Origin of the sequence: Pseudomonas sp. 2848, from assembly GCF_003253945.1 — a bacterium.
GTDB lineage: Bacteria > Pseudomonadota > Gammaproteobacteria > Pseudomonadales > Pseudomonadaceae > Aquipseudomonas.
Window position 1 is genome coordinate 55,402 of sequence record NZ_QKZD01000004.1, and the last position, 111,657, is coordinate 167,058.

General features: G+C 64.2%; 105 protein-coding genes, 1 tRNA gene and 1 pseudogene (2 of these 107 cut by a window edge). 45 read left to right on the forward strand and 62 right to left on the reverse strand.

The genetic code is table 11. The features are described 5' to 3' along the window. The 11 genes in view from DFS21_RS09490 to DFS21_RS09540 are tightly spaced (at most 55 nt apart) and all read right to left on the reverse strand, a layout consistent with a single transcriptional unit that may run on beyond the window. Window positions 1–443 carry the 5' end (the start) of a right-handed parallel beta-helix repeat-containing protein gene (locus tag DFS21_RS09490; protein WP_111532179.1) on the reverse strand. The gene continues 988 nt to the left of window position 1, outside the view, so 443 of the gene's 1,431 nt are visible here — the first part of the coding sequence; it begins with the start codon at window positions 441–443; the stop codon falls past the left edge of the window. Window positions 444–457: 14 nt separating this feature from the next. Further along, window positions 458–1,567, reverse strand: a complete 1,110-nt coding sequence (locus tag DFS21_RS09495) for a polysaccharide lyase (protein WP_111532180.1) — start codon at window positions 1,565–1,567, stop codon at window positions 458–460. Next, on the reverse strand, window positions 1,558–2,952 hold the full coding sequence (locus DFS21_RS09500; RefSeq protein ID WP_110700700.1) for an alginate biosynthesis protein AlgX: 1,395 nt from the start codon (window positions 2,950–2,952) through the stop codon (window positions 1,558–1,560). Before DFS21_RS09500 ends, DFS21_RS09495 begins: the two co-directional genes overlap by 10 nt. Window positions 2,953–2,978: 26 nt before the next feature. Then, window positions 2,979–3,608, reverse strand: a complete 630-nt coding sequence (locus tag DFS21_RS09505; RefSeq protein WP_110700697.1) for an alginate O-acetyltransferase AlgF — start codon at window positions 3,606–3,608, stop codon at window positions 2,979–2,981. A gap of 18 nt (window positions 3,609–3,626) precedes the next feature. Continuing rightward, window positions 3,627–4,721 carry an alginate O-acetyltransferase gene (locus tag DFS21_RS09510; RefSeq protein ID WP_178082007.1) on the reverse strand — a complete coding sequence of 365 codons (1,095 nt, stop codon included), beginning with the start codon at window positions 4,719–4,721 and terminating at the stop codon, window positions 3,627–3,629. Between the two features lie 9 nt (window positions 4,722–4,730). Next, the gene (locus DFS21_RS09515; RefSeq protein WP_110700695.1) at window positions 4,731–6,158 is read right to left on the reverse strand and encodes an MBOAT family protein; all 1,428 of its coding nucleotides are present in this window, start codon (window positions 6,156–6,158) and stop codon (window positions 4,731–4,733) included. 12 nt (window positions 6,159–6,170) lie between these two features. Beyond that, window positions 6,171–7,616 carry an alginate export family protein gene (locus DFS21_RS09520; protein WP_111532181.1) on the reverse strand — a complete coding sequence of 482 codons (1,446 nt, stop codon included), beginning with the start codon at window positions 7,614–7,616 and terminating at the stop codon, window positions 6,171–6,173. Then, window positions 7,613–9,061, reverse strand: a complete 1,449-nt coding sequence (locus tag DFS21_RS09525) for a sel1 repeat family protein (RefSeq protein WP_111532182.1) — start codon at window positions 9,059–9,061, stop codon at window positions 7,613–7,615. The genes DFS21_RS09520 and DFS21_RS09525 overlap by 4 nt, the downstream gene beginning before the upstream one ends. Before the next feature lie 9 nt (window positions 9,062–9,070). Further along, window positions 9,071–10,222: a PilZ domain-containing protein gene (locus DFS21_RS09530; RefSeq protein ID WP_111532183.1), complete on the reverse strand. Its 1,152-nt coding sequence runs from the start codon at window positions 10,220–10,222 to the stop codon at window positions 9,071–9,073. A gap of 16 nt (window positions 10,223–10,238) precedes the next feature. Further along, the gene (locus DFS21_RS09535) at window positions 10,239–11,771 is read right to left on the reverse strand and encodes a glycosyltransferase (RefSeq protein WP_178082008.1); all 1,533 of its coding nucleotides are present in this window, start codon (window positions 11,769–11,771) and stop codon (window positions 10,239–10,241) included. A gap of 55 nt (window positions 11,772–11,826) precedes the next feature. Further along, window positions 11,827–13,128, reverse strand: coding sequence for a nucleotide sugar dehydrogenase (locus tag DFS21_RS09540; protein ID WP_111532184.1), 1,302 nt, complete (start codon window positions 13,126–13,128; stop codon window positions 11,827–11,829). Window positions 13,129–13,744: 616 nt separating this feature from the next. Between DFS21_RS09540 and DFS21_RS09545 the strand changes: the two genes are divergently transcribed. From DFS21_RS09545 to DFS21_RS09565, 5 genes are all read left to right on the forward strand, one after another. Then, complete coding sequence (locus tag DFS21_RS09545; RefSeq protein WP_046855102.1) at window positions 13,745–14,134, forward strand: helix-turn-helix domain-containing protein; 390 nt, start codon at window positions 13,745–13,747, stop codon at window positions 14,132–14,134. A gap of 63 nt (window positions 14,135–14,197) precedes the next feature. Then, on the forward strand, window positions 14,198–14,836 hold the full coding sequence (gene uvrY, locus DFS21_RS09550) for a UvrY/SirA/GacA family response regulator transcription factor (protein ID WP_023631421.1): 639 nt from the start codon (window positions 14,198–14,200) through the stop codon (window positions 14,834–14,836). Window positions 14,837–14,846: 10 nt separating this feature from the next. After that, window positions 14,847–16,670: an excinuclease ABC subunit UvrC gene (uvrC, locus tag DFS21_RS09555; protein ID WP_110700685.1), complete on the forward strand. Its 1,824-nt coding sequence runs from the start codon at window positions 14,847–14,849 to the stop codon at window positions 16,668–16,670. Window positions 16,671–16,703: 33 nt separating this feature from the next. Then, on the forward strand, window positions 16,704–17,264 hold the full coding sequence (pgsA, locus tag DFS21_RS09560; RefSeq protein WP_038706385.1) for a CDP-diacylglycerol--glycerol-3-phosphate 3-phosphatidyltransferase: 561 nt from the start codon (window positions 16,704–16,706) through the stop codon (window positions 17,262–17,264). A 64-nt stretch (window positions 17,265–17,328) separates the two neighbouring features. Beyond that, window positions 17,329–17,404, forward strand: a tRNA-Gly gene (locus DFS21_RS09565). Between the two features lie 100 nt (window positions 17,405–17,504). Here DFS21_RS09565 and DFS21_RS09570 read toward each other — a convergent pair. The 15 genes from DFS21_RS09570 to tssB form a co-directional block, all read right to left on the reverse strand. Next, complete coding sequence (locus DFS21_RS09570) at window positions 17,505–17,762, reverse strand: PAAR domain-containing protein (RefSeq protein WP_082120393.1); 258 nt, start codon at window positions 17,760–17,762, stop codon at window positions 17,505–17,507. Continuing rightward, window positions 17,759–18,652, reverse strand: a complete 894-nt coding sequence (locus tag DFS21_RS09575; protein WP_111532185.1) for a DUF6708 domain-containing protein — start codon at window positions 18,650–18,652, stop codon at window positions 17,759–17,761. The genes DFS21_RS09570 and DFS21_RS09575 overlap by 4 nt, the downstream gene beginning before the upstream one ends. A 2-nt stretch (window positions 18,653–18,654) precedes the next feature. After that, entirely contained in the window at window positions 18,655–21,645 is a 2,991-nt protein-coding gene (locus tag DFS21_RS26435; RefSeq protein WP_146603135.1) for a T6SS effector BTH_I2691 family protein, read from the reverse strand. Beyond that, entirely contained in the window at window positions 21,638–22,558 is a 921-nt protein-coding gene (locus tag DFS21_RS09590) for a DUF4123 domain-containing protein (protein ID WP_256591292.1), read from the reverse strand. Before DFS21_RS09590 ends, DFS21_RS26435 begins: the two co-directional genes overlap by 8 nt. Then, window positions 22,555–24,723 (reverse strand): type VI secretion system Vgr family protein, encoded by a 2,169-nt coding sequence (locus DFS21_RS09595; protein WP_111532188.1) that lies wholly within the window; start codon window positions 24,721–24,723, stop codon window positions 22,555–22,557. Before DFS21_RS09595 ends, DFS21_RS09590 begins: the two co-directional genes overlap by 4 nt. 72 nt (window positions 24,724–24,795) lie before the next feature. After that, window positions 24,796–25,311 carry an Hcp family type VI secretion system effector gene (locus DFS21_RS09600; RefSeq protein ID WP_102682902.1) on the reverse strand — a complete coding sequence of 172 codons (516 nt, stop codon included), beginning with the start codon at window positions 25,309–25,311 and terminating at the stop codon, window positions 24,796–24,798. 133 nt (window positions 25,312–25,444) lie between these two features. Next, on the reverse strand, window positions 25,445–26,299 hold the full coding sequence (icmH, locus tag DFS21_RS09605) for a type IVB secretion system protein IcmH/DotU (RefSeq protein WP_111532189.1): 855 nt from the start codon (window positions 26,297–26,299) through the stop codon (window positions 25,445–25,447). A gap of 1 nt (window position 26,300) precedes the next feature. Then, entirely contained in the window at window positions 26,301–27,638 is a 1,338-nt protein-coding gene (gene tssK, locus DFS21_RS09610; protein WP_111532190.1) for a type VI secretion system baseplate subunit TssK, read from the reverse strand. Window positions 27,639–27,690: 52 nt separating this feature from the next. Next, window positions 27,691–28,485, reverse strand: coding sequence for a type VI secretion system lipoprotein TssJ (gene tssJ / locus DFS21_RS09615; protein WP_111532191.1), 795 nt, complete (start codon window positions 28,483–28,485; stop codon window positions 27,691–27,693). Beyond that, window positions 28,482–29,039, reverse strand: coding sequence for an FHA domain-containing protein (locus tag DFS21_RS09620; protein ID WP_111532192.1), 558 nt, complete (start codon window positions 29,037–29,039; stop codon window positions 28,482–28,484). Before DFS21_RS09620 ends, tssJ begins: the two co-directional genes overlap by 4 nt. After that, entirely contained in the window at window positions 29,036–30,052 is a 1,017-nt protein-coding gene (tssG, locus tag DFS21_RS09625) for a type VI secretion system baseplate subunit TssG (RefSeq protein ID WP_111532193.1), read from the reverse strand. Before tssG ends, DFS21_RS09620 begins: the two co-directional genes overlap by 4 nt. Beyond that, the gene (tssF, locus tag DFS21_RS09630; RefSeq protein WP_111532194.1) at window positions 30,016–31,782 is read right to left on the reverse strand and encodes a type VI secretion system baseplate subunit TssF; all 1,767 of its coding nucleotides are present in this window, start codon (window positions 31,780–31,782) and stop codon (window positions 30,016–30,018) included. Before tssF ends, tssG begins: the two co-directional genes overlap by 37 nt. Window positions 31,783–31,785: 3 nt before the next feature. Next, a complete protein-coding gene (tssE, locus tag DFS21_RS09635) occupies window positions 31,786–32,196 on the reverse strand; it encodes a type VI secretion system baseplate subunit TssE (RefSeq protein ID WP_102682895.1) in 411 nt (136 codons plus the stop codon). Beyond that, entirely contained in the window at window positions 32,193–33,683 is a 1,491-nt protein-coding gene (gene tssC, locus DFS21_RS09640; protein ID WP_111532195.1) for a type VI secretion system contractile sheath large subunit, read from the reverse strand. Before tssC ends, tssE begins: the two co-directional genes overlap by 4 nt. A gap of 16 nt (window positions 33,684–33,699) precedes the next feature. Further along, window positions 33,700–34,203 (reverse strand): type VI secretion system contractile sheath small subunit, encoded by a 504-nt coding sequence (gene tssB, locus DFS21_RS09645; RefSeq protein ID WP_111532196.1) that lies wholly within the window; start codon window positions 34,201–34,203, stop codon window positions 33,700–33,702. A gap of 405 nt (window positions 34,204–34,608) precedes the next feature. Here tssB and vasI point away from each other — a divergent pair, with 405 nt between their 5' ends. From vasI to DFS21_RS09665, 4 genes are all read left to right on the forward strand, one after another. Continuing rightward, window positions 34,609–35,148 carry a type VI secretion system-associated protein VasI gene (gene vasI, locus DFS21_RS09650; protein WP_256591296.1) on the forward strand — a complete coding sequence of 180 codons (540 nt, stop codon included), beginning with the start codon at window positions 34,609–34,611 and terminating at the stop codon, window positions 35,146–35,148. Next, window positions 35,136–36,587: a type VI secretion system protein TssA gene (gene tssA, locus DFS21_RS09655; protein WP_111532197.1), complete on the forward strand. Its 1,452-nt coding sequence runs from the start codon at window positions 35,136–35,138 to the stop codon at window positions 36,585–36,587. The genes vasI and tssA overlap by 13 nt, the downstream gene beginning before the upstream one ends. 6 nt (window positions 36,588–36,593) lie before the next feature. Continuing rightward, window positions 36,594–40,211, forward strand: coding sequence for a type VI secretion system membrane subunit TssM (gene tssM / locus DFS21_RS09660; protein WP_111532198.1), 3,618 nt, complete (start codon window positions 36,594–36,596; stop codon window positions 40,209–40,211). Between the two features lie 170 nt (window positions 40,212–40,381). After that, window positions 40,382–41,146 (forward strand): SDR family oxidoreductase, encoded by a 765-nt coding sequence (locus tag DFS21_RS09665; protein WP_111532199.1) that lies wholly within the window; start codon window positions 40,382–40,384, stop codon window positions 41,144–41,146. A gap of 30 nt (window positions 41,147–41,176) precedes the next feature. Here the strand turns inward: DFS21_RS09665 and DFS21_RS09670 are convergent, their stop codons facing one another. Continuing rightward, complete coding sequence (locus DFS21_RS09670; protein ID WP_110703665.1) at window positions 41,177–41,647, reverse strand: RidA family protein; 471 nt, start codon at window positions 41,645–41,647, stop codon at window positions 41,177–41,179. 148 nt (window positions 41,648–41,795) lie between these two features. Here DFS21_RS09670 and DFS21_RS09675 point away from each other — a divergent pair, with 148 nt between their 5' ends. After that, on the forward strand, window positions 41,796–43,211 hold the full coding sequence (locus DFS21_RS09675; protein ID WP_110703662.1) for a PLP-dependent aminotransferase family protein: 1,416 nt from the start codon (window positions 41,796–41,798) through the stop codon (window positions 43,209–43,211). Window positions 43,212–43,243: 32 nt separating this feature from the next. Here DFS21_RS09675 and nhaA read toward each other — a convergent pair whose 3' ends face one another. Next, window positions 43,244–44,446 carry a Na+/H+ antiporter NhaA gene (nhaA, locus tag DFS21_RS09680; RefSeq protein WP_110703698.1) on the reverse strand — a complete coding sequence of 401 codons (1,203 nt, stop codon included), beginning with the start codon at window positions 44,444–44,446 and terminating at the stop codon, window positions 43,244–43,246. A 516-nt stretch (window positions 44,447–44,962) separates the two neighbouring features. Between nhaA and DFS21_RS09685 the strand changes: the two genes are divergently transcribed. The 3 genes from DFS21_RS09685 to DFS21_RS09695 are packed head-to-tail and all read left to right on the forward strand — an operon-like array spanning window position 44,963 to window position 52,260. Continuing rightward, complete coding sequence (locus DFS21_RS09685; RefSeq protein ID WP_111532200.1) at window positions 44,963–47,743, forward strand: TonB-dependent receptor plug domain-containing protein; 2,781 nt, start codon at window positions 44,963–44,965, stop codon at window positions 47,741–47,743. Then, window positions 47,733–49,457 carry an ABC transporter ATP-binding protein/permease gene (locus tag DFS21_RS09690; RefSeq protein WP_218281289.1) on the forward strand — a complete coding sequence of 575 codons (1,725 nt, stop codon included), beginning with the start codon at window positions 47,733–47,735 and terminating at the stop codon, window positions 49,455–49,457. Before DFS21_RS09685 ends, DFS21_RS09690 begins: the two co-directional genes overlap by 11 nt. Next, on the forward strand, window positions 49,447–52,260 hold the full coding sequence (locus tag DFS21_RS09695; protein WP_110703659.1) for a pitrilysin family protein: 2,814 nt from the start codon (window positions 49,447–49,449) through the stop codon (window positions 52,258–52,260). The genes DFS21_RS09690 and DFS21_RS09695 overlap by 11 nt, the downstream gene beginning before the upstream one ends. Before the next feature lie 8 nt (window positions 52,261–52,268). Here the strand turns inward: DFS21_RS09695 and DFS21_RS09700 are convergent, their stop codons facing one another. The 4 genes from DFS21_RS09700 to DFS21_RS09715 form a co-directional block, all read right to left on the reverse strand. Next, entirely contained in the window at window positions 52,269–53,216 is a 948-nt protein-coding gene (locus tag DFS21_RS09700) for a FecR domain-containing protein (RefSeq protein WP_110703657.1), read from the reverse strand. After that, complete coding sequence (locus DFS21_RS09705; protein WP_110703655.1) at window positions 53,213–53,701, reverse strand: sigma-70 family RNA polymerase sigma factor; 489 nt, start codon at window positions 53,699–53,701, stop codon at window positions 53,213–53,215. Before DFS21_RS09705 ends, DFS21_RS09700 begins: the two co-directional genes overlap by 4 nt. 90 nt (window positions 53,702–53,791) lie before the next feature. After that, window positions 53,792–54,196 carry a DoxX-like family protein gene (locus tag DFS21_RS09710; RefSeq protein ID WP_110703653.1) on the reverse strand — a complete coding sequence of 135 codons (405 nt, stop codon included), beginning with the start codon at window positions 54,194–54,196 and terminating at the stop codon, window positions 53,792–53,794. Then, a complete protein-coding gene (locus DFS21_RS09715; protein WP_110703651.1) occupies window positions 54,193–54,645 on the reverse strand; it encodes a thiol-disulfide oxidoreductase DCC family protein in 453 nt (150 codons plus the stop codon). The genes DFS21_RS09710 and DFS21_RS09715 overlap by 4 nt, the downstream gene beginning before the upstream one ends. A gap of 154 nt (window positions 54,646–54,799) precedes the next feature. Between DFS21_RS09715 and DFS21_RS09720 the strand changes: the two genes are divergently transcribed. Next, window positions 54,800–55,003, forward strand: a complete 204-nt coding sequence (locus DFS21_RS09720; RefSeq protein WP_046855125.1) for a DUF1289 domain-containing protein — start codon at window positions 54,800–54,802, stop codon at window positions 55,001–55,003. Here the strand turns inward: DFS21_RS09720 and DFS21_RS09725 are convergent. After that, on the reverse strand, window positions 54,990–55,670 hold the full coding sequence (locus DFS21_RS09725; protein WP_110703649.1) for a phytanoyl-CoA dioxygenase family protein: 681 nt from the start codon (window positions 55,668–55,670) through the stop codon (window positions 54,990–54,992). The genes DFS21_RS09720 and DFS21_RS09725 overlap by 14 nt on opposite strands. Window positions 55,671–55,810: 140 nt before the next feature. On the opposite strand from DFS21_RS09725, the gene DFS21_RS09730 reads away from it, so the two are divergent. From DFS21_RS09730 to DFS21_RS09745, 4 genes are all read left to right on the forward strand, one after another. Further along, window positions 55,811–56,155 (forward strand): hypothetical protein, encoded by a 345-nt coding sequence (locus DFS21_RS09730; protein WP_023630028.1) that lies wholly within the window; start codon window positions 55,811–55,813, stop codon window positions 56,153–56,155. Between the two features lie 129 nt (window positions 56,156–56,284). After that, window positions 56,285–58,483: an OsmC domain/YcaO domain-containing protein gene (locus DFS21_RS09735; RefSeq protein ID WP_110703647.1), complete on the forward strand. Its 2,199-nt coding sequence runs from the start codon at window positions 56,285–56,287 to the stop codon at window positions 58,481–58,483. Window positions 58,484–58,702: 219 nt separating this feature from the next. Then, the gene (locus tag DFS21_RS09740; RefSeq protein ID WP_111532201.1) at window positions 58,703–58,846 is read left to right on the forward strand and encodes a hypothetical protein; all 144 of its coding nucleotides are present in this window, start codon (window positions 58,703–58,705) and stop codon (window positions 58,844–58,846) included. Window positions 58,847–58,895: 49 nt separating this feature from the next. After that, the gene (locus tag DFS21_RS09745; protein ID WP_110703645.1) at window positions 58,896–59,033 is read left to right on the forward strand and encodes a hypothetical protein; all 138 of its coding nucleotides are present in this window, start codon (window positions 58,896–58,898) and stop codon (window positions 59,031–59,033) included. Between the two features lie 73 nt (window positions 59,034–59,106). Here the strand turns inward: DFS21_RS09745 and DFS21_RS09750 are convergent, their stop codons facing one another. From DFS21_RS09750 to DFS21_RS09760, 4 genes are all read right to left on the reverse strand, one after another. Continuing rightward, on the reverse strand, window positions 59,107–59,616 hold the full coding sequence (locus DFS21_RS09750; RefSeq protein ID WP_110703643.1) for a cysteine hydrolase family protein: 510 nt from the start codon (window positions 59,614–59,616) through the stop codon (window positions 59,107–59,109). Between the two features lie 91 nt (window positions 59,617–59,707). Beyond that, the gene (locus tag DFS21_RS09755) at window positions 59,708–60,781 is read right to left on the reverse strand and encodes a nitronate monooxygenase family protein (RefSeq protein WP_111532202.1); all 1,074 of its coding nucleotides are present in this window, start codon (window positions 60,779–60,781) and stop codon (window positions 59,708–59,710) included. A 35-nt stretch (window positions 60,782–60,816) separates the two neighbouring features. Next, window positions 60,817–60,987, reverse strand: coding sequence for a hypothetical protein (locus DFS21_RS26725; protein WP_173862430.1), 171 nt, complete (start codon window positions 60,985–60,987; stop codon window positions 60,817–60,819). 7 nt (window positions 60,988–60,994) lie between these two features. Beyond that, complete coding sequence (locus DFS21_RS09760) at window positions 60,995–61,297, reverse strand: DUF1883 domain-containing protein (RefSeq protein ID WP_046855131.1); 303 nt, start codon at window positions 61,295–61,297, stop codon at window positions 60,995–60,997. A 161-nt stretch (window positions 61,298–61,458) separates the two neighbouring features. On the opposite strand from DFS21_RS09760, the gene DFS21_RS09765 reads away from it, so the two are divergent. The 7 genes from DFS21_RS09765 (at window position 61,459) to ahpF (ending at window position 68,571) form a co-directional block, all read left to right on the forward strand. Next, the gene (locus DFS21_RS09765) at window positions 61,459–61,818 is read left to right on the forward strand and encodes a hypothetical protein (RefSeq protein WP_023631137.1); all 360 of its coding nucleotides are present in this window, start codon (window positions 61,459–61,461) and stop codon (window positions 61,816–61,818) included. Window positions 61,819–61,963: 145 nt separating this feature from the next. After that, on the forward strand, window positions 61,964–62,614 hold the full coding sequence (locus tag DFS21_RS09770; protein WP_102682877.1) for a cytochrome c: 651 nt from the start codon (window positions 61,964–61,966) through the stop codon (window positions 62,612–62,614). Beyond that, entirely contained in the window at window positions 62,611–63,525 is a 915-nt protein-coding gene (locus tag DFS21_RS09775) for a c-type cytochrome (RefSeq protein ID WP_110703633.1), read from the forward strand. Before DFS21_RS09770 ends, DFS21_RS09775 begins: the two co-directional genes overlap by 4 nt. Before the next feature lie 232 nt (window positions 63,526–63,757). Continuing rightward, on the forward strand, window positions 63,758–64,597 hold the full coding sequence (gene galU, locus DFS21_RS09780; protein ID WP_023631140.1) for a UTP--glucose-1-phosphate uridylyltransferase GalU: 840 nt from the start codon (window positions 63,758–63,760) through the stop codon (window positions 64,595–64,597). A 98-nt stretch (window positions 64,598–64,695) separates the two neighbouring features. Then, window positions 64,696–66,051: a glutathione-disulfide reductase gene (gorA, locus tag DFS21_RS09785; protein WP_102682875.1), complete on the forward strand. Its 1,356-nt coding sequence runs from the start codon at window positions 64,696–64,698 to the stop codon at window positions 66,049–66,051. Between the two features lie 256 nt (window positions 66,052–66,307). After that, entirely contained in the window at window positions 66,308–66,871 is a 564-nt protein-coding gene (gene ahpC, locus DFS21_RS09790) for an alkyl hydroperoxide reductase subunit C (protein ID WP_023631141.1), read from the forward strand. Window positions 66,872–67,008: 137 nt separating this feature from the next. Next, window positions 67,009–68,571: an alkyl hydroperoxide reductase subunit F gene (ahpF, locus tag DFS21_RS09795; RefSeq protein WP_111532203.1), complete on the forward strand. Its 1,563-nt coding sequence runs from the start codon at window positions 67,009–67,011 to the stop codon at window positions 68,569–68,571. A 72-nt stretch (window positions 68,572–68,643) separates the two neighbouring features. Here ahpF and DFS21_RS09800 read toward each other — a convergent pair whose 3' ends face one another. Together DFS21_RS09800 and dkgB are read right to left on the reverse strand one after the other, a co-directional pair. Continuing rightward, a complete protein-coding gene (locus tag DFS21_RS09800; RefSeq protein ID WP_110703629.1) occupies window positions 68,644–69,825 on the reverse strand; it encodes an MFS transporter in 1,182 nt (393 codons plus the stop codon). A gap of 58 nt (window positions 69,826–69,883) precedes the next feature. After that, a complete protein-coding gene (gene dkgB / locus DFS21_RS09805) occupies window positions 69,884–70,687 on the reverse strand; it encodes a 2,5-didehydrogluconate reductase DkgB (RefSeq protein WP_110703627.1) in 804 nt (267 codons plus the stop codon). A gap of 271 nt (window positions 70,688–70,958) precedes the next feature. Between dkgB and DFS21_RS09810 the strand changes: the two are divergent. After that, window positions 70,959–71,330, forward strand: a pseudogene (locus DFS21_RS09810) (helix-turn-helix domain-containing protein); the annotation flags it as partial. Window positions 71,331–71,403: 73 nt separating this feature from the next. Here DFS21_RS09810 and DFS21_RS09815 read toward each other — a convergent pair. Continuing rightward, entirely contained in the window at window positions 71,404–71,898 is a 495-nt protein-coding gene (locus DFS21_RS09815; protein ID WP_023629994.1) for a DUF934 domain-containing protein, read from the reverse strand. Then, complete coding sequence (locus DFS21_RS09820; RefSeq protein WP_110703625.1) at window positions 71,882–73,534, reverse strand: nitrite/sulfite reductase; 1,653 nt, start codon at window positions 73,532–73,534, stop codon at window positions 71,882–71,884. Before DFS21_RS09820 ends, DFS21_RS09815 begins: the two co-directional genes overlap by 17 nt. A gap of 216 nt (window positions 73,535–73,750) precedes the next feature. Here DFS21_RS09820 and DFS21_RS09825 point away from each other — a divergent pair, with 216 nt between their 5' ends. Beyond that, a complete protein-coding gene (locus tag DFS21_RS09825) occupies window positions 73,751–74,827 on the forward strand; it encodes an ABC transporter substrate-binding protein (RefSeq protein ID WP_111532204.1) in 1,077 nt (358 codons plus the stop codon). Window positions 74,828–75,124: 297 nt separating this feature from the next. Here DFS21_RS09825 and DFS21_RS09830 read toward each other — a convergent pair whose 3' ends face one another. Both DFS21_RS09830 and DFS21_RS09835 read right to left on the reverse strand, forming a co-directional pair. Continuing rightward, window positions 75,125–75,343 (reverse strand): DUF2970 domain-containing protein, encoded by a 219-nt coding sequence (locus tag DFS21_RS09830; protein ID WP_094011402.1) that lies wholly within the window; start codon window positions 75,341–75,343, stop codon window positions 75,125–75,127. A 45-nt stretch (window positions 75,344–75,388) separates the two neighbouring features. Beyond that, window positions 75,389–76,330 (reverse strand): LysR family transcriptional regulator, encoded by a 942-nt coding sequence (locus DFS21_RS09835; protein ID WP_102682867.1) that lies wholly within the window; start codon window positions 76,328–76,330, stop codon window positions 75,389–75,391. Window positions 76,331–76,470: 140 nt separating this feature from the next. Between DFS21_RS09835 and DFS21_RS09840 the strand changes: the two genes are divergently transcribed. Next, window positions 76,471–77,700, forward strand: a complete 1,230-nt coding sequence (locus DFS21_RS09840; protein WP_110703621.1) for an acyl-CoA dehydrogenase — start codon at window positions 76,471–76,473, stop codon at window positions 77,698–77,700. A gap of 87 nt (window positions 77,701–77,787) precedes the next feature. Here the strand turns inward: DFS21_RS09840 and DFS21_RS09845 are convergent, their stop codons facing one another. Continuing rightward, window positions 77,788–79,200, reverse strand: coding sequence for a cytosine permease (locus DFS21_RS09845; RefSeq protein WP_110703619.1), 1,413 nt, complete (start codon window positions 79,198–79,200; stop codon window positions 77,788–77,790). A 265-nt stretch (window positions 79,201–79,465) separates the two neighbouring features. On the opposite strand from DFS21_RS09845, the gene DFS21_RS09850 reads away from it, so the two are divergent. Next, the gene (locus DFS21_RS09850) at window positions 79,466–79,891 is read left to right on the forward strand and encodes a bifunctional (p)ppGpp synthetase/guanosine-3',5'-bis(diphosphate) 3'-pyrophosphohydrolase (RefSeq protein ID WP_110703617.1); all 426 of its coding nucleotides are present in this window, start codon (window positions 79,466–79,468) and stop codon (window positions 79,889–79,891) included. A gap of 6 nt (window positions 79,892–79,897) precedes the next feature. Here the strand turns inward: DFS21_RS09850 and DFS21_RS09855 are convergent, their stop codons facing one another. From DFS21_RS09855 to DFS21_RS09865, 3 genes are all read right to left on the reverse strand, one after another. Beyond that, window positions 79,898–80,587, reverse strand: a complete 690-nt coding sequence (locus DFS21_RS09855) for an endonuclease (protein ID WP_046855152.1) — start codon at window positions 80,585–80,587, stop codon at window positions 79,898–79,900. A gap of 6 nt (window positions 80,588–80,593) precedes the next feature. Continuing rightward, window positions 80,594–80,836 carry a DUF1654 domain-containing protein gene (locus tag DFS21_RS09860; protein ID WP_046855153.1) on the reverse strand — a complete coding sequence of 81 codons (243 nt, stop codon included), beginning with the start codon at window positions 80,834–80,836 and terminating at the stop codon, window positions 80,594–80,596. 225 nt (window positions 80,837–81,061) lie between these two features. Further along, complete coding sequence (locus DFS21_RS09865; RefSeq protein WP_110704619.1) at window positions 81,062–82,150, reverse strand: asparaginase; 1,089 nt, start codon at window positions 82,148–82,150, stop codon at window positions 81,062–81,064. A gap of 339 nt (window positions 82,151–82,489) precedes the next feature. On the opposite strand from DFS21_RS09865, the gene DFS21_RS09870 reads away from it, so the two are divergent. From DFS21_RS09870 to DFS21_RS09900, 7 genes are all read left to right on the forward strand, one after another. Next, entirely contained in the window at window positions 82,490–83,440 is a 951-nt protein-coding gene (locus DFS21_RS09870) for a sugar ABC transporter substrate-binding protein (protein WP_111532205.1), read from the forward strand. A 154-nt stretch (window positions 83,441–83,594) separates the two neighbouring features. Further along, on the forward strand, window positions 83,595–85,148 hold the full coding sequence (locus tag DFS21_RS09875) for a sugar ABC transporter ATP-binding protein (RefSeq protein ID WP_111532206.1): 1,554 nt from the start codon (window positions 83,595–83,597) through the stop codon (window positions 85,146–85,148). After that, window positions 85,145–86,137 (forward strand): ABC transporter permease, encoded by a 993-nt coding sequence (locus DFS21_RS09880; protein WP_110704607.1) that lies wholly within the window; start codon window positions 85,145–85,147, stop codon window positions 86,135–86,137. The genes DFS21_RS09875 and DFS21_RS09880 overlap by 4 nt, the downstream gene beginning before the upstream one ends. A gap of 4 nt (window positions 86,138–86,141) precedes the next feature. Further along, on the forward strand, window positions 86,142–87,167 hold the full coding sequence (locus tag DFS21_RS09885) for a LacI family DNA-binding transcriptional regulator (protein WP_102682860.1): 1,026 nt from the start codon (window positions 86,142–86,144) through the stop codon (window positions 87,165–87,167). A 9-nt stretch (window positions 87,168–87,176) separates the two neighbouring features. Further along, the gene (gene rbsK, locus DFS21_RS09890) at window positions 87,177–88,085 is read left to right on the forward strand and encodes a ribokinase (RefSeq protein ID WP_102682859.1); all 909 of its coding nucleotides are present in this window, start codon (window positions 87,177–87,179) and stop codon (window positions 88,083–88,085) included. Continuing rightward, window positions 88,082–88,486: a D-ribose pyranase gene (gene rbsD / locus DFS21_RS09895; RefSeq protein WP_110704609.1), complete on the forward strand. Its 405-nt coding sequence runs from the start codon at window positions 88,082–88,084 to the stop codon at window positions 88,484–88,486. Before rbsK ends, rbsD begins: the two co-directional genes overlap by 4 nt. A gap of 155 nt (window positions 88,487–88,641) precedes the next feature. Beyond that, complete coding sequence (locus DFS21_RS09900; RefSeq protein WP_102682857.1) at window positions 88,642–89,652, forward strand: nucleoside hydrolase; 1,011 nt, start codon at window positions 88,642–88,644, stop codon at window positions 89,650–89,652. Here DFS21_RS09900 and DFS21_RS09905 read toward each other — a convergent pair. Next, window positions 89,624–89,836: a hypothetical protein gene (locus DFS21_RS09905; protein WP_023632517.1), complete on the reverse strand. Its 213-nt coding sequence runs from the start codon at window positions 89,834–89,836 to the stop codon at window positions 89,624–89,626. The two genes, DFS21_RS09900 and DFS21_RS09905, sit on opposite strands and share 29 nt — an antisense overlap. A 288-nt stretch (window positions 89,837–90,124) precedes the next feature. On the opposite strand from DFS21_RS09905, the gene DFS21_RS09910 reads away from it, so the two are divergent. Then, window positions 90,125–90,442, forward strand: coding sequence for an I78 family peptidase inhibitor (locus DFS21_RS09910; RefSeq protein ID WP_110704611.1), 318 nt, complete (start codon window positions 90,125–90,127; stop codon window positions 90,440–90,442). A gap of 49 nt (window positions 90,443–90,491) precedes the next feature. Here the strand turns inward: DFS21_RS09910 and DFS21_RS09915 are convergent, their stop codons facing one another. Continuing rightward, complete coding sequence (locus DFS21_RS09915; protein WP_110704613.1) at window positions 90,492–91,106, reverse strand: NAD(P)H-dependent oxidoreductase; 615 nt, start codon at window positions 91,104–91,106, stop codon at window positions 90,492–90,494. A 93-nt stretch (window positions 91,107–91,199) separates the two neighbouring features. On the opposite strand from DFS21_RS09915, the gene DFS21_RS09920 reads away from it, so the two are divergent. Further along, on the forward strand, window positions 91,200–91,796 hold the full coding sequence (locus tag DFS21_RS09920) for a TetR/AcrR family transcriptional regulator (protein WP_111532207.1): 597 nt from the start codon (window positions 91,200–91,202) through the stop codon (window positions 91,794–91,796). A 25-nt stretch (window positions 91,797–91,821) separates the two neighbouring features. Here DFS21_RS09920 and DFS21_RS09925 read toward each other — a convergent pair whose 3' ends face one another. Beyond that, entirely contained in the window at window positions 91,822–92,727 is a 906-nt protein-coding gene (locus DFS21_RS09925) for an AraC family transcriptional regulator (protein ID WP_111532208.1), read from the reverse strand. A gap of 177 nt (window positions 92,728–92,904) precedes the next feature. Between DFS21_RS09925 and DFS21_RS09930 the strand changes: the two genes are divergently transcribed. Then, entirely contained in the window at window positions 92,905–93,957 is a 1,053-nt protein-coding gene (locus tag DFS21_RS09930) for an NAD(P)-dependent alcohol dehydrogenase (RefSeq protein WP_111532209.1), read from the forward strand. Window positions 93,958–94,108: 151 nt separating this feature from the next. Here DFS21_RS09930 and DFS21_RS09935 read toward each other — a convergent pair whose 3' ends face one another. Further along, window positions 94,109–94,768 carry a DUF3313 domain-containing protein gene (locus DFS21_RS09935; RefSeq protein WP_110701472.1) on the reverse strand — a complete coding sequence of 220 codons (660 nt, stop codon included), beginning with the start codon at window positions 94,766–94,768 and terminating at the stop codon, window positions 94,109–94,111. Then, window positions 94,765–95,103 carry a hypothetical protein gene (locus DFS21_RS09940; RefSeq protein ID WP_110701474.1) on the reverse strand — a complete coding sequence of 113 codons (339 nt, stop codon included), beginning with the start codon at window positions 95,101–95,103 and terminating at the stop codon, window positions 94,765–94,767. The genes DFS21_RS09935 and DFS21_RS09940 overlap by 4 nt, the downstream gene beginning before the upstream one ends. Window positions 95,104–95,224: 121 nt before the next feature. Here DFS21_RS09940 and DFS21_RS09945 point away from each other — a divergent pair, with 121 nt between their 5' ends. Together DFS21_RS09945 and DFS21_RS09950 are read left to right on the forward strand one after the other, a co-directional pair. Further along, window positions 95,225–95,971 (forward strand): response regulator, encoded by a 747-nt coding sequence (locus DFS21_RS09945; RefSeq protein ID WP_111532210.1) that lies wholly within the window; start codon window positions 95,225–95,227, stop codon window positions 95,969–95,971. Continuing rightward, the gene (locus DFS21_RS09950; RefSeq protein ID WP_110701478.1) at window positions 95,968–97,302 is read left to right on the forward strand and encodes an ATP-binding protein; all 1,335 of its coding nucleotides are present in this window, start codon (window positions 95,968–95,970) and stop codon (window positions 97,300–97,302) included. Before DFS21_RS09945 ends, DFS21_RS09950 begins: the two co-directional genes overlap by 4 nt. A gap of 5 nt (window positions 97,303–97,307) precedes the next feature. On the opposite strand, the gene DFS21_RS09955 is transcribed toward DFS21_RS09950, so the two are convergent. Both DFS21_RS09955 and DFS21_RS09960 read right to left on the reverse strand, forming a co-directional pair. Beyond that, window positions 97,308–98,615: a substrate-binding domain-containing protein gene (locus tag DFS21_RS09955; protein WP_111532211.1), complete on the reverse strand. Its 1,308-nt coding sequence runs from the start codon at window positions 98,613–98,615 to the stop codon at window positions 97,308–97,310. Window positions 98,616–98,737: 122 nt separating this feature from the next. Beyond that, window positions 98,738–100,135, reverse strand: a complete 1,398-nt coding sequence (locus DFS21_RS09960; RefSeq protein ID WP_111532212.1) for a cytosine permease — start codon at window positions 100,133–100,135, stop codon at window positions 98,738–98,740. 260 nt (window positions 100,136–100,395) lie between these two features. Between DFS21_RS09960 and DFS21_RS09965 the strand changes: the two genes are divergently transcribed. Continuing rightward, window positions 100,396–101,289, forward strand: coding sequence for an EamA family transporter (locus DFS21_RS09965; protein WP_110701482.1), 894 nt, complete (start codon window positions 100,396–100,398; stop codon window positions 101,287–101,289). A 7-nt stretch (window positions 101,290–101,296) separates the two neighbouring features. Here the strand turns inward: DFS21_RS09965 and DFS21_RS09970 are convergent, their stop codons facing one another. The 4 genes from DFS21_RS09970 to DFS21_RS09985 form a co-directional block, all read right to left on the reverse strand. Beyond that, window positions 101,297–101,887 carry a LysE family translocator gene (locus tag DFS21_RS09970; RefSeq protein ID WP_111532213.1) on the reverse strand — a complete coding sequence of 197 codons (591 nt, stop codon included), beginning with the start codon at window positions 101,885–101,887 and terminating at the stop codon, window positions 101,297–101,299. A gap of 49 nt (window positions 101,888–101,936) precedes the next feature. Continuing rightward, complete coding sequence (locus DFS21_RS09975) at window positions 101,937–102,767, reverse strand: AraC family transcriptional regulator (RefSeq protein ID WP_110701484.1); 831 nt, start codon at window positions 102,765–102,767, stop codon at window positions 101,937–101,939. A 77-nt stretch (window positions 102,768–102,844) separates the two neighbouring features. Continuing rightward, window positions 102,845–103,465, reverse strand: coding sequence for a LysE family translocator (locus DFS21_RS09980; RefSeq protein WP_111532214.1), 621 nt, complete (start codon window positions 103,463–103,465; stop codon window positions 102,845–102,847). A gap of 34 nt (window positions 103,466–103,499) precedes the next feature. Then, complete coding sequence (locus tag DFS21_RS09985; protein WP_111532215.1) at window positions 103,500–104,420, reverse strand: LysR family transcriptional regulator; 921 nt, start codon at window positions 104,418–104,420, stop codon at window positions 103,500–103,502. Between the two features lie 103 nt (window positions 104,421–104,523). Between DFS21_RS09985 and nfsB the strand changes: the two genes are divergently transcribed. Continuing rightward, window positions 104,524–105,177, forward strand: coding sequence for an oxygen-insensitive NAD(P)H nitroreductase (gene nfsB / locus DFS21_RS09990; protein WP_102682841.1), 654 nt, complete (start codon window positions 104,524–104,526; stop codon window positions 105,175–105,177). 26 nt (window positions 105,178–105,203) lie between these two features. On the opposite strand, the gene DFS21_RS09995 is transcribed toward nfsB, so the two are convergent. After that, window positions 105,204–106,124: a LysR family transcriptional regulator gene (locus tag DFS21_RS09995; RefSeq protein WP_111532216.1), complete on the reverse strand. Its 921-nt coding sequence runs from the start codon at window positions 106,122–106,124 to the stop codon at window positions 105,204–105,206. A 111-nt stretch (window positions 106,125–106,235) separates the two neighbouring features. On the opposite strand from DFS21_RS09995, the gene DFS21_RS10000 reads away from it, so the two are divergent. Continuing rightward, entirely contained in the window at window positions 106,236–107,423 is a 1,188-nt protein-coding gene (locus DFS21_RS10000) for an MFS transporter (protein WP_111532217.1), read from the forward strand. 3 nt (window positions 107,424–107,426) lie between these two features. Here DFS21_RS10000 and DFS21_RS10005 read toward each other — a convergent pair whose 3' ends face one another. From DFS21_RS10005 to DFS21_RS10015, 3 genes are all read right to left on the reverse strand, one after another. Continuing rightward, on the reverse strand, window positions 107,427–108,059 hold the full coding sequence (locus DFS21_RS10005) for a LysE family translocator (protein WP_111532218.1): 633 nt from the start codon (window positions 108,057–108,059) through the stop codon (window positions 107,427–107,429). A 115-nt stretch (window positions 108,060–108,174) separates the two neighbouring features. Next, on the reverse strand, window positions 108,175–109,182 hold the full coding sequence (locus tag DFS21_RS10010) for an aldo/keto reductase (RefSeq protein ID WP_110701497.1): 1,008 nt from the start codon (window positions 109,180–109,182) through the stop codon (window positions 108,175–108,177). A 109-nt stretch (window positions 109,183–109,291) separates the two neighbouring features. Further along, a complete protein-coding gene (locus tag DFS21_RS10015) occupies window positions 109,292–110,827 on the reverse strand; it encodes an FAD-dependent oxidoreductase (protein WP_111532219.1) in 1,536 nt (511 codons plus the stop codon). A gap of 180 nt (window positions 110,828–111,007) precedes the next feature. Between DFS21_RS10015 and DFS21_RS10020 the strand changes: the two genes are divergently transcribed. Beyond that, window positions 111,008–111,657, forward strand: the 5' portion of a protein-coding gene (locus DFS21_RS10020) for a MexC family multidrug efflux RND transporter periplasmic adaptor subunit (protein ID WP_111532220.1). 493 nt of this gene lie beyond the right edge of the window; 650 of the gene's 1,143 nt are visible here — the first part of the coding sequence; the start codon lies at window positions 111,008–111,010; the stop codon falls past the right edge of the window.

The window sequence follows — 111,657 nt, forward strand, 5'->3', positions numbered from 1 at the left end:
AGCAGCCCGGCATCGGCGCCGATCATCAACGGGTAGCTGAGCAGGTAGCCATCCTTGTAGGGCCTGAGCACCCGCGGATCGCGCAGCGCGTCATGCAGTTGCGCCAGGGTGATGCTGCCACCGCGCAGCACCACGGCCTGCGGGTGGTGCGCCTGGTAGCCGGCGATGGCGCGGAACAGGCCATTGTTGACGAACGGCTCGAACGGCCAGCTGCCGGCCTGGGACGAGAACATCGGTTGCAGGCTCACGCTGGCGCGGCCTGCGGGAGGCGCTCGACGGGCCTGTTCGAAGCTTACGGCCTGGCGGACCTGGCGACGCAGCTGGTCCAGCTGTTGCTGGTGCTGCGCCTGGGGCAGGGTGTCCATTACCGGCGCGGCCTGGGCGGTCGTCGTCAGTAGCAGGGCGGCCAGGCAGGTGAGGGAAAAGCGGCTGAACGGTGCCATGGAAGCGTCCTTGATCAAGGCAGGGTGGGATAGGCCGGCTTGAGCAGGCCACCGATCTGGCTGTAGTTGTCCACCTCGCCGTCCTCGCTGTCGTACAGCTGGCGGGCGAGGGTGTGCCCGGGCCGGCGGGCGAGGAACGGGATCAGCCAGGCCAGCTTGTACGGCGCGACTTCGGCCTGGCGCTGCCCCTTGAGCTCGGGCAGGGTGTCCGGGGCGAGCACGCTGCGGGCGGCGAAACTGGCCAGTTGGTCGAGGGTGCGCTGGTCGTCGTCGCTCCAGGCCAGGCCATTGGCGCGCGCCGATTCGCTCAGCAGCACCAGCGGCACCAGGGCGTACTGGCTGTAGTTGGCAGCCAGCCTGCTGCGCGCCACCTCCAGCGGCAGGTAGGCCTGGTCGCCGCTGCGCACGGCCTGGGCCAGGCCCCGGCGCAGGTTGCCGTCGGCCCAGCGGATGAAGTCGTCGCGGCCCACCAGCATGCCGGCGGCGGCCACCGCCCAGGCGGCCCAGTAGTCGTGGTTGTTGAAGTACACGGTGGTGGACTGGCGGCGCGGGTCGTATTCGCGGATCACCTGTTCGCCAAGCTGGCTGAACCAACGGTGTTGCACGGGGCTGAGGCGGACCTTGCCGTCGGCGGCCGCCTGGGTCAGCAGCACCGCGCCGGCCATGGCCGCCAGCGCCCACTTGCGCGCCGCCATGCCGGTGTTGCTGGCATCCGGATCGAGCAGGGCACCGGCTTGCGCCCAATGCCCCAGCCACTGCTCCTGGCAGGCCAGGGCCATGTTGGCCTCCTGGGGCTTCTTCGCCTTCTGGAAGCGCTTGCCGGCCTGGATCACGCCTGCGATGAACTGTTTGACCTGCCGGGCAATGCGCTCGCTGTCGGCGTCGGGCGCGGCGCGCAAGGTCGACTTGCTGGCGTCTCGTTGATCGTACTTGCTCTGCAGGTGCAGGCTGCCGGTATAGGGTGGTGGCGGTTGCTTGCTGCAGGTCAGGCTCTGGTAGTCGGCGATCAGGGCCGACTGCGCGGTGGCGCGGGCGGGCCAGATGGTTTGCGCAGCATGGCCGGGGAGGGGCAGCAGGGCGATTGCAAGCAGCAGGGGCACCCCTGTCAGCGATTTCACAGGCACAGGCGCGTCTCCACATCAGTGGCGGCCGTGCCGGCCTTGGTCGGCTCGAGGAATACCGAGAGCAGGTTGGCGCCGGCGAACTCGGGCGCCCGGCTCAGCTCCAGGTAGTACTGGCCGCCACCGACCGCCGCCTCGCGACGGAACCACACCTTGTCGCGGGCGCCGTTGTCGTAATAGACGATGATGTAGAAGTCCTTGACGTTCCTGTCGCTCAGGCGGATGTCGAGAAAGCCCTTGGACACCGCCTGCCGGGCACTTCCGGCATTGCTCAGCAGTTCGATGCGCTCGCCGACCTGCAGTGCCGGACGCTGCAGTTTCGTGCCCAGTAGCTCTTTGGACGTCTTGCAGCCACCGTGTATCGCGGGCACCAACTGGCGATACATCAAGGGCGAGTCCAGGCGGTAGTTGGCCGGCAGTTCCCAGACGATCAGCTTGGGCGGCGCCTCGGGCTTGTAGTCGGCGGACAGCAGATATTCCAGGAGCGAGCCGTCCTCGCCCACGCCGGGCAGTGCATAGTTGAGCACATCCGTCTGCAGGTACTGTTTCAGGTAGCCGTCGAAGTTGAACTGCTTGCTCTCGTCCTCACGAGCCGCGGCATTGCTGTCGCCGACCAGGATCACCTCGGGGTCGGGCGCTTCGTCGAACAGGGCATCGCTGCTATCGGCCACAGGCACGGTCTGGTAGCCGCGTACGTACTGGAACCCGTAGTTGTTGCCGCAGATGTAGCTCAGGGCCAGGTTCAGCGTGCCGTCCTTGGGTACCATCACGCCGGGCTCGGTGCTGTAGCGTTTCTTGCTCAAGCCACTGTAGAAAGGCTGGCGGCGGATCTCCTCGGCCATCAACCTGGCCGTGGCCTCGGCGCCGGCCGGCGTCCAGTGGTGGTCGCGGCGGAAGAAGTATTCGCCCTGAGGCGGCTGGCGCACCAGCTGCATCATCGGCGCCACCACCGCGCCGCCCTGGCGCAGTTGCCCCAGGTAGGTGTCGAGGTTGCGGCTGGCGCGTTCGAAGTCGAAGCCATGCAACTGGTCGGCGTAGAGCTTGTCGCGGTGCATCAGGCCGCGGGTCGGCTGGACCGCCATGGCCACCTGGATACCCTGGCGGTGGAAGGCGTCCATCAGCCGGGCGAACTCCGGGCGCATGGGCGCGGGAATGCCGAAGTCGTTGGTCAGGTCGACCATCGAGCGGAACAGCCAGCGCTCCTTGCCGGGGACGATCTGGCGCATCAGCTTCATGCGCCCTTCGGCATAGTGCTGCGGTTCGGCCAAGGCTGGGCAGACCATGCACTGCAGGTTCTCGCAGCCGGGCCGGGCGGGCTCGGCGGCCTGGCCGGGCAGGGCCGTCAGCGCCAGGGTGGCCGCCAGGCCAAGGGGGAGGAAGGTGTTCATGGGCCAGTCATCCTTGCGGCGGTGTGTCACTCGGTCGGGTCGATGCTGTTGGCCAGGCTCAGGCTGCGATTGCCAGGCAGCAGCACGTAGCTGTAGGAGCGGCCTTTCTTGAGGAACAACTCGTCGAAGCTGGCCACTTCCTGACCGCCGACATAGGCGGCGAAGTCGATCTTGATTTCGTTGACCATGCGCGCGCCAGTCTGGCCCTTGCTCAGGGCCTTGACCACCTCGTGCTTGCCGTCGGCGGTGCGCAGCGTGGCCTGGGCCGGGGTCAGGTTGTAGAAGGCCACCTGGGCCTTCTTCGGCTCGTTCACATACTGGTCGGCAATGAGCTGCAGTTGCTTGCCGTCGTACACCACGGTGCTGGCGGCGTTGGCCGCCAGGGTCGGTTCGATGGCCGTGGCGCCGATGCCGATCCTATGTACCCCGGCCGGCACGAAGCGGTAGCCGCTGAGCTGCCCCGGGGCGACCTTCTGCGCATTGAGCTTGCCGCTGAGGGCCACGTCGATGCTGTTATCGGACAGGTTGAGCACGCGCACGAAGGCCGAGTCGGCCGGGGCCACGGCGTCGTACAGGTCGGCATTGCCTTCGGCGGCCAGGGCGATGTGGCTGGCGGCGCTCAGGGCCAGGGCGGTGAACAGGGGCGAAAGCTTCATCAGGTTCTCCTTGGGACGTCAGAAATGCGCGGGCTGGGCGTCGCGGGCAAGCGCGCCGGGGCGATGGGCAAGCAGGGTGCGCAGGGGAAACTCCCAGATCACGGTGTCGATCTGCGGGTTGTGCAACTGGTCGCTGGCGAGGAACTGGTTCATCGCCTCGAACGGCCCACGGGCCTCTACGGCGACGGACAACAGGTCGCGGTTGAGCGCTTCCTTGAGGAAACCGACGAAGTTCCAATCGTCGATCTTGCTGTAGCTGGTGCCCACCAGCAGCAGGCTCTGCGCCTGTTCGGCGAACAGCTCGTCACTGCCCTGTGCGGCCTTGAGGGTTTCGTACAGTTCGATCGGATTGCCGCCGAACTGTGGCGCCAGGCGGGCATGGTCGAACTGCAGGTAGTTCATCAGGTCGCCCTTGACCGTCTTGTCGCCCGCCTTGTGCGAGACATACACCTGGTCACCGAGCAGGCGCGGGCGCTGGCGTGCCAGTTCATAGGCCGACAGCCGCGCGCCTTCCGGGCTCCAGTGAGTGTCGGACTTGAGGAACAGGCGCGGACCGGCCAGGTTGCGCAGGTAGGCGTCACGCAGCGGCACCACATCCAGGCGGCGCAGTTGCAGGTCGGCGACGAAGCGGTCATAGAGGCTGGCCACCCGTGGGTCGAAGGCGCGCTCGGCATGGGTGGCATAGATATCCAGCTTCATCGGCAAGGGCAGCAGCACCAGGTGCTTGCCGTGCTCGGCCAGTTGCTGCTCGACCTGGGCGATCTGCGCCAGCTGGCTCGCCAGGTTGGCGTCCAGGTCGTTGGGCACGCGGTACTCCTGGCTGGTGTAGAGCCAACCGTCCTTGCCCAGCACCACGCCCTGGGTGCCCTCGCCGAACAGCTGGAAGCGTGCGTCGGCCCACAGTTGAACCGAGGGTTCGCGCAGGAAGAAGCGCTTGTCGTAGACCTGCTCGAACTTGCGCAACAGCTTGCCGTCGACGAACAGGTTCCAGCTGTCGGTCTGGGCGCGGGCGAAGCTCAGCACTGGCGGCAGCGAGTAGACGAACATCGCCGCCAACGTCAGGGCAAAGATCACACCGTTGGCCTTGCTGGCCGTCTTCATCACCGGGTACACGGCACTCTCCTAGAACTGGAAATACAGGAACGGCGAAAACGAACTGGCCGCCAGGCTGCTCAGCGCCAGCAGAAAGCCCGCCCACAGCACCAGGCTGTGCAGTACCCCGACATGACGCATGAAGTAGCCGTCCTGGTTGCCGGCGTAGAAGCGCACGTTGTTGATCCCGGCCAGGATCAGCCAGGCGACTGCCACCAGGGCGAAGGCCATGGCCATCTTCGAGGCGCCGAGCACGTACAGCTCCAGCGAGCCGAAGCCGTTCAGGCCCAGCAGCGCCCGGTAGATGTCGAGGCTGTGGCGCAGGTCCATGGTGAAGAACAGCGGCATGCTCAGGATGATCAGCAGTGCGGTGCGCAGGTTGCGGCCCAGGCGGTACGGCGTGCTGACCTTGGTGGCCAGGCCGAACTTGCGCTCCAGCACCATGCCGATGCCGAAGAACAGCCCCCAGCAGATGAAGGCGAAGCTCGCCCCGTGCCACAGGCCCGACAGCAGCATGGTCCACACCAGCGCCGGCAGGGCGCCGGCCACGCGCTTGCGCACCAGGGGCATGTAGACGTAGTCGCGCAGGAAATGCGCCAGGGTCATGTGCCAGCGCGACCAGAACTCGGTGATGCTTTGCGACACATAAGGCTGGTTGAAGTTTTCCGGGAAGCGGAACCCCATCATCAGCGCCAGGCCCAGGGCCATATGGCTGTAGCCGGCGAAGTCGAAATACAGCTGCAGCGTCGACACCACCAGGCCGAACCAGGCATCGCTGAACTGCAGGCTGCCTTCGCCGATGAACAGCACGTTGATCGGCGCCAGGCGGTCGGCAATCAGCACCTTCATGATGAAACCGAGCATGAACCGGCACACGCCCAGCGAGAACAGCTCCAGCGAGTGGCTGCGCTGGCGCAACTGCGGGGCCAGCTGGCTGTAGCGCAGGATCGGCCCCGCCACCAGGTGCGGGAACAGTGCGACGAAGGCGGCGAAGTCGATGAAGCTGCGCGTGGGCGTGGCGTCCTTGCGGTAGATGTCGACGATGTAGCTCAGCGCATGGAACACATAGAACGAGATGCCCAGCGGCAGGAAGATGTTCTCCAGGGTCCAGGTGTCGATGCCCAGCGGCGCCAGCAGCAGGGCCAGCATCTCGGCGCCGAAGTTGGCGTACTTGAAGTAGCCCAGCGTCGCCAGGTTGCCAGCCACGCCCAACCACAGCAGGCGCAGGGCCCAAGGCTTGTCCGCGGCGTCCAGGCGTGCCTTGATGCCCAGGCCGAACGCGTAGTTCCAGGCGGTGATGGCGACGAACAGCAGCAGGAAGTCCGGGCGCCACCAGGCGTAGAACACGTAGCTGGCGGCAACGATCACCAGCGAGCGCCACCGCGGCCGGGCCAGGTAGTAGATAGCCAGGAACAGCGGCAGGTAGAGGAACAGGAATACGTTGGAGGCGAAGATCATGCAGGCCCGTCCTTAGTAGCTGATCACCACGCCGACACTCAGCTGGTAGTCGTCACCGCTGTCCAGCGCGCTGCCTGCGTTGAGGTAGCTGGCGCTGACCAGGGTGTTGACGTCCAGGTGCTTGCCGTCGAGGGCTACCGGGAACATCTTCCAGTAGTAGTTGAGGTCGATCATCTGGCCGACGTTGTCGCCCTTGCCGTGCAGCCCGGCGTTCAGTTCGCTCTGGCGTCGGGCGCGGGCATCGGCGGCCATGCGGATCGGCAGCGCGCCGCCCTCGTCGCGCAGGTTGAGCTGGGTCACCCGCAGGTCCAGGGCGCTGCGCGCGGTGGGGCGGGTCTCCAGGGCGAAGCCGTAGTAACTCAGGTTGCGCAAGTCGAGGGCGACGAACGCACTGGTCAGGCGCGTGCTGTACGAGCCCTGGCGGGTGATGCGGTCGGACTGGATCGGGTTGAGGCGGAAGCCGTCGTTGTCGTCGTCCGGCTTGTCGGTCAGGCCGCCGCGCAACGCCAGGCGCGGGGTCCAGGGCAGCGTCTCGAAGCGCTTGCCGACCTCGCCCAGCGCCGCCCAGCCTTTGCTGGCCTGGCCGGTGCGGGTGACGCCGTTGCCGGCGGTGTTGTCCATCTTGCCGTCCAGGGCCGCCAGTTCCAGGTGGTAGTCGGTGGCCAGGGGCAGGTTGTCGCCCTTGAAGAACAGTCCGTGGCGCCAGCCCTTGAAGTCGTAGCGATCGTCGACGTCGTGGTCGCTGCGGTCGTTCTCCTGCATCAGGCGCACCCCGACCTGGTTGTTCGGGCTCCAGCGATAGGCGTACTGGCCCATCAGGTACAGCGTGCGCTCTTCGCTCGCGGCCAGCGAATTGACGTCGGTGTTGTAGTTGTGGAATTTCTGCCCGAGCGCGACGAATGCGTCGGAGAAGGTGTCCTGATAGTCGAAGCGCACCGACTCCAGGCTGTCGTCCCACCAGATGCCGTAGTCGTCGGCGAAACGTTGGCGGCCGAACGACAGCGAGAAGCGCGGGTCGTCGCCGATCAGGTTGCGCTTGACGTACAGCTCGCGCAGTTCGGCGTACCAGCCCTCGGGTTGTTCGCGGGCATTGTTGTTGGTCGACTCGTTGGCCAGGTTGCTCGACTGGCTGGAGTCGTAGTTCAGCCACAAGCGGCCATAGACCATCCACCTGGCCCAGCGCTTTTCCGGCGAGTACCAGGCGAACGACGGCTCGTAGCGCAGGCTGTAGAAACTCTCGCGGTCGCGGCCGACCTGGGAGTCCTGCGGCCCGTAGCCGGTCTGCAGGGTGAGCTTGTTGAAGAACTCCGAGGTGATCACCGGCTCGCTGCCGTCAACGGTCGCGACGCGTATCGGCGCGCTGCTGTCGGCCTCCGGGCCGGTGACTTCCTCGGCTGCCAGCACCGTCAGCGGCGCCAGGGCGAGCAGGGCGCCGAGCAGGGGTGGGTGCGCTTTCACAGGGTGGGCTCCTTCAACAGATCGTTGCGCGCGGCCAGGGCGCGCTCGATGTCATCCTTGGGCAACGTCTTGTCCAGCCGCTTGATCAGGCCACGGGCGCGGGTCTCGCCGAGGTCGAGGGCGATGCGGGCGTAGGTGTAGGCCTTGACCGGGTCGTGGCAGATCGCACGGCCGCGCAGGTGCACGGTGGCCATGCGGTACCAGGCGGCGGTCGAACCCTGCTCTGCCTGTTGCCGCCAGATGGCCAGGGCGCGCTTCTGGTCGGGCTGGTCGAGGCCGCCCTTGCTGTAAAGGTCACCCAGGAGCAGGTGGGCGTCCGGGTAGTGGGCGGCGATCAGCTCGTTGATCAGTACATGGGCGTTGTACGGGTCCAGGGTCAGCCAGTTATTGACCATGTAGAACTGGGCATCCAATGCCTTGGCGCGGGTCGGGTCCTTGGCCCTTACCTGGGTGATCAATGCCTGGGCCTGCTCGGCGTTGTGCTCGGTGGGGTTGGAGATCATGAAGTTGGCCTTGGCCACCAGCGCCGGCAGGTAGCCACGGGCGACGGCGTTGTCCAGCCAGCGCTGGGCCTCGGCGATGCCGTCGGCGCGCAGCTGGTCGTCGGCCTTGTCGCGGGCCAGTTGCTCGGCCGTCGGCTCGACCTTGGCGCCCATGGCGCGGCTCTGGCGCTGCTCGCGTTCGGCGTCCAGTTCGGCGCGGGTGGTGCCATGGATGCTGTCCAGCAGCGCGCCGATGCGCTGTACCACCTCCACCGGCAGGCTGGTCATCTCCGGCTCCAGGCTGCGGGCGAAGGCGAGGAAGGCCGGGTCCTGGCGCTCGCCGAGGAAGCGGTAGTAACGCTCGATGCCGCGCGGGTCGATGCGTGCCGCCTGCTGGTACCAGCGCTCGGCCGCGGCGCGGTCGCCCTGGCGCTCGGCGACCACGGCGCGATACAGCTCAGGGCGGCAGTTGAGCAGGCAGCTCTGTTCGTACAGCGCCAGCAGTTCGGCGGCTCGCTCGCCGGGGAACAGCTGCGGATAGACCAGGAACACCTCCAGGCTGGTGCTGGTGCTGCGCGGATCACGGTCGTTGGGGTAGCGGGCCAGGGCCTGGCGCACCCATGCTTCGTGACTGCGCTGCAGGCGCGGGGTGCGGTCGAGCAGGCGTGCCAGCGAGGCCAGCGCCGGGATCTGGCCGTGGCCGTCGGCGAAGGCCTCCTGGTACAGGCTCACGATGTCCTGGCGGCTGGCACTGTCGCTGTTGGCCAGCACATCGCCAAGCAGTTGCTTGGAGGCCATGTCGCCACGCTCGGCGAGGGCGCGCAGGTCGCTCGTGACGTCGGCGCCCGGGTCCTTGTACAGCGCGTAGCGGATCTGCTCCAGGCTCTGCCCGGCCCAGCCGCTGCCTGCGCAGACCAGGCCGAGGCCGGCCAGCAACAGGCGCGGGGCGTTCTTGGCGTTCATGACCGGCCCTCAGTTGCCGCTGCCGAACGGCAGGCCCAGGTACAGGTCGACCGCCACGGCCTTCTGGTAGGCAGCCGCCGGCAGCGGGCTGTCCGGCTGGATGGTCAGCGCCAGGTTGTGGTTCAGCTCGTCGGAGCGGGCGTCCACCACCTTGCCGCTGAAGTGCTGGTCGAGGCCGAACACCTGCATGTCCACCGAGCGCACGCGGCTGACATCGGCGAGCTTGTCGAACGGCACGTTGGCGCGCACGAACATGGCCTCGCCCTTGGGCAGCAGGTGCATCATCGGCGCGGCCTTGTAGCCATAACCATCCAGCGGTTGCGATGGGTACCAGACCTGGCAGTCGCACGGGCTGTTGATCACCGTCTCGACGCTGGCGCGGCCCAACAACGCCTGCAGGTCGCCCGGGGCGAGGTCGGCCAGGGCTTTCATGTCCGCCGGGCTGGTGAAGCTGGTGGCCAGCTGGGTGGAGATGTTCGCCAGTGGCTGGCCGGCCTGCACTTCGCTCGCACCGGCGGGCAGCAGGTACTTCACGTAGCCGTTGTCCGGCATGCTGATGACCTGGGCGTTGCTGGCCACCGTGGCCTGCAGTGCCGGGATGCGGAAGAACAGCAGGTAGCCCTTGTAGCCGACGAAGCCCAGCGCGGCCAGGCCAGCGGCGGTGTACAGCGCGGTGCCGGCGATGGCCTTGAGGCGCTCGCCCGGCGTGCGCGCGCGGGCTTGCTGGTGCTTGCGCGCCTTGATGTAGTTTTCCCGCTGCATCACGTTGAACAGGCCGTTGATGTCGGCAACCTCGCCCGACAGGTAGGCGCTGATCAGGTAGCGCAGGATGTCGCGCTTCTGCGCGTCGAGGTCGACGAATTGCGCGCCGACCTCCTTGCCGCGCTGGGAGACGATGCGCACCTTGCCTTCGATCGCCAGGTCGACCTGGTTCAGACGCAGCTGGATCGACGCGTCGTACAGCGCGCCGATGGTCAACGGCGCTTCGTGCAGCAGGCCGATGCCGCCGAGCGAGATATCGGCAAGGTCCGCTTCGAATGGCTCGCCCACGGCGCCGCGCAGGCGTACACGGGCGTTCATGCGGGTGCGCACGTACTGACGCTCGTCGATGGCTTCGTGGACGATGTTGGCCGGGGCCGCGGGGGTATTGGAAGTACTCATGTGCAGGCGCCTTTCCTTAACGTTGCGTGAGTTCTAGAAGCACGGTGATGACCCCGAAGAAGATGGCGATCGAGGAGCACAACATCGCCTTCGAGGACCAGCGGTTGAGGCTGGCGTCGAAGTCGACGCTGCCGGTGGCCAGGGTGGTCTTCTGCCGCGTCCAGCGTTGCTGGTCCATGTGGAACATCGCGTAGACCTTCATCAGCGAGCCGACGATCTGGTTGTAATAGAGAACGAAGGGGTACATCGGGCTGACCGGGTGCCCGGCGAAGATGAACAGCACGGTCACCAGGCTGCGCGAGAGCAGCACCCAGAACAGGTACACCAGCAGGTACTGGATACCGAACACCAGGCCCGCCACCACCGAGGCGGTCAGGCCCATCAGGCAGGTCCACATCGACACCCGCTGGTCGAGCAGCGCGTACAGCGTGAACAGCCCCAGGCGCGCGCGGCCGAGCAGGGCAGTGGCGCGGAAGTTCTGCCGCAGCGAGTTGCCGTACCAGCGGAACATCAACTGGCGGGTGGCGACCCAGAAGCTGTCACTGGGTGGGTGCTCGACGGTCAGGGTGTGGCTGTCCGGCACGTAGAAGGTGTCCCAACCGGCACGCATCAGGCTCAGCCAGCTGGACTTGTCGTCGCCGGTGAGGAACTGGAAGCGGCCCAGGCGCCAGTGCTCGAGAAAGTCCGCCTCGACGTCGCGGATGAAGGCCGGGTCGGTCATCACCCCGGCGCGGAAGAACGACAGCCGCCCGGTCAGGGTCAGCACCCGGTGCGACAGGGCCATCGAGCACATGTTGATGTGCCGCTGCACGAAACGCATCGAATGCCACTGGCGCATCCAGCGGCTGCCCTCGACCTCACAGAACTCGTTGGTGGTCAGGCCACCGACGTCGGGCAGCACGGCGAACAGCTTGACCGCCCGCTCGACGCAGCCGGGCAGCATCATGGTGTCGCCGTCGACCACGCCGACCACCGCGTCCTCCAGCGGCATCTGCCGCGACAGGGCACGGAAGGCATGGGCCAGGCCATCGCGCTTGCCGGTGCCGCGGGCGCGGACGATGACCAGGCGGATGTCGTCGCGGCCCTGCACCTCGTCGCGCATGATGTCCTTGATGAACTGCTCGTCACCTTTCTCGACGATCGAGGCGATAACCGTGCACGGCACCTTGAGTCGTTGCACCTCCTGGAATACCGACTGGTACACCTTGAAGGTGGTGTGGGTGGGGATGCGAAAGCTGGTCACCACCATGAACATGTGCGCTGGCAGTGCCGCGTCGCCCAGCCGCTCGACCCGGCGGCGCAGGCGCGGGAAGCGCCAGTGCAGGAAGTACATGCCGCGCAGGTAATGGACGATGGCGTTGCCGTAGCGCCACATGCCCAAGGTGCCGATGATGAAGATGAACTGGTGGTGGCCGGGGTCCAGGTACTGCGGCGCGACCATCTGTGCGGCCAGTGTGATCAGTCCGGCGAGCAGCGCCCAGGCGCAGAAGGCGGCGGCTGCGCGCAGGTAGCCCGGGGCCGCGTAGGGCCGCTGTTGCTGTCGTTCCATGGCGCTGTAGCTCCTTGGGGTCGGGGCCCGCCGCGACGGCGGGCGTCGGCGTGCCTTACCAGCAGATGCCGTGGTGTTGGGCGTCGCTGCCGCCGGCCATGAAGCCGACCAGGTCGATCACCGGCTTGCCGGCGTCGAGCGCCTGCACGAAGCGTTCGTCGTTGTTGCCCAGCACGATCACCTCGGCTTCATCGATCACCTGTTGCAGGTCGCTGCGCAGCAGGGCGCTGACATGGGGGATCTGTTGCTCGATGTACTGGCGGTTGGCGCCGAACTGCCGTGCATGCTCGACGTTGGCGTCGAAGATGCGCAGTTCGTAACCTTTCCCGATCAGTTGCTCGGCCAGGGTCACCAACGGGCTCTCCCGCAGGTCGTCGCTGTTGGCCTTGAAGGCCAGGCCCAGCAGGGCGATGCGGCGCTTGCCGGCCTGGGTCACCAGGTCGAAGGCAGCCTGCACCTGGCTGCGGTTGCTGGCCATGATCGAGCCGAGCAGCGGGTGCGCCACGTCAAGCTGGCTGGCGCGGTAGGTGAGGGCGCGCACGTCCTTGGGCAGGCACGAACCGCCAAAGGCGAAGCCCGGGCGCAGGTAGTAGCGCGACAGGTTGAGCTTGTAGTCCTGGCAGACCACGTCCATCACTTCGCGGCCATCGACCCCCGAGGCCTTGGCGATGTTGCCGATCTCGTTGGCGAAGCTGACCTTGGTGGCGTGCCAGACATTGCAGGTGTACTTGATCAGTTCGGCGACCTCGATCGGCTTGCGGATCACCGGGGCATCCAGGCCCTGGTACAGCGAGGCGAGCAGGTCGCCGGAACGGCTGTCGAGTTCGCCGATCACGGTCATGGCCGGGAAGTCGTAGTCCTGGATCGCCGTGCTCTCGCGCAGGAACTCCGGGTTGACCGCCACGCCGAAGTCGCGGCCGGCCTGCTTGCCCGAGGCCTGCTCGAGCAGCGGGATGACCACGTTCTTCACCGTGCCCGGCAGTACCGTGCTGCGCACCACCACGGTGTGGCGGCTGGCCTTGTCGCGCAGGGCCGCGCCGATTTCGCGGCACACCGCCTCCATGTACACCAGGTCGAGATCGCCATTGGCCTTGCTCGGCGTGCCTACGCACAGCAGCGACAGCTCGGTGGCGAGGATCGCCGCCTGCACATCGGTGGTGCCGCGCAGGCGCCCCTGACGCACGCCGTCGAGCAGCAGTTGCTCCAGGCCCGGCTCGACGATGGGCGAGCGGCCCTGGTTGATCATGTCTATCTTCGCCTGGGCGACGTCCACCCCCAGCACCTGATGCCCACGTGCCGACAGGCAACCGGCGCAGACCGCCCCCACATAGCCAAGTCCGAAGATACTGATGTTCATAGATCCCTCTCCCCAGGCGCGGCGCAAGGCCGGCCGAGATACTCAGTTCAAGAAGTTATGCAAATGCCAGACGCGCAGGATCAAGCCGCGCTAGATAGGTAGCGGTGCAGGCTGTTTCGTGGTGGTCTTTTTACATCCTAAGGAGTTTTCTGATAGTGCGGCAAGTGTTGTTGGTTGGTTTGTTTGGAATTTTCTGAAAGTTTGCATTGTTAGTTAAAAAATCCTTTAAAAACAGAGAGTTAAAGTTTGATGTAAGTTAGGCGTCAAAAAAATGATTATCTAATTGGTGTCGACATAATGGCGTCAAAACGGTGGTTTTCCGTGATTCTTGCGGTGGATTGTTCCGCACGGTTTCTGCTGGCCGATTAATGTCATTCAGGTTTTTTTCGTGTGGTCCGCCATCGCCGGCAAGCCTCTTGCGCGGGCGATGCAAAGCCTGCAGACGGCAGTGCTGAACCCACTTTGATGGCCTGTCTTCTGTCCCCCTGATTCAGGGCGTGGCGCAATGATGGCTTGCAACGATTGGATCCAATTGGCATAGTGCCGGACGATTGTGCAGACATTCACTCGGGTGCGGGATGCACCCGTCTTCCATTCATGCAAAGGAGGCAAGCAGATGAACGGATTTGGTCCGCGACTTAGAGAAGAGCGCGAACGCCTGGGGCTGACCCAGCGCATTTTTGGCGATATCGGCGGTGTCGAGCCCAACGCCCAGGGCAAGTACGAAAGCGGCGAACGCACGCCACGCATGGACTACCTCGCGGCGGTGGCCAGCCGCGGCGTGGATGCGCTGTATGTGCTCAGCGGCGTGCACACCCCTGCGCCCCTCGACAGCCTGACCTCGGATGAGAACCGCCTGCTAGGCGCCTTTCGCCGCCTGCCGTCGGCCGACCAGGCTGCGGTGTGGCACCTGCTCAACCGCCTCGCGGGTGAAGAAGGTGGCCATGAAGGGCTGCGCATGCGCCGGCCTGACCGGCAGGCATATTTCCATGACGCTTTGCGCTAGGTTCGTTGTGAAAAATTTTGTTAAGGTGGCGGGATCCAATCGCCCCACTGACGAGGTGTCTGCTTGATTAGGGTCCTGGTGGTCGACGATCACGATCTGGTGCGTACCGGCATCACACGCATGCTGGCCGACATCGACGGGCTGCAGGTGGTGGGGGAGGCGGACTCTGGCGAGTCCGCCCTCAAACTGGCTCGCGAGCTCAAGCCGGACGTGGTGCTGATGGACGTGAAGATGCCAGGGATCGGTGGCCTGGAGGCCACGCGCAAACTGTTGCGCAGTCACCCGGACACCAAGGTGGTCGCGGTGACCGTGTGCGAGGAAGATCCGTTTCCCACCCGCCTGTTGCAGGCGGGGGCCGCGGGCTACCTGACCAAGGGCGCCGGGCTCGACGAGATGGTCCAGGCCATCCGCCTGGCCTTCGCCGGCCAGCGCTACATCAGCCCGCAGATTGCCCAGCAGCTGGCACTCAAGTCATTCCAGCCCCAGGGGTCGCCGTTCGATGCGTTGTCCGAACGGGAAATACAGATTGCGCTGATGATCGTCGGTTGTCAGAAGGTGCAGATCATCTCTGACAAGTTGTGTCTGTCACCCAAGACCGTCAATACTTACCGTTATCGGATCTTCGAAAAACTCTCGGTCACCAGTGACGTCGAACTGACGTTGCTGGCCGTCCGCCACGGTATGGTCGACGCAAGTCTGTAAAGCACACCTCATGTCACAACCTTTTGATGCAAGCGCGTTCCTGGCGACCTGCAGTGGTCGCCCGGGCGTGTACCGGATGTTCGACGGCGACGCACGCCTGCTGTACGTGGGCAAGGCCAAGAACCTCAAGAAACGCCTGGCCAGCTATTTCCGCAAGACGGGGCTGGCGCCGAAGACGGCTGCCCTGGTGGGGCGCATCGCCCAGGTCGAGACCACCATCACCGCCAACGAAACCGAGGCGCTGCTGCTCGAGCAGACGCTGATCAAGGAGTGGCGGCCGCCCTACAACATTCTGCTGCGCGACGATAAGTCCTACCCGTACGTGTTCTTGTCCGACGGGGAGTTCCCACGCCTGGGTATCCACCGTGGCGCGAAGAAAGCCAAAGGCCGCTACTTCGGTCCGTACCCCAGCGCCGGCGCCATCCGCGAGAGCCTGAGCCTGCTGCAAAAGGCGTTCTCGGTACGCCAGTGCGAGGACAGCTACTACGCCAACCGCACCCGCCCGTGCCTGCAGTACCAGATCAAACGCTGCAAGGGGCCGTGCGTGGGCCTGGTGGCGCCCGGGGAATACGCCGAGGACGTGCGTCACTCGGTGATGTTCCTCGAGGGCCGCAGCCAGCAGCTGGGCAACGAGCTCAACGCCGAGATGGAAAAGGCCGCCATGGCCCTGAACTTCGAGAAGGCTGCCGAGCTGCGCGACCAGATCGCCCTGTTGCGCCGGGTCCAGGACCAGCAGTACATGGAAGGCGGCTCCGGTGATGTCGACGTGGTGGCGGCTTTCGTCAACCCGGGCGGCGCCTGCGTGCACCTGATCAGTGTGCGTGGCGGGCGGGTGCTGGGCAGCAAGAACTTCTTCCCCCAGGTGGGCATCGAGGAGGAGGTGGCCGAGGTCATGGCCGCGTTCCTTTCCCAGTACTACCTCGGCAACGCCGAACGCGAACTGCCGGGCGAGCTGATCGTCAACGTGGTGCATGACGACTTCGCCGCCATCACCGAGGCGGTACAGACCTTGCGCGGCCGCGAACTGAGCATCAGCCACCGGGTGCGCGGCACCCGGGCGCGCTGGCAGCAACTGGCAGTGACCAACGCCGAGCAGGCCCTCAACGCCCGCCTGGCCAATCGCCAGCACATGGCCGCCCGCTTCGAGGCGCTGGCCCAGGTACTGGGCCTGGACGAAGTGCCGCAGCGCCTGGAGTGCTATGACATCAGTCACTCCAGCGGCGAGGCCACCGTGGCCAGCTGCGTGGTGTTCGGCCCGGAAGGTCCGCTCAAATCCGATTACCGGCGCTTCAACATCGAAGGCGTGACTGCCGGCGACGACTACGCCGCCATGCACCAAGCGCTGATGCGCCGTTACGGGCGGATCAAGGACGGCGAGGGCAAGCTGCCCGACGTGCTGCTGGTGGACGGCGGCAAGGGCCAGCTGAACATGGCCCGCGAAGTGATGCAGGAGCTCGGCCTTACCGATCTCACCCTGCTCGGCGTGGCCAAGGGGGTGACCCGCAAGGCCGGTTTCGAGACGCTCTACCTGAACGACGTGGCCCACGAGTTCACCCTCAAGGGCGACTCGCCGGCCCTGCACCTGATCCAGCAGATCCGCGACGAAGCCCACCGCTTCGCCATCACCGGCCACCGCGCCCGGCGCGGCAAGGCCCGGCGCACCTCGAGCCTGGAGGACGTCGCCGGGGTCGGGCCCAAGCGCCGCCGCGACCTGCTGAAACATTTCGGCGGCCTGCAGGAGCTCAACCGCGCCAGTGTCGACGAGATCGCCAAGGCCCCCGGCATCAGTAAAAAGCTTGCCGAGTCGATTTATGCCAGCCTGCATAGCGAGTAGAATGCCGGGTTCAACTCGCAGCCAGTCGTACCGATGAATATTCCAAACCTGCTCACCGTTCTACGCGTCCTGCTCATCCCGATCTTCATCCTGCTGTTCTATGTGCCCTATCACTGGAGCTACATGGCCGCCAGCACGGTGTTCGCCATCGCCGCCGCCACCGACTGGCTCGACGGCTACCTGGCGCGTCGGCTGCAGCAGAGCACCCCGTTCGGCGCCTTCCTCGACCCGGTGGCCGACAAATTGATGGTCGCCGTGGCCCTGGTGCTGCTGGTGCAGGTGCACGCCAACTTCTGGCTGACGCTGCCGGCGGCGGTGATCATCGGCCGCGAGATCGTGGTCTCGGCGCTGCGCGAGTGGATGGCCGAACTCGGCGCCCGCGCCCATGTGGCGGTGTCGAATCTGGGCAAGTGGAAGACCGCCGCGCAGATGCTGGCGCTGGTGATCCTGCTGGCAAACCCGCCGTTGCTGACCTTCTGGGTGGTGCTGGGCTACGGCTTGCTGCTGGTGGCGGCGGGGCTGACGCTGGTGTCGATGGTGCACTACCTGGTGGCCGCCTGGCCGCACCTGCGCGAAGGTTCGGAGCAGAAGTAAAAGTTTTTTTGAATCAAGGGGTTGACGCCGTTCTGTAAATCGCTAGAATGGCACCCATCACGACGCGGGAATAGCTCAGTTGGTAGAGCACGACCTTGCCAAGGTCGGGGTCGCGAGTTCGAGTCTCGTTTCCCGCTCCAAATATTGGCTCAAAGAATTCTATAGAATTCTTTGAGCTCTCGAAAAAGACGCTTCGGCGTCTTTTTTCGTTCTTGTCAAAGCCATCTGCCGGCTTTGCTGTCAATCAATCAGCCAACCCGGATCACCCTCGACCAAGGTTCCGCCATGGCTGGTGGTGTCTCCCTCCCTTGCCGCCGGTTGGCCTTCGATGATCGTGCTGCCAGCACCGGTTTCGATGATAGCGCCACAACTGATTCGGTCGCCGACGCGTGCTATTGCCCTGCCATCCACGAATGCTGCGCTTGCGCCTGTTTCTACGGTGCCTTCGCCATGGATAGGGCAACTATGACGATGGCCTACGAGTACGATGGGTTTCATTTGCAGTTTCCTTTTTTTGGTTGAACAGGGGCTTGCTCGAAGGCCTCTGGTGGAGGCGGTGCAGCCCGGACATTGAAGAGGCGGCATACGCCGTACCAGCAGAGGGCAAGGCCGAGGTTGTAGGGGAACAACACGGCCCAGAACGGCAGTTGCCAGTTCTTCTTGCCCTGCATTTCTCCGGGCTCGCCGGTTCGCCAGGGGGCGTAGTGGCGCCAGGCTTCTGCCGGGGTCAGGCAGATGGCATGAAGCGGTCGGTACCACCAGTTGGGTTCGCCGGGAGGAGGGAGTTTGGCTGGGCCGTGGTTCATGAAATGGCGAAGGTATTCCCAGACTTCGGCGACGTGTTTGATGTCGGATTCAGTGGGTTCGTTGCTGTCGACCCATAAGCAATCTTTTTGGTGCAGGCTGCCATCCTCCCTAGGTGGGGCGAAGGCGAGTGCATAACTGGTGCTGAAGGATGAGCCACCGAATTCGGTGCGTTTGAATACTCCCCCGTGGACCTTGTTCCAATCAAAGACTATAAGTTTTTTGCCGCGCTGGTAGTAAATTTTTTTGGCTGATCGGCTGAAATAGAAGTTTGAAAGTTTTTTGATAAAGTGGATTCTATAAGCGAGGAATGGTGTGAATATTAGTGGTGCAAATATATATTGCATTACGGAGTGGGTGCGTTCTAGTAGTATGGCTTTGTATTCGGGGTCTGCAATGTCGGGATAGAAGTAAAGAGTCAGGGCTAGTGTCATGGCAGTGTATAGTTTTGCCATGAATACAGAGTCGGACACCCACGGATTTCGCAAGGTTAATGTATTTGTGGATAGATTTTCTAGCTGTCCAGTAATTGCTGGCTTGTGTCCGGAGTTTGAGCTGTTATTGAATATCCATATAACTGCCATGATTAGCGCTCGAGACGAAAAATTGAGTTAACCTCATTTTCTTCATTCAAGCCTTGATTGGAGCTATAGGCTAAATGCAGTGAGGCATGTTTTTTGTTGTGTATCGTGTTCTTGAAATTCAGAATTAAGCCGGCGCCTGTGACGTAGCAAACAGCGGCAAGTGGAAAGACGACCATTTCACCGTCTTCACGAAGGGTGCTCAAGCTACCTGACCATTCGCTTGTGCCTAAGATGAAACCCGGTAGGAATACTGTGAATTCAACGGTGGGTTGTGTGGTGGTGACTTCGTTATGGGTGATGGCGGTCCAGTTTGCTGGCGCCCAGTAATTATTTTCATGCCAACCGCTGTCGACTCCGGTTATACCAAAGGATTGCGCTTCTTCTGCGGATATTAACCTTGGTCTGTAATGCTCATCGTGCCAGGCTTTAAGTTCGTCTTGCAGAGAGGGGAATTTAGGAAGTTTTTTTTCATGGTCCAGAACGATTTCGGGATGCACCTCTCCATCGTTTTTACGATTGCCGAATATGCTCCTTGCTGCCCACAGTTCGATAGGGGTATGGAGATGTTCATACGATTTGGCGTGAAGGTATAAGCCACCAGCGATGATCACTGCTCCCAGGAGTACAAGCGCTGCCGCGCCCCACCCGGCAAAGGGTACAACTGACGTAACTCCCGCAACCGCGAGCCCACCCTCTAGTACTAGAATTGAGCCTGTCGCGACAGCGCTTCCGCCATAAAGTGTCAAGTCAGATGCTTCAGCGTTACCATTTAGTTTCTGTCTTTTGGATTTTTGAAAGTCTGAAGCGAATCCTAGAAAAATTGCAGGGTAACCGGATAATCGTGCGAACAGATTGCTCCCCAAAAACTTGATCATTCCATTACCAAATGCCATCCCCGGCGCCGTCGCACTCAATCTCAGCATCACGGCTTGCTGCGTTTTCCTCACGCTAACCAATGTCGCCGCCGCCGCACCGATCACACCGGAAATCGACGCCGCAAACCCGGCGGTGTATTCCGGCGCATTGCTTTTCTGCAGGCTGTTGTAAGCCGTCTTCAGCGAGATCACGTTGAACCACAGCATCCCGGCGTTCAAACCACCGCCCCCGCCTGAGGTAAGCAACCCGAGCAAGCTGGGTTTAACCCGCGCAGTAGTGGTCAACTCAACCGCCACCGTCCGATTGCCCGAAATACGCAGCTGCTTCATTTCCTCAACCTGCGCCATGCCGCTCTTCAAATACCGCTCCACCTCCTGGCTGAACGGGTTTTCCCGGATGGCCTGGTCGGTGATCTGGTAACGCGCCGCCAACAGCCCCAGCGCTTTCTCGGCATTGGCCTCACGCGCCGCCAGCAGTACTTGCTGACGCAGGGTATGGCTGGCGTCCCAGCGGGTCTGGCCACGCAGGCGTTTGAGCACCACGGCGTTGACGGACTGGGCAGTGAGGTCGGTGATGTCGGCAATGGCCGGAAAGCGCCCGGCCAGCCCTTCGATGACATTGTCGCCGCCACCCAGCACACTGCCGGTCGCATCGGCTTTGTCCTTGAAGGGGTTGAACGGCGCCAGGGCGGTGTAGATCGGGCTGTCGTGCTGGTCCAGCCACTGTTCCAGGCGTTTGAAGCGCCGGTCTCGGTCTTCGGTACCGGGTGTCGGCTGGCCCATCGGGTAAATCAGCAGGGCCAGGGAGATTTCCAGGCCACGGGCCGAGATGCGTTCGTCGCGGTCATAGCACGCCAGTGCGGCGGCGAGGCTGTAGGGGTCATCGATATGCGCGGCTTCGGCCGTGGCCAGCCACGCGTCGTGATCATGACTGGCTTGCAGGGCAAGGTTGCGCAGGCCTGCAATGCGCTGCTCCAGCTCATCACGTTCGGCGAGGAACTGCAGGTATTTGTCGGTATCGATGCGCAGCGCCAAACGCGCACCGTTCGGGGAATAGTCCTCGTGAGTGAGCGCCCGATAACGTGCCTCGGCCGGGGGGAGAGGGCGTCCGGTGCGGGTGGACTGCAGTCTTATCTCGACCACTTCGGTAGCGGGCATATCCGCCGGGTACATCGTCTCCAGTGTTTTGTTCAGCAACAGGGCGACCAGGTTGCGATGGTGAAAATCGCGGCTCTGCTGGCTGAGCCGTTCGGCATCGAGCTGGTAGCACGCCGGTACGCCTGCCTGCTCGGAGCCTTGCGCGGGCTTGGTGTGTTCGAGCTGCTCGGCGGGCATCAGGTCGTGCAGTTGGTGTTGATAAGCCGAGACCGACAGGCTCAGGTCCAGGGCCATGCCTTCAGCATCAGCCAGCGCCACCACCACCGGTATTTTCGGCTGGGTGCTGGGATAGTCCCGGGCAATGGCGTTGAGCCTGCCGACGGACAAGGGGGTTGTGGACGCGTGGCTGCTCCAGGTCAGGGACATCCGCCGGCTTGCCGGTTTGTAGTCTTCGACCCAGTTTTGCAGCGCACTGAGCGGCAGTACATGGGGCTGGGTGGAGGGGGCCTGGTTGCCGGCAATCAGCTCGGCCATGTCCAGCTGGCGCATATGCCGTTTGCGCAGGGCTGCTGAAGCGGTGATGCGGGCAGTCGTGGCGTTGGTCCACAGGTGCGGGCTGTAGCCGATCCACACTTCCTTGGCGGTGTCCGGGCTGGTGTCGGCCCATACCCAGCCCATGCTCTGGCTGGACAGGTAGCGTTCGCGCAAGTGGTAGCCTTCCAGCCCTTGGTAGCGCAGCTCCTGGTAGCGTCCTTCGCCGTCGTACTCATGAATGACCAGCTTTTCGCCCTGAGGACCTTTCATGAACACGTAGATGTAGCCTGGACGCAGCGTGCGCAGGGTGTAGGACGAGTGCTGCAGCGGGGCGAAGCCTTGTTCCAGGTTGAAGCCTGCGTCTGCGTAGCGACAGGCAGGCGCATCGCCCGTACGCGGGACGATGGCATAGCGCACCGGCAGGATGGGCACGCGTGGGCTGCAGGCGGGGCCGGAGGTGGCGCTGCCGGCGGTAGTATCAGTCATGGTCGGATTCCTTGATTTGGACCAGTGCGTGCAGCTCGCGAAGACGGGCCTGGGGCGACTCGTTGAGGTTGGTGTAGATCTTCGTAGCCTGGTCACTGCTCATCAGCCACATGTGCCCGGCCATCAGCCGAATGAACTGACCTGCAGTTTCCTCGTCGCGAAAGTTGAGGGACTTCAGCTGCGGCAACAGGGCTTCAATCCATTTCCTAATGGCGGCTAACGTTTGGGCGGCATGGGGTGGCATGGCCAAGACTTCGTGCGCCAGCGTGAGGATGAAGTGCTCGCGTATACCTGCGTGCAGCCGGTCCAGTTCATGTACGCGAAGGCGCAGCGGTGCTTGCGATATCAGGCGGGCAGTAGTCGGGGTGCGTTCGTGTGTTTTCCATTCATGGGCCGGCCCCCAGTTGACTCGCCAGGCCAGTGACGACACAGGCCCAAGCCAGATGGCGCGATGATCGCCGTCCAATGCATCGAGCCAGGCTCCAAGATGATCCGGCTTGAAGTAAAAATTGGCTGCTCCCTGATCCGGGAGCGTGACCTGAGTAAGGCTGGTGAAATGGTCCGCTAGCACTGCGAGGCAAGCTTCGCTATCCAGTGCTATGGCCCCTCCAGCGGGCATCCAGGTGGTGATTGCATGGGCAAGCAGCTCGGGCGCTTCTGAAACGTCGACCAGCAAAGGGCCAAATTCGTGGCGGTCGTCCAGCGCGCTGCGCTTCCATAGCCATGCATGTTGAGTATTTCGGCTGACGTTATTGATGAGGTCGAGTACTGATGGGGCATAGGCCGGCACCAATTCGCCTTCTTGCGGTATGGGCCGATAGGCCCAGTACTCGAGCTCGCGGGTCATGAGCAGCATGAAGCGATAAGGATGTCCGAGAGGTTCGCCGGACAGCTGCGAGGGTGTTGTATTCATTGGACTGGCCCTTTGATACAGCGGCAGTCGGGCAACGGGCAGGTGCCATCGGGGCGTCGCCCGCATAGGCGCTCCAGAGGTTTGCCAGTGATGGGTGCGCTGCTGATGGAAAAGTGATTGGTGCTACCGCTTGGAGATTGGAGCAGGACACCGTTGATGTGTATGGTCGGGCTGTCCAGGGTGATGCCCTTGTCATCAATCCGGATGGAGCCTCCAGGCCCTTGGATGATCACAGCTTCCGCTGTTCGAAGGTCGTAGCGTCGGGTGCGCCTGCGGATTTCCAGTCCCGCCTCCAGCTCAGCATGGCCCTCGACCTGCTGCTCAAGATTGCCGCCGACGCTGATGTGGTGATTGGCTGTGATCCGGTCGTGGCGATGATTGCCGACGGCCTCTATACGGTCTTTGGCGATGTTTATTTTCTGATTTCGGCCTATATCGACAAACGTATCCTGGCCAATCCGGACCCGCTCATCATTGCCCACCGTTTGGCTGCGGTCATGCCCGATACTGAGCGTCTCGTCATGATCGACCTGTTCACTGCGGTCATTGCCGACGAAAGTGGTTTCGTTGTGTTTGACGACGTTGTTCTGGTCCTTCTGCGCATGGATAAACACCTCCTGCCGGCCCAGCTCATCCTCGAACCGCAGCTCGTTGAAGCCATCGCCCTTGTGGGTCTGGCTCTTGATGGTCATGCGGGTCTTGTGGTCGGGCAGGTCGTAGGGCGGCAACTGGTTACCGCAATAGGTGCGCCCGGTGACCATCGGCTGGTCGGGGTCACCGTTGACGTACTGGATGATCACGTCCTGGCCGATACGCGGTATGGCCATCGCCCCCCAGCTGCCACCTGCCCATCCCTGGGATACCCGCACCCAGCAGGAGCTGAACTCGTTGTTGTTGCTCTCCCGGTCCCAGGGAAAGCTGACCTTGACCCGGCCCCATTCGTCGCAATAGATCTCCTCACCGGACGGCCCGACCACGGTGGCCATGTGAGGACCGTCGACGCGGGGCTTTTTGAGCGGAGCAGGGCGCCACTCGGTTCTGCCGGGTACCAGCTGAGCGGTTTGCTCGTAGTGCGTGCTCTGGTCGAGGCCAGCGGCTTCTTCCTGCAGACTGGTGAACTGGCTGCCCTTGTGAACCACGCTGTTCACGCGCCAATGCGCATTTAGATCATCACGTGGGTGGCCTGTGAGCGTGAAGCTGAGCCCAGGCTGCAGCCTTACGTCATCGCCCTGAACTTCCGCAATGCGCACATCATGGCGCAGGGCAGTGATCCGGTTTTCGGTGAACGGTTTGCCCACGGCATCGCGTTTGTAGCGGCCGGGATAGTCGAAGCGCTCGTACTCGGTGGACTGGTGTTCCAGGAAAGGGCCGGAAGCACGGTGTTCCTGGCGATACGCTGGGTGAGTGAAGGTGTAGTCGCGCTGGACCTGTCGCGAGGTTCGTACCTGCTCGCTGTAGCGCAAGCGCCGAAGGCAAGGTGTGGCCTGATCGCCGCCACTTTTGGATTGATAGAGGACGGTGTTGGGGTCGATAACGTCCTCGCCTTCGAAGAAGCCTTCGTCATCGTTCTCGGTGTTGAGCGCGCCATGACTGATTTGTCCAAGGGATTGCAGCTGATCCGTGATGATCAACTTGTGCAGTTTTTCGCTGTGCTCAAAGCGATAGACGAAGCCCTCTTCAGCCGCCAAGCGGGCGATGAAGTCGAGGTCGGTCTCGCCCGCTTGCACACAGAACTCGCGCACTTGGTGGTCCAGGCTCGCGCGAAGCTCGTATTGATCAATGCCCTGGCGCTGAAGCATCAGCTCGAGAATCTGCGGGACGGTCTTTTGTTGGAAGGTGCGCCAGTTCGAGCGCAAACCAGCGCGGGCCAAAATGGGTTCGATCAGTGCGTGGTAGTAAGTGCGATAGAAGCCACTTTCGCCTTGGCTAAAACCACTGACCAAGCCATGTACGTACCGTACGGGTCGTTCACCGTCCCAGATCGTGAACAGCACCGGCTTGTCAAGCAGTTGGCCGAAATCGATGTCGGGTTCGAAGCTGATCAATTCCAGCTCGAGAGTGAAAGGCGCGCTGATTTCTTCCTTGAGTTCAAACGACACCACATCGAACTCGGCATTGCCAACGAGTGGCTCGAAGGTGTACCGCAAATCAGATTGGCTGGGCATCAAAAGTCCTTCCGCCGTCCGAGAGTTCAAACGCCCCCGGCAGGGCCTGCCTGCCAGGGATGTTCAGCCGGGTTAGACGACGGGTTTACGCCAGTCGTCGGAGCCTTCGGTGCCTGCGGTGACGTGTGTCCAGGAGATCTTGCGGTATGACATCGATACCTCGATCAACTGGGTGAAGTCAGCGTTCTCCTTGTTTTGTGCATGAGGCAAGGTGGTGTTGATGTCGACGATGGTGGCGTCCTCCAGCTTGGTGGTGAAGAAGTGCTCCTGCTTGCCCTCTACCGAAGTGCGGTACCAGTTGACTTCAACAGTCGGCAGCATTTCGCCGCTGGACAGGGCCTGATACATCAGCGGTGTCGCCTTGTTCAGGGCGCTGGTGAAGATGAAGGGTTTGTGGACCCGTTGGCCTGCAGGTTGACCGCTTTGCGGGTCGGTAGGTACGGTCACCTGGTGCTTGATCTCCTGCACCAGAATCTCGTCTTCGTGGCCCTCGACAAACACGTTGCCGACCGAATCGGAGGTGAAGGCGCCCGCGGTGATGTTGCCTTGGGTCTGGCCTTCGATCTTGATGTAAGCGGGTGTTGGCATGACAGTTTCTCCTGCGTCCATGTGGATAAACACGCGCATAAGCGGCAGCGTGGCCATCGGAATCGATGGGCTTTTTCAACGCGGCAAACGCCGCGTCAAATCGTTGAATACGGTTGTGCCGACTGTCGGCGGTTTACTGCTGCAAGATGCCGTTGAGCGACTCCAGCACTTCTGTGGTTATCAGGTGCAGGCGGTAGCTGTAGATGCCGTAGGCCGTGGCCATGGCAATGGCGGAAATCACCAGCGGGCTCCACCAAGGCCATTGCCGATTCATGCGGAAGTTGCGCGGGGCAACGTTGGTGTAGGGGTCACAGACCGTTGTCGGCGTGGGCCCTCGTAGTTCACGGATGATTCCGTGGAGTTGGTGAATGAGGGTGTTCAGCGTCTCTGCGCCTTTGGGCGCGAGGGCGTACTTGCCTTTGAGCCCCAGGCACAGGGTGAAGTACATGAACTCCAGCACGTCCTTGTAGCGCTGGGGCTCTTGCATCAGGCGCGAGATAACGGTGAAGATCTTTTCGCCGCCAAACGTTTCGCTGTGGAAAATGCTGAGCAGGGGCTCTTGGCTCCAGAGGCTGGCCTGGCCCCATGGCCGTTCCATCACGGCTTCATCGATGAACAGGCACAAACCATAGGAATACGCCAGAAGTTGCGTGGTCTCGTAGCCATGCTGACGCATCTCTTGCTGGATGTTTTCAATCTGGTTGCGTACCTGTTGGTGCACTTCCTTGATGTTGGGCAAGGTATCGAGCGTGCGTAGGCGCATGACCAGTCCAAGCAACGGTGTGGCTGCGTCCAGCATCAGGTTGTCGTAGCCGCCCCGTAGCTGAAAGTCGGGATCGGCGGGGTAGCCCTTGTCATCAGGGGCGGGCTTTGGTGTGGTTGCCTCGGAGGCCACGGCGCCATTGGGTAAAGGCTTTGCAAGCATTGATGGCATCTGCTCAGCTTGAGCTGATGCGGTTTCATTGTGTGCGAGGTTGTTCTCCTGCATCTCATTCACTCCTGATCGCCCAGAACTGCAACTCGAGCCCAGGGAACTCCCCCGCGATATGAATCCCGAAACCGTTGGCCGTCTTCATGCAGACCCAGGCCGGGTCGCGGCGGTCGAGCTCGAAGTAGCTGAAGCCCGCATGGAAGGGCAGATCGCGAGGGGCCACAGGCAGTGGATTTAGCGCAATGCCGGGCAACTGCTTATGCACCAGGTCATTCAAGGTCTCCAGGGATGTGACCTTGGCTTTCTGCAGGAACAGCCGGCGCAATGTTGGCGGCGGCAGGTCCGCGCGCACGGAGAGGACGAAGTCCGCCTCATCGATCATGCGGCGGTCTTCGAGCGTTGTCGTCATCACGCCGTAATCCAGCGCGTCCAGCGGCAGCGAGATGGCCCGCGGTTGCAGGACCGTACCCAGGGCGCGGCGTAAGGTGTCCTGCAGTGGCTTGAACGAGGTGCGCAAAGCGGTGTGCTGATAGGCGGGGAATTCTGGAGGCAGCCGGTTTTCTTCGGTGAAAGTCACGAACTCGCCACAGGCCTGGCTCATATGCAGGTACAACTGCTCGGGGTGTGTCTGCCCCTGCCTGGCCAAGTGCTGGAAGCACGGCCACCAGCGGTTCATGGCCTGCAGCAGGTTGAAGTCGCGGATGTCGGCAATACCGGACTGGCCCGATGCACCTATCCGGCTAGCCAGGTTGCGCGAGCGCTCGCGCAGGGTATTGGTGATCTCCTCGAGGTAACGCTGGAGTGCCGGCACCGCCCGTACCGAGACGCTGGTCGGGTAGAACCCTTCATCCAGTTGCAGGCTGCCATCGGGCCGGCGCTCCAGAATGTGTGCCATGGCAAGACGGGTGTAAGCGCTGCTGTCATCGGCCTTGCGTTTGAGCTGAAGGTTGGGTACTGCCAGATCGACCTGCGCCAAGTCGCCGTCGGCGCTATGGGTGTCCTTGATTTCCTGAGCCTGTGCGCTGTAGCGGAAGTTGGCGGCATTGTCGGGCCAGCTCACCTCTCGGCCACCCTCGGTGCGCAGTGGCAGGCAGAGGTAGATCTCGCTGTCTTTCGCGCCGTTGTCCTCGATTTCCAGCGGCGGCGGCGGTGGCAGATCTGCCGGGATATCGAACACCGTGCCGTCCGGCATGATGCCGCGTGCGCGGGTGATGGCGATCTTGCCCAGGCTCAAATATTCGTCGTTCAGTTGCAGCTTGCTGAATCCATAAAAGGCTGCGTTCAGGCTGCCAAGGCGTTGATGCAGGGCCGCTTCAGCGGCACGGCCAGCCTGCTGGAAATGCTGCGGTTTGACGAATAGACCTTCAGGCCACAGGACGGGATTACGTGAACTCATGAGCGCTCCATGTCAGCGTGAGTAAGTGAGAAGGGCAGGCTTGCAGGCGCCATCAGTCCTCCTCCTTGAGCAGGATCTGCGTGTCGTTGAGCAAGACCGACAAGATGATGTGTTGGCCGCGCGGTGGAATGCGCAGTACCTGGTTCCAGGTCGCGTTTTCCTGGTGGCGGTAGTCGGCGATCACCGCGATGAACCGGGTCTCGGCCTCGATAGCGGCAAACGGAATGAACTTGAATTGCCCGGGGCGTAGCAGGTAGTCGTCATCACGAACGTAGGTGCTACGCAGCACCTTGGCGGGGGCCTTGTCCAACAGCTCATAAATGCTGTTGCGCAGCAGCGAGTCGTCGCGCAGTTGCAGGATCTTGATGGCCATTGGGGTGGCGGCCAGCTCGGGGGCCACTGTGGTTGCACGCGGTAAGGTCAGCACTACATCCGAGTCTTCGTAGTGGCCCGGCGTGCTTTCCTCCAAGGGAGAACGAGGCGGCTCATCGGCCTCGTCCTCTGGCAGTTCGACGGGCGAGATGGCCGGGAATTGCTCGTGAAGAAACTCGAGCAGGGTCCCGACTTTCTCGGTCAGGGCATAGGGGTCGCCCGCGCTCAAGCTGACCGCGTAGGGGCTGGGCTCCAGACTGCTTTCTTGCTCAGTCGCTGCTTGCAGGCTGTTGGGGTTGCTGTTGAGCGTGGGGCTGGCGTTGATGCTGAACGCGATTTCGGTGGGCTGATCCTTGGTCGCGCCGACGGGTATCGAGGGGTCCATCGCCACTTGGCCCATTTTGCTCAGGGCGGTGCAGCCCGAGAGCCCGATCATTGTTGCCAGAAGGCCGGCCATGAGTGAATGACGCATCATGAGTGTTCTCCTGCGAGCAGGCGATCCAGCGGGTTCTCTTGCACCGGCCGTGTCACTGCTTCCAGGGCAGCCAAGGGATCGTTGCCCATGCCCGGATCGAAGACCGAGCAGATCTCAGCGACCTCTGGGGCAGCCGTGGGCTTGTGCAGCCAACGCTGCGCGGATGCATCCAGGATGAGTCGGTCGATCACCCGCAAGTCAGTGTTGAACAACTCTTCCAGCGAACGGGCATCAGCTTGTGAAAGCTGAACCAACAGTCGATAAGCGCCAACACGTAGCCGGTCACCCTCGAGCAAGCGCCTGGCCGATAGCGGCCCCAGGCTATCGAGGTTGTCGTTCAGGTAGGTGCGCTCGCAGCGGTCGATCACGCAGAAGCCGCCTTCGATCCAGCGGATCTCGCAATGGATCGGCGCCACGCCCTGCTCACGATCATTGATCAGCCACGCGGCTCCCGCGCTGCCGACGGTGCCACCTGCACGATCGAATTCGTGCCGGGCGGTGACGTTGTGCTGCAACTGGTCGAGGTTGGTGATGCTCAAGATCAACGTGCTCATGAACGCCCCCGGAACCGCACGATGGGGCTGATCTGGCCGTGGCGCTCATCGACGAAGCTGGTCCAGCCCAATTGGGCGCCACGGCTGGGGTGCAGGCAGAAGGGCGACAGCGCGTGCTGCTTCAGCAGCAGCTCCAGGTCGTAGGCCAAACCGTCGCGCAACAGGAAGTCGATCAGGGCACGCAAGCGATTGAAGTTGATGCCGCTGGGCAACAGGTCACGCAGCTGTGCCTGGTCGAGCTCGCTGATCACGATGGTGAACTTGCTGCTGCGAGTCCGTGTGCGGCTGCCGACCAGGAAGGAATTGCCCAGCTCACCATTGTTGCGGCCAAGGCTTACCTGTTGCTGGATTGTCGTAGGTGCCGAGCGGGTTTCGAACTCGCGAATCCGTACCTGCTTCAGGTCGAAACAGTGCGCGATAATGCCGGCGACGGTGCCCGGTGCGCGGCTGCGGCTGGCGATGACGCCGGCGAAGCTGAGCAGCCGGCTCCAGGGCAACGCCGTGTCGCCGCGCAGCTGTTTGTCATTCAACCCGAGCAGGGCAAAGATGTACTGGGAGAACCCATCGCTGGCACCTGGCTGGAAACGAATGTAGTAGCGGTACTTGCGCCAGGTGCGGTGTAGCAGACTGAGCAGGTAGTGATTGAAGAAGTCGAAGAACGCCGGGCGCACACCGATACCCTGTGCATGCTCGTATGCCACCTGCTCCAGGTAATAGGAGGGCAATGGCGAATCAGTGCCGTGCAGGCCCATGAACGTGGTGCACACGCGATAGCGATCTTGTGCCTCGGGCATGCGTTCGGCCTTGCAGATGTCCGAAACGGGAAAGCTCAGGCGCGGGTCGCTGCCAAGCCGCACGCGCAGGCGGGCTTCTTCGCTGGGCCAACGGGGTTCAAGATCGTCTCCGTGAAGCCCGTGAAGGCGCTCCAGCAACTGGTAGAAGTTGTACCGGTGCGCCCCCGCGAGCAACTTGTCGGCTAGATCAGCGGTTGCTTGCCGGTCTGGATGGGCCATGTGTAGTGCTCGTTGTTGGTGATGTTGATCACTTCCAGCTGATGGAAGGAATTGATGCTGGCGTACAAGGCGAAGAAGTGCGCGAGCACACAGCCGAACAGGTACAGGTCGCCTTCGCAGAGGAATGCGGCCTGGTCGAGCTTCAGTTGCGTGCGCAGGCCGCGAATGGGCTGCCCTTTGATCAGCCAATCCAGAGGCGCCGTTTGGATATCCCGGATGCCGTCGAGGCGTTTGCGGGTGGTGCGTGTCTGCTGGATGTCGTGCAAGGCCGCGAAGTCATAAGCGCGAATAACCGCCTTCAATGGCTCGGCTGAGAGCAACGACAAGTAGTTGAGCGACATGTTGGATATCAAGGCCCATTGCAACTGGCCGTCCAGCACCGGCCGATAGGGGCGGGTCGGTGCACAGATATTGGTGTAGGTGGTCAGCGGCGGGGTGACTTCGGAGAGCACATTGATGTCGTCGATGCCCAGAGCCAGGGGCAGATCGCGGTTGGTGCAGGTCAGGTCGATGGACGCCGTTTCCAGCTCACCGACATAGGTATTGGCGTCGGCACGCACGAAGGCGATGCGATGCGTGACGCCATCACCCCGCAGTGAGTCTTCGAGGGTGTAGCGGTAGTACAGCGCCGTGCGCCCTTGAACATGCTCGATCTCATGGGCGAACGATTCGAAGGGGCGGAAGGTTCGCAGGTGTTTACCTGTACTTCCGTCGCCTGTCGTACGGGTGCTGATCACCTGATCGACACTGAAGATTTCGTAGGCGTGGCGCTCGGCGCCTTTGGGTGTGAGCTCGACCTGGGCGGCCTCGTTGGAGAGATCAATGGGCTCGGCACTGTGCTTGAACAGGTTTACCGCAGGAGCGCAGAACAGGTTGAAATCCGCTTTGCCAATGCGCAGCGAGTCCGGCAACTGACGGGTGAAGTGGAATTCCAGGCCGATTTCCTGAGTCGTCTGATCAGGCCAGATCTTTTCCAGGCTCGTCAGGGCGAAGAAGTGAAAGCGCTCAGGAAAAATGAAGTATTCCTGCAGGATCCGGTAACCATCGAAGACGTTCTGCGGATAAGGCAACAACGCGTCGTCCGGGCTGAAACCTGGGAAGACGATGCTGCTGGCCGGCAGCCGGCGAGCCTGGCCATTGATGGTCACGCTGACATGGCTGAGATAGTGAGCGATCCAGAGGTACAGCGTGCGCGCTGTTCGGGTGGTGCCGCTCAGGTGAAAGTCCAGGCTGGTGCATTCGAGCGTGTTCAATGGGCGCTCGACCAAGGTGTGTAGGTCGATGCGAACCACTGAACTGTCGAGCGTTTGGGTTGAGCCCACCGCGTCGATCTCGAACGGGTGAATGTCCACGGCGGTACAGGTGCGGAACTCACAGGGAATTCCGTCGACAGGCTTGGAGAGCAGGCGTGCCCCCCTTGGCACGCGTTGCGACTGGCTGAGCGCCTGTTTGCGCGGTGTGAACTGGATGATCGTGGCGCTCGGCAGCGGGCGAAGGTAGTTGGGCCACAGCAGTTGCAACATGGGGTGCGTCAGCTCTGGGAGGTCGTCCTCCAACTTGAGGCGCAGCTTGGCCGTCAGGAAGGCGAAGGCTTCCATCAAGCGCTCTACGTCGGGGTCGCTACCACCCTTGCCCAGCAGCCGGGCAAGTTGTGGATTGTCCTGGGCGAAGTCGTTCCCCAGTTCATGGAGGTAGCGCAGCTCTTCGCTGAATCGATCTTTGAGCGACATCGATCACCTCACTCGGGTATGGCGGTTATGGCCGTTGACCAGCAGCTCCAGTTGCAACTGCTCCGTGTGGTTATTCACCTGCACCTGGCAGTCCAGCCTGAAATGCAGCTCCTGGGGGGCGTGACAATCGGGCACGGCTTTGAGTGAACGTACCTGCACGCGAGGCTCGAAACGCTGGATGGTGCGGCGTATGTCGGCGCTCACTTGTTTCAGGAGGTCGCCACTGCTCACGTCATGCCCATTGAAATCGCGCAGGCCCAGCTCAGGGCTGCTCTGTGAGCAACCCTGGCGAGCGTTGAGCAGCGTTTCCAAGTGGCGCTTGATGGCGGCAAACTTGTGGTACGCGTTCTCTTGCCTGGACGGCTCCCGGATCAGGGACTGATCGGCAACCAAACGGTCGAAAAATCCGCTCATTGGGTATCGAGCCGGCCTACGAGCGAGATCTCGAAATTCGCGCCCATGTATTTGAAGTGCGGGCGCACTGCGAGCGAAACCTGATACCAACCCGGATCGCCGGCAACGTCTGAAACTTCGACCTTCGCAGCACGTAGGGGACGGCGGCTGCGCACATCGGCAGAGGGATTTTCCTGGTCGGCGACGTACTGCTTGATCCATTTGTTCAGCTCGGACTCAAGGTCGCGGCGCTCCTTCCAGCTGCCGATCTGCTCGCGTTGCAGCACCTTGATGTAATGGGCCAGCCGGTTGACGATGAACAGGTAAGGCAACTGTGTGCCCAGCTTGTAGTTGGTTTGAGCCTGCAAGCCTTCCGGGGTCTTGGGGAAGTTCTTCGGTTTCTGTACCGAATTGGCCGAGAAGAACGCGGCGTTGTCGCTGTCCTTGCGCATGGTCAGTGCAATGAAGCCTTCTTCGGCCAGCTCGAATTCCTTGCGGTCGGAAATCAGCACCTCGGTTGGGATCTTCGCTTGCAACTGCCCAAGCGCCTCGTAGAGATGCACTGGCAGATCCTCCACGGCGCCACCGGACTGCGGGCCGATGATGTTCGGGCACCAGCGGTAGCGGGCAAAGCTGTCGTTGATGCAGCTGGCCAGCAGGAAGGCGGAATTGCCCCACAGGTAATTGTCGTGTCGCCCGTCGATACTTTCTTCGTAGTTGAAGCTTTTGGTCGGCTGTTCCTGGGGGTGGTAGGCCGAGCGAAGCATGAAACGTGGCCCGGTCAGCGCTGTGTGGCGGGCATCTTCGCTTTCGCGGAATGCGCGCCATTTGGCATGTCGCGGCCCTGCGAAAATGTCTTTGATTTCCTTCAGGTTGGGCAGCTCTTCAAAGCTGCTCAGATTGAAGAAATCGGGGGAGGGGGCGGCCAAGAACGGGGCATGCGACATGGCGCCGACAGAGGCCATGTAGCTTAGTAACTTGATGTCTGGCGAAGAGGGGCCGAAGTTGTAGTTCCCCAGCATGGCCGCCACCGGCTCACCACCGAACTGCCCATAGCCTGCGGTGTAAACGTGTTTGTACATACCGCTGCAGGTGATATCAGCGGCATTGTCGAAATCGTCGAGTAAGTCTTCTTTGCTGACATGCAGGACTTCAAGCTTGATGTTCTCGCGGAAGTCTGTGCGGTCCACCAGAAGTTTGAGGCTGCGCCACGAGGATTCGAGCGCCTGGAATTTCGGCTGATGAAGAATGACATCCATTTGCTTGCTGAGCACTCGATCCAGCTCTGCAATCATCTGGTCGACACGGTGTTTATTGATTAGTTGATCTGGATCATAACTTTTGAGTACTTCTGCAATAAGGGCCGATACGCCTTGACGAGCGACTTGATAGCCCTCTTGAGCGGGCACTAGTTTCGTTTCTGCCATGATCTGATCGAGCAAGGTGGCATTGCTCAATGTCTCGCCAGATAGTTCAACGGCGAGGGAAGTGCTGGTTGGCTTTGGCATGGGACGCTCCGTTGTCTCAGTCTTCTTTTGGCGCCTCAAGCACCAGGTCCAATTCTTCGGCGAGTTGTTTGCGGGCCTGCTCGTTGCTCAGCAGGTGTTGCAATTGCTTGCGGAAAGCGGGCACGTTGCCCAGCGGGCCTTTCAGTGCCACCAGCGCCTCACGCAGCTCCAGAAGCTTGCTGAGCTCTGGTACTTGGCGGGCAATGCCGTCTGGCCCGAAGTCATTGATCGATCTGAACTGCAGGTTGACCGCCAGCTCCGCGTCGGCGGCCGTGCTGAGCATGGAAGGTACCGACATGACCAAGCTGACATCGGCGTCGTTCAACACGTTGTTGAAGGTGTGTTTATCGATACGCATGACCGATCGGTCTTCCAGCGCACGGGTGTCATCCAGGCCGAAGTCGCCCATTACCAACATCTTGTGCGGCAGCTCTACTTCGGCCTGTTCATCGCCGGTGGCGGGTACATATTTGATGTTGATGCGTTCTTTGGGGGCAACCGATCCTGTGGATTTTGCCATTGCAGAATCTCTCCGTGTTCTTAAGAGTTGTCCGTATTGGATTTTAGTTACAAATTAGTGTGTAGGAAGATTCCTGGTTACTTGTCTTTGGTATAAACAAAGTTCGGGGTTGGTTGTGCGTCGCGTAAAAACATTGCGCTTGATTTTGTCATGTCGTCGAGTATGAAAATGTAAGAAAATATTTTTTTGTTAGTTGCTGGTCCGATGGGCTAGGCTCTTGCCGTTTGCGGGAATTTGAGTGCCTGAGAGGGCTGTTTCAGATCCGCTAGTTTGAGTAGGTCATATGCATTATATGAAAGGTATTTACTTGCGATGCTTGGTAATAAAACTTGTGGCGTAAGTCTTTGGCTGGTGCTCGGGTGTATGCCACTACCCGTGTACTCCGATCAGGATTGCTCGCGGATCGTGTCCAACCTTGAGCGTTTGGCGTGTTTTGATGAAGCCGCCGGAACGCCTGCACACTTGGTGCCCATGCAGTGGTCGTCGCCAGAACAGGACTCACCCACGGTTCGCCGGGTGCTGACTCACGAAGCAGGACGCCATCCCGACGACCTAACGTTTCGACTCACGCCTGAAGACGAAGGGCTGACGATCTCTGCACCTGCAATCGGTTCGGCCGCATCGCATCCCTACCTGGTGATCAGTTGTTTGCAGAACATCTCCAGACTGCAACTGGTCGCCGCGCAACCCGTTGATGCTGGTCGGGTGACGGTGCGATTGCAGGGGGAGCGGAGCACCACCGTCGCAACCCCTTGGCAGGTGACGGAGAACGGTCAGGTACTCGATGCGGGCCGGGGCTTGCCCGGAATCGAGCAGATCAAGCAACTGATTGGGGCCCATCGCATTGAGGTCCAAAGCGACAACCCCTCCATTGATGGATTGGTCTTCGATGCTCAAGGCCTGGACCCACTCATCGACGAGGCGCGCAAAACATGTCGCTGGTAGCAGAGGTCAACGCACAGGAAATTGCCCGGCTGCTCGCACCCATCGATGCGCAGGCACCGGTCGGTCTGTTCGATGTGGAGGACGAAACCTATCAGGCCATTGACCAGGAAATGGTCAAGCTGGGCGGGCTGCAGGCATTCACCATCGACTGGGCCTATATCGAGGAAGCGTCACGACAGTATCTGGCGCAGCAGTGCAAGCACTTGCGTATCGTAGCGCACCTGAGTGCTGCGTGGCTTCGCAGTGGATGTTGGGAGCGATGGGGTTTTACCTTGGCGTTGCTGGCCGGCATGGTCGAGCGCTATTGGGAGATTGCGCATCCAAAGCCTGGCCCCAAAGGTTTCCTGGGCAAGCGCAAGCTGGTTGGCCTTGTGCTCGATCGCTTGAACGAAGCGCTGCCGCGCCTGGACCGCTACACATTCACCCCTGCTCATGCGGCCATAGCTCAAGAGGCATTGCAGCGCCTGCAACAGCAGCAAGCCGTTGCTCAGTTGGATGGAGCCCTTCTGAATGATGTAGAGCGACTGCTGCGCAAGCAGGCGGAGCAGGCGGGCGGTGCTGGCGAGCCTGCTGCGGCAAAGTCGTCGGCGGCGGCCACCAGGTCTGCACCGCTGGCCGAGGTCATTGCCACCCCAATGCCTCGTGTGTCGTTAGGCAACGAGCGCGAATCACGACGGGCCGTGCTGGCCATGGCCGAGATGATCAATCAACAAGACCCCTACGACCCGACGGGCTACCAGTTGCGTCGATTCGGCCTGTGGGCCCATATCCAGGCGGCGCCTCAAATCAAGCAAGGCAATCGCACGGAACTGATGGCGGTGCCGCTGGATATCGCCAGCGACTATGAAGAGGCGATTGCTGGCACCGCGATCGACGCGGCGTTGCTTCAGCGGATCGAAAAGAGCGTGACGGCTTGTCCCTTTTGGGTACGCGGCAGTTTCCTCGTGGCCAGTGCGGCGACACGTCTGGCGATGGGGGAGGTAGCTGAGGCAATCCGCGCAGCGACTGCCCGATTCGTCCAACGCATGCCCGCGCTCCAGCAGTTGTGTTTCAGCGACGGCAGGTCGTTCGTGGACGATCAAAGCATGGCTTGGCTCAGAGGCGCAGCTGGGCAAACGCAAGCCGAATCTGCCCACGAGTTCGCAGGCCTGCGCGAAGAGTTGGTCGGTCAGTTGGACGCAGGTGGGGTAGAGCCGATTTTGCTCAAGCTGCAGGCCATGCAGGCGGACCTTCGTGCTCCGCGTGAGCGCTGCCATACCACCGTCATTGCGGCCGATCTCTTGGCAGCGCGGGGCGTGTCCTGGCTGGCCCAGGACCTGTGCGCCAGCGTCGCACGGACCATGCAGCACACCACGGCCGCCGTTTGGGAGCCAGAGGTGTTTCAACGACTGCAACAGTATGCCTCTGCTTATGTGTTGGCTGATCAGAACAAGGACTAGGCCCCCATGAATCAACTATGGACGCTATTGAAACGTTGGGGTTTGCCCCTGATGACTCGGATCGGCCTGGCCATGCCGCTGCTGCTTGTGCTGGGTACCGTGCTGATGCTGGTCGCCATCTGGTGGCTCGGGCCGCAGTGGATGTGGCGTGAACAGCACCCGCTGGCCAGCATGGCGCATCGCAGCTTGGCCAGCCTGGTGCTCGTGCTGGTGCCGTTGTTGTGCTGGCTGGTGGTGCTGCGCAGGCGATACGTTCGCCTGCAGGCTGAGCGCAAGCAGGCGGTGGCCGCTGAGCTGGACAGCGTATTGCCGCTGGTTCAGGCGCAAGAGAAAGCCTTGGACCAAGGACTTTCGCGATTTCTTGATGGCGCAGGCGGGCGACGTGCGTTGTATCGATTGCCCTGGTACTTGGTGATAGGCGATCAGCATGCTGGCAAGACCAGCTTCATCGATCGTACAGAACAAAGCTTCTCCCTGACCCGCATCGACAAGGCACAGGCACGGGGCAGGCAGGCCCAAGCGCTGGCCTTTCCGATAGGTTGGTGGGTCAGCAATGATGCGGTGATCATCGATCCGCCAGGGGCGTTCATCAGGCAGGAGTCGCTGGCAGGCTCGCCCGTCGACGAATCAGCCACACAGCAAGTGCCACCTGGAACCTCGGCCAGGCTGTGGCAGCACCTGCTGGACTGGTTGTTGCGTAGCCGCAGCCAGAGAGCCCTCAATGGCATATTGCTGGTAGTCGACTTACCCGCGCTATTACATGGCACACCCGAGCAGCGCATTGCCTTGGCGCATGTGTTGCGCACCCGTCTGTACGAGGTCAGTAGTCAATTGGGTTCGCGGCTGCCGCTGTATGTGGTGCTTACCAAGTACGACCTGTTGGACGGGTTCGACCAGCTCTATGCCGGGGTCTCCGTCTCCATGCGGGAAAAAATGCTCGGTTTCACGTTCAAGCTGGATGCGATCGGTACGTTCGACGCTTGGCTGGAGGAGTATGGCGATCACTATGAACAGTTGATCAGCCAGCTGTTCGAGCAGGTGGTGGATCGGCTCGATGCGCTGGACGGTGCTCCGCAGCGCGCGCGTCTGTTCTCATTGCATGCCCAATTGATCGGCTTGCGCCCAATACTGCTGGAGTTCCTGAAAGAAGCGCTGGCCAGTGATCGCTACACCACGCCAGCCTTGGTACGCGGAGTGTACTGGTCCTCGGTCATCCAGCAAGGTGACATGTTCAATGCGTTCGTGCGCGAGGCCGCGCAACCCTACAAGACGAAGCTCCCTCTGCTCGAGGGCAAGGCGCAAACCAAGGCGCTGCCGTACTTCATCCTGCATGCGTTCGGGCGCGTCATCTATAAGGAAGCCGGACTTGCTGGGGACAACATCAAGGTGGCACGCAGCAAGCGCCAACTCCTATGGGTGGGCTCAGGTGTAGGCGTGCTGGCTTTTTGTGTCGCCATCGCCAGCTGGCAGCGCTTTTTCGACATCAATGGCGACAAAGCCGCCAACGTGCTTGCCAAAAGCAGGGAATACAGCCATCACGAGGTGGACCAGCGTCTGGATCCTACCGGACGCAATCTACTGGAGCCGCTGGACCAGATTCGCGATGCGGTATCGGTTTTTGGCGACTACCGCGCTGCATGGCCGGGTGTTTCCGATTTTGGCCTGTATCAGGGGCGCGCTATCGGCCCGCGTGTCGATGAGGCATATCTCAGCTTGCTCTCCAAGCGGTTCCTGCCGGCCTTGGCCAGTGGTGTGATCGATGCCATGGATGCGGCGCCGCAAGGCAGTGAGCAGCAAATGGCTGCCCTAAGGGTTTACCGCATGCTGGAAGACCGTCAGAACCGCCGCACTGAATGGGTCGAAGAGTGGATGGCCCGACAATGGCAGCAGAAGTTCCCTGGCCAGGGGCAACTGCAGCGCGACCTCATGCGGCACCTTAAGTACGCCTTGGCCTACGCCGATACCGACCTGCCGCAGTACAGCCAACGTGTCGCCGTGGCGCAGGAAGCGCTGCGCAAGGTGCCGCTACCCGAGCGGGTTTACGCCGGCCTGAAACAACAGGCCGGGGAGCAGTTGCACACCGGGCTGGACTTGCGTCGTCAGGTTGGGCCTGCCTTCGACGTGGTGTATCAGCCGTCCATGGGCGCCAGGAAGGGTGATGATGTGCAGTTGGCGCCGATGCTCACTGCCAAAGGTTTCAAGGAGTACTTCGAGCCACGCAGTCAGAGCTTCGCCGATTTGGCGATGATTGACCAATGGGCGCTGGGCGAGCGTAGCCGGCTCGATTATTCGGACGCCGACAGGGAGGCGCTGCGCGAACGGCTGCGCAACTTATACAGCGCCGATTACATTGACAGTTGGCGCCGTGCCCTCAACGCTTTCAGCGTGGCTGATTTCCGTGACCTGGACCATGGTGTCGCGATCCTGCAGCAGTTGACGGGGCCTGCGGCGCCGCTGCATCGATTGCTCGATACGGTAAGGAACAACACCTCGCTCTCATCGACTGGCGTTGTTGAGGTGGCAGATGAAGCCAAGACAGTGCCACCGACAAGTAGTAAGCCTGACCATCAGCAGGCGTGGACGATTCAAAGGGCCTTTGCCGGGCTGAGCGCGATGCTGCAGGTAACAGCAGAGAAACCTAGCTACTACGATGAAACCCTGGCTGCTATCGCAGCCGTGCACGACTACGCCAAGGCGGTGCAGGACAGCCCGGACCGAGGCAAGGCTGCACTGCAGGCCGTGCATCAGCGTTTCTCGATGATCGGGCATGACCCCATCGGCACCTTGCAACGGGTATCCACCGGCTTGCCTGAGCCGATCAACCACCAGGTCCGAAAGGTGGCTGATCAAACGGCACAGGTATTGAACGTTGAAGCCCTGCGCGAGTTGGAACGGCGCTGGGACGCCGAGGTGTACAGCTTCTTCCAGCAGCGCCTGGCAGGTCGATACCCCTTCGTGGCCAGGGCCCCCGACGCGTCCCTGGATGACTTCGAGGCGTTCTTCGGGCCGAAGGGCCGGCTGCAGCAGTTCAATGAGCAGTATCTGAAGGTGTTCCTGAAGGACAACCTCGAAGCCCTGCAAACCGGCCAGCAGGGGCAGTCCCTGATCCGCAGCGATGTGATCGAGCAGTTGGAACTGGCAGACCGCATTCGCGAAACGTTCTTCGATCAGCGCGGCAACTTGAGTGTGCAGTTCAGTATCGAGCCGTTAGGGCTGAGTGCGAACCAGCGCACCAGCCTGCTGGATCTGGACGGTCAGTTGATTTCCTACACCCATGGCACGAGCCAGATCACCGGCATCATCTGGCCCAATACGCTTGGGCAACATGTGCGTAGCAACCTGACGCTGCTCAGGCAGAACGGCAACAGCAGCAGCCTGGAGTACCGAGGGCCATGGTCCATGTTTCGCCTGCTCAGTCGCGGTTCGCTCAATGGGCGGACGGCGACCAGCGTGGATCTGAGTTTCAGGACTGGTGATGGTGTGATGCGCTACCGACTCAGCGCAGAGAAGGCCTTCAATCCAATTACTCAACAACCGTTCAAAGGCTTCCGCTTGCCGCGCGGGTTACTGCAACAGCCATCCAGGGAGACTCTAGTCGGACAGACGGTCGCACCTGTCATGTAAGGAGTAGGCGATACAAAAGGAAGAGCGAGTACAAGCTTTACATTACTGTACCCAGGCGATCGAGCAACTTGAGCCGACCCCAGTCCGCAAGAAACGGAGAGCATCCCCCCGCACCGCACCCGATAGTACCCGCGCACCCTGCAAATCACCTTCAGGACGAGGTACAGATCATGCAACTGGCAGGCAAAGTGGCAATCATCACCGGTGCCAGCTCCGGCATCGGCCGTGCGGCGGCGAAACTGTTCGCCCGGCACGGCGCCACCCTGGTGCTCACGGCGCGGCGTCAGGCCGAACTCGAGCAGTTGGCGGCGGACATCACGGCAGCCGGACACGGCCGGGTCTTTACGGTGGCCGGTGACATCACCGACGCGGCGCTGGCCAGGGAACTGGTGGACACGGCGGTGTCGCGCTTCGGTGGCCTGGACATCGCCTTCAACAATGCAGGCACCCTCGGTGAGCTGGCTGCCGTTCCCGAGCTGACGCTGGACGCCTGGCAACATACCTTGCGCACCAACCTGACCAGCGCTTTCCTCTGCGCCCAGGCGCAGATCCCGGCGCTGCTGGCCCGTGGCGGTGGCTCGCTGATCTTCACCTCGACCTTCGTCGGCCACGCGGTGGGCATTCCGGGCATGGCCGCTTATGCGGCCAGCAAGGCGGGCCTGGTCGGGCTGGTCCAGGTCATCGCGGCGGAGCAGGGCGCCCGGGGTATACGCGCCAATGCGTTGCTGCCGGGCGGTACCGACACGCCGATGGGCCGCAGTGTGATGAGCAGCCCCGAGGCCCAGGCCCATGTCGAAGGGTTGCACGCCCTCAAACGCCTGGCCAGGCCGGAGGAAATCGCCGAGGCGGCACTGTTCCTGGCCTCGGACGCATCAAGCTTCATGACCGGGTCGGCGATGGTGGTGGATGGCGGGGTATCGGTGGTGCGCGGCTGAGGCGGACGGTAGCGTGCCATGGCTGGATCATCACGTCACCGCGGCGATCAGGTCGATTTCCACGGGGGCATTCTTCGGCAGCCTGAGCACGCCGACCGAAGTTCGTGTATGAGCGCCGGCTTCGCCAAACACACTGTACAAGACCTGCGAAGCACCGTTGGCCACCTCGCTCTGTCGGGTGAACGCTTCGGCCGACTGCACGAACACGGTCATGCGCAGGATGGCGCGGATGTTATCCAGCGAGCCAACCCGTTCACGCACCAATGCCAGGCAGCGCAGGGCGCTGACCATGGCTGCGGTGCGTGCATCCTTCAGGCTGACTTCGCTCCCCACCCGGCCGGGGTGGATCACCTCTTCGTCAATGCGCGGGATCTGCCCGCTGACGTACACAACGCCCTCATGGCGCACGGTGGCGGCGTAGTCGCCACCGAGTTTCAACCCTGCTTCGAAGGAATAACCCAGCTGATCAAGTATCGCGGCAAACTGTGCTTCACGGGACATAGGGCGCTTCTCGGTCTCTTCATGGCCTCGGGGCGGTATGCGCTAGGCGCAAGCCGGATGCCGATGCATAGTAGAAAGGCGCTGGCCACAGGGGCAGGGCAACTTCGGATGGAAACCTCTGAACTTTACTGCCAGGACGACCAGTACAATGCAGCGACAGCGCGCGGTGATCGCCGCCATCGAATTCCAGCCGGGGCAACCGCTGGTGCAGCAGATTGCCGAGGGTTTGACCGAGGCCATCGGGCATGGGGCTTTGGCCCCAGGGGTGCGGTTGCCGCCCATTCGTGAGTTGACCGAGCTGTTGGGGGTGAGCAAGTCCACGGTGGTGGAAGCCCTGGACCGACTGCGCGCCAGGGGGCTGGTGGTATCGCGCCAGGGCGCTGGTCACTATGTGGCACGCGAGGCCCAGGTCATGGGTACTGAGGCTGTGCGCAATCTGCTGCCCCAGGACCCGGTGAGTGTGCTCCGTCACGCACTGCTGACGGACAACGGCATGTTGCGCCCCGGCTGCGGCTTCCTGCCGCCCTCATGGATGCCCGTGGATACCCTGCTCAAGGCCATGCGCGGATGCCTGCGGGCCAGCGAGTTGCGCATGGGGGAGTATGGCTCGGCGGCAGGCTACCTGCCGCTGCGTCAATGGCTGCGCCTCAAGCTCGGTACCTTGGGCATCGATGTTCCGGTCGAGCAGATCGTCACCACGGCCAACACCATGCAAGGCGTGGACATGCTGTTGCGCCTGATCCTACGCAGGGGGGACAGCGTTTTGGTCGACGACCCGTGTTATTTCAACTTCCGCGCCAACCTGCCTTACCACGGCGCTCGCCCGGTTTGCGTGGCGCGATCGGTGGAAGGCATTGATTTCGTGGCTTTCGAGCAACTGCTGATTGCCCATCGCCCGCGGGTCTACCTGACCAACAGTGCCTTGCACAATCCAACGGGGCATTCCTTTTCGGCATTGCAGGTCCACCGCCTGCTGGAGCTGTGCCAGCGCTATGGCGTGCACGTCATCGAAGATGATCTGTACTGCGATATCCAGCATAAACGAACGCCGCGGCTGGCAGGGGTGGGTGGGCTGGACAGTGTCAGCTATGTCTGCGGCTACTCGAAGACCCTCACCGCCAATTGCCGCGTCAGTTACCTGGCCGTGGGCGCCGAATTGGCGGGGCAACTGACGCTGCTCAAGATGAAGTGCGGCGGGGTGACGTCCGAGCTGACCGAGCAGGTTATTCATCGCTTGCTGACCGAAGGCAGCTATGAGCGGCATACGCGCAGGGTCGTCGACCGGCTGCATGAGGCCAGCGGGCGGGTGGTTGGCTGGTTGCGCGAGGCAGGGTGCGAGGTGGCGTCGTGCCAAGGGGAGGGGCTGTTCCTGTGGGCCCGGCTACCCGCCGGTGTCGATGGCGAGGCCATTGCCATGAGCGGCTTGCAACATGGTCTGGTGCTGTCACCCGGCACCTTGCTGAGCGCCCAGGCCGATGCCCGTGCGTTCATGCGTTTCAATGTCGGTCACAGTGACAATGTAAAGGTCCGCGACACCTTTCTGCGCCTGCTCGACAGCCACTGAGCTGTCGAGCAGGCGCGGGCCCCGGGGCTACTTCAATCGGCCTGCTTGGGCGCAAATCGCAGGATCAGGCAGGCAATCACTGCCGATAGCAGCGAGCCCAACAAGATGCCGATCTTGGCTGCATCGATCTTCTCGGCCTGGCCCGGGAAGGCCAGTTCGCCGATGAACAGGCTCATGGTGAAGCCGATACCGCAGAGCATCGCCACGCCGTAGATCTGTAGCCAGCTGGCGCCTTGGGGTTTGCTGGCCAGGCCGGTCTTGACCGCCAGCAGTACGCCACCGAACACGCCGAGCTGCTTGCCCAGCAGCAGGCCCAGGGCAATGGCCAGCGGCAGCGGGGCAAAGATGTCGTCAAGGCCCAGGTCGCCGAACGAGACGCCGGCGTTGGCAAAGCCGAAAGCAGGCACGATGAGGAAACCGACCCACGGCGCCAGGCCATGCTCCAGCCTGAGCAGCGGGCTGGCCTCGCGGGCCTCGCTGCTGCCTGTGCTGTAGGGGATCAGCAGGGCACCGACCACGCCGGCGATGGTGGCGTGCACGCCCGACAGCAGGGTCACGTACCACAGCGCGGCCACGCCGATCAGATAGGGCCACAGGCTGACCACACGCAGGCGGTTGCAGGCCAGCAGGATGGCGATGATGCCGGCGGCAGCGGCCAGTGCCAGCAGGTTCAGCGACGAGGTGTAGAACACCGCGATGATCGCCACCGCGCCCATGTCGTCGATGATCGCCACCGACACCAGCATCACCTTGAGCGACAGCGGCGCATGCCGCCCGAGCAGGGCCAGGGCGCCGACCGCGAAGGCAATGTCGGTGGCGGCGGGGATCGCCCAGCCGTTGGACAGCCCGGGTTCACCGCCAGCCACCGCGAGGTAGATGAGCGCCGGCACGGCCATGCCCATCAGTGCCGGCAGTGCCGGCAGGCGGCGCTGTTCCCAACTGGCAAGGCGGCCGTCGACCAGCTCGCGCTTGATCTCCAGGCCCACCAGCAGGAAGAAGATCGCCATCAAACCATCGTTGATCCACATGTGCACGGTCATCGGGCCGAGTTTGTCGGTCAGTACCGGGCCGACGGGCAGGTGCAGCAGGTGCTGGTAGGCACTGGCCCAGGGGCTGTTGGCGATGACGATGGCCAGCGCGGCGGTGAACATCAGCAATACGCCGCCGGCCGCTTCGGTGGCCAGCAGGTGACGCAGCATCGAGCGCGGCTTGACGGTTGGAAGGGATGCAGTCATGTAACGGTCCTCGTTCATGGCATCACCCTCGCAATGGCAGTGGCGCGGCGGGCAACGGGCACGGCGAGACGCTGGCTCCGGACTGTACGGGCCACTGCGGCGAAGGGCGAGAAGAAGGATGGGGAATGCGGCGCAGCAACCCACGCCGTGAAGACACGGGGCAGGAAGGGCCATGGGGAATGGGGGCATGCGTGCAACATAGACGGATCTCACGGAAAACAAATGAATGTTCTCCGTATTCGGGAAGGCTCCCGGGCGCACGCAGCACACGCCAGGCGGGCATTCTAACCATCCGGGCGATGGTCTGTGCTGAGATTTTGCATCGAAATGTTGCCATGGAACATGTCCGGAGACTGGAGCGGAGTTGTGTCGTGGGCAGCACCGCACCAGCCGAACTGGACTGGGCCACTCTTTTTCCAGCTGAGGTTTGTCCCTTTTGCGATCCCGCTCGGCATAACAGAACGATAATGATTCCCAGTTCCCTGGGGTCGACTCTGCCTAGCACGGACACCCTCGATGCCTTCCGACACTTCGCGTTTCCCGGTAATGTTCTGCGCTTCATTGCTCCTGGCGGCTGTTCCCCCGGCACTGGCCGAATCGTCAACGGCCGCCCGCGAGCAGACCGGCCAGCGACAGTACTTCGCCATTCCCGCCGGCCCCCTGGGCCAGAGCCTGACGCGTCTTGCCGAACACACAGGCGCCCGCCTGGCGTACGACTCGCGCCTGGTGGACGGCTACCATGCGCTGCGCCTGGAGGGGCACTACAGCATCGCCGGCGCCCTCGAAGCCCTGCTGGCCGGCAGCGGCCTGGCGGCCTTCGATACCGGCACCGGTTACCTGATCCGCCGCGACCAAGGCAGTGACGAACAGGCCGTGCGCCTGCAGCCGACCAACGTCAACAGCCTGCACAACGAGGACGAGCAGCGCTTTTCCAACCCCTTCGCGCTCAGCGCCGAACAGATCGAAAAGCGCCCCCAGACCAACAGCAACCTCACCGACCTGTTGCGCAGCCACCCGGTGGTGCAGTTCTCCAACAGCAGCCAGAGTGGCCTGAACCAGGGCGAGATCAAGCCCGATTCGATTTCCATCCATGGCTCGCGCCCTTACCAGGGGCTGTTCAGCCTGGACGGCATGCGCATGAACAACGACCTCGATCCGGTCGACCCCGGCAACGGCGTGACCTTGGCCTCGGGCACCTCCAGCGAGCAGGGCTTCTACCTCGACAGCCGCCTGATCGACAGCCTCGAAGTGCATGACTCGAACATTTCCGCACGCTACAGCGGTTTCACCGGCGGCGTGGTCGAGGCCACCTCGCGCAGCTGGCGCGGCGGGCAGGGTGGGCGCGTTTACTACCGGCACAGCGATGCCGACTGGAACCACACCTTCAGCGACAGCCGCCTGGACTTCGACAGCGCCAACAACAGTGTCGACCGCCCGGCACGCTTCCAGCCCAAGTACCAGAAGAGCGACTACGGCGCCTGGGGCGAGACCCAGCTTGCGGACAACCTCGGCGTGGTGGTCAGCGCCTCGCGGCGCGATTCGAAGATTCCCATGCGTGATCTGGGCGGGCAGGCGGTCATGGTCGAGGGTACGGAACTGGTGCCCATCGACAGCCCGGCCAGGAATCGCCAACAGCGCCGCCAGTCCGACAACCTCTCGGCCAAGTTCAGCCTCTATGCCTCCCCGGAGACCACGCTGCACTGGACAGTGCTGTACTCCGGTTACGAAGAGCAGATGTTCCAGAACAGCATTGCCGACTCTGGTTATCGCAACAGCCACGATGGCCTGGGCAGCATACTCAAGCTCGAACAATTGACCGACCTGGGGCGCCTGGACCTGTCGGCCAGTTATCGGCACATGACCGACGAGCGTGACGGCGATACCGACTTTCGGATCCTGGTGCGCGACTTCACCGACTGGCGGGCCCCAAGGAACTACCAGTATGGTGGCCCAGGCAGCCTGGAGAGCTACCAGAACACCGTCGAACTGTCTGGCCAGTTCGCATTCGATCAACTGCGCACCGGAGTACTGGGGCACCAGGTGACCGTCGGGGCAGGGGTCAACCAGGTCGATGCCGAATTCAAGCGCGATCAGACCTACTACTCGGCAACCTTTACCGGCATGCAGGACTTCTACAACCTGCAACAGGTCGACGCTTTCTTTGCAGGTTCCGCATCTACCCGCTACACCAGCTACCACCTGTTCCTCGAGGATGCCGTGGAGTGGGGCCGGGTGACCGTGCGCCCCGGCGCACGCCTGGACCGCGACGACTTCGTCGGGCGCAACAACCTGGCGCCGCGCCTGGCGCTCTCCTGGGACGTGCAAGGTAACGGCGACACGGTGCTCAAGGCCGGTGCCAACCGTTACTACGGCAGCTCGATGCTCACCTACGCGCTGTATGGCGCGCAGAACGGTGGCCTCAAGCATTGCTACGGCGACGCCAGCTGCCTGGAACTGAACGACAACGGCGACGGCAACTGGGACGCCACCCCCGACTACGAGGGCCTCGACAGCCTCAAGACCCCCTACAGCGACGAGCTGATGGTGGGTCTCAGCCAGCGCTGGGGCAACAGCCTGTGGTCGCTGCAGTACGTCAACCGCAAGCACCGTGACGAAGTGCGCAGCCGGCCCAAGTACCCAGACAGCCGCGCCAGCGACAAGCGCAGCGTCAAGCAGTTCACCAACGACAGCAAGACTGACAGCGACAACGTCTACCTCAGCGTGAGCATGCTCGATCCGTTGCGCTGGCAGGGCGCCGAGCATGTGTTCGGCGCCTCCCTGGCCTGGCAGCGCACCCTTAGCGACACCGCGCTGGAACTGGGTTACACCGATATCGACCTGAGCATGAAGCTCGATCCGGACAAGGCCTGGTACAACGGCAAGGTGATCAGTGCCAAGGACTTGCCCGCCACCGATTTCAACGCGCCCTGGAAACTCAACCTGGACTGGCAGGCTACCTGGCAGGCCCAGGGGCTCTCGTTGTTCAACCGGTTGACCTTCGAAAGCAGCCGTGACCAGGTCTACAAGCACGACACCGATGCCGACGGCTACTACACCCTGCCCGACAGCGGCCTGCGGGTGCGCAAGTACAGTTCGGCGCGGATCGGTTCGCTGTGGCGCTGGGACACCAGCCTGCAATGGAAGCCGGCATTCGCCGGTGGGCTGGGCTTTACCGCCGAGGTGAACAACCTGTTCAACACCCGCAACCAGAGCGACACCCTCAACTGGCGTGGCGGCACCTACAAGGTGTACCAGCCGGGACGCCAACTGTGGCTGGGGCTGTCCTATGACTTCTGAGCGCTCGCTGCCGCTGAACCGACTGCGTCAGTTCTGGGCCATCTCACGGCCGTTCTGGTGTTCGCGCCAGGCCTGGCCAGCCTGGGTGCTGTTGGCTGCGGTGCTCGGCCTGACCCTGTTCGGGGTGTGGCTGAACGTGCGCCTGAACGCCTGGAACGGTGACTTCTACAATGCCCTGCAAGCGGTCGACGGCGGCACGCTGTACCGGCTCCTGTACCAGTTCGCCGGCCTGGCGGTGGCGATGATCCTGTCGGTGGTGTACGCCGACTACCTGCGCAAGCAACTGCTGATCCGCTGGCGTACCTGGCTTACCGAGCATATCGCCGGGCGCTGGCTGTGCGCCGATGCCTGCCACTATCGCCTGCAAGTGCAAGGGCGCGAGCCGGACAACCCGGACCAACGGATCGCCGACGACGTGCGGCAGATGGTCGAGCTTACCCTGCAACTGTTGCTGTCGTTCATCCGCGCGCTGCTGACCCTGGTTTCGTTCGTGGCCATCCTCTGGACCCTCTCGGGCAGCTTCGGTTTCACCTTGTGGGGCAGCGCGTACCATCTGCCTGGCTACATGGTCTGGGCGTGCGTGCTGTACACCGTGGTGGGCATCGGCCTGACCCGTTGGATCGGCGGCGCGCTGCAGCGGCTGAACTACCAGCAGCAACAGCGCGAGGCCGACTACCGCAGCGCGCTGATCCTGCGTCGGCGCGGCAGTGAGGCGATCGCCGGCCAGCGGGGCGAGGCCAGTGAGCGCAAGGCCCTGGGCCGGTGCTTCGCCGAAGTGGTGGGCAACTGGTACCAGCTGATGCGCGCCGAGCGCAATCTGGCGTTCTTCACCGTGGGCTACAAGCAGGTGACGATCATCGCGCCGTTCTTCTTCGCCTTGCCAGCGTTCCTCGCCGGGCAGCTTCAGCTCGGCGGGCTGATGCGCATCCAGTCGGCGTTCGGCCAGGTTTCCAGCTCGCTCAGCTGGTTCATCCATGCCTATCGCGACATCGCCCTGTGGTCGGCCTGTGTGGAGCGGCTGCACGGTTTCGTCAGTCTGCTCGACACCAGCCCTGGCCAGCCGACGGAGGACGGCGCGTCGCGCCAGGCGTTGCTGGAGGCACGCCTGGGTGTCGAGCATGCCGATGGCCGTCCGCTGCTGGCGCCGCTGACCCTGCACCTGCTACCCGGCAGCCTGACCCTTTTGCGTGGGCGTTCCGGGCTGGGCAAATCCACGTTGTTGCGTACGCTGGCCGGCTTCTGGCCCCATTACCAAGGCACCCTGATCTGCCGCGCCGAGGTGTTCTGGATACCCCAGCAAGGGTATCTGGCGGAGGAAACCCTCGCCGAGTTGCTGGCCTATCCCAGGCCGACGGACACCTTCACCGAGCTGCAGCTGCACCAGGCCCTGATGGAAGTCGGGCTAGGCGAGTGGACGGAGCGGCTGTGGCTGCGCGCTGACTGGCGCCAGCGGTTGTCCGGTGGCGAGCAGCAACGCTTGCTGTTCGCGCGCCTGCTGCTCAACCGCCCACGCTTGTTGCTGCTGGACGAGATCACCTCGGCCCTCGACCCGGATACCGCCAGCGAGCTGCTGTCGCTGCTGCACAGGCGTCTGTCCGACAGCGCGATCCTGCTGGTGAGCCACCAGCCTCACCTGTCTGTCCTGGCCGATCAAGTGATCGACCTGGGTGGCGTCCCCTATGCTGCAAAGGAACCCCTCGCCGATGTTCACTAGAATCCTGCTGCTCACCTGTTCATTGAGCCTGGCGGCCTGCAACGTCACCCCCTCGAGCACTGCCGAGCACGTCGAAGCTGCCAAGACGCCGGGCGAGCTGCCGGTGCGCCCGGGCCTGCGTGACTACCGACTCGACAATGGCCTGCGCGTTCTGTTGCTGCCACGCCAGGCGCCTGGCGTGGAGCTGCGCCTGCTGGTGGCCAGCGGCTCGATGCAGGAAACCGCAGAGCAGCGCGGCCTGGCGCATTTTGTCGAGCACATGGCGTTCAAGGGTAGCCGCCACTTCCCCGGCAAGTCCGGCCTGCAGGCGCTGGAACGCGAAGGTATCAGCCTTGGGCCCGACATCAATGCCGCGACCCGCTTCAACAGCACGCTCTACAAGCTGTCACTGCCCGACGGCGAGACCGACTTGGCGTTGCGGGTGATGGCCGATTGGGCCGGGCAGGTGAGTTTCGAACCAGCCGCCTTCGAGGCCGAGCGCGAGGTGATCGTCGAGGAGTGGCGCTTGCGTCAGGGCGTCGGCCAGCGCATCAACCAGCAACTCGAAGCGCTGCGCTACGCCGATAGCGACTACCGCCAACGCGACCCTATCGGCGACCTGGATATCATCCGCCATGCACCACTGCACCAGGCCTTGGCCTACTACCGCGATGGCTATCAGCCGCAACGCATGACGTTGGTGGTGGTCGGCAGCTTCGACGAAGGCAAGGTGCGCCAGGCGATCCACCGGGGGTTCGCCGGCATGCCCCGTGGCCAGGCCGTCAGCTCGACACCGCCCGCGTTCCATGGTGGTACCGACCTGCGGGTTGCCCAGGTGTTCGATGCCGAGCAAGGCCAGCGCCTGTTGCAGTTCACCTTGCAGCGCGACCTGGCGGCGCCACTCGACACACAGAACGGCCAGTGGCGCGACCTGATCGACGCCCTGTGGCTGAGCGTGTTCGACGAACGCCTCGAACTGCTGGTGGAACAGGGTGGTTTTGCCAGCGCTGGCACGGCCGAGCGCTCGACCTTGCTCGATGCGCGGCGGGCCCAGTACCTGTTCCTCCTGCGCTTGCGCGATGACGATCTGCCCGGCGCCGCCGAACGCCTGTTCACCGAGTTGCGCAGGCTGGCCGTGCAGCCGGTCAGTGCCGGCGAACTGCAGGCGGCCAAGCATCGTCTGCTGGAGAAACTGCAGGGCCAGGCCGCCGCCCAGGAACGCTATGCCCATCCGCTGCTTGCCGATGGTCTGGCCGATGCCCTGGAGTACCGCATGCCGATGTTCGACAAGCGTCAGCAACTGGCCCTGACCGAAGCCTGGCTGCCGCGTATCGCTGCCGATCACCTGCGTGCGGCGGTGGCCGAGCTGTTGCAGCAGGCTTCGCCGCGGCTGGCCTTGATCGGGCCGGACAGCGATGCCGGGCGTTTCGATGACCGCCACCTCCAGGCCGTATGGCAGCGGGCGCTGGTCAGCCAGCCGGGGGCGTTCGCCTTGCTGGCGGGCCCGCAGGCGCTGGACCTGGCGCAGCCCAGGCCCGGCAGTCTAAGTGACATGCCCGGGCTGGATGAGGTGGGCGCAGTTCAGTGGCGGCTGGGCAATGGTATCCGGGTCATCGTCAAGGCTGATGCCAGCTTGCAGGACAATGTACGCCTTGAGCTGCGCCAGGCCGGTGGCAGCTCGCTGGAGGCCGAAGGCCTGGCTGGCCAGCAGCACTGGGCCATCCAGTTGGCCGAGCGCAGTGGCTATGGTGGCTACTCGCCGCGTCAGCTGGCCCGCCTGGGTGACAGCCTGGGCGTGCGTGTGCAGCCGTTCAGCGAGAGCCTGTTCCATGGCGTGCGCGGCACCGCGCCGGCCGACCAGATGGAGGCGTTGTTCAAGCTGCTGAACCTCAAGCTGACGGCGGCGCGGTTCGATGCCGGGCAACTGGATGCGCTGCGCCAGCGCATGGCCGATGACTTGCAGCGTCAACCCGCCGAGCGGCGCTACATGGATGCGATCAACCGTGGCGCCTACGCCAATGGCCAGCATCTGGTCAGCGACCCGCAGGGGCCTTGGCGGCACTTCGACGCGGCGCAACTGGCGCGTGCCCATGGCGAGCTGTTCGGCGTGCGACCAGGCATGACCCTGGTGGTCTCCGGCCCCGTGAACCTCGCGCAACTGCGCAGCCTCAGCCGCACCTGGCTGGCCAGTCTGCCGGTCGCCGACAGCACCCGGCCACACTGGCGTGACCGTGGCGTACGCCCGCTGCACCAAGCGATGAACGAGGCCTATGCCTGGTCGAGCAGCCCGAAAAGCATGGTCAGCGTGCTGTACAGCAGCCCGGCCGACTGGCGGCGCGAAGATGTGCTGGCCTTGCAGATGCTGGACCAGGTCGCCAGCCTGCGCTTGCGTCAGGCGATCCGTGAGGACGCATCGGGCGTCTATGCCATTGGCTTCTCCCAATTGCTGGCGCGCCTGCCATCGCCTTACTACCTGGCGCGGCTCAATTTCACCGCTGCCCCGGGCCGGGCCGAGGCGCTGGCAGCCCAGGCCCGCGGGGTGATCCAGCAGATCGCCGATGGCGGTATCAGTGCCAGCGAGTTGCAGCAGGCTCGGCAAACGCTGCTCAACGACCAGCGCCAGCAGCGGCGCAGCGCGTCATACTGGAGCGAGGCCCTGATGCAGGTGGCCATGACCGATGATGATTTCAACGCCCTGGCCGCGGAGCCCGAACATGTGCGTGCGCTCGATCTGCACAGGGTCAATGGCCTGGCGACCCAGTGGCTGGGCCGCAACCCCAAGCAGTTCGTGCTGGCGCCGAAAAACGTCAACAGGGACCTGTAGATGGGGGCTCAGGCCGTCGGCACCAGTGTTGCCCAATAGCGGCTGCGGTAGCGTACCTGCACCGGCAGCACCTGGCCCAGGGTCGCCAGCACCTGTTCGGGCTGGTGCAGGTCGAAGGACCCGGAAATGCGCAGTTGGGCGATCCTTGGATCGCAGCGCAGGATGCCCGGCCGGTAGCGGTCCAGCTCCTGGACGAACTCGCCCAAGGGCATGCCTGCGCTGATCAGCAGGCCGCGGGTCCAGGCATCGGAGGCCAGCGGCAACGGCCTGCGCTCAAGGTGGTGGCGGGTCAGCAGCAACTGCTCGCCGGCCGCCACGCGATGTTCGCCATCGGCCAGCACCACGCCGACCTGGCCTCGATACACCGAAATGCGCGTCGGCTGGTCATCCAGGGCGCGGACGGCAAAGCGGGCCTGGTCGGCCTGGATCAGCGCCTGGCCGCTGCGAACCTGGGTGAGCGAAGGCAACATCTGGCGCGAGTCGACCATCACCTCGCCACGCCGCAGGGCGATCAGCGTGCCGTGGCTTTGCGCCTGGATGTCCAGGGCGGTGGCGGTATTGAGGTCAAGTGTCAGCCGCTCGTCCAGTGCCAGGCGTTGCTGTTCGCCGGTGGCGGTACGCAGGTCGGCGCCTAGGGACGGCCAGGCCAGTTGCTGGCCGGTATAGGCCATGCCGGCGGTACCCCCGAGCAGCAGGCACAGCTTGCCGGCGAAGGCGCGTCGCGAAATGGCCGACGGGGTGGCGCGCCATGCCGAAAGCAGCAGCTTGCCGTCGTCGCCCGACAACCGTTGTTGCAGTGCCTGCACCCGTTGCCAGGCCTGGCGATGGGAGTCGGACTCGTCAATCCAGGCCTGCCAGCGCTGGCGCCGCGGGTCCTCGGCATGGGCCTCGCGCAGCTCGATATACCAGTCCAACGCGGTCTCGATGCATGCCTGCGCGCCGTGGTCGTCGCTCATGCTTGCAGTTCCAGGCAGTGCAGCAGGGCCGTGCGCATGTACTTTTTCACCGAGCTCACCGTCACCCCGAGCTGTTCGGCTGCTTCGGCGTACTTCAGGCCGTCGAGCTGGCACAGCAGGAACGCCTGGCGCACCTTGGTCGGCAGATTGGCGAGCAGGCGATCGAGGGCGTACAGGCTTTCGAGCAGCGAGCAGGTCAGCTCCGGCGAAGGCGCCAGTGCTTCGGGCAGTTGCTGCAGGGTGGCGAGGTAGGCACGCTCCAGCTCCTTGCGGCGCACCTTGTCCACCAGCAGGCCGTGGGCGATGGTGCGCAGGAACGCGCGGGGCTCGCGCAGGCCTTCGAGGTTGCGGCCCAGGACCTTGACGAAGGTGTCCTGGGCCAGGTCGGCGACTTCGCTGGAACAGCCAAGGCGCCGTTGCAGCCAGCCCTTGAGCCAGCCGTTGTGCGCCTGGTAGAGGTCGGCGACGACATTATTGGAGTTCATCGTGGTTCGGCTACGTCGGATTAAAGGCTAATGATAATCATTGATGATTCATTGTGCCATCAATCTGCGCGGTCGAATGCCGACATAGAATCAGCGCTGCACTTCGGTGCCTGCACTGTGGGGGCGGGGTGGGACATGGGTGATCCAGGCGCAGGCGCACAGTGCGATCCCCGCCACGTTCAGCGAGACCGGGTTGAAGGCGTCCACCAGCATCGACGGCTGCATCACCGCCACATCCACCAGCAGCCCAAGCAGCACGCCTGCGGCGACCAGTAACGGCCAGGCCAGGCTCGGCATCAGCAGCAGTGCGGCGAGCACCAGTTCAGCTACGCCGGCAATTTGTGACAGCCAGGCTGCATGCCCGAGTCCGTGTGCCTGCAACAGCAGCTGCTCACCGGGGCTGAGGAACAGCAACTTGGGCACCAGCCCGTGGTAGGCGAAGATGAACGCCAGGCTGGCGCGCGCCAGCCAGTGCACCTGGCGCAGGCGCTTCATGGCTGGGCCTCGAGAAAGCGTCGCTGGTGGTCCGGGCTCGGCAGCAGGCATTGGTCGTGCTTGCCGAACAGGCGATAGCGATTGAGTGCCACGCGATCGTACAGCCAGTCCCGTAGCCCCTGCGGGCAAATGCGCAGTACCCGCAGCAGCGGCCAGGCGCCGGGCAGTTGCCGGACGATTTCGAAAAACGCCGCGGAGCGCACCCAGCAGTTCTGGTCACGGATCACCGCCATGGTGTCGAACGCCGCTAGCGGCAGGCCCGCCCAGGCGAGCAGCGCCTGGCCTTGCGCTGACTGCACCGTGGCCAGGCGGATACGTTGATGGCGATCATGGCGGATCACGAATTTCGCCCAGCCGTTGCACAGCTTGCATACGCCGTCGAACAGCAGGACGGTTTCCCCTGGCGCGAGCAGTGGCGCAGGGGTGGGGCGTTTCAGAGCAGCGGGCATGGTTTGATTCCGTTCAGGCGGTGGGGCGGTATTCTATAGCGTTCAGGCAGGCGAAGGCGCCTGCACGCGCAACGGGTGGATCACCTGCACATGCCCTGGCCTGCACCCTGTAGGTCGAAGCCGGTATGATACGCCCCCGCCAGCGGAGTGCCCCATGGCTAAAGACATCGACAACCCTTGCGTTTCGCTATGCCAACTCAATAGTGAGCTGTGCGTCAGCTGTGGCCGGACCCGGGACGAGATCCGCAAATGGCGCGGCATGAAGCGCCCGGAAAAGATGGCGACCGTGCAGCGCGCGGCGGCGCGTATGAAGGCCATCGTCAAGAAGAACGCCAAGCGCCAGGTCATGGCGTCGTGAACGGGTAGTCCGAGGGTTCGAAGCGTTGGTGCGTGTCCATTTGGACGCCACGCAGATGCGCGGTTTCCTCGAACACGGCATACAGCGGGTCGGCGGCATAACCGATCAGCAGCGCGCGGCGCGGTGCACCGCTGGCGTTCAGGCTGCCGGCATGTACCAGGTCGACATCGAACACCAGGGCGTCGCCCGCTCGCCCGGCAAGCTGGACGCTGCGTGATTCGTCACTGAAGTCGAAAGGTGGCGCGTCCGGGGCGGGGCGATGGCTGCCGGGGACGATACGGGTGGCTCCGTTGTCCGGGCCGTAATCATCCAGGTAGACCATCACCCCCACCGTGTCGCCCGGGCGCTGCGCCGACAGGTCACGGTGCAGGCGCTGATGGCCACCCCCGGCAACGGGGGCGCGCCCCTCGACCTGGTAGAGGAAGAACCGTTCGCCGATCAACGCGCCAACCGCTGCCAGCACATGCGGCAAGCGGCAAACGGCCTGGACCGCTGCTGCGCCATCCAGTTGCGCATGACGCCAGTCCCCGGCGCGGGGCACCGGCCAGTCCTCCGAAGGTTTCACCCCGTCCTCGAACACCCGACGCAGCTCGTCCAGGCATTGTGCCGGGATCGCCTGGCGGAGCAGGGCATAGCCCGCCTGGTGGAGCTGTTGGTGATGGGGCATGGCACTCTCGTTATCCCTGTCAGTCGTGTGTTGGCCAAGGGTAGTGAGCCTGGTCGGCTTTTGCGAGCGCCACGGGTAGCGTGCGTTTGGCCAATCACTTCTAGACTTGCGCACATCACCTGTATCCGTGGGAGAGGCCCATGCGCAGACTCTGGCAAAAGTACCTGGCACTGCTCGACGCCGACCTCAGTGCCAAGGTGTTCGACAACTTGAAGAACCTGCTGGTGTGCGCGCTGCTGTTCGCCGCAGGCACCGAGGCGATTCACGGTGACCAGCAGATCCTGCTGGGCTTGTGGGTGTCGAGTTTCACTGGCTGGGGGCTGATCCTGGTATCGGCGCTGTTGCTGCTGCTGAACGTCAGCGATACCTTGCACCGGCTGGCCAAACTGCCTTATCACACGGCGCTGCAGGTGATCCTGTGTTTGCTTTACCTGGTGCTGGCTTCGCGGGTGGTCGAGATCGTCTGGAGCTTCCGGGCGGAGTAGGGGCTGGCGAAGCCATGAAAGATGCCCGCGCGACCCGTTGCGGCTCGTCCGGCGGTATGCCAAGACATTCGCCGGCGAATCCCGGATAATACCTGCCATTTTCCGCCCCGCTTCCTGGTACCTCCTCGCATGGAAATCAAGGTCAATTTTCTCGACAACCTCCGTCTCGAAGCCAAGTTCGACGACTTCACGGTGATCGCCGACCAGCCGATCCGCTACAAGGGCGATGGCTCGGCCCCGGGGCCGTTCGACTACTTCCTGGCCTCGTCGGCCCTGTGCGCGGCGTACTTCGTCAAGCTGTACTGTCAGACCCGCGACATTCCGACCGAAAACATCCGCCTGTCGCAGAACAACATCGTCGACCCCGAGAACCGCTACAACCAGATCTTCAAGATCCAGGTCGAGCTGCCCGAGGACATCTCCGAGAAGGACCGTCAGGGCATCCTGCGCTCCATCGACCGCTGCACCGTGAAGAAAGTGGTGCAGACCGGCCCCGAGTTCATCATCGAGGAGGTCGACAACCTCGACGCCGATGCCCAGGCATTGCTGATGCCGGTGTCGGACACCACCACCTACATCCCCGGCAAGGACCTGCCGCTGGAGCAGACTATCGCCAACATGTCTGCCCTGCTGGCGGAGCTGGGGATGAAGATCGAGATCGCTTCGTGGCGCAACATCGTGCCCAACGTCTGGTCGCTGCACGTGCGCGACGCGCAGTCGCCGATGTGCTTCACCAACGGCAAGGGCGCGACCAAGGAGGCGGCGCTGGCCTCGGCGCTGGGTGAGTTCATCGAGCGCTTGAACTGCAACTTCTTCTACAACGACCAGTTCTGGGGCGAGGACATCGCCAACGCCGCGTTCGTGCACTACCCCAACGAGCAGTGGTTCAAGCCTGGGCCCAAGGACGCGCTGCCGGCCGAGATCCTCGACCAGCACTGCCTGGAGATCTTCAACCCCGACGGCGAGCTGCGCGGCTCGCACCTGTACGACACCAATTCGGGCAACAAGGAGCGCGGTATCTGCTCGCTGCCGTTCGTGCGCCAGTCGGACGGCGAGACGGTGTACTTCCCGTCCAACCTGATCGAGAACCTGTACCTGAGCAATGGCATGAGCGCCGGCAACACCCTGGCCGAGGCGCAGGTGCAGTGCTTGTCGGAGATCTTCGAGCGGGCAGTCAAGCGCGAGATCCTCGAAGGCGAGCTGTGCCTGCCGGACGTGCCGCAGGAGGTACTGGCCAAGTACCCGGGCATCGTCGCTGGCATCCAGGGGTTGGAGGAGCAGGGCTTCCCGGTGCTGGTCAAGGACGCGTCGCTGGGTGGTGAGTTCCCGGTGATGTGCGTGACCCTGATGAACCCGCGCACCGGCGGCGTGTTCGCTTCGTTCGGTGCCCATCCGAGCTTCGAGGTGGCGCTGGAACGCAGCCTCACCGAACTGCTTCAGGGCCGCAGCTTCGAGGGCCTGAACGATCTGCCGCAGCCGACCTTCGACAGCCTCGCGCTGACCGAGCCGAACAACTTCGTCGAGCACTTCATCGACTCCAGCGGCGTGGTGTCGTGGCGCTTCTTCAGCGCCAAGGCCGACTTCGAATTCGTCGAGTGGGACTTCTCGGGCCACGGCGAGGACTCCAACCAGCAGGAGGCGCAGACGCTGTTTGGCATCCTCGAGGACCTGGGCAAGGAGGTGTACATGGCCGTGTACGACGACCTCGGCGCCACCGCCTGCCGCATCCTGGTGCCGGGCTATTCGGAGATCTACCCGGTCGAGGACCTGATCTGGGACAACACCAACCGGGCGCTGGGTTTCCGTGCCGACATCCTCAACCTGCACCAGCTGGACAACCGCTCGCTGAAGCTGCTGCTCAAGCGTCTGGACAATGCCGAGGTGGACGATTACACCACCATCACCACGCTGATCGGCGTCGAGTTCGACGACAACACGGTGTGGGGCCAGTTGACCATCCTCGAGCTGAAACTGCTGATTCACCTGGTGCTGCAGCGCTTCGAGGACGCCAAGGAACTGGTCGAGATGTTCCTGCAGTTCAACGACAACACCGTCGAGCGTGGGCTGTTCTACCAGGCGCTGAACGTGGTGCTGGAGGTGGTGCTGGACGATGAGCTGGAGATGGCCGACTACGAGGCCAACTTCCGTCGCATGTTCGGCAACGAGCGGATGGACGCGGTGCTGGGCTCGGTGGATGGCAGTGTGCGTTTCCATGGCTTGACCCCGACCAGCATGAAGCTCGAGGGGCTGGACCGCCACCTGCGCCTGGTCGAGAGCTACAAGAAGCTGCATGCCGCACGGGCGAGGGCGGCTGGGTTGTACAACTGATCACGTCTTGAATGCCAAGGGCCGCGTAAAGCGGCCCTTTCTTTTTCGGTCAGCGTTCTGCACGGTTCGCGTTTAATCCTTTGCGCTTTACCGACCTCCAGCTGCGACGATGCACCACAGTTGCGCACTGAACAGGGTTGGTCTTAGCTGTTGCGGGCCCGGCGAGCGGTTGTCGCCCGTCGGGGAAGGATTGTCAGGGATAGACCCAAGGAGGGTTGGATGAACAGGAAAATGCTGGCAGGCGCGATACTGCTGTGGATGTGCTCGATGACGGCGCAGGCCGATTGCGCGGTGCTGGGGCCGTGGGAGGAACCTTGTGCCGGCCCGGTGCTGGGCCCGACGACCTGCGTGTGCGAGCGCTGATCACCGCGAAGGTGCAGGGAAGAATCAATCATTGACCAGGAGTTTACCCATGAAGAACGTCATGTTGGCTGTACTGCTGCTGTGGGGCTTTTCCGTGACGGCCCAGGCGTCGTGCCCGGTATTCGGCCCAGGCGAAGACCCTTGCGCGGGACCTGTGTTCGGGCCTTCCACCTGCGAGTGCCCTTGATCCCATGGCCGCCTGAGACGGCAGGCGCGAGCTTGCGCGGCGGATAACGGCCGGGCTGGCTGCACAACGATCACTACGTATTCGAGGGGCGTGGAACCTCTCGATGGGCGTGCAGCCCGGCCAGCACCTCGGCGGCGGTGGTGACGTGACCGAAATGGTGTTTCCACAGCTCGATGCCCAGTTGCCCGGAGCGGTCCAGCGAGGAACCCATGGTCAGGTCGGTCACCAGTGTCGGGGTAAGGCCTGCATCGAACAGGGCGAAGCCTGCGGCCAGCACGCAGGTCTCGGTCTGCAGCCCGCAGACCAGCACCCGTTCGACGCCGAGGCTTTTGATGTGGTCGAGGGTCTCGGCGGTCTGGCCGTAGCCATGCTTGACGAACACCTTGTCCGCCTCGACCAGGGCCACGTCCTCGCTGGCCGGGTGCCAACCGAGCTGGCGCTGGAAAGGCGTGACCTGCTCGTCGTGCAGCTCGACCGAGGCGATGGTGGGGATATGCGCCGACAGCACGCGGATGCCATCCACCAGTTTCTCGGAGGGGCTGAAGGTGGATTGCACATCGACGATGAGCAGGACTTGCTGCATGGCGGTTTTCCGGGCGAGGTTCGAAGGCTGGCGAGTATACCGCCGCACGCCGGTTTTTTGCGGCAAGGGGCTCTCTATGAACGTGTCGCGTTCACCGGACAAGCCGCTTCAGGGCCTCACCTGCAATTTCGCGGGTCAGTTTCTCTGCGCCCAGGTGCCTTCCCAGGCGTAACGCCTGCCCGGCCCACAGGTTGCTGAAATCACTGTTGCCTTGCGGGTCGCTGATCGCGCGCAGCGGCATGAGCGCGCCGCCGGCCAACGGGAAGCGTGGGGCCAGGGCGCTCATCGGGCCTAGCTCGCGCATGAGGCGGTTGTTGATGCCGCGGGCCGGGCGGCCGGTGAACAGGTTGGTCAGCGCGGTATCGCTGGCGGAGGCGCTGTCCAGGGCGTGGCGGTGCGCAGGTGAGACCTTGGCCTCGGGGCAGAACAGGTAGGCGGTGCCGATCTGCACCGCCGAGGCGCCCAGGGCCAGGGCGGCAAGCAGGCCGCGGTGATCAGCCACGCCGCCTGCCGCGATCACCGGCAGGCTCACCGCGTCGACGATCTGCGGCACCAGGGCGAAGGTGCCGATCTGGCTGGTGATGTCGCTGCTGAGGAACATGCCGCGATGGCCGCCGGCTTCATAGCCCATGGCGATGATCGCGTCGCAGCCATGCTGTTCCAGCCAGATCGCTTCCTCCACCGTGGTGGCGCTGGACAGCACCTTGGCACCTGCCGCCTTGACCCGCTCCAGCAGCGCCGGCGCTGGCAGGCCGAAGTGGAAGCTGACCACTTCCGGGCGCAGTTCTTCCACCAGCTTGCAGCTTTGTTCGTCAAAGGGCGCGCGATTGGACACCGGCGTCGGCGTCTCGAAGTCCGCGCCGACTTCCTCGTAGAAGGGCTTTAGCGCCTGTTTCCAGCGAGCGTCTTGCTCGGGGTCTGGCGCCGGCGGTTGGTGGCAGAAGAAGTTCAGGTTGAGCGGACCCTGGCAGGCGCTGCGAAAGGCTTCGATCTCGCCACGCAGCTGCTCGCTGGAGAGCATGGCGCAGGGCAGGGCGCCCAGGCCTCCGGCATGACCGACGGCAATGGCCATGGCTGAGCCGGTGGCGCCGGCCATGGGCGCCTGGAGGATAGGCAGCTCGATGTTCAGCAGGTCGAGGATGCGGCGGTCTGGCCAGGTGCTCATGGGCGACTCCTTGAGTGCGGTGGGATCCAGAGTGGCTACAGGGCCTTGCTGACCTGGATGTCGCTGATCTTGTCGGCGTCGTCGCCATGGATCTTGCGCAGGGCTTCCTGTGCCTGCGCCATGGACGCGTCGGTCATCAGGGCGAAATCCCAGCGGCGTTCGCCGTCGAGCTTGTACTTGATCACGTACTTGATGGTCTGGGTCATGCTGGTCTCATCCGAGTTTCGACGACGAGCGACGAATGATCTTGATCTTGTGGGTCAGGGTTGGCTTGCGCGTCACGGAGATCGGGCGGGTGGTCACGGTGTCGATGGTGATGTTCCAGAAACCGGTGCTGGGTACGGTGATCTTCGCCGGAAATTTCTCGAAGTGGCCACCGTGGTAGGTATGCCGGCCGCCATTCTTGAAGCTGCGGAAGTTGGCGTCGTTCATCAGGCGGATGTTGCAGCGCTGGGAACACTCGATGACGACGATGTCGTCCTCGTTCAGGTGTTCGCGCTGGTGTACGAATTTCATGGGGCGCTCCGCAAGGATTGTTTCTGCAAACGCGAAAGATATCACGATGTGAGGTTACACTTGCGCCCGGGCTGACCAAGCCAAGGAGATTTCCGCCAGACGTGGGAGCAAAAACGCCTGGACGTGGTCAGAGGATGACTTTGAAGTTGGAGAGTGTGTGCATGAAATGGGTAGTAGCGGCAGCGGTGCTGGCATTGGGAGGCTGTGTCAGCGTGACGGAACTCGAGCAGTCCCACGCCACCTTGGACGTGATCTCTGGCAAGACGCCACGTGAGTACGCCGACTGCGTGAAGCGCAAGCTGGCTGAAACGCGTGATCCGTTGCAAGAGGAGGTGCGCGGTGAAAACCTGCGCCTGACCGTGCCGCAGAAGCTGACGGCTGGCGTGGGGCCGGCGGCGCTGCTCGATATCGACAAGCGCGGCAGCGGCAGCGCGATCAAGGTCTACGAGCGGTTGAACAATTTCCCGCTGCGCCTGGGCGATGTGCGCACGGCCGCCACCCAATGCATCTCCGGTTCTTGATCCAGCTCAGTTAATCGGCAATTAGCTGGCGTATTGCCATTTTCCTTCCCGGCGGCACGTTGTCGCAGGCCGGGGAATAGGCCTAGTATTTCTGGGCTTATATCGTTTGAGCCTAAGCTTATAACAAGGAAATGGAGCCTCCGTGATGAAACCCCTGAGCCATGTCGTGATCGGCAGCCTGCTGATCTTGGCCTGGCCCTCGGCGCACGCTGCCGACGGCCAGAAAATCTTCAACCAGGGCGGGCAGAATCCCGCCGCCATGGCCTGTCTGGGCTGCCATGGCGCGGACGGCAAAGGCATCGCCGCCGCCGGCTTTCCCCGCCTTGCCGGCCTGCCCGCCGGCTATCTGAGCAAGCAATTGCAGGACTTTCGCAGTGGCAGCCGCAAGCAGGCGGTGATGGAGCCGCTGGCCAAGGCCCTGGACGATACGGAAATCGAAGCGATCAGCGCCTATTTGGCCAAGCTGCCGGCCGATGCCGCACCTGACACGCGGCGTCAGCAGATCACCACCGATCCGGTGGCCCGCCTGGCCATCTACGGCGACTGGAGCCGCAAGATTCCCGGTTGCGTGCAGTGCCATGGCCCGGGTGGCAGCGGTGTCGGCGAGCACTTCCCGCCGTTGGCCGGGCAGCCGGCCAGCTACCTGGTGGCACAGCTCAACGCCTGGCGCGATGGTAGCCGCAGCAACGACCCCAACCAGCTGATGGTGGATGTCGCCAAAGCGATGACCGATGCCGAGGTCAAGGCAGTTGCCGACTACTTCGCACAGCCGGCAAGCCAGGAGGTCAAGCCATGAAGACCCTTATGCCAACCCTGCTGCTGCTGGCCATGGGCACTGCCCAGGCCGCCCCTATTGCCATGGAAGACCAGTCCCAGCTCAAGGTGCCGGGCGTGCAGGCGGCCCCGCAATTCGTACCGCCCGCGGAAAGCGCCATTCCGGACAACGCCTTCGGCAAGATGGTCCGCGAAGGGCATGCGCTGTTCGTCGATACCCGCAGGCTGATGCCCGAAGCCGTCGGCAATGGCCTGAACTGCAGCAACTGCCACCTCGACCAGGGCCGCCTGTTCCATTCCGCGCCGCTTTGGGGCGCCTATCCGATGTACCCGGCGTACCGTAAGAAAAACGACAAGGTCAACACCTTCGCCGAACGCATCCAGGGCTGCTTCACCTTCAGCATGAACGGCAAGCCGCCGGCGGCCGACAGCCCGCAGATGACCGCGCTGAGTGTGTATGCCTACTGGTTGTCGACCCAGGCGCCGACGGGGGTGGAGATCGCCGGTCGCGGCTATCCGGACGTGCCGAAGCCCAAGGATGGCTACGACTTCAAGCGCGGCAAGCAGGTGTATGACGAACAATGCGCGATCTGCCACGGCGGCAACGGCGAAGGGCAGAAGGTGGCCGGGGAGTACGTGATGCCGCCGCTGTGGGGCAAGGACTCGTACAACTGGGGGGCCGGCATGCACCGGATCAACACCGCGGCGTCGTTCATCAAGTACAACATGCCGTTGGGCAAGCCCGGCAGCCTGAGTGACCAGCAGGCCTGGGACGTGGCAGCCTGGATCAATCGCCATGAGCGACCGCAGGATCCGCGCCTGGTCGAAGGCTCGATCGAGAAGACCCGGCTGAAGTTCCATGCCAATGACGGGGTCAACCTGTATGGGCAGAAAGTCGATGGCGTGTTGATCGGGCAGGGGATCGGCGGTTGAGCTGAAACCCTCGCGGGGCAAGCCCGTTCCCACGCCCCGCAAGGGGCGATCGTGGGGGCGGGCCCGTCCCGCCATGACGCTGCCAGGCGCTTAAAATTCACGGCCTTCAGGAACTATCTACACTGGAATATCTCTATGATGGCATCGGCCAGCGCGGGGGGCATTGTAAGGTGACCGCCGCCTGATTAGACTGCGCCGAATTTCGTACGCAAAGCCCTTGTTAAGGACGTATATGATCAAGAAATGCTTGTTCCCGGCAGCCGGTTACGGCACCCGCTTCCTGCCCGCTACCAAAGCCATGCCCAAGGAAATGCTGCCGGTGGTCAACAAGCCACTGATCCAGTATGGCGTTGAAGAAGCGCTGGACGCTGGCCTCAGCGAGATCTCCATCGTCACCGGCCGTGGCAAGCGTGCCCTGGAAGACCACTTCGACATCAGCTACGAGCTGGAAAACCAGATCAAGGGCACCGACAAGGAGAAGTACCTGGTCGGCATCCGTCGCCTGCTCGACGAGTGCTCGTTCTCCTACACCCGCCAGACCGAAATGAAAGGCCTGGGCCACGCGATCCTGACCGGCCGCCCGCTGATCGGCGACGAGCCGTTCGCCGTGGTGCTGGCCGACGACCTGTGCGTCAACCCGGAAGGTGACGGCGTATTGACCCAGATGGTCAAACTGTTCAAGCAGTACCGCTGCTCGATCGTTGCCATCCAGGAAGTCGACCCGCAGGAAACCAACAAGTACGGTGTAATCGCCGGCGAAATGATCCGTGACGACATCTACCGCGTGACCAACATGGTCGAGAAGCCGAAACCGGAAGACGCGCCGTCGAACCTGGCGATCATCGGTCGCTACATCCTGACTCCGGACATCTTCGACATCATCGCCAACACCGAACCTGGCAAGGGCGGCGAGATCCAGATCACCGACGCCCTGCTGCAACAGGCCAAGGATGGCTGTGTGATCGCCTACAAGTTCAAGGGCAAGCGTTTCGACTGCGGTGGCGCCGAGGGTTACATCGACGCGACCAACTTCTGCTTCGAGAACTACTACAAGACTGGCAAGGCGTACTGAGTTCGCCCGGCAGGTCCAGAAGCCACCCCTCGGGGTGGCTTTTTTGTCTGTGGCAGGTAACGGCGCTATGCTGGGCGCCTGCCTAGGAGACTGAATGCATGGCCTACGATTTTGATCTGTTCGTGATTGGCGCCGGTTCCGGCGGTGTGCGCGCGGCGCGATTCGCCGCGGGCTTCGGTGCCAAGGTGGCGGTGGCCGAGAGCCGTTACCTGGGGGGCACCTGCGTCAATGTCGGCTGCGTGCCGAAGAAACTGCTGGTGTACGGCGCCCATGTGGCCGACGAGCTGGAACAGGCCGCTGGCTTCGGTTGGACCCTCGAGGAGGGGCATTTCGACTGGGGTACGTTGATCGCCAACAAGAACCGCGAGATCGAGCGCCTCAACGGCATCTATCGCAACTTGCTGGTCAACAGTGGCGTCACCCTGCTGCAGGGACATGCCCGGATCACCGGCGCCAATGAAGTAGAGGTCGAGGGTCAACGTTATACGGCGGCTACCATCCTGATCGCCACCGGTGGCTGGCCACAGGTGCCCGACATCCCCGGCAAGGAGCTGGCGATCACCTCCAACGAAGCCTTCTACCTCAAGGCATTGCCACGTCGAGTACTGGTAGTGGGGGGCGGTTATATCGCCGTGGAGTTCGCCGGTATCTTCCAGGGTCTGGGCGCCGCTACCACGCTGCTGTATCGCGGCGACCTGTTCCTGCGCGGTTTCGACGGCTCGGTGCGCACGCACCTGAAGGAAGAACTGGAAAAGCGCGGCATGGACCTTCAGTTCAACGCCGATATCCAGCGCATCGACAAACTCGATGACGGCAGCCTCAAGGCCACCCTCAAGGATGGTCGCGAGCTGGTGGCCGATTGCATCTTCTACGCCACCGGCCGGCGGCCGATGTTGGACAACCTGGGCCTGGAAAACACCGGGGTGGAGCTGGATCCGCGTGGTTTCATCCGTGTCGATGAGCAGTTCCAGACCACCGAGCCTTCGATCCTGGCCATCGGCGATGTGATCGGCCGGGTGCAACTGACGCCGGTGGCCCTGGCCGAAGGCATGGCTGTGGCCCGACGTCTGTTCAAGCCTGAGCAGTACCGGCCTGTCGATTACCAGAACATCCCGACAGCGGTGTTCAGCCAGCCACCGATCGGCACCGTGGGCCTGACCGAGGAACAGGCGCTGGCCGCCGGGCACAAGGTGCAGATCTTCGAGAGCCGCTTCCGGGCGATGAAGCTGACCCTCACCGACATCCAGGAGAAGACCTTGATGAAGCTGGTGGTCGACGCCGAGACCGACAAGGTCCTGGGCTGCCACATGGTCGGCCCGGATGCCGGTGAAATCATCCAGGGGCTGGGGATCGCCCTGAAGGCCGGCGCGACCAAGCAGCAGTTCGACGAGACCATCGGCGTGCACCCGACCGCCGCCGAAGAGTTCGTGACCATGCGTACCGTCACTCGCTGATACGCCTTGTCGCGGGGCAAGCCCGCTCCCACGCCAGTTATCGCCGGGCGTGGGAGCGGGCTTGCCCCGCGATGCTTTTGACCCCGCGCAATCCTTTGCTCAGCCCAATCCCTTCTATTAATAATCGCGCCTTATAGCCAAAACCAATCGCAAGCATGAGCTTTGCCAATGAGCCTTTAACGGGACCAGCGGTTAGGATTCTCTCCGTCAACTGATTTCAACCCATTGAAATTCAATCCATGAAGGAGCGTCTCTCATGCCTATCATCAACAGCCAGGTCAAACCGTTCAACGCCACCGCCTACCACAACGGCGAGTTCGTCCAGGTCAGCGAAGCCGACCTGAAAGGCAAGTGGTCCGTCGTATTCTTCTACCCAGCCGACTTCACCTTCGTCTGCCCAACCGAACTGGGCGACCTGGCCGACAACTACGCCGAGTTCCAGAAACTGGGCGTGGAAATCTACGGCGTGTCCACCGACACCCACTTCACCCACAAAGCCTGGCACGACACCTCGGACACCATCGGCAAGATCAAGTACCCGCTGATCGGTGACCCGACCCACGTCATCTCGCGCAACTTCGACGTGCTGATCGAGGAAGCCGGCCTGGCCGATCGCGGTACCTTCGTGATCAACCCGGAAGGCCAGATCAAGATCGTCGAACTGAACGACGGTGGTGTAGGCCGCGATGCTGCCGAGCTGCTGCGTAAAGTGAAGGCTGCCCAGTATGTCGCCGCGCACCCAGGCGAAGTCTGCCCGGCCAAGTGGAAAGAAGGCGAAGCTACTCTGGCACCGTCCCTGGACCTGGTCGGCAAGATCTAAAGCGAAGCCTTTGATCATGTGCCAATCGCGGGCGGTAGGCAGCCGCCAAAGCTGAAGCAGTTACCGCCCCGTAAAAACGCCCGGGCGATCTCGCCTGGGCGTTTTTGTATCCGAGTATTGAAAAAGGAATCGCCCGTATGTTGGACGCCACGCTTAAATCGCAACTGAAAACCTACCTGGAGCGGGTCACCCAGCCGATCGAGATCGTTGCTTCCCTCGACGACGGCGCGAAGTCCCGCGAATTGCACGACCTGCTGGTGGAAATCGCCAGCCTGTCGAACCTGATTACCTTCGCCGCGGACGGCACCGACGCCCGTCGGCCATCGTTCTCGCTGAACCGCCCGGGCGCCGATATCAGCCTGCGCTTTGCCGGCATTCCCATGGGTCACGAATTCACTTCCCTGGTGCTGGCGCTGCTGCAAGTCGGTGGCCACCCCTCCAAGGCCAGTGCCGAAGTGATCGAACAGATCAAGGCGCTTGAAGGTGAGTTCACCTTCGAAACCTACTTCTCGCTGTCGTGCCAGAACTGCCCGGACGTGGTCCAGGCGCTGAACCTGATGGCGGTGCTCAACCCCAACGTGCGCCATGTGGCCATCGATGGTGCGCTGTTCCAGGATGAAGTGGAAAGCCGCAAGATCATGGCGGTGCCGAGCGTCTACCTGAACGGCGAAGTGTTCGGCCAGGGGCGTATGGGCCTGGAAGAGATCCTCGGCAAGATCGACACCAATGCCGGTGCCCGCCAGGCCGAGAAGATCAATGCCAAGGACGCCTTCGACGTGCTGGTGGTCGGCGGTGGCCCGGCCGGTGCTGCCGCGGCCATCTACGCTGCGCGCAAGGGCATCCGGACCGGTGTTGCTGCCGAGCGTTTCGGTGGGCAGGTGCTCGACACCCTGGCCATCGAGAACTTCATCTCGGTGCAGGAGACCGAAGGGCCGAAGCTGGCCACGGCCCTGGAAGAGCACGTCAAGCAGTACGACGTCGACATCATGAACCTGCAGCGCGGCGAAGCGCTGATCCCGGCCACCGGCGGCGGCCTGCACGAAGTGCGCCTGGCCGGGGGCGCCTCGCTCAAGGCCAAGACCGTGATCCTGGCCACCGGTGCCCGCTGGCGTGAAATGAACGTGCCGGGCGAGCAGCAATACCGCGCTCGCGGCGTGGCCTACTGCCCGCACTGCGATGGCCCGCTGTTCAAGGGCAAGCGCGTGGCGGTGATCGGTGGCGGCAACTCCGGCGTGGAAGCGGCCATCGACCTGGCCGGTGTCGTTGCCCAGGTGACCCTGATCGAGTTCGACAGCCAGCTGCGTGCCGATGCCGTGCTGCAGCGCAAGCTGCACAGCCTGCCGAACGTCAAGGTGATCACCAGCGCGCTGACCACCGAAGTGCTCGGCGATGGCGAGAAGGTCACCGGCCTGCGTTACAAGGACCGCACCACCGATGCGTTGCACGACCTGGCACTGGAAGGCATCTTCGTGCAGATCGGCTTGCTGCCGAACACCGACTGGCTCAAGGGCACCGTGGAGCTGTCGCCGCGCGGCGAGATCATCGTCGACGCCAAGGGCCAGACCAGCATTCCGGGTGTGTTCGCTGCCGGTGACGTGACCACGGTGCCGTACAAGCAGATCGTCATCGCAGTGGGCGAGGGCGCCAAGGCGTCGCTGGCCGCCTTCGATCACCTGATCCGCACTTCGGCCCCGGCCTGACCGCCTGTGGGTGCAACGCAAAAACGCCGCCATCCCTCGGGGATGGCGGCGTTTTAGTGAGTGTCGCCTGCCTCAGGCCGGTTTGCCCAAGGCCGCGTCGGTGGCCTTGCCACGCCCGCCCAGCCACACCAGCAGCAACCCGGCCGCCGCCAGCATGCCCCCGGCCATCGGCACCGCCGCGTAGCCCAGGTCCAGGCTGATCACCGCGCCGCCCAGGGCCGCGCCCACGGCATTGCCCAGGTTGAACGCGCCGACGTTGATCGACGACGCCAGCCCCGGTGCTTCGGCTGCGGCGATCATCACCCGCATCTGCAGCGGCGGAACCACGGCGAAGGTGAACATCCCCCAGACCAACAGCGCCAGCGCCGCGCCGACATGGCTGCCCAGTACCAGCGGCATCAGCAACATGATCGCCGCCAGTGCACCGAGGAATATCTTGGCGGCGCCGTCCAGCGACCAGTCAGCCAGCTTGCCGCCCAGGCTGTTGCCCAGGGTAAAGCCGACGCCGATCAGTACCAGGCCGAGGGTGACGAAGCTGGCAGAGGCGCCGGTCAGTTCGGCGAGCACCGGGGCGACATAGGTGTACAGGGTGAACATGGCGCCTGCGCCGAGCACGGTGGTGGCCATGGCCAGCAGCACGTTGGGACGGGCGATTACCGCCAGCTCCTTGCGGACATGGGGCACGTTGCCGCGCTCGCCCTTGGGCAGTGCATACCACAGTGCGGCGATGGCCAGCAGGCCGAGCACCGCGGTGCCGGCAAAGGCCATGCGCCAGCCGACCTGCTGGCCGAGCCAGGTGGCGGCCGGCACGCCGCCGATGTTGGCGATGGTCAGGCCCATGAACATGGTGGCCACGGCGCTGGCCTGCTTGTCCCGAGGCACCACGCTGGCGGCCACCACCGCGCCCAGGCCGAAGAAGGCGCCATGGTTGAGGCTGGTGATCAGGCGCGAGACAAGCAGGGTGTAGTAGTCCGGCGACAATGCCGACAGCAGGTTGCCCAGGGTGAAGATGCCCATCAGCATCATCAGCGCGGCACGCTTGCCGAAGCGGCTGAACAGCAAGGTCATGATCGGCGCGCCGACCATGACGCCGATGGCATAGGCGGTGATCAGCATGCCCGCGCTGGGAATGCTGGCGCCGACGCCATCGGCGATCACTGGCAGCAGGCCCATGGGGGTGAACTCGGTGGTGCCGATGCCGAAGGCGCCGATGGCAAGGGCGAACAGCACCCGTTTGGGGGAAAGCGTGCTCATTGGGAGCTCCGAAAAAGCGTTTGAAATCAGGGAGGTGGGCCTCCATGCCCGAAGGATATCAGTCCCAGGCCGGCGCCAGGCCGTCCGGGCTGACTTCACGGCCGTCACGCTCCAGGGTGGCGATGCGCGCCATGTCGTCGGCGTCCAGGCGCAGGCTCTGGGCGAGCAGGTTGCTGGCCAGGTTCTCGCGCTTGGTCGATGAAGGGATCACCGCGTAGCCCAGTTGCAATGCCCAGGCCAAGGCCACCTGGGCCACGGTGGCCTTGTGCTTGGCGGCGATTTGCGCCAGCAGCGGATCCTTCAGGACCTTGCCATAGGCCAAGGTCATGTAGGAGGTTGTGGCGATGCCTTGTTCCGCGAGGAAGGCGGTGAGCTTGCGGTTTTGCAGATACGGGCTGAGCTCGATCTGGTTGGTGGCGATCTCCCCCTGGCCGACCACGGCGATGGCCTGGCGGGTCAGCTCGATATTGAAGTTGGAGATGCCGATCTGGCGGGTCAGGCCCTGGCGCTTGGCCTCGGCCAGGGCCTGCATGTATTCGGGCAGTTCGACGCCGTTGCCGGGCGCCGGCCAGTGGATCAGCAGCAGGTCGACATGCTCGGTGCGCAGTTTGGTCAGGCTCTCGCGCAGGCTGGGGATCAGTTTGTCGGCGGCGTAGTTGTCGACCCAGATCTTGGTGGTGATGAACAGCTTGTCGCGCGGCACGCCGCTTGCGGCGATAGCCTGGCCGACCTCGGCCTCGTTCTTGTAGATCTGCGCGGTGTCGATGGCGCGGTAGCCCAGCTCCAGCGCCGCACTGACCGAGTCGATGACGGCCTGGCCGGTGAGGCGGAATGTGCCAAGGCCAAAGGATGGAATGCTCATGGATGTGCTCCTGTCGAGTGAATGAGTGCAGTGTGCAGGGTTCGTCGGAATTGATTAAGGCCTCGACAAACCAAGGTCCTTTGAGCTGGAGTCATGAATGGAGGGTTGGGTTGTGATCGGTGCGTGACAATAATGGCGCTCACCCGCGGAGGGATACGCTGGATAAGACCGGCCGGGCCGATAATCGCAGTCAGGCCAGCGTTACCGGAGGATGTTGTGATTGAGCTAGTGCGGCTAGGCGTGGCCATGGCTGGATCGACGAAGCTGTGGCCTGCCGTATTTCCAGGAGCAGCCTGATTTGTCAGTCAATGCCCTTTACCAGCAGCGGTTCGAGACCGTACTTACCTATATCGAGGACAACCTCGAAGGTGACCTGTCGGTGGAAACCTTGAGCGCCGTGGCACATTTTTCGGCGTTTCATTTTCACCGCCAGTTCAGTGCCTATGTGGGCGTCCCGGTTGCCCGTTATGTGCAGCTGATGCGCCTGCGCCGTGCCGCGCATCGGTTGGTCGGGCAGCCCGAACACTCGGTGCTGGACGCGGCGCTGGCGGCGGGCTTCGAAAGTCCGGAAGCGTTCAGCCGGGCGTTTCGCCGGGCCTTCGGGCATGCGCCCAGCGCGTTGCGCCGGCGGCCGGACTGGCAGGCGCTAGCGCGCAGCCGATCCGCAAATGAAACGGCCCGCCATAAGGCGGGCCGTTCAATGCAGCAGGCGACGATCAGCGGCGGCGGAACAGCGGCAGCGGCTCGTCGGTGGCGCCCTGGTAGGTCACCGAGAAGTCCTTCAGGCTCTGCAGCGCGTCTTCCGGGTCCTTGTCGGCACGGATGGCGAACGCGTCGAAACCGCAGCGGGCCATGTAGAACAGTTGGTCGCGCAGCACGTCGCCAATGGCGCGCAGCTCGCCCTTGAACTTGTAGCGGTCACGCAGCAGGCGCGCGTTGGAATAGCTGCGCCCGTCGGTGAAGGCCGGGAAGTTCAGGGCGATCACCTGGAAGTGCTCGACGTGCTCGCCGATTTCCTCGGCTTCTTCGTCGCTGTCCAGCCAGATGCCCAGGCCGCCGTCGCGGGCCTTGAGCAGGCTCGGATGGTCGCGCCACAGCTGCAGCGGCACGATGTAGTCGTCGCAGTTGGTCAGTTCGTCGATCGAGACGTCCTTGGGCAGCAAGTGCCAGGTTTCGTCGACGATCTGGTTGTTCTTAATGATTCGCTGCATAGACGCGTTCCTTGAAGGGGTCGATGCCGATCCGCTGGTAGGTGTCGATGAAGCGCTCGTCTTCGGTGCGCCGCTCGACGTACACATTGATCAGCTTCTCGATCACGTCGGCCATGTCGTCCTGGGCGAAGGAGGGGCCGAGGATCTTGCCCAGGCTGGCATCGCGCGCGGCATTGCCGCCCAGCGAGACCTGGTAGAACTCCTCGCCCTTCTTGTCCACGCCAAGGATGCCGATGTGGCCGACGTGGTGGTGGCCGCAGGCGTTCATGCAGCCGGAGATGTTCAGGTCGAGCTCACCGATGTCGAACAGGTAGTCCAAGTCGTCGAAGCGGCGCTGGATGGACTCGGCGATCGGGATCGACTTGGCGTTGGCCAGCGAGCAGAAGTCACCGCCCGGGCAGCAGATGATGTCGGTCAGCAGGCCGATGTTCGGGGTGGCGAAGCCTTGCTCGCGCAGTTCCAGCCACAGCGCGTGCAACTGACGCTGCTCGACGTCGGCGAGGATGATGTTCTGCTCGTGGGAGGTGCGCAGGTAGCCGAAGCTGTAGCGCTCGGCCAGGTCGGCGACCGCGTCGAGCTGCTTGTCGGTCAGGTCGCCCGGGGCGACGCCGGTGGGCTTGAGCGACAGGGTCACGGCGACATAGCCCGGCTTCTTGTGCGCACGGGTGTTGCGCGAGCGCCAGCGGGCGAAGCCCGGGTGCTCGGCGTCCAGCGCGCTGAAGTCGGTGTTGTCCAGGGCCAGGTACTCGGGGTCGACGAAGTGGCGGGCGACGCGCTGTACTTCGGCCTCGGTCAGGGTGGTGTTGCCGCCACGCAGGTGGACCATCTCGGCCTCGACCTTCTCGGCGAACACTTCCGGGGTGAGGGCCTTGACCAGGATCTTGATCCGCGCCTTGTACTTGTTGTCACGACGGCCGTAACGGTTGTACACGCGCAGGATGGCGTCCAGGTAGCTGAGCAGGTCCTGCCAGGGCAGGAACTCGTTGATGAATGCGCCGATCACCGGGGTACGGCCCAGGCCGCCTCCGACCAATACGCGGAAGCCCAGTTCGCCTGCGGCGTTGCGCACCGGCTCCAGGCCGATGTCGTGCACCTCGATGGCGGCGCGGTCATCGCTCGAACCGTTGACGGCGATCTTGAACTTGCGTGGCAGGTAGGCGAATTCCGGGTGGAAGGTGGTCCACTGGCGGACGATCTCGCACCACGGGCGCGGGTCGACCAGCTCGTCGGCGGCGACACCGGCGAACTGGTCGGTGGTGACGTTGCGCAGGCAGTTGCCGCTGGTCTGGATCGCGTGCATCTGCACGGTGGCCAGCTCGGCGAGGATCTCGGGGATGTCTTCGAGCGCCGGCCAGTTGTACTGCACGTTCTGGCGCGTGCTGATGTGCGCATAGCCCTTGTCGTAGTCGCGGGCGATCTTCGCCAGCATGCGGGCCTGACGTGCGTTCAGCTGGCCATAGGGCACGGCGACTCGCAACATCGGCGCGAAACGTTGGATATACAGGCCGTTCTGCAGGCGCAGAGGGCGGAATTCTTCTTCGCTCAGCTCACCGGCCAGGTAGCGGCGGGTCTGATCACGGAACTGCTTGACGCGGTCCTCGATGATCCGCTGATCGTACTCGTCGTATACGTACATATAAGTCCTGTCTCAGGCTGCATGCAGCTAATCGCGCGCACGGCCGCGCACTCCGGGGCGGAGCGGAGGAACGATAGCAGAGTGGGTTTATGCGCTAAAGTGATGTTTTTGCATATGAAAAGAACCATTTGGACTAAGTGAGACTGACTGGCATTTGTCCGTTGCGGTACATCGCAGGGCTATAATCCGGGGTTTGCTTCGCAGGGAAGTAACAGCATGCTCAAGGCCTTGTGCCAGAGCCTGTGCCTGAGCCTGCCACTGGCAGCGAGCGCGCAGGCCGCTTCGGTGGTATTTATCAACCCGGGCTACTCCGATGAAACGTTCTGGGTTGACTATTCACGTTTCATGCAGGCCGCCGCCAGCGACCTGGGCATGACCTTGCGCGTGCAGTACAGCGAGCGTCGTGCCGACCTAGCGCTGAACCAGGCTCGGGAGGTGCTGCAAGGACCGCAGCGCCCGGACTATCTGGTGCTGGTCAACGAGCTGTACGTCGCGCCGGAGATCATCCGCTTGTCGCGGGGCACCGGGGTCAAGCTGTTCCTGGTCAACAACGGCCTCACCGACAGCCAGGCACACAGCGTCCAGGCGCAGCCGGACAAATATCCTGAAGTACTCGGCACGTTGGTCAGCAACGACGAGGAGGCCGGCTACCAGATGCTCAAGGCGCTGGTGGCGCAACTGCCTGCCGAAGCCGGGCCGGTCGACCTGCTGGCCTTCGCCGGGGTCAAGACCACGCCGGCTTCGCAGCTGCGCGTGCAGGGCATGCGCCGGGCACTGGCCGAGTGCCCCCGGGTGCGCCTGCGCCAGGTGGTATACGGCGGCTGGAGCCGCGAGCGCGCCTTCGAACAGGCGCAGATGCTGCTCGAGCGCTACCCCGACACCCGTCTGGTGTGGGCGGCCAACGACCAGATGGCGTTCGGTGCCATGCAGGCGTTCGAGACGCTGGGCAAGGTGCCGGGGCGCGATGCCCTGTTCAGTGCGGTCAACAGCTCGCCGGAGGCCCTGCGTGCGCGAATCGACGGGCGTTTGAGCGTGCTCATGGGTGGGCATTTCACCTTGGGCGGCTGGGCCATGGTCATGCTGCATGACGATGCCCAAGGGCTTGCAGTGGATCGCGGCGGCCAGCGTGAGCACAGCGCGCCCGCCCTGCAACTGATCGACCCGGCCAAGGCGCGGCGCTGGCTCAAGCTGCTGGAGCAGGATGACCACGGCATCGACTTCCACCGTTTCAGTGCCGAAGGGCGGCGGGCGGATTTCCGCTACCCGTTTCTCACGTCACCCGTCGAGTATTGAAAGACCCTGCTTGAGCGAAGGGCATTGCTGGACTTAACTGCTGCTTGTGAAGTGCATTCCCATAACCACTACAAGAGGCAATGCAATGGGAAACTCTACCAAGGTCCGCAAAGCTGACAGCAGTGTCGATGCCTGGGCGATCCTGTGTCTGATCGTGCTGGTGGTGGTCACCGCGGTGTACTGGGTCAGCCATCAATAGCGGATAACTGCTCAAGACCGTGAGAAACACCTGAACCGCCCGCGGAAGGGATATCCGCGGGCGGATTGCGTTTAGCCAAGCAGTATTGCCCGGCGCGACTAGCGCGCCGTCAGGTGCATCGCCAGCTGCACCAGGCCGATCAGCACGAAGATGAAGATCAGCGTGAACACTGTCCCCATCACGATGAAATGGCTGGCCTTGCCATAGGTGAAGTCGCGGGCGCGGTTCTTGCCGCTTTGCACGCCAAACGCCGCGGCAAGGATGCTCTGCAGCATCTGCCAGAAGGTCGGTGGCTTGCCATGTTGGCTGTCGTCCATGAGTGGCTCCTGGGTTCAGAGGCAATCATCGACAGTGTAGGCGACTCAGGCCGATGCGATTGCCGGGCTTGCCTGTTCCTGCTCATCCTGGGCCACCACCCGCTCGCACAGCTCGATGATCTGCTCGCGCATCCAGCGGTTGGCCGGGTCCTGGTCGGTGCTTTCGTGCCAGTACAGGTGGGTCTCCAGCGCCGGTACCTCCACCGGCAGGGGTTGGTGGCGCAACTGGTGGCGGCGGGCGAAACGCTCGGGCACGGTCATCACCATGTCGGTCTGCTGCAGTACCTGGGAGGCCATCAGGTAGTGCTGCGAACGCAGGGCGACACGGCGCTGCACGCCCATCTTGCCCAGGGCCAGGTCCACGTAGCCCAGGCCGTTACGGCGGCTGGAGATATGGATGTGGGTCATGGCCAGGTAGTTGTCCAGGCTCAGCTTGCTGTCGGCGTGTGGGTGGCCGGGGCGCATGGCGCAGACATAACGGTCCTGCATGAGCTTGACGTGACGCACCTGAGGGTCGGTGTTCAGCGGCGCGTCGACGGCGAAGTCCAGGCGCCCGGCGGCCAGTTCCTTGGTGGTCTCGCGGCGCTTGCACAGGAAGCTCTCGATCACCAGGGCTGGCGCGAGCCGCCGCAGGCGCTGGAACAGCGGCGGCAGAATCACCGCCTCGGTGAGGTCGGTCATGCTGATGCGGAAGGTCTTGCTCGCCTGCAGCGGGGTGAAGATGCGGCTTTCCTGTACCGAGGTGCGCAGCAGCGACAGCGCGTTGCGCACCGGGCCGATGATGTTCTGCGCCATGGGCGTGGGCACCATGCCCTGGGCGGTGCGCACGAACAGCGGGTCGTTGAACGTCTCGCGCAGGCGTGACAGGGCGTTGGACACCGCCGGCTGGGTGATGCCGACGATCTGCCCGGCGCGGGTCAGGTTGGCTTCGGTGTAGATCGCGTCGAAGACGATGAACAGGTTGAGGTCGACCTTGCTGAGGTTCATGGGCGCCGCTCTTTGTTGGAGTTATGGATCGATCATATATTGGTTATGAATGTTTATACACGAAGAAAATAGACTAGGTGGATGAAGGGTGGCTGTTCTAGGCTCAGGTCCATGTTCTTCATTGACGGAAGGTAGCCCCGATGGATTTCGCCTATTCGCCCAAGGTCCAGGCACTGCGCGAGCGCGTCAGCGCATTCATGGATGCATACGTCTATCCGGCCGAGCCGGTGTTCGAGCGACAGGTCGCCGAGGGCGACCGCTGGCAGCCCACCGCGATCATGGAGGAACTCAAGGCCAAGGCCCGCGCCGAGGGACTTTGGAACCTGTTCCTGCCCGAGTCCGAGTACGGCGCAGGGCTGAGCAACCTTGAGTACGCGCCGCTGGCCGAGATCATGGGCCGTTCGCTGCTGGGGCCCGAGCCGTTCAATTGCTCGGCGCCGGACACCGGCAACATGGAAGTGCTGGTGCGCTACGGCAGCGAGGCGCAGAAACGCCAGTGGCTCGAGCCGCTACTGCGTGGCGAGATCCGTTCGGCGTTCGCCATGACCGAGCCGGACGTGGCCTCATCGGATGCCACCAACATGGCTGCCACCGCCGTGCGTGACGGTGACGAGTGGGTGATCAACGGCCGCAAGTGGTGGACCTCCGGCGCCTGTGACCCGCGCTGCAAGGTGATGATCTTCATGGGCCTGTCCAACCCGGAGGGGCAGCGTCACCAACAGCACTCGATGATCCTGGTGCCCACCGACGCAGCTGGCGTGAAGATCGTCCGCCCACTGCCGGTGTTCGGCTACGACGACGCGCCCCACGGCCACGCCGAAGTGTTGTTCGAGAACGTGCGAGTGCCTTACGAGAACGTGCTCCTCGGCGAGGGCCGTGGCTTCGAGATCGCCCAGGGCCGCCTCGGGCCTGGGCGCATCCACCATTGCATGCGCTCGGTCGGCATGGCCGAACGCGCCCTGGAGCTGATGTGCAAGCGCTCGGTCGAACGCACTGCCTTCGGCCGGCCGCTGGCACGGCTGGGGGGCAACGTCGACAAGATCGCCGACTCGCGGATGGAGATCGACATGGCCCGGCTGCTGACCCTGAAGGCCGCGTACATGATGGACACCGTCGGCAACAAGGTGGCCCGCAGCGAGATCGCCCAGATCAAGGTGGTGGCGCCGAACGTGGCACTGAAGGTGATCGACCGGGCGATCCAGATCCATGGCGGGGCAGGGGTGAGCGGTGATTTCCCGCTGGCCTACATGTACGCGATGCAGCGCACCCTGCGCCTGGCCGACGGGCCGGATGAGGTGCACCGGGCGGCGATTGGCAAGTATGAGATTGGCAAGTATGTGCCGAAGGAAATGCTCCGTAGCGAGCGCTAGGGTTTGCCGCCTGAGTCGTGGTGGCTGGCATTGACGACAGAAGACCCGCCTAGGCGGGTCTTCTGATCGGCATTCGGCCTGGCAGGATCAAACCCCCGCCGCCAGCTTTGCACCCATCTGCCGACGACGATACGCACTGTCGCGGCTGGCCAGCCACCAGTACAGCGGCGAGGTGATCGCCAGCCCCACCAGCCACGACAGGTCGGCGCCGTTGATGTGCTCGGACACCGGCCCGACATACAGCGGCGTGTTCATGAACGGGATCTGTACCACGATACCCACCGCGTAGGCGATCAGCGCCTGGGGGTTGTAGCGGCCGTAGATGCCGCCGTCGACCTTGAAGATCGAGTCGATGTCGTAGTCGCCCTTGTGGATGACATAGAAGTCGATCAGGTTGATCGCCGTCCACGGCACCAGCACCACCAGCAACACCAGCACCATGTCGACGAAGTGGCCGATGAAGTCCGCCGAGGCGAACACCGCCACCACGCAGCAGGCCGCCAGGACGACCAGCGACAGCACGGCGCGGCTCTTGGCAGTGGGGATCCAGCGGTAGGCGAAGGTCTGCACCAGGGTGATGATCGACAGCACCGCGCCGTACAGGTTGAGCGCGTTGTGGCTGATCACGCTGAGCAGGAACAGCACCAGCATCAGCGGGCCGAGAGTGCCGGTGGCAAGCTTGACCGCGTCCATGGTGTCCATCCCGGCAGGAATCGCCAGCACCGCCACCGCGCCGAAGATGAACGACAGGCTCGAGCCCAGGGCCGAGCCCAGGTAGGTGGTCCAGAAGGTCGAGGAAACCTTCACGTCGGCCGGCAGGTAGCGCGAGTAGTCCGACACGTAGGGTGCGAAGGCGATCTGCCACAGCGCCGCCAGGGACACGGTGGCCAGCCAGCCGGCCAGGTTGAAGCCGCCACGGGTGAGGAAGTCGTCGCTCTGCACGTGGCTGAAGATGTAGCCGAAGCCGACCACGATGCCAACACCCAGTACCCAGGTACCGATGCGGTTGAGCACGTGGATGAAGCGGTAGCCGATGATGCCGATGATGCCGGAGCCCAATGCGCCGATGACGATGCCCACGGAAACCGGCACCGTCTCGACCACGCCATGCAGCGACTTGCCGGCCAGGACGATGTTGGAGGCGAAGAAGCCGATGTACATCACCCCGGCGATCACCACTACCAGCAGGGCGCCGAGCGAACCGAACTGGGCGCGGCTCTGGATCATCTGCGGGATGCCCATCTGCGGGCCCTGCGCTGAATGCAGGGCCATGAGTACGCCGCCGAGCAGATGGCCGACCAGGATGGCGACGACGCCCCACACCAGGTTGAGGTGGAACAACTGCACGCCCAGCGCGCCGGTGACGATGGGCAGTGGCGCGATGTTGCCGCCGAACCACAGTGTGAACAGATCCCTTACCTTTCCATGGCGGTCTTGCGGCGGCACGTAGCCGATCGTGTGTTTCTCGATGAGGGGTGCCGAATTGGCTGCACTGGTCATGACTGACTCCAAGGCAAGGTGGGGCATCGGGTGTTGCCCGGGTGCGTGCCGGCAAGGGGCGACGCGTTCTTGTTGGCGCGATGATGCGGCGCGGGCGGGGATCGAGAAATTAGTAAATTTGTGCTCATGAGCCTTAAAAAACCTAAGGCTGGCAAAAGCTTGGGCGGCGGAGGCACAAGCCCGCCGCCATGATGCGCAGGCGTGAACACGCCTGTGGCGCAGCGGCTATGCTGTCTAGTGCGCGGGTTGAGTGGGGGAGCGCCTCATGGCGACGCTGGAGCGGGCCATCGCGATGGCCATCAAGGCACACGAAGGGCAGTTCGACAAAGGCGGGACGGCTTACATCCTTCACCCGCTGCGGGTGATGGGGCGGGTGATCACCCCTGAGCAGCGCATCGTCGCGGTGTTGCACGATGTGCTGGAAGACACGCCGCTGACCCTGGCCGACCTCGCCCGAGAAGGTTTTCCGCTGAAGATCCTCGCCGCGCTGCTGGCGCTGAGCCGGCGCGAGGGCGAGAGCTACGAGGCGTTCGTCATTCGCCTGGGTGTGGACCCCTTGGCGCGCCAGGTGAAGCTGGCGGACCTGGCCGACAACAGCGACCTTTCGCGCATCCCCTGCCCAGGCCCGGCCGATGTGGCCCGGCTCTGCCGTTACCAGCAGGCCAGCGCCTACCTGCAGACGCTGGCCTGAAGGCCTTCAGCCGCAGGCCTTGAGGTTGACCGGGCCGACGAAGGCGTTGCCGCGCCCCATCACGCATGCCACTTGCTGGTTGCGCTGCAGTTCCCAGGCCTGCGGCGGGTAGGTCTTGTTCCAGGCCTCGAACAACTGGCGGTCCTGTTTGGACAGGCGCAGGTCGTACTGTTTGCTCATGTAGAAGTAGGTGCGCGCGATCATTCCGCGGATCGACGGGCGTGGCATGACCTTCTTGGCCTTGAAGTCGACCTGGGTCAGGCAACTGCCGTACTGGCCATGCTGCTCGGGCAACCAGCCGAAGCTGAAGTTGCTGCGGTCGCCGTTGACCTCGCCGATGCTCGGCACCAGGTTGTGCAGGTCGGCCTCGGCCCGCTGGTAGACCTTGTCGTTGCGCGAGCAGTTCTTGCGCCCGCCGTCCTGCCAGCACTGGCGCTGATGGCCGATCTGCCAGGCCGGGACAATGTGCTCCCACTCGATGCGCGAGGCACGGTTGAGGTTCTTGCGCGGCGCATAGCCACAGGACGCCAGGTCGACTTTGTTGCCCTGGTACTTGCAGCCGCAATAGAACTCGGTGGACTGCGGCGCGTACAGCTTCCAGGCGACCTTCTTGGCCTCCTGGAAGGTGCGCGGGGCGTCGGCGTGGGCGAGGGGTGTGAGCAGCAGCAGGCAGGCAGCGAAAAGCGAAACTCTCATGTGCAATCAGTCTTCCTTCGGCACGGTCCAGAACACCTGCACGCCGCCATCGTCGCGGTGGGCGAGGGTGACGTTGTCGTTCTCGGCGATTTCCTCGAGCAGCGTGGCCCAGTCGTCAGGCGATTCGTGCTCCAGGCGGAAGATCAGGGCGGCGCGGCTGCGCTGGGCGGTGGGGCTGTTGATGATCTTCTGGATGCGCTGACCCAGTAGTTCATAACTGCTTGGCGACGCTGGGGCGGGTTTGGCCACGGGGCTGTTCCTTGTTTTGCTGTATGTGCATACAGTATTTCACTGTAAGCCGTTTCGCAACAGCAGGTAGGATGAAAGCCGTATAAGACCGTGGTAGAGGGATTGGTTCCATTGAAAGCATCGCGGGGCCAGCCCGCTCCCACACAATCGCCGCAGACTTGTGGGAGCGGGCTGGCCCCGCGATGGGCCGGTATGTTCAACACGCCAGCCCGAGGTGCATGCCGATCAGTATTCCCAGAAGATCCGCTGCAGCTCTTTGCTGTCCTGGGTCTTGGTCATTGCGACCATAGCCAGGATCCGCGCCTTCTGCGGGTTCAGGTCATGGGCCACGACCCAGTCGTTCTTGTCGTCAGGCTGTTCGGCATTGCGCAGCACGAAGCCGCCCTGGTTGACGTGGGACGAACGGATGATCTGCACGCCTTCCTTGCGCAGCTCCTGCAGCGCCGGCACCACGCGCGACGACACCGAGCCATTACCGGTACCGGCGTGGATGATCGCCTTCGCGCCACCCTGGGCCAGCGCCTTGTAGGCGGTGTCGGTCACGTTGCCGTAGCCGTAGGCGATATCCACGGCCGGCAGCTTGCTGATGGTCTTGATGTCGAACTCGGAGTTGACGGTGTGGCGCTTGGCCGGCAGGCGGAAGAAGTACGACTTGCCTTCGACCACCATGCCCAGCGGGCCCCACTGGCTCTTGAAGGCTTCGGTCTTGATATTGACCGCCTTGCTCACGTCACGGCCGGACTGGATCTCGTCGTTCATGGTCACCAGCACGCCCTTGCCACGGGCGTCCTTGCTGCTGGCCACGGCCACGGCGTTGTACAGGTTGAGCATGCCGTCGGCGGACATCGCGGTGCCCGGACGCATCGAACCGACCACGATGATCGGCTTGTCGGTCTTCTCCACCAGGTTGAGGAAGTAGGCGGTTTCTTCCAGGGTGTCGGTGCCGTGGGTTATGACGATGCCATCGACGTCCTTGCTGTCGGCCAGTTCGGCGACGCGCTTGCCCAGCTTGAGCAGGTCGTCGTTGCCGATGCTTTCCGAGGCGACCTGCATCACCTGCTCGCCGCGCACGTTGGCCAGGTCCTTCAGCTCCGGCACGCCGGCGATCAGCTTGTCGATGCCTACCTTGGCGGCCTGGTAAGTGGCGCTGTTGGCGGCGCTGGCGCCAGCGCCGGCGATGGTGCCGCCGGTGGCGAGGATGACCACGTTGGCGAGTTTCTGTTGTTGCGCGGCTTCCTTGGCGGAAACGCCGGTCGGCAGTACCAACAGCAGCGCCAGGGCGCTCGGTGCGAAGGTCTTGATAGCGGATTTCATCATTACTGCTTCTCTCTTCCTGGGTGAGATGTGCGTTATGTCGCACGGCTATAAGGCAGATTTCGTACCATCAACTACCGTTCGTCGCATTTCATCTTTAAACCCCTGTTCTGACTGGGAGTACTCGATGAGACCGTTGGGTCAACTTGCTTCTGGTTGTTCGGTGGGCCGAACAAGCGTAGGAAATGTGTTCGGTTTTTCGGACTAATTGCGGATAATCCGGCCTGCGTAGATGCGGCTTCCTACGCTGTGCATTGACAAACCGGCAGCCTGTTTACATAGTTAGCCACCGCAAACGTTTGCGATCCGATAAAAACCACAAGATTCGGAGTCATTTCCATGAAGCTGCCGTTTTCCGGCCGTCCGCTGGCCCTCGCCGTTCTGTCGTCGCTTATGTTCTCCCTGCCTGTCGCCCACGCCGAGGAGGCGCCCAAGGTCGCCCTGGTGATGAAATCCCTGGCCAACGAGTTCTTCCGCACCATGGAAGACGGCGCCAAGGATTATCAGAAAACCCATGCCAGCGAATTCGAGCTGGTCGCCAACGGCATCAAGAACGAGACCGACACCGGCGAGCAGATCCGTATCGTCGAGCAGATGGTCAACTCGGGCGCCAAGGCGCTGGTCATCGCCCCGGCCGACTCCAAGGCGCTGGTATCGGCGGTGAAGAAGGCCATGGACAAGGGCGTGATCGTGATCAACATCGATAATCGCCTCGATCCCGAAACCCTCAAGAGCAAGGGCATCAGCGTGCCGTTCGTAGGCCCGGACAACCGCAAGGGCGCGCGTATGGTCGGCGACTACCTGGCCCAGCAAAAGCTCAAGGCCGGTGACCAGGTCGGCATCATCGAAGGCGTGCCGACCACTACCAATGCCCAGCAGCGCACCGCCGGTTTCAAGGACGCCATGGAAGCCGCGCAGATGAAGATCGTCTCGGTGCAATCGGGCAACTGGGAGATCGACAAGGGCAACGCCGTGGCCGCCTCGATGCTCAACGAATACCCCGATTTGAAGGCGCTGCTGGCCGGCAACGACAGCATGGCCCTGGGCGCCGTCTCGGCCGTGCGCGCCGCCGGCAAGACCGGCCAGGTGCAGGTGGTCGGCTACGACAACATCAAGGCCATCGAGCCGATGCTCAAGGACGGCCGCGTGCTCGCCACCCTAGACCAGGCGGCCAGCAAGCAGGCGGTGTTCGGTATCCAGGCGGCGCTGAAGATGCTCAAGGGCGAGCAGCCGGAGAATCTGAACGCCGACAATGTCATCGAGACCCCGGTCGAGCTGATCACCCAGTGAAGTGATATCGCAGGGGCGTGGGAGCGGGCTTGCCCCGCGATGGCGTCGGAAGATGCAACAAGGGTATCTGCCCTGACGCTATCGCGGGGCAAGCCCGCTCCCACGAAAGCCCGCCTTCTAAACGCGTCATGCTTCGTCCTAGGAGAGAATGGCCATGTCAGTACCGGCCAATGAAACCGTGCTAGCCGTCAGCGGCCTGGGCAAGACCTACGCCCAGCCCGTGCTCGGCGATGTCACCCTCGAGCTGCGCGGCGGCGAGGTGCTGGCCCTGACCGGCGAGAACGGCGCGGGCAAGTCGACCCTGTCCAAGCTGATCAGCGGCCTGGAAATCCCCACCACCGGGCAGATGCTCTACCGCGGCCAGCCCTACGCCCCCGGCAGCCGCGCCGAGGCCGAGCGCCTCGGCGTGCGCATGGTGATGCAGGAACTCAACCTGCTGCCGACGCTGACCGTGGCCGAGAACCTGTTCCTCGACAACCTGCCCAGCCGCCTCGGCTGGATCAGCCAGAAGCGTCTGCGCCAGCTGGCCACCGCAGCCATGGCCCAGGTCGGCCTGGATGCCATCGACCCGGACACCCCCGTCGGCGAGCTGGGCATCGGCCACCAGCAGATGGTCGAGATCGCCCGCAACCTGATCGGCGACTGCCATGTGCTGATCTTCGACGAACCCACGGCCATGCTCACCGCCCGCGAGGTGGATCTGCTGTTCACCCAGATCGAACGCCTGCGCCAGCGCGGCGTGGCCATCGTGTATATCTCCCACCGCCTCGAAGAGCTGCAGCAAGTGGCCCAGCGTATCGCCGTGCTGCGCGATGGCAAGCTGGTGTGCGCCGAGCCGATCCAGCGCTACAACAGTGAGCAACTGGTCAACCTGATGGTCGGCCGCGAGCTGGGCGAGCATATCGACCTGGGCCAGCGCACGATCGGTGCGCCGCTGCTCAAGATCGACGGGCTCAGCCGCGGCGACAAGGTGCGCGAGGTGTCGTTCGAGGTCAGGGCAGGGGAGATCTTCGGTATCTCCGGCCTGATCGGTGCCGGGCGTACCGAGCTGCTGCGCCTGATCTACGGCGCCGACCGCGCCGACAGCGGCCAGGTCGCCCTCGGCCAGCCGCCGGTGCCGGTGACCATCGACTCGCCCAAGGCCGCGGTCAAGGCTGGCATTGCACTGATTACCGAGGACCGCAAGGGCGAAGGCCTGCTGCTGAGCCAGTCGATCAGTGCCAATATTGCCCTGGGCAACCTCGGCGCGGTGTCCCGTGCCGGCGTGCTCGACGCGGACGCCGAGCGTGAGCTGGCCGAGCGCCAGATAGGCGCCATGCGTATCCGCAGCGCCAGCCCCGCCCAGGCCGTGGGCGAGCTGTCCGGCGGCAACCAACAGAAGGTGGTGATTGGCCGCTGGCTGGAGCGCGATTGCCAGGTACTGCTGTTCGATGAGCCGACCCGCGGCATTGATGTCGGCGCCAAGTTCGACATCTACGGCCTGCTTGCCGAGCTCGCCCGCCAGGGCAAGGCCCTGGTGGTGGTGTCCAGCGACCTGCGCGAGCTGATGCTGATCTGCGACCGCATCGCCGTGCTCTCGGCGGGCCGCCTGATCGACACCTTCGACCGTGAGCACTGGACCCAGGACCAACTCCTCGCCGCCGCCTTCGCCGGCTACCAGAAACGTGACGCCCTGCTGCACGACGCAGCTCCCAGGATGGATGCATGAAAACCACAACAAACACCTCGGACGCCGCGCCAGTGCGCCGCAGCGGCACCTATTTCGGCCTGGGCACCTACCTGGGGCTGGCCGGGGCCTTGCTGGCGATGATCGTGCTGTTCTCGTTGCTGAGCAGCCATTTCCTGTCCTACGCCACCTTCAGCACCCTGGCCAATCAGATCCCCGACCTGATGGTGCTGGCGGTGGGCATGACCTTCGTGCTGATCATCGGCGGCATCGACCTGTCGGTCGGCTCGGTACTGGCCCTGGCGGCTTCGACCGTCAGCGTGGCGATCCTCGGCTGGGGCTGGAGCGTGCTGCCCGCCGCCTTGCTCGGCATGGCCGTGGCGGCCTTGGCCGGCACCGTCACCGGCAGCATCACCGTGGCCTGGCGCATCCCTTCGTTCATCGTCTCGCTGGGCGTGCTGGAGATGGCCCGTGGCCTGGCCTACCAGTTCACCGATTCGCGCACCGCGTACATCGGCGATGCCTTCGCCTGGTTCTCCAACCCGATCGCCTTCGGTATTTCCCCGGCTTTCATCATCGCCTTGCTGGTGATCGTGCTGGCCCAACTGGTGCTGACCCGTACCGTGTTCGGTCGCTACCTGATCGGTATCGGCACCAACGAAGAGGCTGTGCGCCTGGCCGGTATCGACCCACGCCCCTTCAAGATCCTGGTGTTCGCCCTGATGGGCGTGCTCGCGGGCCTCGCCGCGCTGTTCCAGATCTCGCGCCTGGAGGCCGCCGACCCCAATGCCGGCTCGGGCATGGAGCTGCAGGTGATCGCCGCCGTGGTGATCGGCGGCACCAGCCTGATGGGCGGGCGCGGCTCGGTCATCAGCACCTTCTTCGGTGTGCTGATCATCTCGGTGCTGGCCGCCGGGCTGGCCCAGATCGGCGCCTCGGAACCGACCAAACGCATCATCACCGGGGCGGTCATCGTCATCGCCGTGGTACTCGACACTTACCGCAGCCGGCGTGCGAGCCGGCGGAACTGAAACCATGGCAACCATCAAAGATGTCGCGGCATTGGCGGGTATTTCCTACACCACCGTGTCCCATGTACTGAACAAGACCCGTCCGGTCAGCGAGCACGTGCGGCTGAAGGTCGAGGCGGCGATCGCCGAACTCGACTACGTGCCCAGCGCCGTGGCCCGTTCGCTGAAGGCGCGCAGCACCGCCACCATCGGCCTTCTGGTGCCCAACAGCGTCAACCCCTACTTCGCCGAGTTGGCCCGGGGTATCGAGGATGCCTGCGAGCGCAACGGCTATTGCGTGATCCTGTGCAACTCCGATGACAACCCGCAGAAACAGCGCAGCTACCTGCGCGTGCTGCTGGAAAAGCGCATCGACGGCCTGATCGTCGCCTCGGTGGGCGAGGACCAGGACCTGCTCGACAGCCTCAGCGGCGTGCGCACGCCGATGGTCATCGTCGACCGGGCCCTGGAAGGCGTCGAGGCCGACCTGGTGCGGATCGACCACGAGCAGGGCGCCTACCTGGCCACCCGCCATCTGCTTGAACTCGGGCACCGCGAGATCGCCACTATCGGCGGGCCGGTGGACACTGGGGTCAGCCAGCTGCGCCTGGCCGGGTTCCGCCGGGCAATGGCCGAGGGCGGCGTGCGCGTTGCCCCGGGCCATGTGCTGCACAGCGATTTCACCAGCCTCGGCGGGCATGCCGCCGCGGCGCGCCTGCTCGATGGCGAGCGGCCCACGGCGATCTTCGCCGGCAACGACATGATCGGTTTCGGCGTGCTGCGTGCCGCCGCCGAACGCAATATCGACGTGCCGGGCGAGCTGTCGGTGATCGGCTTCGACGACATCGAACTGAGCCGCTATGTGTACCCGGCGCTGACCACGGTCGGCCAGTCGATCCGCGAGCTGGGTGAGAGCGCCGCCGGGCTGTTGCTGTCGCGCATCGTCACGCCACGCCGCGACGGCGCCGCCGAACAGCGCATCGTCGCCCCGCGCATCGTGCTGCGCGAATCCACCGGGCCACGCCCGGACCTGTTCAACGATTACCGTTAAGGAATACCCATGGATGCCAAGGTGGTAGTGGTCGGCAGCCTCAACATGGACCTGGTGGCCCGCGCCCAGCGCCTGCCCCGGGGAGGCGAGACCCTGACCGGCGACAGTTTCTTCACCGCGCCTGGCGGCAAGGGCGCCAACCAGGCCGTGGCCGTGGCCCGGCTGGGCGCCAGCGTGGCGATGGTCGGCAACGTCGGCGACGACGCCTACGGTCAGCAACTGCGCCAGGCGCTGCTCACCGAGGGCATCGATTGCCGGGGGGTGAGCGTGTGCCCGGGCGTGTCCAGCGGCGTGGCGCTGATCGTGGTGGATGCCGCCAGCCAGAACGCCATCGTCGTGATCCCCGGCGGCAATGGCCTGCTCAGCCCCGAGTCGGTAAGCCGTTTCGATGCACTGCTGCAGCGCGCCGAAGTGATCATCTGTCAGTTGGAGGTGCCCACGGCCACCGTGGCCTGGACCCTGGCCCGCGGCCGCGAGCTGGGCCGCACGGTGATCCTCAACCCGGCGCCGGCCAGCGGGCCACTGCCAGCGGAGTGGTACGCCTACATCGATTACCTGATCCCCAACGAGAGCGAAGCCGAGGCCCTGGCCGGGGTGCGGGTCAATGATCAGGAAAGTGCCCGCCGCGCGGCCGAGCGGCTACGCCAGTTGGGGGCGGGGAAGGTGATCGTCACCCTTGGCGGCGATGGCGCCTTGCTGGTCGACGCCACCGGCAGCCGGCACTTCCCGGCCCCTCGGGTGCAGCCGGTGGATACCACGGCGGCCGGCGATACCTTTGTTGGCGGCTTTGCCGCCGGCCTGGCGCGGGGGTTGTCGGAAGATGAGGCGATCGGCTTCGGCCAGTGCGCCGCCGCATTGTCGGTAACCCGGGTCGGCGCGCAGCCGTCCATTCCCCTGTTGAAGGAGCTGGCGCCATGAAGAAGACGCCACTGCTGAACATCGCCCTGTCGCGGACCATTGCCGGGCTCGGCCATGGCGACATCCTGGTGATCGGTGACGCCGGCCTGCCGGTGCCGCCGGGGGTGGAGCTGATCGACCTGGCGCTGACGCCGGGTATCCCGGATTTTGCCAGCGTGTTGCGCGTGGTACTGAGCGAGATGCAGGTGGAGCGGCATGTGCTGGCTGACGAAGTGTTTCAGGCCCTGCCGCCGGGGTTGGCCGAGGTCGAGCGTTTGCATGCGGGCGGTGAGCTGGGCCAGCGCCAGGTGCTGAGCCATGCCGACTTCAAGACCCTGTGTCGCCAGGCCCGGGCCGTGGTGCGTACCGGGGAGTGCAAGCCCTACAGCAATATTGCCCTGGTGGCTGGCGTGACTTTCTAGACCGAATGCGAGGGCGTGCGCCCTCGATCGCCGGCAAGCCGGCTCCCACAGGTCGGGCGCAACCTCGGGCTGCCGCTGTGGGAGCGGGCTTGCCGGTGAAAGGGCCGCGAAGCGGCCCCTTGTGAATCCATCCCCCTAGCAACAAGGAGTGCTGAATGTCCCTCAAGAACCTGCTCCAAGGAGCCGTCCTCATGTCCGCGCTGGCCGCCACTTCCCTCATGGCCGCGCCCCGCGACCTGATCATCGACACCGACCCAGGCGCCGACGACGTCGTCGCCCTGCTGCTGGCCATGGCCTCGCCCGAGGAACTGAAGATCCGCGCCATCACCACCGTGGCCGGCAACGTGCGCCTGGAGAAGACCTCGCGCAACGCCCGCCTGGCCCGTGAGTGGGCTGGCCGCGAAGAGATCCCGGTGTACGCCGGGGCAGGGCGGCCGATGGTGCGCACGCCGATCTACGCCGCCAACGTGCACGGCGAGGAAGGCCTGACCGGCGTCCAGGTCCACGAGCCGAAAAAGCCGCTGGCCCAGGGCAACGCCGTGCAGTACCTGATCGACACCCTGAGCGCCGCCGAGCCTCACAGCATCACCGTCGCCATGCTCGGCCCGCAGACCAACCTGGCCCTGGCATTGATCCAGAAGCCGGAGATCGTCAACGGCATCAAGGAAGTGGTGGTGATGGGCGGTGCCCATTTCAACGGCGGCAACATCACGCCGGCGGCGGAATTCAACCTGTTCGCCGACCCGCACGCCGCCGAGGTGGTGCTGGCCAGTGGCGTGAAGCTCACCTACCTGCCGCTGGACGTCACCCACAAGGTGCTCACCAGCGACGCGCGCCTCAAGCAGCTCGCCGCGGTCAACAACAATGCCAGCAAGCTGGTGGTGGACATCCTCAACGCCTACATCAAGTTCGACATGGACAACTACGGCATGCCAGGCGGCCCGGTGCACGACGCCAGCGTCATCGCCTACCTGCTCAAGCCTGAGCTGTTCAAGGGCCGTCAGGTGCACATGGTGGTCGACAGTCGCGAAGGCCCGACCTTCGGCCAGACCGTCGCCGACTGGTACGGCGTGCTCAAGCAGCCGGCCAATGTGATGTGGATCGAGGAGGGCGATGCCCAGGGCTTCTTCGACCTGCTCAGCGCCCGCCTGGCCCGATTGAAATAGTGTCGTGGTGCGCGTAGCGCTCGAACACCTGGTCGATGAAGCTGCGCGCCGCCTCGCTGCCACGATCGCGTACCAGCAGGTCGATGGCGATCAGCAATAGCTCTTCGGGGGTTCCCGGGCTGTAGGCGCTCTGGCCCTCGTCCCACTTGACCTTGATATCGGCGTCGATGCTGTGGCTGCTCATGGGGCGGTTCTCGCTTGGGCCTGGGTGATAGGTCGAATACCGCGTCCTGGCGTTCGAAGGGGAGGTGTTTCATGCTCCACTTCTTGCAGTAAATCATGCCTTTGCGCAACGGGATCTGCGACTTAGGCATAAGCCTTGCGTTTGGCCGAACCTGCGGTTCGGTGCAAAATTCGGTGACGATTGCGTTTCGCATCCCCTGGCCGAGTCAGGCAGAATCTTGCGGTTTTGCAACAAACCGTTGGTGGAACTGTCGCATAAGGCAGTTCCCGGATCGATTTAGGAGGATTCATGTTCCGTACCCGCGCTTCCCTGGCGACCCTGCTGGTGGCTACCGTCCTGGCAGGTTGCAGCACCGGTGGCTCTTCGGGCGCTAGCGCCCCTGCCGCCCCGGCCGGCAATGACGGCCGCTGCGAAGCCAGTGGCGCCGATTTCACCGTCGGCAAGCCGGCCAGCGCCGAGCTGCTCGAGCAGGCGCGCAAGGCCAGCGGCTCGCAGATGGCACGCATCCTCAAGCCGCACGATATGATCACCCTGGAGTACCGCTCCGAGCGGTTGAACCTGAATGTCGATGACAAGGGTGTGGTGACTCGCGTCAACTGCGGCTGATTGCCCGCACGCGGTCACCTGGCGCGGGCTGGCCCGCGCCTTCCTGTGCTCACGCCACGGTCGCCGGTTTGCGCCGTCCTTCGCTGGCGAACATCCTCTCTCCCAATGCGCGGGCGGTTCGCAGATGCCGTGCCGGATCCTGCCCTTCGCTGTCGTCCAGCAACGTCGAACTCAACACCCGAGCGCCGCAATAATCGAAGATGCCGTGCTCGATCTGCACGCGCATGGCCTCGCCGTAGCCGTGCCGCTCGAAAGTGCCGGCATCGGCCCCGGCAACGCCAATCAGGTGCGCAGTCAAATCGTGCAGGCGCTTTGTGGTACTACCGTCCGCAGCCTGGTAGAAGGCCCAGCCATTGCTGAACACACGCTCGACCCAGCCCTTGAGCAGGGCCGGGAGCGACCACCAGTAGATGGGATAGACCAGCACCACGGTGTCGGCGCGTTCGATGCGCGCCTGCTCGGCCAGCACATCGGCCGGCGGCGGCCCCAGGCGGCGGTGCACGGCGTGGTCGGCCAGGGTGAAACGGGGGTCGAATCCTTCACGGGCCAGGTCGGCGAACTCGCTGGTGTGGCCCGCCGCGCGCAGCCCTTCGGCGAGCTGCTCAGCAAGGGCATGGGTGAGGGAGGCGGGGTCGTGGTGACCGATGACGATCAGGGCATGCATGGTGGAATCTCCAGAATCAGGATGCGAGTGCGTCGGGAGCGTTATATACTCCCAGTAAGTTACTATTGGTAAGTTACTTTTGGTAGGTAATCAATGTCAAGCGAGGAAAAGACCACGCCGCGCAAACGCCTGTCCCGCGAGGAGCGCCGCCGGCAACTGCTCGATGTGGCCTGGCAACTGGTACGCGAGGAAGGCACCGATGCCTTGAGCCTGGGGCACCTGGCCGATCAGGCGGGGGTGACCAAGCCGGTGGTGTATGACCACTTCGAAACCCGCAACGGATTGTTGCTGGCGCTGTACCAGGAGTACGACGCGCGCCAGACGGCGATGCTCGACACGGCCCTGGCCGGTTGTCCGACGGACCTGCCGGGGCGGGCCTGGGTGATCGCTGAGGCCTATGTCGACTGCGTGGCGACCCAAGGGCGCGAGATCCCCGGTGTCAGCGCCGCATTGGCAGGCTCGCCGGAGCTCGAGGCGCTCAAGCGGGGCTATGAAGGACCTTTCATGGACAAATGCCGGGAAGCCTTGGCGCCCTTCGCGGCGGGCGGCGATATCGGCGTGGCCGGCCTGTGGGTGCTGGTGGGGGCGGCGGATGCGCTGTCCCTGGCGGCGGCGGCCGGCGAGTTGGCCGCCGAGGCCGCCAAGCGCGAGTTGCAGGCGACCATCGTGGCGATGGTCCTGCGTCAGTAGCTGGCGGTGCGAGGCGGACCAGCGATCAAGCCGGCAGGCTCTGGTACGTCTGCTCCTCGCCGGGGCTGCGGGCGAACTGGCGCTTGTACTCGCGGCTGAACTGCGAGGTGCTCTGGTAGCCTACCCGATGCGCCACCTGGGCCACGCCCAGGCCTTCGCCGATCAGCATCTGTTGCGCCTTGAGCAGGCGCAGGCGCTTGAGGTACTGCATCGGCGCCAGGTCGGTGCAGCGCTTGAAGTGCTCATGGAAGGTTGACACGCTCATGTTCGCCCGGCCGGCCAGTTCATCCACCCCCAGCGGCTCGGCGTAGTGCTCGCGCAGGTAGGCCAGGGCCGAGGCGATCCGGGCAAAATGCCCCTGTTGTTCGACCAGTGCCCGCAGCACCCCGGCCTGAGGGCCGCGCAGCGCGGTGTAGAGCACCTCGCGCACCCGCGCCGGCCCCAGCACCCTGGCGTCCAGCGGGTCCTGCAGGCACTGCAGCAGGCGCTCGACACTCTCGCGCATGGCCGTGTCCAAGGCTGCCGAGGTCATCGACTGCGGAGTCTGTACCTGAACCGCGGCATCCGGCCCCAGGTTCATGGCTTGCACCAGTTCGCCGAGCATGGCGCGATCGATGTCCACCGCCACGCCCAGCAGCGGCGCCTGTGGGGTGGCGAAGGTTTCGCAGAGGAAGGGCACCGACAGCGCCTGCACCAGATAATGCCCGGCGCCGTACTCCAGGGTTCGCGGGCCCAGGCGCGCCAGCTTGCTGCCCTGGGCGACGATGATCAGGCTGGGTTCGTAGATCTGCGGGCTGCTGGCCACGTAGTGGTCCCAGGTCAGGACCTGGACCTGGGGCAGGGCAGTGGGCACGAACCCCGGGCGCGTGGCGAGGGTGCGGATCAGTGAGCAGAGCGTGGCATTGGCATCCACGTGGCAAGTCAAGTGCATGGCGAAACCGGGCAGAGAATCGGACACTGTCATCTTCGCAGATTGGATAGCTTGCGCCAGAGGGTAGCAGGCAGGTCCGGAGAATCAGGCATGCATGCCGGAGAATCGGCCGTGGCCGGGGCGGGCGAGGCTGCGCAAAATACGCCGCCTGAACCGTTTCACCTGAGAGAGGTCCGCATGTACACCGCCATCGGCTACGCCGCCCAGTCCCCCACCAGCCCCCTGGCCCCCATGACCTTCCAGCGTCGCAGCCCGCGGGCCGACGATGTCGCCATCGAGATCCTCTACTGTGGCGTGTGTCACTCCGATATCCATCAGGCCCGCAACGAGTGGGGCATCGCCGTCTACCCGCTGATGCCGGGCCACGAGATCGTCGGTCGGGTCACCGCGGTTGGTGCGCAGGTCAGCCGCTACCAGGTGGGCGATCTGGTCGGGGTCGGCTGCATGGTCGACGCCTGCCGTCACTGCGAAGCCTGCCGCCAGGGCGTCGAGCAATACTGCCTGGAAGGCCCGACCATGACCTACGCCACCCCCGACCGGGTCGATGGCAGCAATACCATGGGCGGCTACTCCAGCAGCATCGTGGTCAGCGAGCATTTCGTCCTGCGCATTCCCCAAGGCCTCGAGCTGGCCAGCGCGGCGCCGATCCTCTGCGCCGGCATCACCACCTACTCGCCGCTCAAGCACCATGGTGTTGGCCCGGGGCACAAGGTCGGCGTGCTGGGCATGGGCGGGCTGGGCCACATGGGCATCAAGCTCGCCAAGGCGCTGGGGGCGCATGTCACGCTGTTCACTCGTTCCGCGGCCAAGGCCGAGGAGGCGCGGCGCCAGGGGGCTGATGAAGTGATCGTGTCCACCGACGCCGAACAGATGCGCGCTGCGGCCGGCCGTTTCGACTTCCTGCTCGACACCATCCCGGTCCAGCACGACCTCAACCCCTACCTCGAAACCCTGAAGTTCGACGGCGTGCATATCCTGGTCGGCTTGATCGAGCCGGTCGACCCGCCGCTGCATGCGGCCAACCTGGTGATGAAGCGTCGGGTGCTGGCCGGCTCGCTGATCGGTGGTGTCGCCGAAACCCAGGAGGTGCTCGACTTCTGCGCCGAGCACGGGATCAGCTGCGATATCGAGATGCTCGACATCCGCAACATCAACCAGGCCTACGAGCGGATGATCGCGGGCGATGTGAAATACCGTTTCGTCATCGACATGGCCACGTTGAAGGTCTGAGTCGACAGGGCGCCGCTGACGCGGCGCATCGCTGGCAAGCCAGCTCCCACCTCGCCCGCGCAGTTCTTGAGTCTTGCGCTATCCCTGTGGGAGCTGGCTTGCCAGCGATGAGGTCTTTGAAGGCAGTCTGCCCACACACCGGCACGGCACATTATCTGAGGGGGGCCGCATATGCCTGGCGCAGGTCGACGCCCCAACCATCGAGCACGGCCTTGACGTTGTCGGCCGTCATCACCTGGCGGTCGTTCTCCAGCGGCACGCCAGTGCCTGCGAGCATCGCCTCGCCCACCACTCGCCCGCTTGTGCCGGCTTCGAACGACAGTTCGGTGGCAATTTCGCTGTCCCGGTCGCGCATCCCCACGGCACTGCTTACTCCAGCCGCGACCAGGGTGATCGGCAGCCACTCGTAGTACCGCAGGCTTTGTGCGTCGGCGCTGATGCGGGTAATGGCCGGTCTGACAACCAGCGTGTTCGGGCCAGGGCTATCCACTACCTTCATCACCTTGCCTATTTCCTTGCGCAGTACCGCGTCGTAGTAGTGGCTGATCGAGGCGAGGGTAGCCTGGGGAATACGCGGGCTCGGTTCGGGTGTCGGGTAGAAGCGGCTGGGCGCCAGGTAGACCTCGATATAGCGCCCCCGTGGCCACTTCGGGTCGGCCCAGCTCAGTACGGTACCGCCAGACGGCGCCTGGTGCGGGGTGAGCAGGCCGTAGTCCTTGAGAAACCCGGCCGGTGCCGGCTTGTTGCTGCTGCATGCCGAGAGGCTCAGGGTGCTGGTCAGCATGACCGTCAGCAGATGCCGCCTGCTCATGGGCGGCGCTCCTCTTGCGCGGCGGCCTGCCAGGCCTGGGTCGGGGGCGCGTCCTGCGAGGCCTGGATCTGCAACTTGCCATGCGCCATCAGCCAGTGGATCAGCTCACGGATGGGCACGGTATGGCTGTATTCGACCCATTCGCCACAGCCCGGGTCGTAATGCTCGAAGTAGCGCCGCAGGGTGATGTAGCCCAGGTCGTCCGCCAGGCCCAGGCTCTCCTGCTGCACGATCAGTGAGCCCGTCTGGCCGCGGCTGGTGTGGCGCTGGCTGAGGATCAGGGGGGCGGAACCTTCTTGCACATCGGTGCTGTTGCGGCTGTCGGCTATCTTCATGGGGAGCCCTCGGCGAATGGAAGGCCCGCAGGGTGCAGGGTAATGTTTGCCAGGTGATGTCCGAATCGTGTCACTCGTGACGAAATGTTGCCCGATTGAAATAAATGACCCGGGCAGCGCAATGGTTTTAGATACGCCTTTTTTCCGGACCTGTACCACCGTGAGCAGACTGCTGATCGTCGATGACGATGTGGAAATCCTCGCCCTGCTGAAGCAGTTCTTCGTCCAGCAGGGTTACGAGGTGGACCTGGCCGCCGAAGGCCAGGCGATGTGGGCGGCCATCGAGCGCCAGCTCCCGGATGCGATCATCCTTGACCTGATGCTGCCGGGCGAGGGCGGCCTGAGCCTGTGCCAGAAACTGCGTGCGCAGGTCGGGGTGCCGATCATCATGCTCACCGCCATGGCCGAGCTGAGCGATCGCATCATCGGCCTGGAGCTGGGCGCCGACGACTACCTGACCAAACCTTTCGACCCGCGCGAACTGCTGGCCCGCCTGCGCGCCGTGCAGCGCCGTGCCGGCGAGCAGGCCCCGCGCGGCGAGGCGGCCAGGCCGGTGATCGGTTTTGCCGGCTGGCACCTGGACGTCACCTGCCGCGAGTTGCGCTCGCCCGAGCAGGTGATGATCCCGCTGTCCGGCGCGGAGTTCGACCTGCTGGTGGTGTTCCTCGAACATCCCCAGCGCATCCTTACCCGCGAGCAGTTGATCGACCTGACCCGTGGCCAGGGCCATGACGCCTACGACCGCAGCATCGATGTGCAGGTCAGCCGGCTGCGGCGCAAGATCGAGCCCGACAGCAAGCGCCCGGAGCTGATCCGCACCGTGCGCAATGGCGGCTACCTGTTCACTGCCAAGGTCACTCGCTCGTGATCCGTCGCCTGCTGGGCCGCGATTCCTTGCGCAAACGGATCGCCCTGACCATCTTCGTCGCATTGCTGGCGTCGTTGGCGTTCAACGCCTTGTTCGTCAAGCTGGCCGGTAGCTGGGCGCGTCCGCCCATCGACCGCACCGGCCTGCTCGAACAGATCGCCGTCACCACGCGGGTGATCGAGCGCGCACCGCCGGCGCTGCGCAGCCAACTGGCCCAGGCAGCGAGCACGCCGACCCTGGAGGTGACCTGGAGCCGCCAGCGCAGCGATTTCGGCCTGCCCGGTCCTGGCGTACAGTTCACCTCCGGCCAGGTGCCGGCGATGGGGCAGTTGCTGGGGCCGGCACGCGTCATCGAGGTCTACAACCCCGACGACTGGCCCAAGGGCAGCCCCGAGGCCCACTACGTGGCGCTGGTTGCCCTGGCTGATGGTAGCTGGCTGTTGTTCGTACCGCCGGAGCGCAGTTGGGGCATGAGCGCTCCGGCGCGGCTGGCGGTGATCATCGGGCTGGGGCTGGTGGCGACCCTGCTGGTGGCCTGGCTTGCCACCCGTCAGCTGGCCGCGCCGCTGCAGCGCTTCGCGAATGCGGCGCGGCGCTTCGGCGGCGATCTGCAGGCGCCGCCCATCGCCATTGAAGGCCCCGAGGAAATCCGCCAGGCGATCATCGCCTTCAACACCATGCAGGCGCAGATCCAGCACTTCATTCGCGAGCGTACCCATATGCTGGCGGCCATCTCCCACGACCTGCGCGCCCCGCTGACACGCATGCGCCTGCGCAGCGAGTTCATGGAAGACCTGGACCATAAGCACAAGCTGATCCGCGATGTGGAAGAGATGCAGAGCATGATCAACGAGGCCCTGGCGTTCTTTCGCGAAGGCACGCAGCTTGAGCAGCGCACGGCCTACGACCTGTCGGAGCTTTTGCAGACCCTGGTCGACGACTACCGCGACCAGCAGCTCGCCGTCGCCTTCAAGGGCCCGGCGCACCTGGTGCATGACGGCCGTCCGCTGGCGACCAAACGGGTGATCGTCAACCTGTTGGAAAACGCCATGAAGTATGCCCGCGAGCCGCAGATCATCCTGAGTCACGCCGGGCACCTGATCGTTATCGAAGTAGGCGACCGCGGGCCGGGCATCCCCGAAGAGGCCTTGCAGCGGGTGTTCGACCCGTTCTACCGGCTGGAAGGCTCGCGCAACCGCGACACCGGCGGCGTGGGCCTGGGGCTTTCGGCGGCCCGTGCCAGCGTGCGCGAGCAAGGCGGTGAGCTGACCCTGCGCAACCGCAGCGGCGGCGGGCTGGTGGCCCGGGTCGAACTGCCCGATGGGCGCTGAGCGGGTCAGTACACCCAGACTTCGACGCGACGATTGCGCAGGCGTCCCTGTTGCAGATCGTTACCGGCTACCGGCAGTTCGTCGCCCATCCCCGTCACGTCCCTGGCCTGGACCCCGGTCCGGGCCAATTCGCGACGTACCGCCATGGCCCGCAGCCGCGACAGCAGGGCGGCGCGTCCTGGTGTCTCCTTGGGGTCGCCGAAACCCACCAGCACCACCTTGCCCTGCAGCTTGCCAGCCTGGCGCAGGTAGTCGCTGACCCGTTGCACATCGCGCAGGGCCTTGTTGTCGAGGCTGGCGCTGCCTTCCTGGAAGCGGAAGTTGACGCTCAGGCGTTGCGCTTCGCTGGCCAGTGCCCGGTAGCGCGGCGGCATGTCGGCCTGGGTCGGTACCGGCTGTGGCTTGATCTGCTGGGAGACGAACCCCTGGTCGGCGACGATCGCCTGTCCGGCGGGGCTCTGGGCGAACTCCGCCAGGGCCTTGGCCTGGGGCGTGGCGTGGGCGGGCAGGTAGAAGAACAGGCGACGCGACAGCGGGTAGTCTTCGCTGGCCACCAAGGCGCGGCTGGGGAGCAGGGCAGGCGCGTCACCCTCGGCCACCGCCAGCACCTTGGCCTGGTGGACCGTGCCCAGGCCGCTGAAGCCGATGGCCTGGCGGTCGGCCATGACCTGGGCGGCCAGCGCATCGGCGGATTCGAAGCGACGCGCCTGGGTGGCCAGCGCCTGGTTGTGCGGGACAAGCACCAGGGCCTTGAAGGTCTCGAAGGTGCCGGAGTGGTCGTCGCGGGCATACAGGTGGATCGCCCCGCCGGCCACGCCCAGCTGTTCCCAGCGCTGCAACCGCCCGGAAAACACCTGCGCCAATTGCCCGGTGGTCAGTTGCGCGAGGGGGTTGTCCGGGTGGGTGATCACCGCCACGCCATCCAGGGCGATGACCTGCTCCGAGCCCGCGCCGCGCAGGTTGCCCAGGGCCTGCAACTGTTGCACCTCGCTGTCACTGATCGGTCGCGAGGCTGCGGCCAGGTCCGCTTCGCCGCGGGCCAGTGCGGCGAAGCCCGTGCTGGTGCCGTGGGCGGCGATGTCGACACGCAGGGGCAGGCCGTTGCGATCGACAGCGTGAAGCGTGGTCTCGTTGGCGGAGGCACCAGGCTGGCGCTCGATGGCGCTCGCGCCTTGCGCTTGCAACAGGCCCCGCACCAAGGCTGGGCCAAGCGCGGCGCCGATGGTGTTGGAGCCCTGGATGCGCAGTTGCGCCGGCGCGGCGCAGGCCAGGCCGGCAAGCAGGCACAGCAATAGGGGGAGCAGGCGAGGCATGCCGAAGACCTGTGGCACAGAGTTGCACCGCAGATTACGACAGTTGTTTGACCAAAAAATGACAGGTCTGGCTCCCGCAGCAGCCAAGCGCGCTGCTGCGGGATCTGTACCCGCGACCAGGCTCAGCGTGCTTCAGGCACGATGATGCTCGCCGGCGCCTCGGCCGCCCGACGGCGCGCCACGCAGTAGTACAGCACGCTGGGTACCACCAGGCCTATCAGCCACGACACGTCCACGCCGCCCAGGTGCGCGACCATGGGTCCGGTGTACAGCTTGGTGTCGATGAACGGCATCTGCACCAGCACGCCGAAGGTGTACACGCCGATGCCTGGCCAGTTCCAGCGCCCGTAGCGGCCATCCGGGTCGGCCAGTGCCGGAATGTCATAGCGTTCCTTGGTGATGAAGTAGTAGTCCACCAGGTTCACCGCGCTCCAGGGCACGAAGAAGGTCAGCAGGAACAGGATGAACGACTTGAACGCGCTGAGGAACGAATGCTGCCCGAGCAGCGCGACCAGGGTCGCCGCGCCGACGATGCCGAGCACGAACACCAGGCGCTGCACGCGACTGATCTGCAGGTGGCCACGAAAGCCGCTGATGATCGTGGCGATGCACATGAAGCTGCCGTAGCTGTTGAGAGTCGAAATGGTCACCTTGCCGAAGGCGATGCAGAAGTACAGCAGAGCCGCCGTGGTGCCGGCACCACCCAGGCCGACGATGTAGGCCACCTCGCGGCCGGAGAACTGGCCACCGGCGATGGCTGCGGCGAACACGCCGAGGATCATCGAGGCCTGGGCGCCGATCACCGAGCCCAGGCCAGCGGCGAGGAAGGTCTTGAGTGGCGAGGTGTGGCTGGGCAGGTAGCGCGAGTAGTCGGCCACGTAAGGGCCGAAGGCGATCTGCCAGGAGGCGGCCAGCGACACCGCGAGCAGGAAGCTGGCCCAGCTGAAGTGGCGATTGTCGAGCAACTGGCCGATATCGGCCAGCATCAGGATGCGGCTGAACAGGTAGACGAAGGCGATGATCCCCAGCACGCTGGCCACGCGGCCGATCCAGTGAATCACCCGGTAGCCGGCCAGGGTCGCGAGCACGATCACCCCGGCGAAGATCAGGATGCCGGCGCTGTCGCTGATGCTCAGCAACTGGCCGATGGCCTGGCCGGACAGCACCGTGCCGGTGGCGGTAAAGCCCAGGTACATCAGGCACACCAGGGCCATGGGGATGGCCGCGCCGTAAACGCCGAACTGCACACGGCTGGAAATCATCTGCGGGAGCCCCAGGCGCGGACCCTGGGCGGCATGCAGGGCCATCACCGCGCCGCCGACCAGTTGCCCGAGCAAAAGGCCGATCAACGACCAGAACACGTCGCCGCCCAGCACCACGGCCAGGGCGCCGGTGACGATCGCGGTAATCTGCAGGTTGGCTCCCAGCCACAGGGTGAATTGGCTGTAGACGCGTCCATGGCGCTCAGACTCGGGGATGTAGTCGATCGAGCGGCGCTCGATCACGGGTTTGCTGGACATCGGGGAGGCTCCGCTTCGTTGTTTTTGTGAAAGGCGGCGGCTATCGGCGGGACGCAGGGCGGATGGCCGAAGCCCGATATGAGCATGTATATACAAGTCTGGTCAAGTGAAGCTTGCCAAGGTACGCCTAGGCTTTTGCCGGCCATCACAGCCGACTGTTACACAAGGCTGGTACGCAACTGTGCTGGTCCGCGGCGGCGTGATGCCCGTATGCTGTAACCAAATATGTCTACAACAAGCCTGAAGAAGGAATGCCTGCAATGCCACTCAAGGACCTGCTGATCGCCCTGGTGGTGATCATCGCCTGGGGCGTCAACTTCGTGGTCATCAAGGTGGGGCTCGACGGCCTGCCGCCGATGCTGCTCGGGGCGCTGCGTTTCCTGCTAGTGGCCTTCCCGGCGGTGTTCCTGATCAAGCGCCCGAACCTGCCGTGGCGCTGGCTGATCGCCTATGGCGCGACCATTTCCCTGGGCCAGTTCGCCTTCCTCTTCCAGGCCATGGCCAGTGGCATGCCGCCTGGGCTGGCCTCGCTGGTGCTGCAGTCCCAGGCGTTCTTCACCCTGGGCTTCGCCGCGATGTTTCTCGGCGAGCGGCTGCGCCTGGCCAGCGTGCTCGGCCTGCTGGTGGCCGCCAGCGGCCTGGCCGTGATCGGCAGCGAAGACAGCGGCCACGTGCCGCTGGTCGCGCTGCTGCTGACCCTGTGCGGCGGCGCCATGTGGGGCATGGGCAACATCATCACCCGGCGTTTCGGCCAGGTGGACCTGGTCGCCCTGGTGATCTGGGGCGGGCTGATTCCGCCGCTGCCGTTCCTGGTGCTGTCGTGGTGGCTGGAAGGCCCCGAGCGCATTGGCCATGCCCTGGCCAACATCGGCTGGAGTTCGGTGCTGGCCCTGGCGTACCTGGCGTTCGTCGCCACCATGGTCGGCTACAGCCTGTGGAGCAAACTGTTGTCGCGCCACCCGGCAGGCAAGGTGGCGCCGTTCTCGCTGCTGGTGCCGGTGGTGGGCCTGAGCTCCGCGGCGCTGCTGCTGGGCGAGCGCTTGAGCGAGGCACAAGGCTGGGGGGCGCTGCTGGTGATGCTGGGCCTGTTGATCAACGTGTTCGGGCCGCGCCTGGGAATGCGCCTGCGCACCGCCAGCCCCGGGCGCACCTGAGCGGCGCTCATACCAGCAAGGCCGACCAGGCCGACACCAGCAGCAACCCCGCCAGACCCTGGTTGAACAGGCGCAAGGCCCGCGACGAGCGCAACCAGCGTGCGCTGCCGATGCCCATCAAAGCCCAGGCGGTCATGCTGGGCAGGGCGACCAGCAGGAACACCAGGGCCAGCCAGCCCATCGGCAGTGCCGGGGTGGCGAACAGGCCGACCATCGCCACCGCCGTCACCCATACCTTGGGGTTGACCACCTGCAGGGTCGCCGCGCTCAGTGGGCCAAGGCCGCCGTCGCTACCCGCCAGCAAGGGGGCGCCGGCACTGCGCAGCATCTTCCAGGCCAGCCAGCTGAGCCACAGGGCGCCGGCCCAGCTCATGGCCATCTGCGCCAGGGGGTAGCGCAGCAGCAACGCGCCCAGCCCCATTCCCACCAGCCACACCACCGCCGCCGCCGCGCAGCAGGCCGCCACGATCGGTGCCAGGCTGGCGCGTAGCCCGCGCCGGGCACCGTGGGCGAGGATCAACAGGTTGGTCGGCCCGGGGCTGATGCTGGCGGCCAGGGCAAACAGGATGAAGGGCAACAGCGACTGCGACTGCGACATGGTCAGGGCTCCGTGTGATCGAAGCACCATGGTCGCGGCCTGCGCGGCTTCAGTCTGGAAGGTTTGAGCAGCGCTTGCGGTAGTCCGCCGGGGTCAGCCGGTAGGCGCGGCGGAACCAGCGGCCCAGGTGGCTCTGGTCGGCAAAGCCCAGGGCAGTGGCGACGCTGGCTGGCGTCTCGCCCAAGGCCAGCAGCCGCCGCGCGCGGGCCAGGCGCAGCTGGATCAGGTAGGCATGCGGCGCCAGGCCGAAAGCTGCCTTGAACGCCCGGGTCAGGCGGAAGCGGTCGATGCCGCAGACCTTTGCCAGCTCGACCAGTCCGATGTCCTGGTCCAGGTGCGCGTGCAGATAATCGCGGGCGACGTGGGCGCACAGTGGCAGGCGTGGATCGGGGTCCAGGCGTTTGCGCCAGTGCAGGTGGCCGGTGAGGCAGCTCAGCAGATCGTCCAGGGCGGTCTGGCGGACAATGCGCAGGTCGTTGTAGTGCACCGTCTCGAAGGCCCGGGCGGTGGCGCCGGCAAGGCGCGGATCCTGGTGCAGCAGGGTGCCGAAGCAGGGCAGGGCGCCTGAGGGCGCGTGCTCGAACAGGGCGCGCAGCTCGGTTTCCAGCCAGTTGGCGTCCAGGTACAGGGTCGAATAGGTGAAGCCTTCCACGGTCGGCGCATGGCCGTCATGCAGGTCGCCAGGCTCGAGCACGAACACCTGGCCGGGCGTGCTGCAGTGGCGCTCGCGGCGGCAGTTGAACTGCTGCACGCCTTGTTCGGTGACCCCGACCAGGAAGCTGTCGTGCCAGTGCGGGTCGTAGGCGTGGCCGGTGAAATGCGCGCGGACCGACTCGATGCCGGTGTCGGCGTCCTGTCTGAGGTCGATCCAGTTGCTCATGGGGCGGGCCGTGTGGGTGGTCGATGGATGACCTTAACGCACAAACGACCCGGGTGTTTAGAACGATTGTGCAGCCTTCAGCGCTGCGCCAGTGCCAGGTTGAGGCCAAGCCCGGCGAATGAGGCGGCGAAGCCGCGGCGCAACCAGGCTTGCACCCTCGGCGACTCGATCACGGCGCGGCGGAACAGGTGGGCGAGCAGGCCATAGATCACGAAGACGATGAAGGTCATGGCCATGAACACCGCGCTGAGGCTGAGCATCTGCACGGTCGCGGAGCCGGCCTGCGGGGTGATGAACTGTGGCAGGAAGGCGAGGAAGAACAGCGTCAGCTTGGGGTTGAGGATATTCAGCAGGCAGGCTTTGATCACCAGTTGGCTGGCGGCGGCGGCGGCGGGGGTGGCGTGCGCGTCCACGGCGAAGGCCGCACGGTCGCGCCAGGTGGCGTAGGCCAGGTACAGCAGGTAGGCGACGCCGGCGAACTTGAGGCCCTGGAAGGCCAGGGCACTGGTGTGCAGCAAGGCGGAGAGGCCCAGTACCGACGCCAGCAGGTGCGGGACGATGCCCAGGGTGCAACCGGTGGCGGTCCACAGGCAGGCCTGTCGCCCGGCCACCAGGGCGCTCGACACGGTGAGGATGACCCCGCTGCCGGGGATCAGCACGATGATCAGCGCGGTGACGAGAAATTCCAGGCTCGGCATGAATGACAGCTCCTTGCGGTCGGGGGTGGATGCACTATACGCCCGGCGACAACGGCTGCAGCATGTCGTCCGGGCGCAGCGCGGCGAAACGCTCGCGCAGCCAAAGGTGCAACTGGGCCACGGCGGGGGTGAGCTGCTTGCGGTGCGGGCACACCAGGGTCACCGGGGTCAGCTCGCCGGGGTACTCGGGCAGCAGCAGTTCCAGCTCGCCGGCGGCGACATCGGCGCTGACATCCAGCCACGACTTGTAGACGATGCCTTCGCCTTCCAGCGCCCAGCGCCGCACCACGTCGGCATCGTCACTGAACAGCGGCCCGCGCACCTGCACGGTGCGGTTGCCCAGGCGCCATTTGTCGTACACCCGGCTTTGCTGCAGGTACAGCAGGCAGTCGTGTTGCTGCAGGTCCTCGGGGGTCAGCGGGCGACCATGGCGCGCCAGGTAGTCCGCAGAGGCCGCCAGCACCCGGCGGTTCCACGGCGCCAGGGGCAGGGCGATGTAGTTGGCGTCCTCGTTCTGGCCGTAGCGGATGGCGACATCCACCGGGTCGCGGTACAGGTCGGCCAACTGGTCGGAGAGGAAGAAGCGCAGGCCCAGCCCCGGGTGCTCGCGGCGAAATGCACTGAGCCAGGGCCGCAGCAGGTTGCGGCCCAAGTCCGAGGGCGCCGCCACCTGCAACACACCGCGCAGGCAGCTGTGGCTGCCATGCAGGTCCTCGCGGCCCTGGCGCAGGGCATCGATCACGCGCTGGGCGGTGGGCAGGTACAGCTCGCCTTCGGCGGTCAGGCGCAGGCTGCGGGTGGTGCGGGCGAACAGGCGCACATCGAGCTCGCGTTCCAGGCGCTTGATCGCCGCGGCCACCTGGCCGGGCAGCAGGTCGGCCTCGTGGGCCGCGGCGGTGAAGCTACCCAGGGCGCTGGCACGGGCGAACAGTTCGAGGTCGTTGATGCGCAGCATTTTCACTCCAGGGATGAAAGTGTTGCTGCATTGTGCTGGTTTTTCTTTGCGGTCGGGAAGATAAGATGCCATTCATTCACGAACCCTTGAGGTATTGCCGTAGATGGACACCGTTGCCCTCGCCAAACGCCGTTACACCACCAAGGCCTACGACGCCAACCGCAAAATCCCCCAGGCCACCATCGACGCGCTGCTCGAGCAGTTGCGCCACAGCCCGTCCTCGGTCAATTCGCAGCCCTGGCACTTCGTCGTGGCCGACAGCGCCGAAGGCAAGGCGCGCCTGGCCAAGGCTACCGATGCGCGATTCGCCTACAACAGCCCGAAAATCCGTGACGCCTCGCATGTGATCGTGTTCGCTGCCCGTACCAACATGACCGAAGCCCACTTGCAGGCCGTGCTGGGGCAGGAAGCCGCCGATGGCCGCTTCCGCAACGAACAGGCCCGCGAAGTCCAGGACCAGACCCGCCGCGGTTATGTCGACCTGCACCGCCATGACTTCAAGGACCTGCAGCACTGGATGGAGAAGCAGGTCTACCTGGCCCTGGGCACCGCGCTACTGGGCGCTGCCGCCCACGGCCTGGACGCCACGCCGATCGAAGGCTTCGACGCCAAGGCCCTGGACGCCGAACTGGGCCTGCGCGAGCAGGGCTACACCAGCGTGGTGCTGCTCAGCCTGGGCTATCGCAGCGAGGAGGATTTCAATGCCGGGCTGAGCAAGTCGCGGTTGGCGGCGGGGCAGGTGTTTACCTTCCTGTGAGTATCGGCAGTGGCGCTTGACCTGGGTCAGCCCTGAATCAGCGGCCCCAGGCGCTCGGCCAGGGCCTGGACCATCGCGCTCACCTTGGGCAGGTGTCCGCGGTTGCGGCGCCAGGCCAGATTGATCGGCAATCCTTCCATCGCGTACGCCGGCAGTACCTGCTGCAGCGTTCCGTCATCGAGTTGGCGCTGCACCAGCCAGGTCGGCAACTGGGCGATGCCGTGCCCGGCGCTGACGGCTAGCGCCTGCCCTTCGGCATCGCCGATGGCCAGGCTCCCGGGCATGCCGCGCAGCTGCGTCAGGCCCGGGCGGGCGCCGGCAAAGTGCAGGGCCGGCGTGCTGCCGTCTGCGCAGGCATAGAGCACGCAGCCCTGGGCCTGCAGTTGCTGCAGGTCGTGGGGCGTGCCGTGGCGGGCCAGGTAGGCGGGGGCGGCGCAGAACACCAGGCGCTGGCTGCCCAGGTAACGGTGCTCGATGCCTGGCTGCCAGGTTTGTGGTCCGCCGATGCGCACGACGATGTCGATGGCGTCCTCGACCAGGTCGACGAAGCGATCGGAGAGGGTGATGTGCGGTTGCAGCCGTGGATGCCGCGCGGCGAAGTCCAGTACGGCAGGAAGCCCGTGCAGACGGCCGAAGGTGGCCGGCAGGTCGATGCGCAGCTTGCCGCAGGGCGTCTGGTGTTCGTCGTTGAGGGCCAGCTCGGCTTCCTCGATGTCCGCCAGCACGCGGGTGCACGCGCGGTAATAGTCGGCGCCGCTGTCGGTCAGAGCCAGGCGCCGGGTGGTGCGTTCGAACAGGCGCACCTGCAGGCGTTTCTCCAGGCGCGCGACGCCCTTGCTCACGGCGGAACTGGTGAGGCTCATGCGTTCGGCGGCGGCGATGAAGCTGCCAGCGTTGGCCACGCTGACGAAGAAGTCGATGTCCTTGAGGCGTTCCGAGGCAGACATGGCGAGGCCTTTTATTAATGAATCTGATTCACTTGATAAAGGAATAAATACCAGGAATCGGAACTTAATTCCGGATTAAGCTGGCCTGCCATTCAACCAGGATCGCAGCCGATGTCCACTTCCAGCCTGACCCACGCCACCCTCACGCGACCAGCGCCGCGTACGGGGTTGTCCATCGGCCTGTTCGCCATCGGCGGCTTCGCGGTACTGACCACCGAATTTCTGATTCTCGGCCTGCTGCCGGCGCTGGCCCGCGACCTTGGCCTGTCGGTTGCGGGCGCGGGCCAGTTGGTCACGCTGTTCGCCGTGACCGTGATGCTGTTCGGGCCGCCGCTTACCGCCTGGCTGTCGGCAGTGCCGCGCAAGGTGCTGTTCATCGCCATCCTGCTGGTGTTCGCCGCGTCCAACGCGCTGTCGGCGCTGGCGCCGAACATCTGGGTGCTGGCATTGGCACGCTTTATCGCCGCGCTGGCCTTGCCGGTGTATTGGGGCACCGCCAGCGAAAGCGCCGGGCAATTGGCCGGGGCGGGGCGCGAAGGCTGGGCGGTGTCACGGGTGTACCTGGGCATCACTGCGGCATTTGTCTTCGGCATTCCATTGGGCACGCTGGCCGCCGGGCTGGTCGGCTGGCGTGGCAGTTTCGCGTTGCTCGCCGGGCTGTGCCTGCTGGTGGCGCTGTTGATGTGGGCGTGGCTGCCGACTGTGCCGGCGGCACCCGCCCGTGCGCCGGGGGAGCGGCAGACGGTAATCCTCAAGGACCGCCGTTTTATCGCCCATGTGCTGCTCTCGGCGCTGGTGTTCACCGCCATGTTCACTGCCTACACCTACCTGGCCGAGACGCTTGAACAGCTGGCCGCCGTGCCGGCCGGCGAAGTGGGCTGGTGGCTGATGGGCTTTGGCGTGGTCGGCATGCTCGGCAACGGCCTGGCCGGGCGCATCGTCGATCGCAGCCCGTTGCGGGCGACCCTGTTGCTGTTGGCGATGCTGGCGCTGGGCATGGGCGCGGTCACCCCGTTGCTCGGCACTGCATGGCTGCTGGGAGGCGCGCTGGTGCTGTGGGGCATCGCCTACACGGCGCTGTTCCCGGTCTGTCAGGTGCGGGTGATGCAGGCCGGCGCCAAGGCCCAGGCCCTGGCCGGGACCTTGAACGTGTCGGCGGCCAATGCCGGTATCGCTGCCGGTGCGGCGTTAGGCGGCGCGACGATCCAGGTACTGGGTCTGGGCGCCCTGGGCTACGTGGCGTGTGGGTTCGCCGTGCTGGCGATGATCGCGACCCTGGCCATGCTGGCGAGCGAGTGAGGCCTACACCGCCCGGGTGTTGAGCAGACGCACGCCCAGGCCGATGAACAGCGCGCCGCTGGCGCGCTTGAACCAGGCCGCCAAGGACGAGGCCTTCAGGCGCAGGCCGAAGCGCCAGGCCGTGAAGCAGTAGAAGGAGTGCACCAGGCAGACGATCAGCGAGCCGCTCAGGTACATGGCCGCGAACTGGCCGAAGATCGGCCGCCCGGGCTCGAGGAACTGTGGCAGGAAGGCGCAGAAGAACACCAGGGTCTTGGGGTTGCTCGCCGAGACCAGGAAGGCTTCCACGGCGATCCGCCATTGCGTCTGGGGCGGCGTCGCGGCCACCTGCGCCGTCGACGCGGTGGGGGCGCCTTTATCCAACAACTGGCGCAGGCCGAGGTAGATCAGGTAAGCGGCGCCGGCCAGCTTCAGCACCAGGAACGCCGTGGGCAACGAGATCAGCAGGGCGCCCACGCCCATGGCCACGGCGGTGATCGTCAGCAGTTGCGCGGTGAGGTTGCCGAACAGGGTCATGCCCATGCCGGAAGGGCCATAGCGCAGGGCATTGCGCACGGTGAGCAGGACATTCGGGCCGGGCAGCAGCGAGGTGAGCAGGTAGGCGAAGGAGAACGTCAACCAGAGGTGCAGGGCCATGGAGCGCGTCCTTTGCGCTGGGAAAGACACACAATGCCAGTAATCGGCGCGGACCGCCATTGGGCACCGTTGAGGGAGCGGCTTGCCCGCTCCCAGAGAAGGTGCCCAGGCCAGTTCAGCGCGCCAGGCGCCCGCTGACGAAGTGGGCGACATCGTTGAAACCGGGCGTGGAGGCATGGCCAGGCGTCACCAGCGAATCGATGAAGGCCTCGTCCTCCGCCGTGACCTTGACCTCCAGCGCACCGGCATAGGTGTCCCACTGCGCCTCGGTGCGCGGCCCGACGATGGCCGAGCTGACCAGGCGGTTGTTGAGCACCCAGGCGATGGCGAACTCGACGATGCCCACGCCCTTGGCCTCGGTATAGGCATGGATCTTCTGGGCGATGGTCAGCGATTCCTGGCGCCATTCCACTTCCATGATGCGCTTGTCCTGGCGGCCGGCACGGCTGCCTTCGTCGGGAGTGGAGCCTGGCGCGTACTTGCCGCTGAGCACGCCACGGGCCAGCGGGCTGAACGGCACCACGCCCAGGCCATGGTAGGCGGCTGCGGTGAGTTGTTCGGGCTCGGCCTGGCGGTTGACGATGTTGTACAGCGGCTGGCTGACCACCGGCTTGGCCACGCCGAGCCTTTGCGCCACGTTGCAGATCTCGGCGATGCGCCAGCCGCGGAAGTTGGACACGCCCCAGTAGCGGATCTTGCCTTGCGCCAGCAGGTCGCCGATGGCGCGCACGGTTTCTTCCAGCGGTACCGAATGGTCCTCGCGGTGAAGGTAGTAGATGTCCAGGTAGTCGGTGCCCATGCGCGTGAGGGTGGCCTCGATGGCATTGAACAGGTGTTTGCGCGACAGGCCGCTGCGGTTCGGCAGGCCATCGACCGGGCCATAGCCGGCCTTGGAGGCGATGATCCACTCGTGACGGTTGCGCGCCACCGCCTCGCCGACGATCTCTTCGGAGCGGCCGCCATTGTAGACATCGGCGGTGTCGACGAAGTTGATGCCCTGGTCCCAGGCCTTGTCGATGATGCGCAGCGAGTCTTCGGTGCTGGTCTGTTCACCGAACATCATGCTGCCGAGCGTCAGGGCCGAGACTTGCAGGCCGGAGTGGCCAAGGGGGCGGTAGATCATTGCAGATAATCCTTTTCTGACATCCTGAGAGGGGTTCCCCTCTTTTACACAGTTCCGCCCTGCTTTGAAAGCGCGGGCCAGGCGCCGTTTCCAGGCGCTGGCGAATGGCTCATCCCTCTGGCCAGGCATCGATCAGCTCACGCGCCTCGCGGCTCGACAGCGGCCGTTTCATGCGCTGCGACAGCACGGCCATGGCCCGTGAACAGCCCTTGGCAATCACTGCCTCGACCTGGTCGTCCAGGCATTGCAGGGCAACGAAGTCGCCTTGCTCCGGCGTGCCGACGTACTCGATCCGGTTCCAACCCACGGCATGCCCGAGCACCTCGTAGGTGCGCCCGTGCTGGTAGGTCCAGAAAAACGGCACGTCGTCGTAGCGGCGCCGCTCGCCGAGCATGTTGGCGGCGGCGATCACGCCGTGCTGCTGGGCCAGGCGCCAATGCTCGATGCGCACCGGGCGGCCGGCCAGGGGGAAGGTGGCGATATCGCCGGCCGCCCACAGGCCGTCGGCGGCCTGCAGGTGTGCGTCCACCGTGAGCGAATGGTCTTCGGCCAGGGGCAGGCCCTGGACGAAACGGGTGGCCGGGGTGACGCCAGTGCCCAGCAGCACCAGCGCGGTCTCCAGGCGCTCGCCATTGGCCAGCAGCACGGCCTCGACGCGCTCGTGGCCGTCGAAGCCGATCACCTCGGTCGGCCCGTGGAACTGCACACCCTTGCGCTCATGCAGCTCGCGCAGGGTCTGGCCGATGCGCTCGCCCAACTGCCGGGCCAGCGGGATGGCGTGGCGCGTGACCACATGCACCTGCAGGCCGTACTTGCGCAGGGCGCTGGCGGCCTCCAGGCCGATGAAACCGTCGCCGACGATCACCACCGGCTGGCCCGGCTCGGCCAGGTCGAGCAACTGCGCGGCATCGGTGCGCGAGCGCAGTACGCAGATGCCGGGCAGTTGCACGCCGGGGAGCTGGGGGCGGTTGGGCTTGCCGCCGGTGGCCAGCAGGGCGGCGTCGTACTTCAACTGCTGGCCGTCGGCAAGGCTGATCACGCGCTTGCCGGCATCCAGCGCGCGTACCTTGCCGTGCATGCGCTGCAGCTGGCCTCGGTGCAGGTCGACTGGCGCGAGCAGTGAGGCTACCTCGTCCACCGGCATCTGCCCGGCGATGACGAATTTGCTGAGGGCAGTGCGATCGTAGGCGTTCGGCTGTTCCTGGTCGATCCACAGCAGGCGGCCGGCAAAGCCATGGTCGAGCAAGGTGGCGATGGCGGCCGCCCCGGCGGCGCCGGCACCCACCACGACGAAGGTGCGCGCGTCGCTGTGGCGGGGCGCTTCAGCCTCGGGCAGTGGCTGGTCGTCCACCCATACCTGGCCGTCCCTGACCTGCACGGCATGCCGGCGCAGACCGGCCAGCGCCGGGGGCTCGCACACCGCGCCGTCGTCCACGGCGAAGGCAGCCTTGTGCCAGGGGCAGATCAGCAACCCACCACAGACCGCGCCTTGCTCCAGTGGCGCGCCCTCATGCGGGCAGTTGGCCTGGTAGGCACGCACCCGCTCGCCCTGGCGTACCAGGACGAGGTCTTCGGTGCCGGCCTGGACGCGCAGGGGACGGTGTTCTTCGAGCTGGTCGAGGCTGGCCACGGCATGGAAGGTCATGGGGATCTCCTCAGCAGATAGTGTTCATTTGACGCCTGCCATGGAGCCAGGCTGCGCTCAGCCGACGATCGGAAGGGTGATTACAACATTTCACAAAAACTTCAAATGAGACCAAATTGACTCAAATTCAATCTGTAAGTACCATTCGGGCCAATTTTAGTTAACGGCTCGGGTGAGTTCATGAGCAATTTGCGTGCAATAGGGATGGTCAGCTGGCTGGCAGTGGCGGTAGCACTGGCCGGCTGCGGAGCGGCTGAAGAACAGCAGGCCACGACTGAAACGGTATTTCCGGTGGAGACCGTGACGCTGGCCAGCGAACAGTTGGCCCTTACCTCGACCTTGCCGGGCCGGGTCGAACCGATGCGGGTGGCCGAGGTGCGTGCCCGGGTGGCCGGTATTGTCCTGCACAAACGTTTCGAGGAAGGCGCCGACGTCAAGGCCGGCGATGTGCTGTTCCAGATCGACCCGGCACCCTTCAAGGCCGCCCTGGCGCGTGTCGAGGCCGACCTTGCGCGGGCCCAGGCGGTGCAGCAGGAGGCCCAGGCACGGGTCAAGCGCTATGAGCCGCTGGTCAAGATCGAGGCGGTCAGCCAGCAGGACTTCGACACCGCCAGCGCCGAGTTGCGCAGCGCCCAGGCGGCCGTGCGCTCGGCCCAGGCCGACGTGCAGACCGCGCGCCTGAACCTGGGCTATGCCACGGTCACCGCGCCGATCTCCGGCCGCATCGGCCGCGCCCTGGCCACCGAAGGCGCCCTGGTCGGGCAGGGCGACGCCACCTTGATGGTGCGCATCCAGCAGCTCGATCCGATCTACGTCGACTTCACCCAGTC

Bases quoted from the DNA above. Each gene is read 5' to 3' on its own strand.
- tssE (WP_102682895.1), bottom strand. From the start codon at position 32,196: ATGAGCGGATTTTTCGACCGTTTGGTTGCCGATCAGTCCCTGATCCGG.
- DFS21_RS09735 (WP_110703647.1), top strand. From the start codon at position 56,285: ATGGAAATCAAGGTCAATTTTCTCGACAACCTCCGTCTCGAAGCCAAG.
- DFS21_RS09945 (WP_111532210.1), top strand. From the start codon at position 95,225: ATGGTTTTAGATACGCCTTTTTTCCGGACCTGTACCACCGTGAGCAGA.
- DFS21_RS09515 (WP_110700695.1), bottom strand. From the start codon at position 6,158: ATGATCTTCGCCTCCAACGTATTCCTGTTCCTCTACCTGCCGCTGTTC.
- DFS21_RS09535 (WP_178082008.1), bottom strand. From the start codon at position 11,771: ATGGAACGACAGCAACAGCGGCCCTACGCGGCCCCGGGCTACCTGCGC.
- ahpF (WP_111532203.1), top strand. From the start codon at position 67,009: ATGTTGGACGCCACGCTTAAATCGCAACTGAAAACCTACCTGGAGCGG.
- DFS21_RS09925 (WP_111532208.1), bottom strand. From the start codon at position 92,727: ATGCACTTGACTTGCCACGTGGATGCCAATGCCACGCTCTGCTCACTG.
- pgsA (WP_038706385.1), top strand. From the start codon at position 16,704: ATGAATATTCCAAACCTGCTCACCGTTCTACGCGTCCTGCTCATCCCG.
- icmH (WP_111532189.1), bottom strand. From the start codon at position 26,299: ATGCAGGAGAACAACCTCGCACACAATGAAACCGCATCAGCTCAAGCT.
- DFS21_RS09975 (WP_110701484.1), bottom strand. From the start codon at position 102,767: ATGAGCAACTGGATCGACCTCAGACAGGACGCCGACACCGGCATCGAG.
- DFS21_RS09505 (WP_110700697.1), bottom strand. From the start codon at position 3,608: ATGAAGCTTTCGCCCCTGTTCACCGCCCTGGCCCTGAGCGCCGCCAGC.
- DFS21_RS09815 (WP_023629994.1), bottom strand. From the start codon at position 71,898: ATGCAGCGAATCATTAAGAACAACCAGATCGTCGACGAAACCTGGCAC.
- DFS21_RS09525 (WP_111532182.1), bottom strand. From the start codon at position 9,061: ATGAACGCCAAGAACGCCCCGCGCCTGTTGCTGGCCGGCCTCGGCCTG.
- DFS21_RS09500 (WP_110700700.1), bottom strand. From the start codon at position 2,952: ATGAACACCTTCCTCCCCCTTGGCCTGGCGGCCACCCTGGCGCTGACG.
- DFS21_RS09905 (WP_023632517.1), bottom strand. From the start codon at position 89,836: ATGAGCAGCCACAGCATCGACGCCGATATCAAGGTCAAGTGGGACGAG.
- DFS21_RS09765 (WP_023631137.1), top strand. From the start codon at position 61,459: ATGAAATGGGTAGTAGCGGCAGCGGTGCTGGCATTGGGAGGCTGTGTC.
- DFS21_RS10015 (WP_111532219.1), bottom strand. From the start codon at position 110,827: ATGACCTTCCATGCCGTGGCCAGCCTCGACCAGCTCGAAGAACACCGT.
- nfsB (WP_102682841.1), top strand. From the start codon at position 104,524: ATGGACACCGTTGCCCTCGCCAAACGCCGTTACACCACCAAGGCCTAC.
- rbsD (WP_110704609.1), top strand. From the start codon at position 88,082: ATGAAGAAGACGCCACTGCTGAACATCGCCCTGTCGCGGACCATTGCC.
- DFS21_RS09675 (WP_110703662.1), top strand. From the start codon at position 41,796: ATGCAGCGACAGCGCGCGGTGATCGCCGCCATCGAATTCCAGCCGGGG.
- DFS21_RS09705 (WP_110703655.1), bottom strand. From the start codon at position 53,701: ATGAACTCCAATAATGTCGTCGCCGACCTCTACCAGGCGCACAACGGC.
- DFS21_RS26435 (WP_146603135.1), bottom strand. From the start codon at position 21,645: ATGACTGATACTACCGCCGGCAGCGCCACCTCCGGCCCCGCCTGCAGC.
- tssM (WP_111532198.1), top strand. From the start codon at position 36,594: ATGAATCAACTATGGACGCTATTGAAACGTTGGGGTTTGCCCCTGATG.
- DFS21_RS09850 (WP_110703617.1), top strand. From the start codon at position 79,466: ATGGCGACGCTGGAGCGGGCCATCGCGATGGCCATCAAGGCACACGAA.
- DFS21_RS09820 (WP_110703625.1), bottom strand. From the start codon at position 73,534: ATGTACGTATACGACGAGTACGATCAGCGGATCATCGAGGACCGCGTC.
- tssG (WP_111532193.1), bottom strand. From the start codon at position 30,052: ATGGCCCATCCAGACCGGCAAGCAACCGCTGATCTAGCCGACAAGTTG.
- tssJ (WP_111532191.1), bottom strand. From the start codon at position 28,485: ATGATGCGTCATTCACTCATGGCCGGCCTTCTGGCAACAATGATCGGG.
- DFS21_RS09920 (WP_111532207.1), top strand. From the start codon at position 91,200: ATGTCAAGCGAGGAAAAGACCACGCCGCGCAAACGCCTGTCCCGCGAG.
- DFS21_RS09900 (WP_102682857.1), top strand. From the start codon at position 88,642: ATGTCCCTCAAGAACCTGCTCCAAGGAGCCGTCCTCATGTCCGCGCTG.
- DFS21_RS09575 (WP_111532185.1), bottom strand. From the start codon at position 18,652: ATGGCAGTTATATGGATATTCAATAACAGCTCAAACTCCGGACACAAG.
- DFS21_RS09995 (WP_111532216.1), bottom strand. From the start codon at position 106,124: ATGTCTGCCTCGGAACGCCTCAAGGACATCGACTTCTTCGTCAGCGTG.
- DFS21_RS09775 (WP_110703633.1), top strand. From the start codon at position 62,611: ATGAAGACCCTTATGCCAACCCTGCTGCTGCTGGCCATGGGCACTGCC.
- DFS21_RS09845 (WP_110703619.1), bottom strand. From the start codon at position 79,200: ATGACCAGTGCAGCCAATTCGGCACCCCTCATCGAGAAACACACGATC.
- DFS21_RS09985 (WP_111532215.1), bottom strand. From the start codon at position 104,420: ATGCTGCGCATCAACGACCTCGAACTGTTCGCCCGTGCCAGCGCCCTG.
- galU (WP_023631140.1), top strand. From the start codon at position 63,758: ATGATCAAGAAATGCTTGTTCCCGGCAGCCGGTTACGGCACCCGCTTC.
- DFS21_RS09930 (WP_111532209.1), top strand. From the start codon at position 92,905: ATGTACACCGCCATCGGCTACGCCGCCCAGTCCCCCACCAGCCCCCTG.
- DFS21_RS10010 (WP_110701497.1), bottom strand. From the start codon at position 109,182: ATGATCTACCGCCCCCTTGGCCACTCCGGCCTGCAAGTCTCGGCCCTG.
- DFS21_RS09755 (WP_111532202.1), bottom strand. From the start codon at position 60,781: ATGAGCACCTGGCCAGACCGCCGCATCCTCGACCTGCTGAACATCGAG.
- tssF (WP_111532194.1), bottom strand. From the start codon at position 31,782: ATGTCGCTCAAAGATCGATTCAGCGAAGAGCTGCGCTACCTCCATGAA.
- DFS21_RS09710 (WP_110703653.1), bottom strand. From the start codon at position 54,196: ATGAAGCGCCTGCGCCAGGTGCACTGGCTGGCGCGCGCCAGCCTGGCG.
- tssB (WP_111532196.1), bottom strand. From the start codon at position 34,203: ATGGCAAAATCCACAGGATCGGTTGCCCCCAAAGAACGCATCAACATC.
- tssA (WP_111532197.1), top strand. From the start codon at position 35,136: ATGTCGCTGGTAGCAGAGGTCAACGCACAGGAAATTGCCCGGCTGCTC.
- DFS21_RS09750 (WP_110703643.1), bottom strand. From the start codon at position 59,616: ATGCAGCAAGTCCTGCTCATCGTCGATGTGCAATCCACCTTCAGCCCC.
- DFS21_RS09980 (WP_111532214.1), bottom strand. From the start codon at position 103,465: ATGCCGAGCCTGGAATTTCTCGTCACCGCGCTGATCATCGTGCTGATC.
- DFS21_RS09530 (WP_111532183.1), bottom strand. From the start codon at position 10,222: ATGAGTACTTCCAATACCCCCGCGGCCCCGGCCAACATCGTCCACGAA.
- nhaA (WP_110703698.1), bottom strand. From the start codon at position 44,446: ATGACTGCATCCCTTCCAACCGTCAAGCCGCGCTCGATGCTGCGTCAC.
- gorA (WP_102682875.1), top strand. From the start codon at position 64,696: ATGGCCTACGATTTTGATCTGTTCGTGATTGGCGCCGGTTCCGGCGGT.
- DFS21_RS09730 (WP_023630028.1), top strand. From the start codon at position 55,811: ATGCGCAGACTCTGGCAAAAGTACCTGGCACTGCTCGACGCCGACCTC.
- DFS21_RS09835 (WP_102682867.1), bottom strand. From the start codon at position 76,330: ATGAACCTCAGCAAGGTCGACCTCAACCTGTTCATCGTCTTCGACGCG.
- DFS21_RS09685 (WP_111532200.1), top strand. From the start codon at position 44,963: ATGCCTTCCGACACTTCGCGTTTCCCGGTAATGTTCTGCGCTTCATTG.
- DFS21_RS09965 (WP_110701482.1), top strand. From the start codon at position 100,396: ATGCCACTCAAGGACCTGCTGATCGCCCTGGTGGTGATCATCGCCTGG.
- DFS21_RS09545 (WP_046855102.1), top strand. From the start codon at position 13,745: ATGAACGGATTTGGTCCGCGACTTAGAGAAGAGCGCGAACGCCTGGGG.
- DFS21_RS09740 (WP_111532201.1), top strand. From the start codon at position 58,703: ATGAACAGGAAAATGCTGGCAGGCGCGATACTGCTGTGGATGTGCTCG.
- DFS21_RS09940 (WP_110701474.1), bottom strand. From the start codon at position 95,103: ATGAAGATAGCCGACAGCCGCAACAGCACCGATGTGCAAGAAGGTTCC.
- DFS21_RS09825 (WP_111532204.1), top strand. From the start codon at position 73,751: ATGCTCAAGGCCTTGTGCCAGAGCCTGTGCCTGAGCCTGCCACTGGCA.
- DFS21_RS09885 (WP_102682860.1), top strand. From the start codon at position 86,142: ATGGCAACCATCAAAGATGTCGCGGCATTGGCGGGTATTTCCTACACC.
- DFS21_RS09720 (WP_046855125.1), top strand. From the start codon at position 54,800: ATGGCTAAAGACATCGACAACCCTTGCGTTTCGCTATGCCAACTCAAT.
- DFS21_RS09700 (WP_110703657.1), bottom strand. From the start codon at position 53,216: ATGAGCGACGACCACGGCGCGCAGGCATGCATCGAGACCGCGTTGGAC.
- DFS21_RS09955 (WP_111532211.1), bottom strand. From the start codon at position 98,615: ATGCCTCGCCTGCTCCCCCTATTGCTGTGCCTGCTTGCCGGCCTGGCC.
- DFS21_RS09875 (WP_111532206.1), top strand. From the start codon at position 83,595: ATGTCAGTACCGGCCAATGAAACCGTGCTAGCCGTCAGCGGCCTGGGC.
- DFS21_RS09760 (WP_046855131.1), bottom strand. From the start codon at position 61,297: ATGAAATTCGTACACCAGCGCGAACACCTGAACGAGGACGACATCGTC.
- DFS21_RS09745 (WP_110703645.1), top strand. From the start codon at position 58,896: ATGAAGAACGTCATGTTGGCTGTACTGCTGCTGTGGGGCTTTTCCGTG.
- tssC (WP_111532195.1), bottom strand. From the start codon at position 33,683: ATGCCAAAGCCAACCAGCACTTCCCTCGCCGTTGAACTATCTGGCGAG.
- dkgB (WP_110703627.1), bottom strand. From the start codon at position 70,687: ATGAGCATTCCATCCTTTGGCCTTGGCACATTCCGCCTCACCGGCCAG.
- DFS21_RS09970 (WP_111532213.1), bottom strand. From the start codon at position 101,887: ATGTCGCAGTCGCAGTCGCTGTTGCCCTTCATCCTGTTTGCCCTGGCC.
- DFS21_RS09935 (WP_110701472.1), bottom strand. From the start codon at position 94,768: ATGAGCAGGCGGCATCTGCTGACGGTCATGCTGACCAGCACCCTGAGC.
- tssK (WP_111532190.1), bottom strand. From the start codon at position 27,638: ATGAGTTCACGTAATCCCGTCCTGTGGCCTGAAGGTCTATTCGTCAAA.
- DFS21_RS10000 (WP_111532217.1), top strand. From the start codon at position 106,236: ATGTCCACTTCCAGCCTGACCCACGCCACCCTCACGCGACCAGCGCCG.
- DFS21_RS09695 (WP_110703659.1), top strand. From the start codon at position 49,447: ATGTTCACTAGAATCCTGCTGCTCACCTGTTCATTGAGCCTGGCGGCC.
- DFS21_RS09595 (WP_111532188.1), bottom strand. From the start codon at position 24,723: ATGCCCAGCCAATCTGATTTGCGGTACACCTTCGAGCCACTCGTTGGC.
- DFS21_RS09840 (WP_110703621.1), top strand. From the start codon at position 76,471: ATGGATTTCGCCTATTCGCCCAAGGTCCAGGCACTGCGCGAGCGCGTC.
- uvrC (WP_110700685.1), top strand. From the start codon at position 14,847: ATGTCACAACCTTTTGATGCAAGCGCGTTCCTGGCGACCTGCAGTGGT.
- DFS21_RS09570 (WP_082120393.1), bottom strand. From the start codon at position 17,762: ATGAAACCCATCGTACTCGTAGGCCATCGTCATAGTTGCCCTATCCAT.
- DFS21_RS09590 (WP_256591292.1), bottom strand. From the start codon at position 22,558: ATGAATACAACACCCTCGCAGCTGTCCGGCGAACCTCTCGGACATCCT.
- DFS21_RS09715 (WP_110703651.1), bottom strand. From the start codon at position 54,645: ATGCCCGCTGCTCTGAAACGCCCCACCCCTGCGCCACTGCTCGCGCCA.
- DFS21_RS09870 (WP_111532205.1), top strand. From the start codon at position 82,490: ATGAAGCTGCCGTTTTCCGGCCGTCCGCTGGCCCTCGCCGTTCTGTCG.
- DFS21_RS09915 (WP_110704613.1), bottom strand. From the start codon at position 91,106: ATGCATGCCCTGATCGTCATCGGTCACCACGACCCCGCCTCCCTCACC.
- DFS21_RS09865 (WP_110704619.1), bottom strand. From the start codon at position 82,150: ATGAAATCCGCTATCAAGACCTTCGCACCGAGCGCCCTGGCGCTGCTG.
- rbsK (WP_102682859.1), top strand. From the start codon at position 87,177: ATGGATGCCAAGGTGGTAGTGGTCGGCAGCCTCAACATGGACCTGGTG.
- DFS21_RS09620 (WP_111532192.1), bottom strand. From the start codon at position 29,039: ATGAGCACGTTGATCTTGAGCATCACCAACCTCGACCAGTTGCAGCAC.
- DFS21_RS10005 (WP_111532218.1), bottom strand. From the start codon at position 108,059: ATGGCCCTGCACCTCTGGTTGACGTTCTCCTTCGCCTACCTGCTCACC.
- DFS21_RS09830 (WP_094011402.1), bottom strand. From the start codon at position 75,343: ATGGACGACAGCCAACATGGCAAGCCACCGACCTTCTGGCAGATGCTG.
- DFS21_RS09670 (WP_110703665.1), bottom strand. From the start codon at position 41,647: ATGTCCCGTGAAGCACAGTTTGCCGCGATACTTGATCAGCTGGGTTAT.
- DFS21_RS09855 (WP_046855152.1), bottom strand. From the start codon at position 80,587: ATGAGAGTTTCGCTTTTCGCTGCCTGCCTGCTGCTGCTCACACCCCTC.
- DFS21_RS09665 (WP_111532199.1), top strand. From the start codon at position 40,382: ATGCAACTGGCAGGCAAAGTGGCAATCATCACCGGTGCCAGCTCCGGC.
- DFS21_RS26725 (WP_173862430.1), bottom strand. From the start codon at position 60,987: ATGACCCAGACCATCAAGTACGTGATCAAGTACAAGCTCGACGGCGAA.
- DFS21_RS09540 (WP_111532184.1), bottom strand. From the start codon at position 13,128: ATGAACATCAGTATCTTCGGACTTGGCTATGTGGGGGCGGTCTGCGCC.
- DFS21_RS09770 (WP_102682877.1), top strand. From the start codon at position 61,964: ATGAAACCCCTGAGCCATGTCGTGATCGGCAGCCTGCTGATCTTGGCC.
- DFS21_RS09600 (WP_102682902.1), bottom strand. From the start codon at position 25,311: ATGCCAACACCCGCTTACATCAAGATCGAAGGCCAGACCCAAGGCAAC.
- DFS21_RS09800 (WP_110703629.1), bottom strand. From the start codon at position 69,825: ATGAGCACGCTTTCCCCCAAACGGGTGCTGTTCGCCCTTGCCATCGGC.
- DFS21_RS09725 (WP_110703649.1), bottom strand. From the start codon at position 55,670: ATGCCCCATCACCAACAGCTCCACCAGGCGGGCTATGCCCTGCTCCGC.
- DFS21_RS09690 (WP_218281289.1), top strand. From the start codon at position 47,733: ATGACTTCTGAGCGCTCGCTGCCGCTGAACCGACTGCGTCAGTTCTGG.
- DFS21_RS09910 (WP_110704611.1), top strand. From the start codon at position 90,125: ATGTTCCGTACCCGCGCTTCCCTGGCGACCCTGCTGGTGGCTACCGTC.
- DFS21_RS09880 (WP_110704607.1), top strand. From the start codon at position 85,145: ATGAAAACCACAACAAACACCTCGGACGCCGCGCCAGTGCGCCGCAGC.
- ahpC (WP_023631141.1), top strand. From the start codon at position 66,308: ATGCCTATCATCAACAGCCAGGTCAAACCGTTCAACGCCACCGCCTAC.
- DFS21_RS09960 (WP_111532212.1), bottom strand. From the start codon at position 100,135: ATGTCCAGCAAACCCGTGATCGAGCGCCGCTCGATCGACTACATCCCC.